This is a genomic window from Aeromonas sp. Y289-2 (assembly GCF_027705925.1).
Taxonomy (GTDB): Bacteria; Pseudomonadota; Gammaproteobacteria; order Enterobacterales; family Aeromonadaceae; genus Aeromonas; species Aeromonas veronii.
The window spans coordinates 229431-321247 of sequence record NZ_JAPDCH010000004.1 but is presented as its reverse complement, the minus strand read 5'-3'; the positions used below and the strand labels follow the sequence as shown (position 1 = coordinate 321247).

76 protein-coding genes (1 of these 76 only partly in view) are annotated in these 91817 nt (G+C 58.1%); 37 read left to right on the top strand and 39 right to left on the bottom strand.

The genetic code is table 11. The features are described from left to right. The first annotated feature begins 125 nt into the window (after positions 1 to 125). Together OKC43_RS09395 and OKC43_RS09390 are read left to right on the top strand one after the other, a co-directional pair. Positions 126 to 314: a hypothetical protein gene (locus OKC43_RS09395; protein ID WP_236272544.1), complete on the top strand. Its 189-nt coding sequence runs from the start codon at positions 126 to 128 to the stop codon at positions 312 to 314. Positions 315 to 368: 54 nt separating this feature from the next. Further along, a complete protein-coding gene (locus tag OKC43_RS09390) occupies positions 369 to 818 on the top strand; it encodes a TIGR02642 family protein (RefSeq protein WP_265344155.1) in 450 nt (149 codons plus the stop codon). Between the two features lie 40 nt (positions 819 to 858). Here OKC43_RS09390 and OKC43_RS09385 read toward each other — a convergent pair whose 3' ends face one another. Beyond that, a complete protein-coding gene (locus tag OKC43_RS09385; RefSeq protein ID WP_236272543.1) occupies positions 859 to 1707 on the bottom strand; it encodes a GGDEF domain-containing protein in 849 nt (282 codons plus the stop codon). A gap of 823 nt (positions 1708 to 2530) precedes the next feature. Between OKC43_RS09385 and OKC43_RS09380 the strand changes: the two genes are divergently transcribed. The 4 genes from OKC43_RS09380 (at position 2531) to OKC43_RS09365 (ending at position 6895) form a co-directional block, all read left to right on the top strand. Next, positions 2531 to 2938: an ADP-ribosylglycohydrolase gene (locus tag OKC43_RS09380; RefSeq protein WP_236272542.1), complete on the top strand. Its 408-nt coding sequence runs from the start codon at positions 2531 to 2533 to the stop codon at positions 2936 to 2938. A 689-nt stretch (positions 2939 to 3627) separates the two neighbouring features. After that, positions 3628 to 4941 (top strand): anaerobic sulfatase maturase, encoded by a 1314-nt coding sequence (locus OKC43_RS09375; RefSeq protein ID WP_236272541.1) that lies wholly within the window; start codon positions 3628 to 3630, stop codon positions 4939 to 4941. 3 nt (positions 4942 to 4944) lie between these two features. Next, positions 4945 to 6060, top strand: coding sequence for a tetratricopeptide repeat protein (locus tag OKC43_RS09370; protein ID WP_236272540.1), 1116 nt, complete (start codon positions 4945 to 4947; stop codon positions 6058 to 6060). Positions 6061 to 6094: 34 nt separating this feature from the next. Beyond that, complete coding sequence (locus tag OKC43_RS09365) at positions 6095 to 6895, top strand: formylglycine-generating enzyme family protein (protein WP_236272539.1); 801 nt, start codon at positions 6095 to 6097, stop codon at positions 6893 to 6895. Here the strand turns inward: OKC43_RS09365 and OKC43_RS09360 are convergent. The 8 genes from OKC43_RS09360 to OKC43_RS09325 all read right to left on the bottom strand — a co-directional run bounded on the left by OKC43_RS09360 (position 6892) and on the right by OKC43_RS09325 (position 16292). Then, positions 6892 to 7827, bottom strand: a complete 936-nt coding sequence (locus tag OKC43_RS09360; RefSeq protein ID WP_120414213.1) for a LysR family transcriptional regulator — start codon at positions 7825 to 7827, stop codon at positions 6892 to 6894. The genes OKC43_RS09365 and OKC43_RS09360 overlap by 4 nt on opposite strands. A 166-nt stretch (positions 7828 to 7993) precedes the next feature. After that, on the bottom strand, positions 7994 to 9331 hold the full coding sequence (locus OKC43_RS09355) for a BatD family protein (RefSeq protein WP_270658609.1): 1338 nt from the start codon (positions 9329 to 9331) through the stop codon (positions 7994 to 7996). Positions 9332 to 9356: 25 nt separating this feature from the next. Further along, positions 9357 to 11087, bottom strand: coding sequence for a VWA domain-containing protein (locus OKC43_RS09350; RefSeq protein ID WP_236272537.1), 1731 nt, complete (start codon positions 11085 to 11087; stop codon positions 9357 to 9359). Then, positions 11084 to 12127, bottom strand: coding sequence for a vWA domain-containing protein (locus tag OKC43_RS09345; protein ID WP_236272536.1), 1044 nt, complete (start codon positions 12125 to 12127; stop codon positions 11084 to 11086). The genes OKC43_RS09350 and OKC43_RS09345 overlap by 4 nt, the downstream gene beginning before the upstream one ends. Further along, positions 12120 to 12689 carry a DUF4381 family protein gene (locus tag OKC43_RS09340; RefSeq protein WP_270804008.1) on the bottom strand — a complete coding sequence of 190 codons (570 nt, stop codon included), beginning with the start codon at positions 12687 to 12689 and terminating at the stop codon, positions 12120 to 12122. The genes OKC43_RS09345 and OKC43_RS09340 overlap by 8 nt, the downstream gene beginning before the upstream one ends. Further along, positions 12640 to 13623 (bottom strand): DUF58 domain-containing protein, encoded by a 984-nt coding sequence (locus OKC43_RS09335; protein ID WP_236272535.1) that lies wholly within the window; start codon positions 13621 to 13623, stop codon positions 12640 to 12642. Before OKC43_RS09335 ends, OKC43_RS09340 begins: the two co-directional genes overlap by 50 nt. Positions 13624 to 13631: 8 nt before the next feature. After that, positions 13632 to 14609, bottom strand: a complete 978-nt coding sequence (locus OKC43_RS09330; RefSeq protein ID WP_236272534.1) for an AAA family ATPase — start codon at positions 14607 to 14609, stop codon at positions 13632 to 13634. 144 nt (positions 14610 to 14753) lie between these two features. Next, the gene (locus OKC43_RS09325; RefSeq protein ID WP_224970042.1) at positions 14754 to 16292 is read right to left on the bottom strand and encodes an arylsulfatase; all 1539 of its coding nucleotides are present in this window, start codon (positions 16290 to 16292) and stop codon (positions 14754 to 14756) included. Between the two features lie 844 nt (positions 16293 to 17136). On the opposite strand from OKC43_RS09325, the gene OKC43_RS09320 reads away from it, so the two are divergent. The 5 genes from OKC43_RS09320 to rplY all read left to right on the top strand — a co-directional run bounded on the left by OKC43_RS09320 (position 17137) and on the right by rplY (position 24484). Then, a complete protein-coding gene (locus OKC43_RS09320; protein WP_101530673.1) occupies positions 17137 to 18414 on the top strand; it encodes an HD-GYP domain-containing protein in 1278 nt (425 codons plus the stop codon). 120 nt (positions 18415 to 18534) lie between these two features. Then, on the top strand, positions 18535 to 18957 hold the full coding sequence (locus tag OKC43_RS09315; protein ID WP_005333273.1) for a CBS domain-containing protein: 423 nt from the start codon (positions 18535 to 18537) through the stop codon (positions 18955 to 18957). A gap of 240 nt (positions 18958 to 19197) precedes the next feature. Next, on the top strand, positions 19198 to 23097 hold the full coding sequence (gene hrpA / locus OKC43_RS09310) for an ATP-dependent RNA helicase HrpA (protein WP_236272533.1): 3900 nt from the start codon (positions 19198 to 19200) through the stop codon (positions 23095 to 23097). A 95-nt stretch (positions 23098 to 23192) separates the two neighbouring features. Then, the gene (locus OKC43_RS09305) at positions 23193 to 24080 is read left to right on the top strand and encodes a hypothetical protein (RefSeq protein ID WP_088869008.1); all 888 of its coding nucleotides are present in this window, start codon (positions 23193 to 23195) and stop codon (positions 24078 to 24080) included. Positions 24081 to 24196: 116 nt separating this feature from the next. Then, positions 24197 to 24484: a 50S ribosomal protein L25 gene (rplY, locus tag OKC43_RS09300; protein WP_005333252.1), complete on the top strand. Its 288-nt coding sequence runs from the start codon at positions 24197 to 24199 to the stop codon at positions 24482 to 24484. Positions 24485 to 24590: 106 nt separating this feature from the next. On the opposite strand, the gene OKC43_RS09295 is transcribed toward rplY, so the two are convergent. Beyond that, a complete protein-coding gene (locus tag OKC43_RS09295; RefSeq protein ID WP_005360322.1) occupies positions 24591 to 24983 on the bottom strand; it encodes a MerR family transcriptional regulator in 393 nt (130 codons plus the stop codon). Positions 24984 to 25105: 122 nt separating this feature from the next. Between OKC43_RS09295 and OKC43_RS09290 the strand changes: the two genes are divergently transcribed. Then, positions 25106 to 26281 carry a thiolase family protein gene (locus OKC43_RS09290; RefSeq protein ID WP_236271500.1) on the top strand — a complete coding sequence of 392 codons (1176 nt, stop codon included), beginning with the start codon at positions 25106 to 25108 and terminating at the stop codon, positions 26279 to 26281. Here OKC43_RS09290 and OKC43_RS09285 read toward each other — a convergent pair. From OKC43_RS09285 to OKC43_RS09235, 11 genes are all read right to left on the bottom strand, one after another. Then, positions 26278 to 27501, bottom strand: coding sequence for an EAL and HDOD domain-containing protein (locus tag OKC43_RS09285; protein WP_005333249.1), 1224 nt, complete (start codon positions 27499 to 27501; stop codon positions 26278 to 26280). The genes OKC43_RS09290 and OKC43_RS09285 overlap by 4 nt on opposite strands. A 116-nt stretch (positions 27502 to 27617) precedes the next feature. After that, entirely contained in the window at positions 27618 to 28886 is a 1269-nt protein-coding gene (locus tag OKC43_RS09280; protein WP_236271499.1) for an OmpP1/FadL family transporter, read from the bottom strand. Between the two features lie 252 nt (positions 28887 to 29138). Continuing rightward, the gene (locus OKC43_RS09275; RefSeq protein WP_236271498.1) at positions 29139 to 30425 is read right to left on the bottom strand and encodes an outer membrane protein transport protein; all 1287 of its coding nucleotides are present in this window, start codon (positions 30423 to 30425) and stop codon (positions 29139 to 29141) included. A 401-nt stretch (positions 30426 to 30826) separates the two neighbouring features. Then, entirely contained in the window at positions 30827 to 31606 is a 780-nt protein-coding gene (locus tag OKC43_RS09270; RefSeq protein ID WP_139402312.1) for a DUF3379 domain-containing protein, read from the bottom strand. After that, positions 31599 to 32198, bottom strand: coding sequence for a sigma-70 family RNA polymerase sigma factor (locus OKC43_RS09265; RefSeq protein WP_005333245.1), 600 nt, complete (start codon positions 32196 to 32198; stop codon positions 31599 to 31601). Before OKC43_RS09265 ends, OKC43_RS09270 begins: the two co-directional genes overlap by 8 nt. 13 nt (positions 32199 to 32211) lie before the next feature. Next, positions 32212 to 33723 carry a BatD family protein gene (locus OKC43_RS09260; RefSeq protein WP_236271497.1) on the bottom strand — a complete coding sequence of 504 codons (1512 nt, stop codon included), beginning with the start codon at positions 33721 to 33723 and terminating at the stop codon, positions 32212 to 32214. A gap of 20 nt (positions 33724 to 33743) precedes the next feature. Next, positions 33744 to 35195: a VWA domain-containing protein gene (locus tag OKC43_RS09255; RefSeq protein ID WP_236271496.1), complete on the bottom strand. Its 1452-nt coding sequence runs from the start codon at positions 35193 to 35195 to the stop codon at positions 33744 to 33746. Continuing rightward, positions 35186 to 36178: a VWA domain-containing protein gene (locus tag OKC43_RS09250; RefSeq protein WP_236271495.1), complete on the bottom strand. Its 993-nt coding sequence runs from the start codon at positions 36176 to 36178 to the stop codon at positions 35186 to 35188. The genes OKC43_RS09255 and OKC43_RS09250 overlap by 10 nt, the downstream gene beginning before the upstream one ends. Further along, positions 36175 to 36714, bottom strand: coding sequence for a DUF4381 domain-containing protein (locus OKC43_RS09245; RefSeq protein WP_236271494.1), 540 nt, complete (start codon positions 36712 to 36714; stop codon positions 36175 to 36177). The genes OKC43_RS09250 and OKC43_RS09245 overlap by 4 nt, the downstream gene beginning before the upstream one ends. Then, positions 36699 to 37601 carry a DUF58 domain-containing protein gene (locus tag OKC43_RS09240; protein WP_236271493.1) on the bottom strand — a complete coding sequence of 301 codons (903 nt, stop codon included), beginning with the start codon at positions 37599 to 37601 and terminating at the stop codon, positions 36699 to 36701. The genes OKC43_RS09245 and OKC43_RS09240 overlap by 16 nt, the downstream gene beginning before the upstream one ends. Further along, positions 37592 to 38542: an AAA family ATPase gene (locus OKC43_RS09235; protein ID WP_100645910.1), complete on the bottom strand. Its 951-nt coding sequence runs from the start codon at positions 38540 to 38542 to the stop codon at positions 37592 to 37594. Before OKC43_RS09235 ends, OKC43_RS09240 begins: the two co-directional genes overlap by 10 nt. A 182-nt stretch (positions 38543 to 38724) precedes the next feature. Between OKC43_RS09235 and fadI the strand changes: the two genes are divergently transcribed. Both fadI and fadJ read left to right on the top strand, forming a co-directional pair. Beyond that, complete coding sequence (fadI, locus tag OKC43_RS09230) at positions 38725 to 40035, top strand: acetyl-CoA C-acyltransferase FadI (RefSeq protein ID WP_040097048.1); 1311 nt, start codon at positions 38725 to 38727, stop codon at positions 40033 to 40035. Beyond that, on the top strand, positions 40035 to 42182 hold the full coding sequence (gene fadJ / locus OKC43_RS09225) for a fatty acid oxidation complex subunit alpha FadJ (protein ID WP_236271511.1): 2148 nt from the start codon (positions 40035 to 40037) through the stop codon (positions 42180 to 42182). The genes fadI and fadJ overlap by 1 nt, the downstream gene beginning before the upstream one ends. Before the next feature lie 161 nt (positions 42183 to 42343). Here the strand turns inward: fadJ and OKC43_RS09220 are convergent, their stop codons facing one another. From OKC43_RS09220 to OKC43_RS09205, 4 genes are all read right to left on the bottom strand, one after another. Next, positions 42344 to 43864: a SpoVR family protein gene (locus OKC43_RS09220; RefSeq protein ID WP_236271492.1), complete on the bottom strand. Its 1521-nt coding sequence runs from the start codon at positions 43862 to 43864 to the stop codon at positions 42344 to 42346. A gap of 9 nt (positions 43865 to 43873) precedes the next feature. Then, positions 43874 to 45145, bottom strand: a complete 1272-nt coding sequence (locus tag OKC43_RS09215; protein WP_019445118.1) for a YeaH/YhbH family protein — start codon at positions 45143 to 45145, stop codon at positions 43874 to 43876. A 23-nt stretch (positions 45146 to 45168) separates the two neighbouring features. Continuing rightward, entirely contained in the window at positions 45169 to 47091 is a 1923-nt protein-coding gene (locus tag OKC43_RS09210; protein ID WP_005333223.1) for a PrkA family serine protein kinase, read from the bottom strand. Positions 47092 to 47682: 591 nt separating this feature from the next. After that, positions 47683 to 49599, bottom strand: a complete 1917-nt coding sequence (locus OKC43_RS09205; protein ID WP_236271491.1) for a RecQ family ATP-dependent DNA helicase — start codon at positions 49597 to 49599, stop codon at positions 47683 to 47685. Positions 49600 to 49954: 355 nt separating this feature from the next. Here OKC43_RS09205 and sstT point away from each other — a divergent pair, with 355 nt between their 5' ends. Then, complete coding sequence (gene sstT / locus OKC43_RS09200) at positions 49955 to 51205, top strand: serine/threonine transporter SstT (RefSeq protein WP_236271490.1); 1251 nt, start codon at positions 49955 to 49957, stop codon at positions 51203 to 51205. A gap of 564 nt (positions 51206 to 51769) precedes the next feature. Here sstT and OKC43_RS09195 read toward each other — a convergent pair. The 3 genes from OKC43_RS09195 to pabB form a co-directional block, all read right to left on the bottom strand. Continuing rightward, positions 51770 to 53068: a serine/threonine transporter gene (locus OKC43_RS09195; RefSeq protein ID WP_236271489.1), complete on the bottom strand. Its 1299-nt coding sequence runs from the start codon at positions 53066 to 53068 to the stop codon at positions 51770 to 51772. A gap of 216 nt (positions 53069 to 53284) precedes the next feature. Continuing rightward, positions 53285 to 53851 (bottom strand): CoA pyrophosphatase, encoded by a 567-nt coding sequence (locus tag OKC43_RS09190; protein WP_005351753.1) that lies wholly within the window; start codon positions 53849 to 53851, stop codon positions 53285 to 53287. Positions 53852 to 53893: 42 nt separating this feature from the next. Beyond that, positions 53894 to 55177, bottom strand: a complete 1284-nt coding sequence (gene pabB / locus OKC43_RS09185; protein ID WP_236271488.1) for an aminodeoxychorismate synthase component I — start codon at positions 55175 to 55177, stop codon at positions 53894 to 53896. Between the two features lie 294 nt (positions 55178 to 55471). Between pabB and OKC43_RS09180 the strand changes: the two genes are divergently transcribed. Next, entirely contained in the window at positions 55472 to 56998 is a 1527-nt protein-coding gene (locus tag OKC43_RS09180) for a fumarate hydratase (protein WP_005351759.1), read from the top strand. Between the two features lie 209 nt (positions 56999 to 57207). Here the strand turns inward: OKC43_RS09180 and OKC43_RS09175 are convergent, their stop codons facing one another. Further along, positions 57208 to 57786, bottom strand: coding sequence for a PhnA domain-containing protein (locus OKC43_RS09175; protein ID WP_005333203.1), 579 nt, complete (start codon positions 57784 to 57786; stop codon positions 57208 to 57210). 183 nt (positions 57787 to 57969) lie between these two features. Between OKC43_RS09175 and OKC43_RS09170 the strand changes: the two genes are divergently transcribed. The 3 genes from OKC43_RS09170 (at position 57970) to OKC43_RS09160 (ending at position 62162) form a co-directional block, all read left to right on the top strand. Further along, complete coding sequence (locus OKC43_RS09170) at positions 57970 to 59190, top strand: methyltransferase (RefSeq protein ID WP_236271487.1); 1221 nt, start codon at positions 57970 to 57972, stop codon at positions 59188 to 59190. 306 nt (positions 59191 to 59496) lie between these two features. After that, a complete protein-coding gene (locus tag OKC43_RS09165) occupies positions 59497 to 60960 on the top strand; it encodes a chitinase (protein ID WP_270804009.1) in 1464 nt (487 codons plus the stop codon). A 593-nt stretch (positions 60961 to 61553) separates the two neighbouring features. After that, positions 61554 to 62162: a histidine phosphatase family protein gene (locus OKC43_RS09160; RefSeq protein WP_236271485.1), complete on the top strand. Its 609-nt coding sequence runs from the start codon at positions 61554 to 61556 to the stop codon at positions 62160 to 62162. Between the two features lie 131 nt (positions 62163 to 62293). Here OKC43_RS09160 and OKC43_RS09155 read toward each other — a convergent pair whose 3' ends face one another. Beyond that, positions 62294 to 63589 (bottom strand): sensor domain-containing diguanylate cyclase, encoded by a 1296-nt coding sequence (locus OKC43_RS09155; protein ID WP_236271484.1) that lies wholly within the window; start codon positions 63587 to 63589, stop codon positions 62294 to 62296. A gap of 57 nt (positions 63590 to 63646) precedes the next feature. Beyond that, positions 63647 to 64171, bottom strand: coding sequence for an endonuclease SmrB (smrB, locus tag OKC43_RS09150; RefSeq protein WP_005333198.1), 525 nt, complete (start codon positions 64169 to 64171; stop codon positions 63647 to 63649). Between the two features lie 82 nt (positions 64172 to 64253). On the opposite strand from smrB, the gene prmB reads away from it, so the two are divergent. Both prmB and aroC read left to right on the top strand, forming a co-directional pair. Beyond that, a complete protein-coding gene (gene prmB, locus OKC43_RS09145; protein WP_236271483.1) occupies positions 64254 to 65189 on the top strand; it encodes a 50S ribosomal protein L3 N(5)-glutamine methyltransferase in 936 nt (311 codons plus the stop codon). Between the two features lie 12 nt (positions 65190 to 65201). Then, positions 65202 to 66290: a chorismate synthase gene (gene aroC, locus OKC43_RS09140; RefSeq protein ID WP_236271482.1), complete on the top strand. Its 1089-nt coding sequence runs from the start codon at positions 65202 to 65204 to the stop codon at positions 66288 to 66290. A 111-nt stretch (positions 66291 to 66401) separates the two neighbouring features. Here aroC and OKC43_RS09135 read toward each other — a convergent pair whose 3' ends face one another. Further along, on the bottom strand, positions 66402 to 67232 hold the full coding sequence (locus tag OKC43_RS09135) for a substrate-binding periplasmic protein (RefSeq protein ID WP_236271481.1): 831 nt from the start codon (positions 67230 to 67232) through the stop codon (positions 66402 to 66404). 348 nt (positions 67233 to 67580) lie between these two features. On the opposite strand from OKC43_RS09135, the gene OKC43_RS09130 reads away from it, so the two are divergent. Next, complete coding sequence (locus tag OKC43_RS09130) at positions 67581 to 68981, top strand: DEAD/DEAH box helicase (protein WP_270658603.1); 1401 nt, start codon at positions 67581 to 67583, stop codon at positions 68979 to 68981. 119 nt (positions 68982 to 69100) lie between these two features. Here OKC43_RS09130 and OKC43_RS09125 read toward each other — a convergent pair whose 3' ends face one another. From OKC43_RS09125 to cra, 5 genes are all read right to left on the bottom strand, one after another. Then, positions 69101 to 69751, bottom strand: coding sequence for a hypothetical protein (locus OKC43_RS09125; RefSeq protein WP_270658602.1), 651 nt, complete (start codon positions 69749 to 69751; stop codon positions 69101 to 69103). A 24-nt stretch (positions 69752 to 69775) separates the two neighbouring features. Continuing rightward, positions 69776 to 70039, bottom strand: coding sequence for a hypothetical protein (locus OKC43_RS09120; protein WP_270658601.1), 264 nt, complete (start codon positions 70037 to 70039; stop codon positions 69776 to 69778). 220 nt (positions 70040 to 70259) lie between these two features. Continuing rightward, a complete protein-coding gene (locus OKC43_RS09115; protein ID WP_267511758.1) occupies positions 70260 to 70817 on the bottom strand; it encodes a hypothetical protein in 558 nt (185 codons plus the stop codon). A 253-nt stretch (positions 70818 to 71070) separates the two neighbouring features. Then, positions 71071 to 72264, bottom strand: coding sequence for an aromatic amino acid transport family protein (locus OKC43_RS09110; RefSeq protein ID WP_270658599.1), 1194 nt, complete (start codon positions 72262 to 72264; stop codon positions 71071 to 71073). Between the two features lie 559 nt (positions 72265 to 72823). Next, on the bottom strand, positions 72824 to 73810 hold the full coding sequence (cra, locus tag OKC43_RS09105; protein WP_021230150.1) for a catabolite repressor/activator: 987 nt from the start codon (positions 73808 to 73810) through the stop codon (positions 72824 to 72826). Positions 73811 to 74106: 296 nt separating this feature from the next. Between cra and fruB the strand changes: the two genes are divergently transcribed. The 3 genes from fruB to fruA are packed head-to-tail and all read left to right on the top strand — an operon-like array spanning position 74107 to position 77932. Further along, positions 74107 to 75222, top strand: coding sequence for a fused PTS fructose transporter subunit IIA/HPr protein (gene fruB, locus OKC43_RS09100; protein ID WP_270658597.1), 1116 nt, complete (start codon positions 74107 to 74109; stop codon positions 75220 to 75222). Next, positions 75222 to 76211, top strand: a complete 990-nt coding sequence (pfkB, locus tag OKC43_RS09095; protein WP_236271473.1) for a 1-phosphofructokinase — start codon at positions 75222 to 75224, stop codon at positions 76209 to 76211. Before fruB ends, pfkB begins: the two co-directional genes overlap by 1 nt. Then, the gene (fruA, locus tag OKC43_RS09090; protein ID WP_236271472.1) at positions 76208 to 77932 is read left to right on the top strand and encodes a PTS fructose transporter subunit IIBC; all 1725 of its coding nucleotides are present in this window, start codon (positions 76208 to 76210) and stop codon (positions 77930 to 77932) included. Before pfkB ends, fruA begins: the two co-directional genes overlap by 4 nt. A 734-nt stretch (positions 77933 to 78666) precedes the next feature. Here the strand turns inward: fruA and rne are convergent. Further along, positions 78667 to 81744 (bottom strand): ribonuclease E, encoded by a 3078-nt coding sequence (gene rne, locus OKC43_RS09085; RefSeq protein WP_236271471.1) that lies wholly within the window; start codon positions 81742 to 81744, stop codon positions 78667 to 78669. A 413-nt stretch (positions 81745 to 82157) separates the two neighbouring features. On the opposite strand from rne, the gene rluC reads away from it, so the two are divergent. Both rluC and OKC43_RS09075 read left to right on the top strand, forming a co-directional pair. Further along, a complete protein-coding gene (gene rluC, locus OKC43_RS09080; RefSeq protein ID WP_005351815.1) occupies positions 82158 to 83102 on the top strand; it encodes a 23S rRNA pseudouridine(955/2504/2580) synthase RluC in 945 nt (314 codons plus the stop codon). Further along, positions 83102 to 83764 carry an HAD family hydrolase gene (locus OKC43_RS09075; protein ID WP_236271470.1) on the top strand — a complete coding sequence of 221 codons (663 nt, stop codon included), beginning with the start codon at positions 83102 to 83104 and terminating at the stop codon, positions 83762 to 83764. The genes rluC and OKC43_RS09075 overlap by 1 nt, the downstream gene beginning before the upstream one ends. Positions 83765 to 83869: 105 nt before the next feature. On the opposite strand, the gene OKC43_RS09070 is transcribed toward OKC43_RS09075, so the two are convergent. Next, entirely contained in the window at positions 83870 to 84451 is a 582-nt protein-coding gene (locus OKC43_RS09070) for a Maf family protein (protein ID WP_139407589.1), read from the bottom strand. Positions 84452 to 84570: 119 nt separating this feature from the next. Here OKC43_RS09070 and yceD point away from each other — a divergent pair, with 119 nt between their 5' ends. From yceD to mltG, 10 genes are all read left to right on the top strand, one after another. Then, positions 84571 to 85092, top strand: coding sequence for a 23S rRNA accumulation protein YceD (yceD, locus tag OKC43_RS09065; RefSeq protein ID WP_005345553.1), 522 nt, complete (start codon positions 84571 to 84573; stop codon positions 85090 to 85092). 19 nt (positions 85093 to 85111) lie between these two features. Next, positions 85112 to 85279: a 50S ribosomal protein L32 gene (gene rpmF, locus OKC43_RS09060; protein WP_005300935.1), complete on the top strand. Its 168-nt coding sequence runs from the start codon at positions 85112 to 85114 to the stop codon at positions 85277 to 85279. A gap of 9 nt (positions 85280 to 85288) precedes the next feature. Then, positions 85289 to 86308, top strand: coding sequence for a phosphate acyltransferase PlsX (plsX, locus tag OKC43_RS09055; protein ID WP_100653778.1), 1020 nt, complete (start codon positions 85289 to 85291; stop codon positions 86306 to 86308). A gap of 7 nt (positions 86309 to 86315) precedes the next feature. After that, positions 86316 to 87275, top strand: coding sequence for a beta-ketoacyl-ACP synthase III (locus OKC43_RS09050; RefSeq protein ID WP_040065495.1), 960 nt, complete (start codon positions 86316 to 86318; stop codon positions 87273 to 87275). Between the two features lie 71 nt (positions 87276 to 87346). Continuing rightward, positions 87347 to 88282 carry an ACP S-malonyltransferase gene (fabD, locus tag OKC43_RS09045; RefSeq protein ID WP_236271510.1) on the top strand — a complete coding sequence of 312 codons (936 nt, stop codon included), beginning with the start codon at positions 87347 to 87349 and terminating at the stop codon, positions 88280 to 88282. Positions 88283 to 88295: 13 nt separating this feature from the next. Further along, positions 88296 to 89030 carry a 3-oxoacyl-ACP reductase FabG gene (gene fabG / locus OKC43_RS09040; RefSeq protein WP_005351850.1) on the top strand — a complete coding sequence of 245 codons (735 nt, stop codon included), beginning with the start codon at positions 88296 to 88298 and terminating at the stop codon, positions 89028 to 89030. 158 nt (positions 89031 to 89188) lie between these two features. Then, entirely contained in the window at positions 89189 to 89425 is a 237-nt protein-coding gene (gene acpP / locus OKC43_RS09035) for an acyl carrier protein (RefSeq protein WP_005300909.1), read from the top strand. An 82-nt stretch (positions 89426 to 89507) separates the two neighbouring features. Further along, on the top strand, positions 89508 to 90749 hold the full coding sequence (gene fabF, locus OKC43_RS09030) for a beta-ketoacyl-ACP synthase II (protein ID WP_005360452.1): 1242 nt from the start codon (positions 89508 to 89510) through the stop codon (positions 90747 to 90749). Positions 90750 to 90817: 68 nt separating this feature from the next. Continuing rightward, the gene (gene pabC, locus OKC43_RS09025) at positions 90818 to 91624 is read left to right on the top strand and encodes an aminodeoxychorismate lyase (RefSeq protein WP_236271469.1); all 807 of its coding nucleotides are present in this window, start codon (positions 90818 to 90820) and stop codon (positions 91622 to 91624) included. Beyond that, a protein-coding gene (gene mltG / locus OKC43_RS09020; RefSeq protein ID WP_042083043.1) for an endolytic transglycosylase MltG crosses the window boundary here: on the top strand, positions 91614 to 91817 show its start. It continues 798 nt past the right edge of the window; the window shows 204 of its 1002 coding nt (coding positions 1–204); its start codon is at positions 91614 to 91616; its stop codon lies beyond the right edge, outside the window. The genes pabC and mltG overlap by 11 nt, the downstream gene beginning before the upstream one ends.

Sequence of the window (91817 nt, the reverse complement as noted above, 5' to 3'; positions counted from 1 at the left end):
GCTACACGCCGAAACAGCGCTTGGCACAGGCCGCATGACCTCTACTTTTGAGTGCTCCAAAAAATGGGGGGATTACCGTTGCTGAAAACATTTGACCGGAATACCAATCACTTGAGGACCACCCCATGAGCAAAACACTGGAAATGGCACTGCGCCTGTTTTCACCAAAAGGAGATCTCCATGAACCGACCACCCATAACCTCAGCGCTCTTGGGCGTGACGAGTTAATTGGTGCGCTACAGATAGCCTCCAAGGATAATCCCCAGGGGTTGCAGTATCTGATGGCTGATCACCTGGTCGACAACAAGCTATAGAGGCGCTGCAGGCTCACTTCAATGATGGCCTGTGTAATGCGGAGGTAGGGCGCATTGGCTATCCTGCTACGACGTTCACTGCCAGAGCAATTGGAGAGGCTAATTCTGTCTCATCCCTACTATGACAAAGAGCGCCGCCGTGCTGCAGTGGTAATGGAGAAGGCCAAGCGGGCTCACCGTCACGGTAAGGATCATGAATATCTGCGACTGCTAGATAAGCGTAATGCCATCCTAAATGCCGCGCATGGTCGCTGTGTTGATGAGATGCTGATATCCTGGCGTTGTCCACATTGCACTGGAACCGGCAGGCGGCTACGAATCGGTGGCGAGTGTCCTAATTGTCATGGTACCGGGCGTGTGGCCCCTGACATTGCTCTGGTCTCCCGTCGATTCGGAGGGGAAGTACAACTATCTGCTGAGAGGATAGTGGATGAGGTGATCTACCAAGCGTCAGATCTCACTAAGGCTATGGAGCGGCAGGTTCGGGAAATGGTCATGGAGTGAGGTTCTTCCTATCGTGTCAGCTCCCATGTGGTCACTGTGCTTAACTCATGTAGGCGTTGCTTTTTTTGGTTGCTTTGTTTTTATACATTTTCCTGTCAATGATATCTAAGGTCGTATCTATGTCGGACTCAAAGCGGTTATAGCCAAATGAAAATGACAGCTGAGGATAATTCTTTTGGAATTTGGTTTTGAATCGTATTTCGATTTCTTGCAATGCCTCTTTCACATCTACATCTTCAGTACAGTCGATGATGATAAGGTACTCATCACCCCCCATTCTTACAATGTAGTCATCATGCCGGAAGGTTTGCTTCAAAATATTGGCTACATCACACAAAACTTTATCACCTGCTAAGTGACCAAATGAATCGTTGATGTATTTGAAATTATCAAGGTCCATATAAATCAGTAGGTTATCTGATTTTAATTGTAGATCTTCTAGAATACTTCGATTATAAATTCCAGTCAGCGGGTCCGTTTTAGCTTGTTTTTGGTACAACATTTTTTCATTGTATGAGTCAGTTATATCTGTTGCTAAGGTAAATATATACACCTCATCCTCCACTACACTCTTAAATTTTGTGACATCAAAATAATGCACGTTATCGTCAAATTTAAACGACATGATTTTGTTGGATTCTTCATTGTTATCCATATATGTTAGAGTCAAGTCATGGCATTGGGCAAATACATTTGCGACATTGCCATCGACTAAGTCACAGATATCATCATTCGTTAAACCGATAATGTTCATATCTGTGAGACTTGCAACCCATTCTCTAAATGGTTCATTTATATAGACAATTCGGTGTTTGCTGTCCCTTACTGATAGAAAACCAGGAAAATATTTAATAAAAACATCAGAAAAGTTTATTGCTGTTTTGCTCATGAAGATACCGTTATTAATAACCATTCCCGTAACATCAAGTGTAGTTGTTTGCAACAATCACACATCGCTAATCTGTTTAGTGCCTTAGGAGGAGCCTTCACATACAACAACATGAGCAGGGATAATTAAGGCTACCTATGACGGCAGATTAAGTGGGGCAATATGCACGGTTCTAAGGCAGAGATCTAGCGCAGCTGATATGATTGATATCAAGCATAGCTTATCGCCAAGTTGACTACATCAGAGAAGAACGGAAATTATCATTCATATAGTCCATTGTTTTTAAACAGCTTACTGTTGTTGTAACGTTTCCGTGCTATTCGCGCTCAGCCATGTTTGCGAGGTACTGTCATTGATGACGACCGTTCCTTAATTTTTTTTAAAAAATATGTTGCAGAGATACATTGAATGCATAGATGAGCAAGATAGCGGCAAACATGACCATGTTGTGATTAATGCTTCTGGTTGAATTCACCCCGCCGTCCCAGCGTTAGTATTGCTTAAAGATGACCAGAGTCACCGTGACCTTGGTCTTTTTCATTTCTGGCTCGCCTGGTGCGGGCTTTGTCGTTTCTGGAGGGGAGGGGGAGATAGGTGGCGTCACTATAGGGGGACCAAGATTGTGCCGCTTGTTGTTGTGTCAGGTGATAACTAGATCTGTACAGTGGGTTGAGAGAAGCTAACCGGACGCTAGCTCTATGAGTGTTTGAGTTAAGGTGAATTATAGCGACCGAAATACCGGCAATGACAAGTCCGTTGCCTTGCTGGTTGCCCCGGGTGTTAAGACCGTCTGATAGATCCGCTTGTGAGCAATTGATGGCGGGTGCTTCCGATTTGCTGGGGAGAGGATGCCAGCTTTGAAGATCAGGATGCGTTGCGCTTGTTGGCATTACTGCTCGACATATTGCTTCGGGGAGGGCGTGGTAGTCGTCAGGCCAAGCTGGATGCACTCACACCAAGCGTGATGAAGCAGCGGGCGCTGGTGGCCAGATCCCCGAATACTGGTTCGGTGGTGCGTGGTAGCTGGCGGCGCAAGTCTCGCAATCAGCTGGGCCATGCCAGCTGGCTGGATGTGGTAGAAGCCGCTCTCTGGTGCTTCTGGCATGGGGACGATTCGGCCAGCGGCGAGGTATTGCTCGGCTTACTGCTGGGGCGGGATGAGCGAGTGCGGCTTGTTTATGGTCTGTTGGTGGGGGCTTTCTACATGGGTGAGCCTTTCAAGCTCGAGTGAGATTGTTTGAATGCCTCAGTAAGTGATTAAAATATAAAAGTAAAATGAACTTATGCAGTTTATGTCCACGAACTTCTGCATGTGGTGTTTCAAAAATGAAACAGCTGGACGGGTCTGGCTTGGCTCTTTTACGGTAAAAATGGATGAAATCCTGTCGGTTTAAGTTGCTCAGTCGAAGAGTGTTACTATCTATAGCAATGCCCCTCAAATTTCACCACGTCCCAATTGTGTACCACTCTCATCAGAGTTATAACAATAAATCCTTATAAATCAAGCCATTAAAAAATACATATTGAAAAACGTGGAAATAGAAGGTAGGCCCATTGCCTGGTTGTGCTGTTTTGCTCATGTTGCTCGAGATGAGGTATCCGATGACGGCGGCTAGCGCCTGGGTGGGCGGTGCCAGGCACCACAATTGTGTGCATGGTAAACCATAGCGCAGGCAGAACGAAGGGCGAGCCGTGCAGGTGGCGGTTTATTGGGCGGTAGCTCCCGACATCTTGTGCACTTCTGTCTGGCTCACCGGGACTATACGACCAATTTATCTCGTAGGATGCGATGATTTTTTATGACATCAGAATGTTAGCCTGGTCCCATATCCGCTGGTTATAAGGGGTATAACCAGCGTGTGACAGCGGGAGCCTTTAGACTGCAGGCCTCAAAACAGCAATTTTGCAGGTGGTGCAGTTATGGTGATTACTCTGGGTCCACAGTTCAACGGCAAGGCATCCAAGCGGATGCATGTGATGGCCAAACCTATCGGGGCCGTGTGTAACATCGACTGTACCTACTGCTACTACCTCAGCAAGCAGGATCTGCTGGAATACAAGAAGGGGTGTTCGCCCCAGATGGACGAGCAGACCCTTGAGACCTATATCCGCCAATATATCGAGGGGCAGAACACCCCCGAGATCATCTTCTCCTGGCAGGGGGGCGAGCCGACGTTGCTCGGGCTCGACTATTTTCGCAAAGTGGTCGAGTTGCAGCGCAAATACCAGCCGCAAGGGGTGGTGATTGCCAACGACCTGCAGACCAACGGCATCCTGCTCAACGATGAGTGGTGTGAATTTCTGGCCGCCAACAACTTTCTCATCGGTCTGAGCATCGATGGCCCCGAGTTGCTGCACAACGCCTATCGGGTCAACCGAGCCGGGCGCGGTACCTTCAATCAGGTGATGGCGGCGGTGGCGTTGCTGCATAAATACAAGGTGAAGTTTGCCACCCTGACTTGCGTCAACAACCTCACCAGCAAGAATGCGCTGGAGGTTTATCGCTTCCTGCGTGATGAGGTGAAGTCGCCCCAGATGCAGTTTATCCCCATCGTCGAGCAGAAGAGTTTTCGCACCACCGCGCCCCAGACCTGGCAACCGCAGGAGCAACTCAAACAGGGGGACAAGCGCCTCAATCCCTGGCACAAAAATTCGGTGGTCGAGTCCTGGTGCGTCTCGGCCGAGGGGTGGGGGGATTTTCTCATCACCATTTTCGATGAGTGGGTGCAGCGGGATCTGGGACGGGTCTTCGTGCAATATTTTGAGGCGAGTGTCGAGACCTGGATGGGACGCAAGAACCCCCTCTGTACCTTGGGGGAGATCTGCGGCAAGGGGCTGGCGATGGAGCCCAACGGCGATGTGTTTGCCTGTGACCACTATGTCTATCCCAAGTACAAGATCGGCAATATCCACCATCAGCCGCTCAGTGAACTGGCGTATTCGCCCGCCCAGCAAGCCTTCGGCTTTGCCAAATCGCGCAGCCTGACCCGCCAATGCCAGCAGTGTGACTACCAGTTTGCCTGCTATGGGGAGTGCCCGAAGAATCGCTTTATTCGCACCCACGAAGGGGAAGCAGGTCTGAATTACCTCTGTGCCGGTTGGTACAAGTTTTTCAGCCATATCGATCAGTCGATGGCCTATATCCTGCGCCGTGCCGGTTACCCTGTGGCCCATGGCAAGTATCGTGATGCGGGGATGAATAACGGCGTCATGACACATGGTCAGAGGAAATAAGCGATGCAGAGCATGTTGAGTCGCTGCGAGTTCCGTCACACCCGCTCCGGCACCATGGGCGCCTTGTGGCTGGCCCTTGGCATGACCCTGTCTGGCGCAGCGCTGGCGGTAGCCAGCCCTGAGCCGCCGGTCACCACATCAGCGAATGGGGCACCCACCGCATCCGTGGCAGTCACTGCGCCCTCAGCCGCCCAGATCCAGCAGTGGGCCTACAGTGCGCAGGATATCTCCCTGCCAGTGGTGGAGCGGGCCGATGCCCTGCGCCAGCTGGCGGCTTATCCGAACCAGAACAGTCTGGTGGCGGTGGCCAGAGGCCTGCGTGATGAGCATGCATTGGTGCGCGAAGCGGCGGTGATTGCCGCCGATCCCTATCAGTTTGCGCACCGCTGGCGACTGCTCTCACCGCTGCTGGCTGACAGCAGTGCCGAGGTTCGCCGCGCCGCTACCCTCAATCTGGCTCGCGATTATGGCGCCATGAATGAGGGGCAACTGAGCGCCATTGGCCAGCCGCTAGCGGAGGTGAGCGAGTATCTCGCCCGGCAGCAGGACCCTGCGCAGCAGCTGTTGCAGGCAGATCTCTATCGCTGGACCCGGCAGTGGGACAAGGCGCAGGCAAGCTACGAACAACTGCTTGCCAATCAGCCCGATAATCCCCAGCTCTGGCTTGGCCTCTCTGACAACTTGCGGGCCCAGCAACGTGATGCCGAGGCGCTGGCCTTGCTCAACAAGGGGATTCTTGCGTTGCCGCAGAATGCCAACCTCCATTACGCCAAGGCGCTGACCCAGGTGCGCCTCGATCAGAAGAGCGAAGCGGCAGTCACCATGGCACAGGCAGCGGAGCTCGCTGGCAATAACAGCTACTTCTGGTATCTCAACGGGGTGCTGCAAGAGCCGCTGGATCTCGAGAAAGCCATCGGCTCGTTCGAGCTTGCCTACCGGATCTCCGGCGCGCCGGAGCAGCTCTATGCGGTGTGCGATATCTACCTTCGCCACGATCACCCCAAGAGCTACGCCTGCATGAGTGAACTTGGCAAGATAGCGCCCCCCGAGGTGCTGGCCGAGCTCAATAGCCAGCGCGCGAGCAAGACGAGCACGCCGCCGGTTTCCGCTGGCCAGTGATGGCTGCCACTTCTCTTACTGCACAGGTCAGGCTATGACGATCATACCGTTCAAATTCGCAATTCCGTTGCTGGCGACCACCCTGCTGGTGGCCGGCTGCACCCTCTCGGTCAAACAGGGCAACCAGCCGCTCCATACGCTGCGACAGAAGATTGAAGCGGACATGGTGCTGGTGGAAGGGGGCCGTTTTGAGATGGGCTCCAACGACGCTAGCGCCAAAGCGAGCGAAGGGCCGCAGCATGCGGTCTCGCTCAACAGCTTCTACATGGCAAAATTCGAGGTGACCCAGGATCTGTTCGAGGCGGTGATGGGCCCCTCCATCAGCTATTTCCAGGCGCCGGATGTACCGGTCAACAACCTCAGTTGGCAACAGGCCAATCTGTTTGTGACAAGGCTCAATGAGCTGACCGGCGCTCACTACCGCCTGCCCACCGAAGCTGAGTGGGAGTATGCAGCCAAGGGGGGCAAGCTGAGTAAAGGTTATCGTTACAGCGGCTCCGATCAGATTGACGAAGTGGCCTGGTACAGCGGCAACGCCAAGAATCGCGCCTATCCGGTGGGGCTGAAAAAGCCCAACGAGCTGGGGCTATACGACATGACCGGCAATGTGGGGGAGTTTGTGGCTGATGCCTATGAAGAGACCTTCTATCGCCACAGTCCTCAAGAGAATCCGAACAATGCCCAGGAGAGCAAGAGCCACCTCGCCCATAAGTCGGTGCGAGGCGGCAGCTACGCCTATGAGGCTGAATTGTCTGAAAATTTCCGGCGTGATTTTGCCAGCCAGTCGGTGATGATGGCAGACATGGGATTGCGACTGGTGCGAGATGCCCGTTAGGACTGAACGATGGAGGTGGTCAGCCCCAGCTCGCTGACCACTTCGAACAACTGCTGGCGCAGCCAGCGGTGGCCAGCCTCGGTGGTCCGGCTGGGATGCCAGATGGCCGACAGGCTGAATACTGATTCCTCGAAGGGGAAGGGGAGTACCCGCACATCATACATGCCGGCAAAGGTATTTATGATGGAGGTGGGCAAAACCCCGATGATCTCGCTGCATGCAATGATGGGCAGCATCTCCATGGCGGTCGGCACCCGTACCACGATATTGCGGTTGGCCATTTGCGGCAGGTGCTCGGCGGTGATCATGCTGCCTCTGACCTGCCACTGGGCCAACGCCACATGCTCCTCGGTAAAATAGGCCTCCACCGTCAAGTTGCTGCCCAATCGCGGGTGGTTGCTGGCACACACCACCTTCACTTGCTCGCCATAGAGCACCTCGCTCTTGAGCATGCTGCGCCCGCTCTGGGTCATGTCGATGATGAGATCATAACGCTGCATCCGCAGGTCACTCTCCATATCCTCGGTAAAGAGGGGATGTACCTCGAGCGAAATACCTGGGGCGTGTGCCCGGATCTTGCACAGCAGCGCCGGGACCAGTTGGGCGCTGACCAGTCTGACACAGGCGATGGAAAAGACTCGCTGGGAAGTGCGTGGATTGAAGGTGCGCGAGGTCGAGAGGGTCGAGCTGAAGTTTTTCAGCGCGGCCGCCATCGCCGGATAGATGTCGATGGCAAACGAGGTGGGCTCCATCCCCACGACCTTGCGATTAAACAGAGGATCACCGTAGATCTCCCGCAGTCGCTTGAGGGCCTTGCTGACGGCGGGTTGGCTGATTTCCATGCGTGTCGCCGCCCGGGATAGGCTGCGCTCTTCATAGATGGCGACAAAGATCGGGATCAGGTTCAGCTCGGTACTTCTGATGTCTAACAAGAGAGGCCTCGTTACATGCTCGTGGAAAAATCACACTGCCTTGGCACTGCCGGGTAGCCGGAGGGGAGAACCTGCCACACCAGCCAGTATCCCACTTTGGCAGTGTAATGAAGTGGGCAAAGTGGGACAACCAGTGCAGGGCTGGTTGCTGCGTGGCGCGCTTTATTTATCTGTTTGCGTTGCTGGATGACTGATCCGCTGAGGTCGGTTTGCCAGTCAGGGGGGGCAATTCCGGCAGGGCCGCTTGCCAGCCGATGATGTGGCCCAACCGTGAACGGATGTTGCCAAGACTGGCGCCCCGTCGCCTTTGCAGGCGCACCAGCAGGCGCCAGCCCATCCTGAGCGCATCAGCCCGATCAAGGGGATCTTGCTGGAATACAGCCTGTTGTTGCTGCCAAGCCGGATCGGAACTAACACGGCTAAGTTCCAGCCAACCCCTCTTGGCCCGCAGATAGCGATAGGCCAGTACCCGCACGGTCCCCCACTGCCTGCACCAGATGGCGGCCCCATATTGCCAGCCGAGCGGGCGAGGGTGGTGACGGTAGTAACGGGCTATAGCCTGGAGCGCCAGCACCAGCAGGGCTACACCACCGGCTACTCCAAGCAACCGATGCCAGTAGGCCGCCAGCCAGGAGGCGGGAGTGTGGCGCACTTGCAGGGTCTGCCCAGGGAGTGTCAGGGTCTGCAGCTGGCCAGTCTGGCTGTTCCACCAGGCAAGCTCCAGCGCGGGCAGGGTCAACTCACCACCGCGCTGCACCATATAGGTAGTCTGATCTTCCCGTGTCGAGAGGTACTCCCCCCGCTCCTGGGCATCGTTCAGTCGGGCTTGCGCCGGATAGGCCTGTACCCGCCCATCGCTTGCAAGCGGAGTGATCAGCAGCGGGATCAGCACCGAGAGGGTATCCTGCCCGCTGGCGGTCACGGTGCGGGTGATAGCATCCCCCACCCGTAGCCCACCGTCAGCATGGTCATCCGCAGAGCGCTGCCAACGCTGGCTCAGGGTGAGATTGCTGGCGCTCAGCCAACGCCCGCCGACCGTTAGGGCTGGGTCGGGCAGAGCGGCGGCAAAACGCTGAGGGGGGGTGGTGAGGGTGATCTGCCGGGAGCCCCCTTCAGGGCGCGCCACGGTGGTCCGCACCGCGATGGCGGGGATCTCGAACTGGCCGGATTGCTGGGGATAGAGCGTCAGCTCCCAGCGCTGGTGCGACCAGGTTTCGCCATTGCGGCGCTGGGTGAAGTTGGTCGCCAGCTCGCTGCGCTGCTTGACCATAACCCCCGGCAGCTCGAACTGGCCGATGCGGGTACCCGCGGTAAACCAGCGGTTGGTGGCCAGCTCCAGATAGAGGGTGATCTGTTGGTTGACGGCATAGGGGCGCTTCTCCTCCCCCTGATCTTTCAGCCAGCTCTTGAGTGTCACCTGAGTGGCGTCAGTCGCATCAGCGGCCTCGGCAGCCTGTGCCTTGACCGTGAGCAGCACGGCCCCGAGCAGGGTAGCGGTCACCATATATCTGCACAGCCAGTGGCTGAGTTTATTGTGCCGGTTGCACATGGGTAGGCTCCTTGTGGGTGGCAGAACGAGGACGGGCGGTTGCGCCCTTTTGCTGCGCTTGTAGCTGGAGGCGGAATTTGGCTTGCAGGAAGTCACCGGGATCAGACTCCACCCGGCGCAGCCACTTTTCGGCCTGCGACGGATTGGCCAGGATCTGATCTGCGGTCAGGGTTTCGCGCGCCATCAGGGATGAAGCCACTGTCTCTTCCGCCCCGTCGGCACTGCGTGGCTCATCATCGGGCAGTTCACTGGAGTGATCAGGTCCATCCGGCGTGCCGGTCTGGCTCTGACTGGCGCGGTTGATCTCGTCAACAATCCCGCTCATCACCTGATAGTTGTGGGCGGCTGATTGACGCACGCTCGGGTCGCTGGCTTCGTCAGCCAGTTTCCGGAACAGCCGGCGGGCGGCCAGATACTCACGTTGTCTGGCGAGGGCATTGCCGGCATAGAGCAGAGCCTGTTCGGAGTCGGCTTGCAGGAATGCTGACTGGGCCAGCGCAAACTCGGCGCCATAGTAGTAGGCCACCCCCTTGTAGAAGGGATCTTCATAGTGTTTAGCCGCCTCCAGATAGTCCCCCTGCTGGAAGTACCACTGCCCCTGCTGATCCGGGGTGAGCCAGAGGTTGAACCACTGCTGCTTCAGCTCCTTTGCCCAGTGATTGATCGCAGGCTCTGTCGGCTCTGCGGGCGCCAGCGAGAAGGTGGTGGCCTGCGCAGGCGTCGTCTGTAGCAGGGAGAGACCGATGGCTGCCACCAGACCCCACTGCACCAGCCAGCCTTTGCGAAACCAGAGCAGCAGCAGGGCGACGACCGGAAAGAGCAGGTAGTAACCCATGTCCTGCCAGGGCATCAGGGAGTCGTTGTGGATCAAAAAGTTGCGTTCAATCCCCCGGTTGACGCGCTCTACGTCGCCATTATCCACCGTCATGGTGAGCAGGGTGCCATTGCTGTCACTGGCCAGTCGCCGTAGTGAGGCAAGCTCCAGCGGGCGTTTGCCACTCAGGGCCGGGTCGCCAGCGGCCAGGATCAGCAGCTGACGGGATTGACCACGGAAATAGTCAGCCAAGGGGGCGATGGCGGCGGGGCTGATGCCATCACTCACCAGCAAAACGGTGCTGCCTGTCTCATCGGCCAGAAGCTCGGTGAGCAGCGGGATCACCTGTTCGGTGCGCTTGCCCGCTTTAGGCATGATCTCGGGATGGATGGCGGCGAGGATAGGGTCATAGACGGCACTGTCACGAGTCAGCGGTATGGCGGTGTGGGCCGAGCCGGCAAAGACCACCAGCCCGTTGCGCCCGCCATCGCGGGTCGCCAGCAGATCGCTGATCTTCTGCTTGGCCCGCGTCAACCGGTTGGGGGCGATATCCGTTTCCAGCATGGAGTCGCTGTTATCGAGCAGGATCAGCAGGGCGCCCTGATCTTCGCCAAAGGGGGAGGGTTCACGGCTCCAGGTCGGCCCTGCGCAGATCAGGATGGCGAGCCCCATCAGCAGCCCCAGCACCTTGAGGGGCAGGTTCTTTTTCCAGCCGGTGTCCCCTAGCGTCAACGCCTCACGCAGATGTGGCGGCAGCCGCTGTTGCCAGCTGTTTGCTTCATTCATGCGCCAGCGCAGCAGCAGGATGGCGACAAGGGGGAGCAAGGCCAGCAGCCACCAGGGGCGCAGAAAGTGTGCATTCAGCCAGAGCTGTTGCCAGTAGAGAGGATCCATCATGGCGTGTCTCCTGAGAGAGCAGTGCGCAGGCGGTAGCGCCTGAGGGTCAACAGGGAAAAGAGAGTGAGATAGAGGCCGACGCTGACGGCGATGAGGTAATGTTGCAGGCTTTCGCGAGTCTGAAAGCGGGTGCTTTCGTAGCGTTGTGGCTCCAGCTCACCGATCACCTGATAGGCGCGCGTCAGCTGCGCCTCATCAAAAGCCTGAAACAACTGGCCGCCGGTCAGGGTCGCCAACTGTTGCAGGGTATCGAGATCGAGTGCCTGTTCGCCGACGGTGGCCGGATCCCCCATGGCGATAGTATGCAGCCGCACGCCGTTGACCGCGGCTACCCGGGCCGCATCCCGCGGGCTGACAAAACTGCCGGTGTCGTTGCCATCGGTAAGGATGATGGCGACTTTCTCCCGCTTGGCGCTGTTCTGGTCTTGTTGCCCGTGGCGATCATTGTTGTTGAACACTTTGATTGCCAGACCGATGGCATCCCCCAGATGGGTGCTCTGGCCAGCCATGGCGACATCGGTCTCCTGCAGCAGGGTTTGCCAGGTCTCGAGATCGGCGGTAAACGGCGCCTGAAGAAAGGCGGCATCCCCAAACAGGATGAGCCCGAGTCGATCTCCTTTGCGCGTTGCAGCAAATTGTTTAAGCACCTCTTTGGCGGCGTCGAGCCGACTGAGGGACTTGCCGGGGTCGGGGGAGAAGTCGGTCTCGGCCATGGAGCCGGAGAGATCCAGCACTATCATCACATCCCGCCCGAACCGCTCGCGCACCTGAGGCGGGCCATAGATGGTGGGCTTGGCCAGCGCCAGCACCGCTAACAGCCAAACGGTGATCAGGGCGATCCGCTGCCACCAGCTGGCAGTCAGCTCGGTTGCCCCCTCACGCGGCGGCTCATCCAGCAGATCGATCAGCAGATCGAAGAAGGGCACCTTGATGGCACTCTGCCGGGTGCGATAGGCCGGAATAAGGCGAAACACCAGCAACGGCAGGGGCAGCAGCCAGAAACAGTGGGGGTGGGCAAACTCGAGACCGGCATCAAGCATGATGGGCCTCCGTCGCCAACGAGGCTGTTTGTATTGGAGTCTGGTGGTGGGCAAGCCAGTCGTTGCAGAGGGAAACGAGGCAGAGCTGGTCACTGACGCTTAACACCACCTGATCACAGACCAGCGATACCAGCCAGCGCTCCCCCAGTTCGGTCGCGAAACGGGGCTGCCTATCAGCCATGGCATTGTCGAGGGTCTGCAGCAATGCCATGCCAAACAGCTTGCCGTGCCGGGGATCTAGGTGGGTCAACACCTGCTTGATCAGGTGAAACAGCGCCAGATTGGCCCCGGCATCAGACCAGTTGATCGTGCGCAGGGCCGCCTGCGCTTCACGGCGGTAACGCTGTTGCCACCAGCGCTGTGCCCGGTGATAGAGCCAGAGCAGCGCCAGCGCCCCCAGGCTCAGCGCCAGCAGCAGCCAGCCTGCGGTTTGCGGTTGCCAGCTGATGGGGGGGGGACGGTCACGTCCTGCAATTCGCGCAGCATATAGGTGCCGGGCAGCTTGTGGTTCATCAGTGATCTCCTCCCAATGCGGTAATGAGGCGGGCGAGGTGGTGGCCACCGGTGTCGAGGGTGATAAGCGGCAATCCCTTGAGGGCCATCAGTCGCAGTAGTTGATCTTTTTTCAGCTGCTGCTGGCGGGCTAGCCCCTGATCCAGCACAGGGATCTGGTGGGGAGCAATATTGAGCTGGTACTGGCCATCGCCGACCACCCAGCTGGCGTCTGCGGCTGTGGTCGACAGGGTCGACTCGAGGGGATCGGCGATGTGCAGTGCCAGCACATCGTTGTGCTGCTGCAAGTAACCGAGGCGGGTCAGGTCGGCCTCGGTTACTCCGGCCCAGTCGCTGAGAAAGATCAGGGTGGTATTTTTCAACTTGAGGCGGCCCAGCATCGCCAGCAGGGGGGCCAGACCGGTCGCCTCGCTGTCGCGGCTGGTGGCCGAGAGAGCATGATTGGCGGCACAGAGCTGGCGCAGCCCTGCCAACCAGTGGCCACGGGAGCGCTGGCCGCGCAGCCACGCCACGCCATCGCAGTGCAAAATGGCGAGCCCGATCCGATCGCTCTCTTTGAGAACTTGCCAGCCGAGCAGGGCAGCGACTTCGGCGGCCACCACCGACTTCATCACCTCCATCGAGGAGAAGAACATGCAACTGCGCTGATCAACGCAGAGGATCACGTGACGATCTTTCTCTTCGCTATAACTGCGCACATGGGGGCGGCCGGTGCGCAGGGTCACTTTCCAGTCCAGGGTACGAATATCATCCCCTTGCTGATAGTGGCGCAGCTCTTCAAAGTTGAGTCCACGGCCGCGAAAGCGTGACGGGTGACGGCCGCACAGCAGGTTGCCGCTGTTTAGTCGGGGCAGCAGTGAAAACTGGCCGACCAGCCCCTGAAGCCGGACCAGTGTCAGGTAGTCGCAGTGGATGCGGGGGTCACCACTGGGCGGTTGCCCGCCCTGTGTCAGCCTGTCATGGGATAAGGAGCGAGGTGTCATGGTATCGCTTACCCGATGACGACGTGATCGAGCAGAGTCATCACCACCTGCTGGTGATCCACCCCATCTGCCTGCGCGTCATAGCTGAGGGTAAAGCGGTGACCAAGCACGCTGGGCACCATGGCGCGCACATCGTCGGGCAGCACGTGGTTGCGCCCTTGCAGCCAGGCATAGGCGCGGGCGCACTTGTCCAGAGCAATAGATGCGCGGGGGCTGGCGCCGACCGCAATCCACTGTGGCAGCCCGGTGGCCGGGTAGCGATCGGGGTGTCGGGTCGCCATGACCAGCGCAATGATGTAGTGCTCCACCAGCGGTGAGACCGTCATGGCCGAGAGCTCTGATCTGGCCTGCAAGATGAGTTCAGGGGAGAGGGGAGCGAACCCCTCGTTCTGCTGGCGGGTTCCGCGCTCTTCGGCCCGCACCAGCCGAATGATGGCAAGCTCTGCCTCATCATCGGGGTAGGTGACCGAGACTTTGAGGGCAAAACGGTCCATCTGGGCTTCTGGCAGCGGGTAGGTACCCTCCTGCTCGATGGGGTTCTGGGTGGCCAACACCATAAAGAGCTCGGGCAGGCGATGGCTCTTGTCACCGACGGTGACGGTGCCTTCTGCCATCGCCTCCAGCAGCGCCGCTTGTACCTTGGCGGGGGCGCGGTTCACTTCATCGGCCAGTACGATGTTGTTGAAGATGGGGCCTGGCTGGAAACGCAACTGGTGGGCTCCGTCACGCTCCTGATACATCTCGGTGCCGGTCACATCGGAGGGGAGCAGATCGGGGGTGAACTGAATGCGGCCGAAGCTGGTATTGAGGGCTTCTGCCAGTGCCTTGACCGAGCGGGTCTTGGCGGTGCCGGGCAAACCTTCAAGGAGCACGTGGCTATTGGTCAGCAGGCCGATGACCAGGGCGCGGATCACATGGGACTGGCCGACCACACTGAGACCAACCTGTTCGATGAGTTGAGAGATCTGTTGTTGCAAGGGGTTCATAGGGTTTTCCACAGGGTACATTTAACGAGACAGAGATAGGGCTAGGAGGGGGCCAACGGCTTTTCAATTTCCAGCCGGCACGGGGCGAGCCGGCTGGAAATTGAAAACGCCCACCAGAGAGTGATGGGCGTTGGAGTCACCGCCTTACTTGATGGTGGCGACTTTTTGCTTGAGTGCTTCCAGCTCTGCCAGTTTGCCCTTGAGCATCAGGCTCTGGGAGCTAATGCTGGCAGGGTTCATCTGGAAGCTCTGCTGCATCGGGTAGTTGGGCAGAGTGTCGAAGAACTCTTTCAGGATCCCCTGTGCAGGTACGAATAGCCACATGTTGTCTGCCATCCAGCGCAGATACATGCCTGACTCATGCGGTGCCTTCTCGAACGGATCAGCGCGCAGGTTGATGATCTGCGGCCAGTTCGGAGTCACACGCGCCGCGTCGGTGATGTTGCCCTCCATGGTGGCAAAGTTAAGCTTGAAGTCATTCCAGCGCACGGCGTTGAGTTCGCCGTTTGAGGAGAAGTAGAGCATGGAGTTGCGTGGGGAGGTGTCGGCTTTTCCGGCGAGGTACGGCATGAAGTTGTAACCGTCCAGTTTCACCCGCCACTGTTTGCCGTTGGCCTTGTAGCCCTTGGCCAGCTTCTCTTTCACATCCGGTACACCGGCAGCGGCCAACAGGGTCGGCATCCAGTCCTGATGGGCCATCATGGCGTTGACCTTGGTGCCTGGCTTGATCACGCCCGGCCAGCGAACCAGTTGCGGAACCCGCATCCCGCCTTCCCATGTGGTGCCTTTTTCGCCGTAGAATGGGGTGGTGCCGCCATCCGGCCAGCTGACGGTCTCGGCGCCGTTGTCAGTGGTGTAGATCACGATGGTGTTGTCGGCGACCCCCAGCTCGTCCAGTTTGTCGAGCAGGATCCCCACCTGATCATCGTGCTCCAGCATGCCATCGGCATAGATGCTGACACCGGATTTACCCTGATACTTCTCTTGCAGACGGGTCCAGACGTGCATGCGGGTGGCGTTGTGCCAGATGAAGAAGGGCTTCTTGGCCTTGACTGCTTTCTCCATGAACGCCAGCGAAGACTCGAGGAACTCTTCGTCAGCATGTTCCATGCGCTTGCGGGTCATGGGGCCGGTATCTTCAATCTTGCCGTCGGCAGAAGATTTGATGACGCCGCGTGGGCCGAACTTCTTCTTGAACTCCGGATCTTTCGGGTAGTAGTAGGTTTCCGGTTCTTCTTCTGCATTCAGGTGATAGAGGTTTCCGAAGAACTCGTCGAAGCCGTGCTTGGTCGGCAGGTGCTGGTTCTGATCGCCCAAATGGTTCTTGCCGAACTGAGCCGTCATGTAACCTTGCTCTTTGAGCAGATCACCGATGGTGGGTGCCCAATCCGGAATGCCGTGGGTGGATCCGGGCATGCCGATGGTCAGCAGACCGGTACGGAATGGCTCTTCACCGGTAATGAATGCGGCACGGCCGGCGGTGCAGGATTGCTGACCGTAGTGATCGGTAAAGAGGGCCCCTTCATTGGCGATCCTGTCCAGGTTCGGGGTCTGGTAGCCCATCATCCCCTGGTTGTAGGCACTGATGTTCCAGTAGCCGATGTCATCGCCCATGATGGCAAGAATATTGGGCTTGGCGGCTGCTGTGGCACTACCAGCGGTGGCCATTAAGGCAAGGCTCATGGCTATTTTGTTTATTTGAATGGCCATTATTGGCTCCACTCCTAATCTGATGTGAATTGGTACACAAAATGGGCGATGAAAGCAGCGTGCGTTTAACTCGGTGGAAATATCATCCCGTGCAGGCTGTTGGAGGGGATGGAATACCCGGATGGGCACATTCCCCTTTATCGCTGTCGTTATGACCAGCAAAGAGTGATATGACCTGCATAGCCCGAGTTAACCGCCGCTTGGAAATCAGCTTTCAACAGTTTCACTCTATAAATCCCGTTTATCCTTGTCGCCTTATAGCGAATATAACCGCTGGTTATCCGATATTTTTTCTCCAACCCTTTGGTCGCAGGCTATCGGGTGGGCTCGAGCGAGCATGGGAAGCTGTGTCCAGAAAGCGTGAGGTGTCTACCGTTATCGATGGCGACAAGGCGAATAAATGGGTGATGGAGTTCACAGTTCGGTTAATTAATTTTGGGATGGTGGTAGTTATGGGCGTTGTGGTGTGCCTTTATTCAAAATTATTACTGGCAAACCGAGCACTCTTTAATTCTGATGAAGTCATAATTAAGTAAAGTTGGGGTGTTGATTGTTTCGCTCAGATATGAGTTTTTAAAACTGCTCACAATCTCTACGCGAGATTTAAAAAGTCTGCTCGCATATTTTTGAACGGATACATATGACTTGAATGGGAGTGGCCAAATAAATTCAGCTGTGATCTTTGTCTTTTAAAGGTGCCAGGGTCATAAATGCCTATAAAAACAAGGTAAAAGGTTCGGCTATTGACTAAGTTGATAGAAGGCGAAGCATAAAACAGCGCCAGTTTGATACGACAACATCGCATGGGACCCGGATCATGGACAGAGCGCAGGGCGTAGCCCCTTTTTCGTTGCAAGTGGATCTAAGGCAGGTGGTGTATGCCCTGTCAGCCTCGCTGGATCTGGTGGGCATTGGCGATGTGGCCCACGGAAAACGGGTCGGGATTATGGCTGCCGAGTGCAGCCGGGAGCTGGGGATGAGTGAGGCCGAACGCTGTCTGCTGTTCGAGTTGGGGGTGCTGCATGATATCGGTGTCTCCTCGACCATCACCCATCACCATCTGGTCAGCGAGTTCGATTGGGAGTCCTCCCAGCGCCACTGCGAGGTGGGATATCAGCTGCTCAAGGATTTCCGTTTGCTGGCCCCACTGGCCCTGCCTATCCGTTATCACCACACCCACTGGCACCTGCTGCGCGAGATGGCCGATGTGGACCCCAATGTAGCCCGTCAGGCCAACCTTATCTTTCTGGTGGATCGCTGCGATGCGTTGGCGGCGCCCTACTATGGTGATGGTTCATTGTTGATGCATACCAACGAGATCCGCGCACGCCTGCAGGATTTCCGTGACGAGTTCTTTGCCCCCGAGCTGGTGGATGCCTTCCTCAAGGCGTCTCGCTCTGAGGCATTCTGGCTGCAGCTGGAAGCCCGCTCCATCAATGATTACATGCTGGAGATGCTGCAGGTGCGGGAGCCTTGCCTGACCTTCAACGGGGAGCTAAAAGCGCTGGCGCAGATCTTCTCCGGCATTGTCGACGCCAAAAGCCCATTCACGATGACGCATTCGCTCGGTGTGAGCAGGTTGTCTCGGGCACTGGCAGAATTGATGGGAGTCAGTGCCATCCATTGTGACATGCTGGAGATCGCCGGTTTGCTGCATGATCTGGGCAAGCTCAGGGTGCCGGACGAGATCCTCGACAAGCCTGCCAGCCTGACGAAAGAGGAGCGGGCCATCATCAATACCCACAGCTTCGAGACTTACCAGATCCTGCGCCACATCGAAGGGTTTGAGGAGATTGCCTGCTGGGCGGCCTATCACCATGAGGAGCCTGACGGTGAGGGCTATCCGTTCCACCTGCCGGCATCCGCCATGGCGCTCGAAGCGCGGATCCTGCGGGTCGCTGATATTTTTCAGGCAATGGTGCAGGACAGACCTTATCGCCGCGGTCTGCCGGCTCGTGACGCATTGACCTTTATGCAGCAACTGGCGGATCAGGGGCGGGTCGATCCTGCGGTGGTGGCGGTGCTGGCCGATCACCTGCCGCAGATGATGATGGCAGCCATTCCGGATCGCGAGCCGGATCATGCCATCAATTGAGGGAGAGGCTGGCCGCTGACTCATACCGCCGCGAGCCAGCTATGCTTGGAACAAGCCGAGCATGGTGCCGGTACCGGCGCACAAGACGCCAGCTTGATGGACTACCGTAGGGGAGCAGATATGGAATCGCTAAAAGCCAAGGATTATATGCAGAGCAGACCCATCACTTTCACTGCCGACATGATGGTGCAAGCTGCGGTCGAGAAATTTCTGAACAGTCATCAGCTCGGTGGCCCGGTGGTGGATGGGCAGGGCCATCTGATTGGCTGGATCTCCGAGCAGGATTGCATCGCAGTGCTGCTTAAGGAGGCCTATCACTGCGAACAGGTGGCGCAGGTCAAGGATGTGATGCGCAAGGAGGTGTTGTCGGTGGGACCCGATACCAGCATTTTGAGCCTGGCGGAGATGATGATGGGGCAAAAGCCGAAGATCTATCCGGTAGTGGAGGAGGGGCGTCTGCTCGGGGTTATCAATCGCCACAACGTCATGCAGGCCATTCATGCCCAGCTCACCACCTGTTTTGTCCATCACACCCACGGTTAACCCTGTTTTTCTCTCTCCCAAGGCAAGCTTCGGCTTGCCTTGGCTATTTCATATGCTGCCATTTATTCATGTTATGCCATCTTACAATGATTGTTCTGTCATGTTTGGGGATTGGCCAATCTCTCTGTCTTCCCATATATAACGCTACGTTATGGCTTGCACCGTTCCCGCTCGCTCTTTAGGATCGCTCCCAGCTTATCGATATGGCCCCTCTGGGCACCTATTTAAGGAATTCGTACCTTGTCTCTCTCTATCGAGGCGCTGCGCCGCCGTCTCTCTGCCTGCATGAACCTCGACGCCCGTCGCCTTTCCAGCCGTCTGCACGGGGTCAAGAAGCTGCCTGAAGGCAAACAGGCTGCCGTGCTGGAGACCATCGCTGCCGATCTGGATGCCGCGCAAGCGCGCTATCAAACCCGTCTGGCCGGAGTACCCAAGGTGACTTATCCGGACAACCTGCCGGTTAGCCAGAAGCAGGCTGAGATCGCCAAGGCTATTCAAGAACATCAAGTGGTGATCATTGCAGGGGAAACAGGCTCGGGCAAAACCACCCAGATCCCCAAGATCTGTCTGGCGCTCGGGCGCGGGGTGAAGGGCTTTATCGGCCACACCCAGCCACGCCGTTTGGCAGCCCGCACCGTCGCGGCCCGTATTGCCGAGGAGATGGAGTCCGAGCTTGGCCACTACGTGGGTTACAAGGTGCGCTTTACCGATCAGGTGAGCGAGCAGACCCACATCAAGCTGATGACCGACGGTATTCTGCTGGCGGAGATCCAGAACGACCGGATGCTCACCCAGTACGACACCATCATCATCGATGAGGCCCACGAGCGCAGCCTCAATATCGACTTCATTCTGGGTTATCTCAAGCAGCTGTTGCCCAAGCGCCCCGATCTCAAGGTGATCATCACCTCGGCCACCATCGACCCGCAACGTTTCTCCCGCCATTTCAACAAGGCGCCGGTGATCGAGGTCTCCGGCCGCACTTACCCGGTGGAGGTGCGCTACCGCCCGCTCACCAGTGATAAAAGTGAAGGACTGGAAGAGCGTGACGAGCTGCAGGGGATCTTCGATGCGGTGGAAGAGCTGGCCCGCGAAGGGCTGGGGGACATTCTCATCTTCATGAACGGCGAGCGGGAGATCCGCGATACCGCCGATGCCCTGCGCAAGCTTAATCTGCGCGATACCGAGGTGCTGCCGCTCTACGCCCGTCTTTCCAACGCCGAGCAGAACAAGGTGTTCCAGCCCCATGCTGGGCGACGCATCGTGCTCGCCACCAACGTGGCGGAGACATCGCTGACGGTGCCGGGCATTCGTTACGTCATTGACCCGGGCACCGCCCGCATCAGTCGTTACTCCTGGCGTACCAAGGTGCAGCGCCTGCCCATCGAGCCGGTCTCCCAGGCCAGTGCCAACCAGCGTAAAGGGCGTTGCGGTCGGGTGGCGGACGGCATCTGTATCCGCCTCTACTCGGAGGAGGATTTCAATAGCCGTCCCGCCTTTACCGACCCCGAGATCCTGCGCACCAACCTGGCCTCCGTCATCCTGCAGATGCTGGCGCTCGGCCTTGGCAACATGGAGGCGTTTCCCTTCGTCGAGCCACCAGAGTCCCGCCATATCAAGGATGGCCTGACTCTCTTGAAAGAGCTGGAGGCGGTGCGCGAGCTGCCCGCCACCGGCGAGCGCGAAGCCAAGTTGCAGCTGACCGAGACCGGTCGCCAGCTCTCGCGCATCCCCCTTGATCCGCGTCTGGCGAAGATGGTGATCAGCGCGGCGCAGACTGGCTGCCTGAGTGAGGTGATGGTGATCACCGCAGCCCTCAGCATTCAGGATCCCCGCGAGCGGCCCATGGAGAAGAAGCAGGCCGCCGACGAACAGCACAGACGCTTTGAGGACAAGGATTCCGACTTCCTCGCCTTCGTCAATCTGTGGAACTACCTGAAAGAGCAGCAGGATGCCCTTGGCAGCAACCCGTTCCGCCGCATGTGCCAGAAGGAGTTTCTCTCCTATCTGCGGGTGCGCGAATGGCAGGACATCCATTTCCAGCTGCGCCAGACGGTCAAGGAGCTTGGTTTTAAAGCCAACCATGAACCTGCAGATTTCAAGACGGTGCACTGCGCGCTGCTGACCGGCCTCTTGAGCCACATCGGCAACAAGGATCTGGAAAAGCCCGAATTCCTCGGCGCCCGCAATGGCCGTTTCCACCTGTTCCCGGCCTCGGGTCTGTTCAAGAAGCCGCCCAAGTGGGTGATGGCCGCAGAATTGGTGGAGACCTCGCGCCTCTACGCTCGCATCAATGCCAAGATTGAGCCCGAGTGGGTGGAGCCGCTGGCAGGCCACCTCATCAAGCTGCACCACAGCGACCCACATTGGTCGAAGAAAAACGGCGCTGTAATGGCCAAGGAGAAGGTGACCCTCTATGGTCTGACCCTGGTCAACGAGCGCACCATCAACTTCAGCCGTATCGATCCGGCGCTGTGCCGCGAGCTGTTTATCCGCCGCGCTCTGGTGGAGGGGGATTTCGAGACCCGTCACCGTTTCTTCAGCGATAACCGCAAGCTCCTGGCCGAGGTAGAGGCGCTGGAGCACAAATCCCGTCGTCGCGACATTCTGGTGGATGATGAGGACTTGTTCCGCTTCTACGATGCCCGCTTGCCGGAGGAGGTGATCTCCGCTCGCCATTTCGACAAGTGGTGGAAAGAGGCGCAACAGCGGGACGCCGAGCTGCTCAACTTCGAAAAAGAGATGCTGATGAAGGGAGATGCCGCCCACATCAGCGATCTCGACTACCCCAACTTCTGGCAGCAGGGGCGCCTCAAGCTCAAGCTGACCTATCAGTTCGAGCCGGGGGAGGCCGCCGATGGCGTGACCCTGCATATTCCGCTGCCGCTCCTGAATCAGGTGGAGGTGAAGGGGTTCGAGTGGCTGATCCCGGGTCTGCGTCATGAGCTGTTGGTGGCTCTCATCAAGTCGATGCCAAAGCCGATGCGCAAGAACTTCGTGCCGGCGCCGAACTATGCCGATGCACTGCTCGCTAGTATCAACCCCGAACAGGGGCCGCTGCTTGATGAGATGGAACGCCAGCTGCGCCGAATGACTGGTGTGACCGTGCCCCGTGAGTCCTGGGACTGGAATGCGGTACCCGATCACCTGAAACTCACCTTCCGGGTGGTGGACGACAAGCACAAGAAGGTGGCGGAAGGTAAAGATCTGGAGGCCTTGAAAGAGTCGCTGCGCGGCAAGGTGCAGGAGACCCTGTCACAAGTGGCGGACGATGATATCGAGCAGTCCGGTCTCACCCTGTGGAGCTTTGGCGAGCTGCCGCAGGAGTACAGTCAGAAGCGGGGCGGGTTCGAGGTGAAGGCCTATCCGGCCTTGGTGGATCAGAAGGATTCGGTCGCCATCCAGTTGGTGGAGAGCCCGGTGGTGCAGCAGCAGCTGATGTGGGCCGGTCAGCGTCGGCTGGTGCTGCTCAACGTACCATCACCCATCAAGTATCTGCAGGAGAAGCTGCCCAACAAGGCCAAGCTGGGGCTCTATTTCAACCCGTTTGGCAAGGTGGCGGAGCTTATCGATGACTGCATTGCCTGCGGTTGTGACAAGCTCATCGAGCAGCACGGGGGCATGGCTTGGGACGAGGCCGGTTTCGAGGCGCTCAAGGAGTATGTCCGCGCCGAGCTCAACGATGCGGTGGTGGAGGTGGCCAAGCAGGTGGAAGCCGTGCTGACCCTCTCCCATGAGATCAAAAAACGGCTCAAGGGCAAGATGCAGCTCGACACCGCCTTTGCCATGTCGGATATCCAGCAGCAGCTCGGCAACCTTATCCACAAGGGCTTTGTCACCGAGACCGGCTGGCAGCGGCTGCCGGACCTCTTGCGTTACCTGCGGGCCATCGAGCGTCGCCTGGAGAAGCTGGCCATCGATCCCAACCGGGATCGGGTCTACATGCTCAAGGTGCACAGCGTGGAGTCGGAGTACAAGGCGCTGCTCGCCAAGATCCCCAAATCCCAGCTGATCCCGGCCGAGGTGGTCAATATCCGCTGGATGATTGAGGAGCTGCGGGTGTCGTTCTTTGCCCAGAATCTGGGGACCCCTTATCCGGTCTCCGATAAACGGGTGCTTAACGCCATCGCTCAGTGCTAAGCTGCTATCTAACTGTTTTAACAGCATGATAGCGGGTGATGAGAAGGGGTTGCCGGTCAGGTAGCCCCTTCAAACCGCAAATCAGGGAGGCAAGGATGCTGGGGATCTGGTTGAGTGTGGCGCAGGTGGTGATCAGCGGTTATCAACCCATCGCGGAACAAACCTGGGTGCAGTTGAACCCGGAATATTACCCGCTGGCTCGCACGCCGCCTGCGATGTTTGTGGCTTGGCGTGGCAATCAGTTTCCGCCGCTGGCCCAAAAGCAGAAGCACGGTCGCTGGCAGATCCTCTTTCCAGCCCGACTGGTGCCTCCCTTCGATCTGTTCGAGGGGGAGGCGCAGCTCTCCAAAACCTATCTGGCAAGGCTGCGGCGCATCGACGAGATGGCTTACGGGGTCGCCCCCAGGCAGGCTGTTGCGGCTGGTGCAATCATGCAGCAGGGGAGTGGTTCCTCTGATTATCACGCGCAACCTGTCGCGCCCTTTATTGCCGAGTTCCGCACACCCCAAGACGCGTTCGGTGGTGTTGATATGCCCAGCGACCCCGACGAGAGCGAACCTCTACTGGTTCAGCTGGGTGTGACCTTTCGCACTGCGGGGATGAGTGGTGCCCAAGGGGATGAGGGAGTAGCGAGCGCCGATATGGCGCTCGCCAGCCACACGGCTAGCTTATCCGCAGGCAGTGACGTCATGCTTACCCTCTCGGCTCCTGCGGCCGGCGGTCCACAAACCGTGTGTCATCAGGTCGCCGCAGGGGAGACCCTGTGGCGCATTGCCAACCAGTTATCCAGCGCCCGGGGAGCCGATACCTACAGCTATTTGCTGGCGCTGGTGGCAGAGAATCAGCAACGGCTTGGCAAGAGCATTCGGGTCAGAACGGGGGAGGGACTCTACTGCCCGCGCGCCGAGACCCTGGCGCGGTTTGATGCCCTGAGCCCAGCCCAGCGTCAGCAGCAATTCGCCCGGTTGGAGCAGGGGCGCTAAATGCAGAGTCGGTACCTTGTATCCGAATTTGGCCCGTGGTAGTATTCGCGCTCGTTTTGCGAGGTGCTGACCGGTCGCAGTTAGCACCATAAATTCATCCAAAAGAGATACATACTATGTCTTTCGTATTCCAAGCTGAAGTCCGTTCTGACCTGGGGAAAGGTGCGAGCCGCCGCCTGCGTCAAGCTGACCAAGTTCCTGCCATCGTTTACGGTGCAGGCAAAGAAGCCCTGTCCATCACTGTTGACCACAAGAAAATGATCCTGGCTCAAGAGAAGCCGGAATTCTATGAGTCTGTACTGACTCTGGTTATCAACGGTGAAGAAGTTAACGTAAAAGTGAAAGCTATCCAGCGTCACCCGGTACGTTACAAGCTGATCCACCTGGACTTCGTTCGCGTTTAATAGCGAACCGTCAGGTTGAAGAAAAGCCACTCTCAGGAGTGGCTTTTTGCTATCTGGCATCTTGTGACAGGCTGAAAGGACTTTACCTGATAAGCCAGCAATGCGGTTATCCCAGCTGGCTAAGGGCTTGCTGGCAGCGCTGCTCGGCGGCATCCAGCTCCAGCAGCACCATCCTGATATCTTCCATCTGCTGTTGCAGTGTCTCCCGTTTCTCCTCAACCAGTCCCAGCATGGTCTGTAACTGGGTGCGGCTGCTCTTGTCGGCATCATAGAGATCAAACAACTCGCGGATCTCGGCGAGGCTGAACCCGAGCCGCTTGCCGCGCAGGGTGAGCTTGAGGCGAACCCGATCCTGCTTGCTGTAAATGCGGGTCTGTCCCTCTCGGGCGGGATTGAGCAACCCCTGATCCTCGTAGAAACGGATACTGCGCGTCGTAATATCAAATTCCCGGGCCAGCTCACTGATGCTGAAGCGCCGTCCTTCATCCTTGTTGTTCATACAGACTTCTTGGCGAACTAAATCCTGTGTGCACCTTACCTAAACGTAAACTGCACTGCAACTCTTGTTCCATTGCGTCAGAACCCCTATGTTATGGCCATGTAACAAAGAGAGGCAGGCAAATGGATATTGCAATTGTGGCGGCAAAACGGACTCCGATGGGGGCGTTTCAGGGGGCATTGGCAGAGGTAACTGCGCCTGAGTTGGGTGCCGGTGCCATCGAGGCGGCACTGCAGCAAAGTGGGCTGCGTCCGGAGCAGGTCGATGAAGTGTTTATGGGCAATGTGCTGGCGGCGGGCGTGGGGCAAGCGCCAGCCCGGCAGGCGTTGTTGAAAGCAGGGTTGCCAGATAGTGTGCCTGCTACCACGGTCAACAAGGTGTGCGGATCCGGCATGAAAGCAGTGATGCTGGCGGCAGATACCATCCGCCTTGGTGACAACAGGGTGGTGGTCGCGGGGGGGATGGAGAGCATGAGCCGTGCCCCCTATCTGCTGGATAACGCCCGTAGCGGCTTTCGGATGGGGCATCAAAAGGTGCTGGACCACCTATTCCTCGACGGTTTGCAAGATGCCTATGATGGCCAGCTGATGGGGATACATGCCCAGTGCAGCGCCGATCAGGCCGGTTTGACCCGCACTGCCATGGATGAGTTTGCCCTGGCGTCATTGCAGCGGGCCCGCGATGCGCAGCAAGCCGGCGCGTTTGCATCCGAGCTGGCAAGTGTCTATCGCGATGATCGCTTGTTGCTGGCCGAAGACGAGCAGCCCGGCAAGGGCAAACCGGAGAAGATCCCGACCCTGAAGCCAGCGTTTGGCAAGGAGGGCACCATTACGGCAGCCAATTCGAGCTCTATCTCGGACGGTGCGGCGGCGCTGATATTGATGGATGGCGCCACGGCGCAAGCCTGGCAGGTACCAGTGCTGGCACGGATCGTCGGTTATCAGAGCCATGCGGCATTGCCCGCCGAGTTTACCTCTGCGCCCATTGGCGCCATTTCACGCTTACTGGCGCGTCTTGCATGGTCGGTGGAAGAGGTGGATCTATTCGAGATCAACGAGGCCTTCGCCATGGTCACCATGCTGGCCATGAGAGGGGTCGGCATCCCTCATCACAAGGTCAATGTGCATGGTGGGGCCTGTGCACTCGGTCATCCGTTGGGGGCGAGTGGCGCGCGCATTTTGGTGACGCTGATCGCCGCGCTGCGGCAACGGGGTCTGCAGCGAGGCGTAGCAGCGCTCTGTATCGGGGGCGGGGAGGCGACCGCTATCGCGGTCGAAGTGAATGATGAGGCGAATTAATTGGTGGCTTCCATCGCCAGCAGTTGTTCCGTGACCCAGGTGGTGGCGGCCAGATAGAGGTGACTCACCTTATCCTCGCTCAGCCCCAGGCGGGCTGTTCTGGCCGTGACCCGTGACCAGTTGGCGCTTTCGTAATCTTCACAAAACGCGAGGTAGAAACCCAGATTGCCTTTGCGCTCCAGCAGCGCCAGCCGAATATCGTCGATGAGAGGGATAGTGCCGAGCAGCTTGTCCATCGGCTGCTCCATCAGTACATCCAGCAGGGAGAAGAGACCGGTGATAAAGGCTTGTTGTGCCTGCTGGCTCGGAGCGTGGGCGTGGGCCAGCAGTTCACAGAATCGGGCACGGATCATCGACATCTGGTAGAGCTCGGCGCTCTTGCCCTTGCCGGCGCTGGTCGCGGCTACCAGCGAAACAAAGCGCTTTAGTTGGGTGTTTCCCAGATAGATGGCAGCCTGGCGAAATGACGAAATAGGGTTGGTGTGACCTTTGAGATGGTTGACATAGCGCAACAGCTTGAGAGAGAGGGAGATATCCTGACCGAGTAGCTGCTCAATCTTGTTGATATCAGGCTCTGCCTCGTTGACCACGTTGAGCAACTGCATCACCACGACTTGCGCTGGCTCCATGGTGGCTTGCTTGACCATCTCGGGTCTGCTGAAGAAAAAGCCCTGGAACAGCTGGATCCCCAGCTGTTTGACCCGCTCGAACTCCGCCTTGTCCTCTACTTTTTCCGCCAGATAGGTGAGCCCCAGCGTCTGATGCCGCTGGATAAACACTTTGATCTGCATCAGGGGGGTGGCACGAAGATCAAACTTGATGATGTGGATAAAGGGGAGGAAGCGCTCCCAATCCGGCGACATGGTGAAGTCATCGAGTGCCAGTTGATATCCCAGCTTGTGCAACTGTTTCACCTTTTCCAGCAGGGCATCATCCGGTGGGGAATCTTCCAGGATCTCAATCACCACTTTTTCGGGCGGCAGGCACTCTGCCAATCCCTCCAGCAGCAGTGAGTGGGGGAAGTTGATAAAGCAGGGGCGGCCGCCCAAGAGCTGATCGATATTTTGTTGCAGGAACTGTTCGACCACCAGGCGTGACGTCGCCTGTTGGGAGGAGATGCTCGGGAAGACATTATTCAGACTATCGCGAAAGAGCAGCTCATAGGCATGAGTTTTGAGGTCTCTGTCGAGGATCGGCTGTCTTGCTACGTAGGAATACATGCCTTGCTCCAGTAAAGGTACTGGGTTGATTTTATGGTGTTGCAGAACACTATGCCAGTGTTCACCTTATTGAGTAAGGCAATAATTGGCATAGCGTTTTTTTGCAGGGAAGGAATTTAGAAGAGATAGCTCAATTGTGCACCAGCCAGCCAGGCATCCCCTTCAGAAGTGCCCTGGAAGGTGGAGGTCGTCATCGGATTACCCGGTTGCAGCTCCGTTTTTTCAGTGACATCCACCTTTTTGCCATCGATCAGGGTCAGCCCCAGATCCACGGTCAGGTTGGGCGTGAACTGATACCCCATTCCCAGGCTGTACCAGAGGCGATCGGCATCCGGGATGGAAATGGTACGACGATCGGCTGGCACCGGGCTGGCGTCATAGGCCACACCGGAGCGCAGTTGCCATTTAGGAGTGACCTGATAGGTCATACCGATGGCGTAGCGCCAGCTATCTTCCCAGTGCTCGTCCTTGATGTGCATGTTCTGCAAATTGTTGAGATCAGCTTCCAACTGAACGAATTTGCTCCAGTTGGTCCAGTTCAGGCTGCCGTGGAAAGCCAGCTTGTCAGTCAGCTGATGGAACGCCGCCAACTCTGCCGTCGCTGGCAACGGCAGATCCAGACTACCGGTATCTCTGATCTCGGTAACGGAGCCATCTGCATTGGGTCGGCCCACGATAGCATCTCCCGAGAGGGTCAAAGTGACATCGTGACGGTAGGAGAGGCCAATTCGGGTTTGTTCGGACAACTCCAGCAAGGTGCCGACATTCCAGCCCCATGCCCAGCCATCCCCTTGCAAATGTTTTGCGATCAGGTTGCGAGAAGGGAAGGTGCCACCGACTTCACCTTCGCCCTGAATAGCAGAGATCCCGGCACCAATTGACCACATCTCATTGATGCGATAGGCGAGTGAGGTACCCAGATCCATGGTCTTGATATCGGAGACATTGCCAAAGTGTCCCGCGCTGTAGTTATCCGGCATCTTGACGCCAAGGCCGTAGTAAGAGGTTGCCGAGAAGCCTAGTCGCCACTGCTCATTGAGTGGAATGATGAGATAGGCGTTGGGTACCCAGGCTGCGGCGGCGATATCGTGTGCACTGGCATCGGAGGTGACGATACCGGCTTTGGTCGGCAAGCGGGTGTTGCCTTCAATATTGACGTCAGGACTGACATAGATGACTCCGCCAGAGAGCGCCATCTGATCGAAGCGGGTCATGGCTGCTGCATTGCGGGAGAGTACACTGGCGTTATCCGCGATGGCTGCCTCACCGGCAAAGGCGCGTCCCAGTCCTGTAGCGGACTGTTCAGCCAATTGGAACCCGGCGGCATGGGTCTGACCCGCGATCACCAGCAGGGCGATGGCGGACGGTTTGATGATGGGATGCATGGCAAAATCCTTGCTGTTACCCGAAGGTTCAATCGGTCATATGAATGGAGGCAGGATTTTATATGGTATGACCAGTAAGGCAACGGTAATGGCCAGTATCTGGATAAAACAAGATTAAATGCTGGGATGATGCACTCTAATAGCTTGATTGGAAAAGAAAAATAAACACGTGTGTGCTACATGTGTGCGCTGAAATCTAAGTTATGGATAAAAAAAGAGCGCCTGGCGGCGCTCTTTCCATTCTATCAATAATCAGAACTTCATGTTGAACTGGGCAGAAGCTAGGAAGGCGTTGCCGTGGGAAGTTCCTTTCCAACGCAGGCTGTCGGAGTGGCTACGCAGACCTTCGTTGACGTCAACTTCTTTACCGTCCAGATAAGCCATACCAAAGTCAACGCTCATATCGGTGTTGATATGGTAGGTGGCACCGGCGCTGTACCAGATACGGTCTGAGTCGGGAATGCTCAGGCTACGGTATTCGGCTTCGATCGGGGTGTTGTCATAGGCAAAGCCCATGCGAGCTTCCCATGCTGGGTTGATATACCAGGTACCGCCGATGGAGTAGCGAGTAGAATCTTTGAACTTCTCATCTTTTTGCAGACATACGCCGCCAGCACATTGGCTGCTGGTTGCTTTCAGCTCCTGGAAGGCGCTCCAGTCAGTCCAGTTTACAGAGTAATGAACAGCAAACTGCGGGCTCAGGCGATGGTAACCAGCGAACTCGGCTTGTGCAGGCAGATCCAGCTTCAGGTTGCCATCCACGGTGCGATTCAGTGAGCTTGCACCTTGGAAATCACCGTCAAAGCTCATATCGACTTGTGAACGGTAGGTCAGTGCAAAGCGATGGTTTTCATTGACTTCATACAGGGTACCAACGTTCCAGCCAAAGCCCCAGGTGTCGCCTTTCAAGTGAGCCATACGAGTATCTTTCGGCAGCGGGCCACCTTGGCTAGGTGGGTTCAGCGGGCCCAGCAGACCGGCATAGCGGTTGAGTTCGGCGGCACCGTAAACGGCGTTGATACCAGCACCGACACTGAAGTGTTCGTTGACACGATAGGCAATGTTCGGGTTGATATTGAAGGTCATCAACTCGGTATCACCAGCACCGGCACCAGCCGGGAAGGTTTTGGAGTATTCGGTGGAGAGACCGTAGTTGGAGAAGATGCCAATACCCCAAGCCCACTGGTCATTCAGCGGCTGAATAAAGTAGGAGGCGGGAACGAAGGCTGCCGGAGCAATGCCACTTTCGCTGGCTGGAGCCATTTTGTTCGCGCCAGCGTAAACAGCACCATCCACATCGACATCCGGTTTGATGTAGGTGCCGGAGACAGAAACTGCCATCTTGTCGAAGGTGGTCATGGCGGCCGGGTTACGGGCCAGAACAGAGGCGTTGTCGGCGATAGCCGCTTCACCGGCATAGGCGCGACCCAGACCGGAGGCCGAGTGCTCGTTCAACTGGAATGCCGCGGCATGGACTTGACCGGTGGCCAGCGCGATGGTGGCGGCAATCAGGCTCTTCTTGAAAATAGTTGTCGTCATGGTGTTCTCTCTTGTAGGCAGATTTTTTTGCCGATATTGGCTGCACGTTCAATGCAAACCTCGACAAAATCCGTTTTTATTTCAGCTTCTTCCCAATCAATTCTGGCGTGATTCTATGGATCTGGTAGGAGGTAAGAAATCAGACCAGTGACAGCAGAATACATAAAAGTGATCGATGTGTTAATCATTTGTTTTAACTTGCTGTTTAATTCATCATTTTGAGGGTGTAAAGGTGGATTATTGACCTGGATTGCCGATCTCCGTCACAAAAAAATTTTGTCAATTTTTCGAAATCTTGAGGCAAATGAGTGACAAAGGGGAGTAAACAGGGGGGGAACAGGCAGCGGCTCGTGACCGCCGCCTGCTATTGAGGATGGATCTGAGGTTGTTAACCAGCGATGTTAAATGTCCCACTGCAGACGTGACTGCAGGGCGTTGGCAACGGGGGCAAGTGGCTCTCTCATCTCGCCAATCAGTACCATATTGGCGCCTTTGAGCTGGACAATCTCTCCTTTGAGGGTGCCATCTTCAAAGGTGGCCTGTTGCAGGGTTAATGGCACATGTTTGGGCACTAAAAAGAGAGTGACTGGCCCCATCTTTCCCTGGATCACCATGTGCAAGGCTGGTCCCTGATAAAACGAGCAGTGATTGACATAGGTCACCTTGAGCCCATCCATCCCGCTTAAGGTGGCGCCATACTTCTCCATCTTGGCATTGATGTTATGCAGATTGACCTGCTCATCGACACCTTCAATAAAGGGTTCTTCGCCATAGACATGAGCCATCGCCACCTGTGCGAGGGAGAGGGCCGCAGGAGCCGTTTCTGGCAGCGTGATCCAGCGGGTACTCATTCCCAGCAGGAAGGCGACCGATGCAGCCAAGGCGAGCTGGCGCCAGGATGTCGATGTTCGGAGCTTGACTGGCGCCGTGCCAAGGGGGCGGGATGGCGGCATCTCATCTTGCGCGTCACTGTCTTGCAGCATGGCTTGCCTGAGCAGGATCCGTTCGGCCAGTCCGGCGGGAACCTCTACCTGCATGGCGCGCTTGAGGCTTCTGTCGAACTGCTTCATCTCGTCGAGATAGTTCCGATTGGCCTGGCTGGCTTCAGCGGCTTTGAGAAAATCCGGCAGTTTATCGTTGGGCTGGATCATGGCGTTGCGGCGAAATTCGAGTTCATCCATGTCCGTGTCCTCTTGCTTGGTTCTTCTGCTCCATCGCCTCCTTGATCTGGTTGCGGGCGCGAAACAGTCGAGTCATGACGGTGTTCTTGTTGAGGCCGAGCATCTCGGCAATCTCCTCACCACTGAATCCTCCCACGACTTGCAGCAGCAGTGGCTCCTGGTACTCCTCGGGCAACCGGGCGATGTGACGGTGCAACCACTCGTTCTCCATTTCCTGTTCGCTGTGCAGCGCATCGTGCTGGGGCTGAGGGTGATCGTCGAGATCCACCAGCTCCAGCTGTTTGCGTTCAAAGCGGCGGGCGTTCTCCCGTCTGAGGATGGTGATCAGCCACCCTTTGGCCGCCTTGTCATCCTGCAGGGTGTCGATAGCCTTCCAGGCACGCAGGAAGGTCTCTTGCACCAGATCTTCCGCCACGTTGGGATCCCGGGTCAGCCAGTAGGCATACCGATAGAGATCGCCATGCAGCGCATGAACCAGTGCTTCAAATTTGGTTTGTTTGTCAGCCATGGGATCAGAGACCGGCGAAGTGGCCGGATCATTTCCACCAATATGCTGCTGAGCACGTTTTTTTCTAAAAAACAGCAGTGCCATAGGGCAATCCTTGTCAGGGGGCGTGGCGGCGGGAGCGGGAACTCCCGTGCGCCAGCAGGTAAATCAGGTACGCAATACCGGCCGTTTCATCAGCCCTGAGGATACGCGCCAGAGCGCGCCACTCGATGGGCGGGCCAGAATAGTGCAGTGCAAAACAGGCTCGCTCGAGTGCGGCGAGTGCGTTGCCGAGCCGATTATGCCCAGCGTCGGGCAGCTGGCCTAATTGATAATAGGAGACCTGCCAGCGCAAGGTCGCCCATCGGATCAGTGCCTTGCGACTAGCATCCGGCTGGTGTCGGGCAAGGGCACGTTGCAGTTGATAGAAGGCGCGCCAGCGGGGCCAGTGGCGCCATAGCGCACGCAGCGTTATGGCCAGCACGACCCACCAAAGGCTCTCTCGCAGTGCCACCTGCGATGTCTGCTGATCAGGTTGCCGATTTGTCGTTGCCTGAAACGTCAGCGTGATGGCTGGGAGGTTGGCCTGCTCAATCCGGCCGCTTTGGGTATTAAACCAGGGCAGATCAATGGGGGGCAGCTGGTAGTCACCGCTCTGCTCCGCAACCAGAGTCTGGCGCCACTGTCGCTCAAACAGCAGCTTGCCATCTCGGTAACGCTCCTGCTGTTGCTCGCCATCGGGATGTGCCTGTATGCCGCTTGGCAGTTGATGGGCCATCAGGGGGGCAAGCTGTATCTGGCCGCTGTCACCATTCTCCATGGTTAGGGTGAGGATCCGGATCAGCGGTTCACCCACTTCCCCCGTGGTGGCCGGTTCAAGACGCTGGCTCAGGGTCAGCCGGGTGGCCACCGGCGTGGCGGGGGCTTTGTCGACCCGAACCTCGAGTGGTGCCGCGCGGGCCGAGAGTTTTTGCGGCTTGCTCCCTTGCTGCGTGAGCTGCCCCTGCAAGCGGGGTGAGTCGAGGTACCAGAGTCCCGGCGCTTTTGCCTGAATAAGCCAGCTGCGGGTGAGCCTGCCGGGCAGACCTGCCTGAGCGGGTGCGATCCACTCGTCGCTTCCGAGGCGACGGATGGTGAAGTGGGCAGAGCTGAGCTCGCTCAGGGCCGGGTTTTGCATGCTGGTAGGTAGCCACAGTGTCAGCCGGTAGATCACCGGCTGGCCGGGATAGAGCGGGCCCTGATGCTCAAGGCTGGCCTGCATCTCGAGGGGCGAGGGGGCTGCGGGTTGCGGCAGCGCCGCTGTTTTCACCTCTCTCAATGGCAGGGTGAGCGAGGGGGTAAACTCATTTCCCAGCTTGAGCGGGGCAATCACCACCTTTGTATTCGCGGGTGAGTCGCTCTGGTGCAGCGGGATCTGCCAGCGAGTCAGTTGCTGTACCGGGGTCGTGACCCGGCTCATGGTCACTCTGCCCACTGCAAACTGGCGCAGTAGGGGGGTGATCTCCAGTTCGCTGCTCTGGCGCTCGCCATCCGCTTCGATGATCAGCAGCCAATCGCTGGGGTCGGCCCCCGGCAGCAGCTCTGCCCGAGGGGGCAAAGCCCAGCAAAGTGGACTCGCAAGTGCGAGCAACAGCCCCCATCCTGCCCGTGTCACCAGGGCTCCTCCACCTTGATAAGGTCCCGGCGCAGCGCCTCTTTGCGCAGTCGCTGCTCCAGCAGCAACACAGGGGGAGAGGGTGGCAAGGGCTTGGCTGCTGCCTGCTGTTCAGCGGATGGTTCGGGCTGCTTGCTGCTGTTGCTATCGGGTGCAGCGGCCGCACCGCCTTGCAACAGAGATAGGTTATAGAGCGCATCTTCATGGCCGGGTTCAAGCGCCAGAGCGGCCAGATAGGCCTCTTTGGCGGCCGCAAACTCCCCCAGTTGCAGCAGGGCATTGCCGCGGTTGTAGTGGGCGGTGGCGCTCGTCGCTTCCTGATAGGCTGCGATGGCTTGCCGGTAGGCACCAGCCCGATACCAGGCGTTGCCGCGCCAGACTGGATCGTTGAAGGTGCGGGCAGCCCGCTGAAAATCCCCCTCTTGATAAGCCTGCATCGCTTGTAGATCTCCCTTCTCTGCTGCTTGCAGATCTTGCGGCGCAAGCAGCTGAATTCCCACCATCAGCGCCACCATCAACCGGGCGCCGACTCTGGCCAGCAAGGCGAGCGGTAACAAGGGGATTAGCAACCAGGGGCCAAGATCCAGTGGCGCCGGGGTGAGGGCCGAGGTCGTGGTGGGGAGGGGAGCAAAGTGGGGGGTGTTTCTGCCAAGCCACTGCAGCTCACCGCCGAGGCGATTGGCCAGTGCGGCAATGGCCTGACTATCGGGGGTGGGCAACTGCGCGGGCATGCGGGTGGCAAACCCCAACTCACTGGCCGGAATGGCGGGCATGGGGGCCGGTTGACCGCTGCTGGCAAGCAGAATATCGAGGCGTGCCGACTGGGTGTCGCGGCAAAGAAGGCGTTGCTGGCAGGGCCACAGGGCGGCGATTTGGGTCATCTGATTCTGGGTGAGGTCGTCGGTGATCAGCAGCAGACGGGCTTGTTCTCCAGGGGCCAGCTGCTTCATGGCAAGTTCCACCGCCCGTGCCGGGTTGCTGCCCTGCAACGGCATGATATCGGGGCGCAAGTCGGGTAGTAGCAGCGAAAGGGCCTGATGATCCCGGGTTGGCGGCATGGCGAGGTAGGCATCGCCCGCGTAGAGGATCAGCGCAATGCGCTCGCCCTTGGCGCGGCTCAGCAGCTGCTGTAATTGCCATCTGACCCGGGTTGCCCGATCCGGTTTGAGATCGGTGGCGGTCATCGAGCGTGACAGGTCCAGTAGCCAGATATCTAGCGGTGCTGCAGGCTGCTGTTGTAGCTCACCGCGCAGTGCCGGTCCACTCAGGGCCAAAATGACGGGTAGGGTTGCCAGCCAGAGCCAGAGATGTTGAGGACGGGATGCTGGCAGCAGATAAGCCTGCATCGCAGGTGCGAGCAGCGGGGGCTGGCGACGACGGCGCCACCCTTGCCAGAGCCAGGGGATGAGTGCGATCAGCCACAGAGGGCGGAGCAAGATCAGCTCCATCTGCGCGCGCCTCGTGCCAGCCAGTTACGCACCATGCGAAACTCCAGTCTGCCGTGCCCTGATGGCAAAAGCAGCAAGCCACAAAGCAGTGCCAATGGCCAGGGGTAGAGCTCGATCACCGGCTGGTACTGGGCAATCGGCATGGGGGCAGGTTCAAGGGCATTGAGAGTCGCATTGATGGCATCGAGATCGCTTTGGGTTCGCGCCCTGAAATAGCGCCCCTGTCCTGTTTTTGCCAGCTCTTTCAGGAGCGGTTCGTCCAGTTCGCTGCTGGGATCGGCCTGACCGCTGCCCGCCTCATCGTAGGGTTGGATAAAGGTATCGGGATCGGCCCCGACCCCCAGCGTGTAGATCCTTATTCCCTGTGCCGCGGCGAGTTTGGCCTCCTGCAGCGGGTCGGCATTGCCTGCGGTATTGCGGCCATCAGTGACCAGCAGCAGGGCGGTGGGGCGACCCGGATCTCCATGCTGACGTGCCAGCTGGATGGCTTCGCCAAGGGCGGTGGTTCGGCCGACCAGATCAAAATCGAGCTCGTCGCTCAAGGTCAACAGCGCCGGGATCTCCTGAGTAAGGGGAGAGAGCAGGTAGGCGTGATCGGCAAATACGATGAGGCCCACTCTGTCTCCGGCCCGTTTGGCGATCAGCGCCTTGATCTGCTGGCGCACCGCCGTTAGCCGTGCTTGCTGCTCGCCGTTATCGAGCATATCCGGGGTACGCATGCTGTCTGACAGATCCACCGCCAGCAGCAGATCCCGACTCCCCTCATATTTGATCACCGGTTCCCCCCACCACTGGGGGCGGCAGAGGGCGAGGATAAGGGCGCACCAGAGCAGCATGGCGCGCCAGAGCGGCAATCCGGCCTGAGGGCGCAGCAGCGCAAACCCGGGATGAGCCAGATAACCGCGGCGCAGGGGCGGCAAGCCGAAGCGCACCAGCAAGGGCAGCACCAGCGCCAGCGCAAACCAGGGCCAAGCCAGGATCATGGATGCCTCCGCGCGACTTTACGCCCAGAGCGGGGGGAGCGTTGCAAGAAGAGGGTTTGACCCCAGCGGCGATAATGTTGCCGAAGCTGTTCGCACTGCTCGCGAGTCGGGTTCTGGCTGCCATAGAGCCAACTGCTCCAGTGAGACGAGAACTGGCTAAAATCGCTGCCACCGTGACGATCAACGAAGGCGAGCCACGCCTCTCCCTGAAGCTGGCGCGCCTCGGGCCAGCGTTGCAATGCTTCATGACGCAGGGCCTCCTGTATGCGTGCCACCAGCAGTGCCGGATCTCCCTCCAGCTGACGACACCAGCGGCGGTAACGTATCACCCTCTTGGCAATCAGGACGATCAGCAGCAGCAATAACGCTGTGATCAATAGCCACAGTAGCGCCTGCACTCTGGGATCAAGACTCTGTTCAATCAGATCTGGCCCCGGGTGGATGTCGCGCATCAGGGCGGCCAGCGGCGGAGTGATGGCCTCGGAGGCTGGACTGGCGCTGTCGAGTTCGGCTGGGGAGATCATCCCTGATGACATAACCCCTCCTGCCACTGCTGTTGCAGCGTCTGGTTGTTATCGAGCAGATAGAGGCGCTGCACCAATGGCAACAGCAACTGCTTGCCGTGGGCCAGTTGCTGTTCGGCAGCTTGCTGGTAGCGGCGGGAGAAACCGGCATGGCCCCCATCCAGCCAGCCCTGATAGTGCTGCCCTGGCCGATCGATAGCCACTGGCAGCTGGCCGTCAGGGGGAAGGGCTGCCTCGAGGGGGTCACGGATCTGCCAGTAGTGAATATCGTGGCGCCGGGACAGCAGTTGCAATTGCTGACAGAGCGCCGACTCGCAGGGTCTGTGATCGGTGATGATCGTCAGCTTGGCTGCGTGAGGCAGCTTCACGCCGGACAAGGTGTCGGCCAGTGAGTGAGAAAGCGCCCGGCGGGCCAGCCCTTGCTGATAGTGATGGCAGAGGGATTCGAGCAGGGGCAGCACGCTGCCGCGCTGGCTCTGGTGATGGGAGATAAGCCCGTGGCAGATCAGGGTGTTGTGCTGCTTCTCCCCTTGCCAGATCAAGGCTGCCGCCAGCTCGCAGGCGAGGCGCGCCTTGAGCTGCAGCGTGGAGCCGAAATACATGGCGGGAGAGAGATCGAGCAGCAGCCAGTGCGCCTGATCCAGCTCCTCGCTATAGAGGCGGGTATAAGGACGACCGAGGCGCGCCGTCACTCGCCAGTCGATATGGCGTACCTCGTCACCAGCCTGATAGGCGCGCAGCTCGCGAAACGTGAGTCCGGGAGAGCGGCCCGGTTTGCCGCGTTCGCTGCTGCTTCTGCCTGCGTGAGGTGGCTTCCTGGCCTTGGCCCAGAGCCGGATATTGAGCAGCCGTGGCAGCGACAGGGCGATATCGGGATGGAGCTCCGGCGTTAGGGACATGGCACCTGATCCAGCAGTTGGGCGATCAGGATATCGTTATCCAGATTGTCGGCCAGTGCCTGATAGCTGGGAATAAGGCGGTGGCGCAGCACCGGATAGGCTTGCAGCTGGATATCTTCCGGCAGCACATAATCACGTCCGGCAAGCCAGGCTCGGGCGCGGGCGGAGCGAGCCAGCCCAAGTGTGGCGCGGGGGCTGGCCCCTACGGCAATCAGTGGCTCAAGGGCAGGGCACAGGCCGCTGCCCGGGCGAGTGGCGCAGACCAGCTCCACCAGATAGTGCTCCAGTCTGCTTTGCATGGTCACCGCCAGCACTTCGTTGCGAGCACCTTGCAAGGTGGTTTGGCTCAGAGTCACTGGTGCCGCGCCAAGCTGTTCGCCGCTGGCGTTGAGCTGCAAGATGGCGAGCTCCATGGTGGGGCTCGGGTAGTCCACCATCAACTTGAGCAAAAAACGGTCGAGCTGAGCCTCCGGCAGGGGATAGGTCCCCTCCTGCTCGATGGGATTCTGGGTAGCGGCCACCATAAAGAGAGGCGGCAGCCGCCAGCTCTTTTTGCCCACGGTTATCTGGTGTTCGGCCATGGCTTCCAGCAGCGCTGATTGCACCTTGGCTGGCGCCCGGTTGATCTCGTCTGCCAGCACCAGATGGTTGAAGAGGGGGCCTGGCTGGAAAACAAAACTGGCATCCTGCGGGTGAAACACCTCGCTGCCGGTGAGATCGGCGGGAAGCAGGTCGGGGGTAAACTGGATACGGGCAAAGCGCCCTTCGACGGCGCCAGCGAGCGCCTTGACGGCGCGGGTTTTGGCCAGCCCGGGAGCCCCTTCGATTAACACATGTCCTTCACATAACAGGGCAATCAGGAGCCCTTCTATTAGCTCCTCCTGCCCCAGGATCTGACTGCCAAGATAGTCCCTAAGTGCTCTGAACTCCGCCGCTGCCATGCGATAAACCCGTTGTTTTTATGGAAGTTGATCTTTTTATACTCCAGTTGCTTCCCAAGGGCGAGCAAAGGGGCCTTGCCGCGCTTAATTTAGTTTCAATCAGCTGTATGAAACTTGTGATTGGATTGTTAAGATGTGGCGCAATGAGGTCAGACCTCTGCCTTTTAAACCAAGGAGCCAGGATGAAACAGCCATTGAAACTGACGACTCGCCAGGGCGAACGGATTGCCGTCGTGGCGGGGCTGCGTACCCCCTTTGCCAAGCAGGCCACCGCCTTTCATGGCGTGCCTGCAGTCGATCTCGGCAAACTGGTGGTGAGCGAGATGCTTGCCCGTACCGATCTCGATCCCACCCTTATCGACCAGCTGGTGTTTGGTCAGGTGGTTCAGATGCCGGAAGCCCCCAATATTGCTCGCGAGATCGTGCTCGGTACCGGCATGAGCGTCAATACCGATGCCTATAGCGTCTCCCGCGCCTGCGCCACCAGTTTTCAGGCGGTGGCAAACGTCACCGAATCCATCATGGCCGGTACCGTAGACATCGCCATCGCTGGCGGCGCTGACTCCTCCTCCGTGCTGCCCATCGGGGTGAGCAAGAAGCTGGCCCGCGCCCTGGTGGATCTCAACAAGGCGCGCAATCTGCAGCAGCGCTTCAACATTTTGCGCCAGTTGCGGGTCAAGGATCTGCTGCCGGTGCCGCCTGCGGTGGCGGAATATTCGACCGGTCTCTCCATGGGACAGACCGCCGAGCAGATGGCCAAGAGTCACCAGATCAGCCGCGAGGCGCAAGATGCGCTGGCTCATCGCTCCCACACTCTGGCCGCACAGGCTTGGGCCGATGGCAAGCTCAGTGGCGAGGTGTTTACCGCCCATGTACCGCCCTACAAGTCACCGCTCGAGCGGGACAACAATATCCGTGAAAGCTCGGACTTGGCGAGTTACGCCAAGCTCAAGCCGGTTTTTGACCGGGTCCATGGCACAGTGACTGCGGCCAACGCCACGCCGCTGACCGATGGCGCCGCCGCAGTGTTGCTGATGCGCGAAGGTCGCGCGAAAGAGCTTGGCCTCGAACCGCTTGGTTATATCCGCAGCTTCGCCTTCTCGGCCATTGATGTGTGGCAGGACATGCTGATGGGGCCCTCCTATGCCACGCCGTTGGCGCTGGACAGAGCCGGTATCACGCTCGGTGATCTGACCCTGATCGACATGCACGAAGCCTTTGCCGCCCAGACCCTGGCCAACCTCAAGATGTTTGCCAGCCACGAGTTTGCCCGTGACAAGCTGGGCCGCGATCAGGCCATCGGCGAGGTGGACATGGAGAAGTTCAATGTCCTCGGTGGTTCGCTGGCCTATGGCCACCCCTTTGCCGCGACCGGTGCGCGGATGATCACCCAGACCCTGCACGAGCTGCGTCGTCGCGGTGGGGGATTGGGGCTCAACACCGCCTGTGCGGCGGGCGGATTGGGCGTGGCTATGGTGTTGGAGGTTGAATGATGAACGCTAAGACTTTTTCCCTGGATGTTCGCAAAGATGGCATCGGCATCCTCACCATGGATGTGCCGGGCGAGAGCATGAATACCCTCAAGGCCGCCTTTGTCGAGGAGATCCGCTCTGTACTGGACGAGGTAAAACGCAACAAGGATTTGATCGGGCTGGTGATCACCTCCGGCAAGAAGGACTCCTTCATCGCCGGCGCTGATATCACCATGCTGGCCGCTTGCACCAGTGCCAAGGATGCCGAGACCCTGTCGCGAGAAGGGCAGGAGATCTTTGCCGAGATCGAGGGGCTGACCATTCCGGTGATCGCCGCCATTCACGGCCCCTGCCTCGGAGGAGGGCTGGAGTTGGCGCTGGCCTGTCATGGTCGGGTGGTGACCGAGCACGGTAAAACCGTGCTGGGATTGCCGGAAGTGCAGCTCGGTCTGCTGCCGGGCTCTGGCGGTACCCAGCGTCTGCCGCGCCTTATCGGGGTGGCCAAGGCGCTGGATCTGATGCTGACCGGCAAGCAGGTTCGTGCTAAACAAGCCAAGAAATTGGGGCTGGTGGACGATGTGGTGCCGCCGTCAATCTTGCTGGATGCTGCCATCAAGCTGGCCAAGAAGGGCAAACCGCGCCATCAGTTGAAACGGGATCTGCAGGGCAAGGTGCTGGAGACCAACAAGCTGGGCCGCAAGGTGCTGTTCGATCAGGCCAGCAAGGGGGTGAAAGCCAAGACCCGTGGTAACTACCCGGCGCCGGAGCGGATCCTGGACGTTGTGCGCATCGGTGTGGAGGAGGGGATGAAGGCCGGTTTGGCCGCCGAATCCCGTCACTTTGGCGAGTTGGTGATGACGGCTGAGTCCGCCGCCCTGCGTTCCATCTTCTTTGCCACCACCGAGATGAAGAAAGAGGTCACCTATCAGGGAGCCGCGCCGCGCAAGGTGGCCCATGCCGCCGTGCTGGGTGGTGGTCTGATGGGGGGCGGCATTGCGTTCGTCACCGCTACCAAGGCGGGCGTGCCGGTGCGGATCAAGGATGTGGCAAGCGCCGGGATCGGCAATGCCATGCGCTACAGCTATGACATTCTGGCCAAGAAGCTCAAGCGCCGTCACATCCTGCGCAGCGAATTGGAAAAGCAGATGAGCCTGTTGACCGGTACCCTCGATTACTCCGGTTTCCACCGGGTCGATATGGTGGTGGAGGCGGTGTTTGAAGATCTCAATCTCAAACACCAGATGGTGAAGGACGTGGAGCGTGAGTGCGGTGAGTACACAGTGTTTGCCTCCAACACCTCTTCCTTGCCCATTAACCAGATTGCGGCAGAGGCGGCGCACCCGGAGCGAGTCGTGGGGCTGCACTACTTCAGCCCGGTGGACAAGATGCCCCTGGCGGAGATCATCCCCCACGCTGGTACCAGTGCCGAGACGGTCGCCACCACTCTGGCCTTTGCCCGTGCTCAGGGTAAAACGCCTATCGTGGTGAAGGACGAAGCCGGTTTCTACGTCAATCGCATCCTTGCCCCCTACATGAATGAAGCGGCGCGACTGGTGCTGGAAGGGGAGCCGGTGGAGGTGCTCGATAGCGCGCTGCTGGACTTTGGCTTCCCGGTTGGCCCCATCACCTTGCTGGACGAGGTGGGGATCGATGTGGGCGCCAAGATCTCCCCCATTCTCGAGAAAGAGCTGGGCGGCGAGCAGTTCCAGGCGCCCAAGGCGTTCGACAAGCTGCTGCAAAATGATCGCAAGGGACGCAAGAACGGCAAGGGCTTCTACCTCTATGGCAAGGCGGCACCGCGTAACAAGCTGACCGGCAAAGAGGGCAAGAAGACGGTGGACGAGAGCGTCTATGGCGTGCTCGGCATCAAGCCTTCTGCCAAGCTGGCCCGTCAGGAGATCGCCGAGCGCTGCGTGCTGCTGATGCTCAACGAAGCGGCGATGGCGCTGGATAGCGGTGTGGTGGCCTCGGCTCGTGATGGCGATATCGGTGCCATCTTCGGCATCGGTTTCCCGCCCTTCCTCGGCGGCCCGTTCCGTTATATGGACACGCTCGGGATCGATCATCTGGTTGGCCGTCTGGAGTATTACCAGAAGCGCCACGGTGACCGGTTTGCTCCCTGTGCCCGCCTCAAAGCGATGGCCGCAGAGCAGCAGACCTTCTACTGATAACCGCTGCAGAGCGACTGCAAGGCAAAGAGGCCCGCAACACATGCGGGCCTCTTTCTATGTTGTGGTTTGTTCCGGTTGTGCTGCGATGATGCAGGCAGAGGTAAACGCTGATAAAAAACGGCCCACCGAAGTGGGCCGTAGAGATATCACGTCACGGATCAGATCCCCGGTTTGCGCTCCGGGCAGCGGCCAATAATATCGGGTGGCAGTTCACCGTTGTCCTGCTCCAGCACTACATCAAACCCCCACAGCTGATGCAGGTGTTTGAGCACCTCATGGCGTGAGTCGCCAAGGGGGATGCGGTTGTGGGGCACATAGCGCAGGGTAAGGGAGCGATCCCCCTTCACGGCGACGTTGTAGACCTGAATATTGGGCTCCAGATTGCTGAGGTTGTATTGGGCCGACAGGGTATTGCGCACCTGACGGTACCCCTCGTCATTGTGGATGGCGGAGACCTTCAGATAGTTCTTCAGATCGTCGTCATCAATAGCGAACAGCTTCATATCCCGCATCACTTTCGGGCTTAAGAACTGGCTGATAAAGCTCTCGTCCTTGAAGTTCTGCATGGCAAAGTGGAGGGTGTCGACCCAGTTGCTGCCGGCATAGTCGGGGAACCAGTATCTATCTTCCTCGGTCGGGTTCTCGCAGATGCGGCGCAGGTCAGTAAACATGGCAAACCCCAGCGCATAGGGGTTGATCCCCGAGTAGTAGCGGCTGTTGTAAGCAGGTTGATAAACCACGTTGGTGTGGCTATGCAGCACCTCCATCATGAAGCGATCGCTCAGCTTGCCCTCGTCATAGAGGTGGTTGAGGATGGTGTAGTGCCAGAAGGTGGCCCACCCCTCGTTCATCACCTGAGTCTGCTTTTGCGGATAGAAATACTGGCTTATCTTGCGCACGATGCGCACCACTTCCCGCTGCCAGGGCTCCAGCAAGGGGGCATTCTTCTCGATAAAGTAGAGAATGTTCTCCTGGGGTTCGGCGGGGTAGCGCCTGTCCTCCACACCAGCGGTTTTATGCTGCTTGGGCAGGGTTCGCCACAGCTCGTTGACCTGAGTCTGCAGATAATCTTCCCGCGCCTTCTGACGCCGCTTCTCCTCGGCCATCGAGATCTTCTGGGGACGCTTGTAGCGATCCACCCCGAAGTTCATCAGGGCATGGCAGGAGTCGAGCAGCTGTTCCACCGCCTCGATGCCATGCTTCTCTTCGCACTGGGTGATGTAGTTCTTGGCGAACAGCAGGTAGTCGATGATGGAGGAGGCATCGGTCCAGGCCTTGAACAGGTAGTTGTTCTTGAAGAAGGAGTTATGACCGTAGCAGGCGTGGGCCATCACCAGCGCCTGCATCGGCATGGTGTTCTCCTCCATCAGGTAGGCGATGCAGGGATCGGAGTTGATGACGATCTCGTAGGCCAGTCCCATCTGGCCGCGCTTGTAGTTGCGCTCGGTATGGATAAAGCGCTTGCCGAACGACCAGTGTTGATAGCCGATGGGCATGCCGACGCTGGAGTAGGCATCCATCATCTGTTCGGCGGTGATCACCTCGATCTGGTTGGGGTAGGTGTCCAGCTTGTAGAAACGGGCGACCCGGGCGATCTCCTGGTGATAGGTCTCCAGCAGATCGAAGTTCCAGTCTGGTCCGTCATCCAGTGGCGCTACACGTTTTTCTGTTTCGATCATGTGACCTCCTCACGCCGCTTGTTTCTTGAACAGCTCGCGGAACACCGGATAGATATCCTCGACTTTGCGAATGTGCTCCATCGCAAAGTGGGGGAACTGGCTGGCTACCGACTCATATTCGTGCCACAGGGTCTGGTGGGCACGGGTGGTGATCTCGATGTAGGAGTAGTACCGTACCCTTGGCATGATGTCCCGCGCCAGGATCTCCCTGCATTGCGGTGAGTCATCAGCCCAGTTGTCACCGTCAGATGCCTGCGCCGCATAGATGTTCCACTGGTTGGCGGGGTAACGCTCGTTGATGATGTCGTTCATCATCTTGAGGGCGCTGGAGACAATCGTGCCGCCTGTCTCCTGGGAGTAGAAGAACTCGTGCTCGTCCACCTCCTTGGCCTGGGTGTGGTGGCGGATGTAGACCACCTCAACGTTCTTGTAGGTCCGGCTGAGGAACAGATAGAGCAGGATATAGAAACGCTTGGCCATCTCCTTGGTGGCCTGATCCATGGAGCCCGAGACGTCCATCAGACAGAACATCACCGCTTGGCTGGAGGGGACGGGCCGTTTGACGAAGTTGTTGAACTTGAGATCGAAGGTGTCAATAAACGGCACCGCATCGATCCGTCGTTTCAGCTCCCTGATCTCCTTCTCGAGCAGGGCGATTTCGGCAAAGTGCTCGTTGGGATCGGCGGCCAGCAGAGTCAGCCTATCTTCCAGTTCATGCAGTTGGCGTTTCTTGCCCGCTTGCAACGCCATTCGCCGCGCCAGCGAATTTTGCAGCGAGCGCACCACGTTGATGTTGGCGGGCACCCCATTTGAGGTGTAGCCCGCCCGATAGGTTTTGACCTCCATCAGCTGATTGAGCTGGGTTTTCTGCAGCCTGGGCAGCTCCAGATCTTCAAACAGCAGATCGAGATACTCATCCTTGGAGATCTGGAACACGAAATCATCGGCCCCTTCCCCCTGATTGGATGCCTGTCCCTCGCCGGAACCCTGTCCGCCCCCCCCTCCTTTGGGGCGGTCAATCTTGTCGCCGGAGACGAACTGATCATTGCCGGGATGCACCATCTCCCGTTTACCGCCGTGCCCCTGATGAAAATGGGGCTCGCCGATATCCTTGGTCGGGATGCTGATGCTCTCGCCCTTGTCTACGTCCTGAATGCTGCGCTTGGAGACAGCATCCGAGACCGCTTGTTTTATCTGCTTCTTGTAGCGGCGGATGAAGCGCTGCCGATTGACAGCGCTTTTGTTTTTGCCGTTGAGCCTGCGGTCGATAAAATGCGCCATAACTCCCCCTTGAACAGTCAGGGTCAGGATGACTTGCGTACCCTGAGATACCATTCGGAGAGCAGTCGCACCTGTTTGCGGGTGTAGCCTTTCTCCATCATCCGTTCGACAAAGTTATCGTGCTTCTTCTGCTCCTCGGCCGAGGTTTTGCTGTTGAAGGAGATAACCGGCAGCAGCTCTTCCGTGTTGGAGAACATCTTCTTCTCGATCACGGTGCGAAGCTTCTCGTAACTGGTCCAGTTGGGGTTACGGCCTGCATTGTTGGCCCGGGCACGCAGCACGAAGTTGACGATTTCGTTACGGAAATCTTTCGGGTTGCTGATCCCGGCGGGTTTTTCAATTTTCTCCAGCTCGCTGTTGAGAGACGCTCTGTCAAACAGCTGGCCGGTTTCGGGGTCACGGTACTCCTGATCCTGGATCCAGAAGTCGGCGTAGGTTACGTAGCGATCGAAGATGTTCTGACCGTACTCGGAGTAGGACTCGAGATAGGCGGTCTGGATCTCCTTGCCGATGAACTCCACATAACGCGGAGTCAGATAACCCTTGATGAACTCAAGGTAGCGATCGTGCAGCTCTTGCGGGAACTGCTCGCGCTCGATCTGCTGCTCCAGCACATAGAAGAGATGCACCGGGTTGGCGGCCACTTCCGCGTGGTCGAAGTTGAAGACGCGGGAGAGGATCTTGAACGCAAAGCGAGTAGAGAGACCATTCATCCCCTCGTCCACACCGGCGTAGTCGCGATACTCCTGATAGCTCTTCGCCTTGGGATCGGTGTCTTTCAGGCTCTCGCCATCATAGACCCGCATCTTGGAGTAGATGCTGGAGTTTTCCGGCTCTTTCAACCGTGACAGTACCGAGAACTGGCCCAGCAGCTCGAGGGTGCCCGGAGCGCATTTGGCCTCGGTCAATTCGCTGTTGATCAGCAGTTTCTCGTAGATCTTCACCTCTTCGGAGACTCGCAGGCAGTAAGGCACCTTGACGATGTAGACCCGGTCGAGGAAGGCCTCGTTGTTCTTGTTGTTGCGGAACTGCTGCCACTCGGATTCGTTGGAGTGAGCCAGCAAAATGCCGTCAAAGGGGAGGGCTGAGAGCCCTTCGGTACCGTTGTAGTTCCCCTCCTGAGTTGCAGTCAGCAGCGGGTGCAGCACCTTGATGGGGGCCTTGAACATCTCCACAAACTCCATCACCCCCTGGTTCGCTTTACACAGCGCACCTGAGTAGGAGTAGGCATCTGCGTCATCCTGGGCGAAGTGCTCCAGCATGCGGATGTCGACCTTGCCGACCAGTGAGGAGATGTCCTGGTTGTTGTCATCGCCCGGCTCGGTTTTGGCAATGGCGATTTGATCGAGGATGGAAGGATTGACCTTCTCCACCTTGAACTTGGTGATGTCGCCGCCAAACTCGTGCAGACGTTTGGCCACCCAGGGGGACATGATGGGGCGCAGATAACGGCGCGGGATGCCGTACTCTTTTTCCAGGATCTCCCCATCCTCTTCGATGTCGAACAGGCAGAAGGGGTGATCGTTGACCGGTGAGCCCTTGATGCGATAGATGGGCACCTTCTGCATCAGGGATTTGAGTTTCTCTGCCAGCGAGGATTTACCGCCGCCAACGGGGCCCAGCAGATAGAGGATCTGTTTCTTCTCCTCCAGCCCTTGGGCGGAGTGTTTGAGGTAGGAGACGATCTGTTCGATGGCCTCTTCCATCCCGTAGAAATCCTTGAAGGCGGGATAGCGTGCCACGACACGGTTGGAGAAGAGTCGGCTCAGTCTGGGGTTGGCTGAGGTGTCTACCATCTCCGGCTCACCAATGGCGGTCAGCAGACGTTCGGCTGCGGAGGCGTAGCAGGCTTTGTCCTGCTTACACATATCCAGGAACTCCTGGATGGTATATTCCTCTTCTCTCGCTTTTTCATATCGCTGTTGGTAATGCTCGAATATGCCCATAACTTTGCCCTCGTTATAGTCGCTTACCCTGAAAAAAGTGGATGACTGCTTTTGTGTTGTGCGCTTTTAAAGCCTAGTCAACAGACTCCAGTAATCCATCACGGTTGATAGGTTAAATTCTGAAGAAACCTGCCCGATCCTTGTGCGGGGAGGGTCAGTCAACAACACCGCTATGTTACTGACTGTTAAATTATTTTTGCCACGATAGTGAGGTAAATGTCAAAGACATAAAAAATAAATGTTTATGGGAAAGAGGGAACTTATTGCGAAAAGATTAAGGGGTTTGACGAAAGGCAATGGGGCTGCGGGTTGGCGGGGTTATGGATGAGAATGTCATTACGTGAACGTCAACGTAAATCACTTTGTTTGGAGTTTTGGCTCTAATTTTTACATTGACGCTACATTTTGAGTGCCATAGATTGGCGATGTGTGAGCAGCAAGACGCTTTAGCAAGAGAGTTGACTGTTGCCTCACCAAGCTCTGTTTAAGCACGTTTCCGTTGGCTTGACCCTCGCAACCGCGAGGGTCTTCTTTTTCTGCGTCTGTAAACGCTTGTTTCTGCTGGTGGCTATTGACGCCGCCAGCACTCATCTAGCAAGGGTAGGCTTGTTGCACTGCCGCCAGGACGCGGGCAAACGGGTACGCGGCCAACTGGCCTGCGCCCGCCAGCGATTTGGCCTTGACCCGGCTGGTCAGCGGTGTGGCGATACCGCACAAAAAACGGGCCAGGACACGCGCATCCACCGAACCTGTCTTGGCAATCAGCGGATCGCACCAGGCGCGGATCCCCGCCTCGTTTGGCATGGCCAGTTGGGGTAGGGGAGGGAGATGTGCTACCTCGCCGCGACAAACCGAACAGTGGCCACAATGAACCGGCGCCACCTCATCGGCAAAATAGCGGGCGAGGCGGTGGCTCAGGCACTCACTTGAGGTGAAAAAGTCGAGCATGGCTTGCAGTCTTGCCAGCTCGCTCTGCTCTTTTTGCAGGAACAGGGCGTGCAGGGCTTTTGCTTCCTGCTCGTTGTCCCACCCCTGACTGTTGATCCGGTAGACCTCGGTCATCTGTTTGCTTTCAAGCTCGATCCAGCCTTGCTGCTGCAGGTAGTCGAGCGCCGCAACCGCCCGCTGTCGCTCCCCCTGATAGCCCTGCCAGAGGGCGTCAAAGTCCATGGTGCACCAACTGCGCGCTTGCGGGGCGCAGGCGAACAGTTGCTCCAGAAACTGGCGACGATCCGGATTGAAGCGGCTCACTATCTCGCCTTTATCCAGCACAAACTTGAAGCGGTAATCGGCGTAGTAGCTGTAGGCCGGGGTGATGATGCCTGCCATCTCCAGATAGACCAGCAGGGTTTTAAGGGGCAACTGGCGGATATTGGTGTCGTTGGAGAGGCGCAGCAGGGTGAATTCCCACTCGCTTCCACTCTGCTTGATGATGGCAAGAAGTTGGAGAATGGCACTCAAATCCGGCGTATCGCCGTAGACGAAGTTCTCCAGCACCGGCAGCTGGCTCTGGTTGGCCAACACGATACAGCGCGATGGTTGGCCATCCCGTCCGGCGCGGCCAATCTCCTGGCTGTAGTTCTCGATGGATTTGGGCAGATCGTAGTGAATGACCCGCCGGATATCCGCTTTGTCGATCCCCATGCCAAAGGCGATGGTGGCGACGATGCAGTCCACCTTGCCCGCCATGAAGTCGTGCTGGATTTGACTGCGCAGCGCCGAGTCGAGTCCGGCATGATAGGCGCGGGCGTTGATCCCTTCTCTAACGAGTTGTTCGGTGCAGGCTTCGGCGGTGTGTTGCAAGGTGACGTAGACGATGGTGGGGGCCGCCGGATCGTTGGCCAACTCTTGCGCGAGCCAGCCATCCCGCGCGTCGGGCGACAGGGGAATGACCGCCAGATCAAGATTGGGGCGGTAGAAACCGGTGACCACGACCCCCTCCGGCGCGATGCCGAATTTGGTCTGCATATCCTGAATAACCGCCGGTGTGGCGGTGGCCGTCAGCAGCAACACCTGCGGGATCTTCAGGTCATGGCGATAGCTCGGCAGCTTGAGGTAGTCGGGGCGAAAGTTGTGGCCCCACTCCGAGATACAGTGTGCCTCATCGACGACCAGCAGCGAGAGCGGCACTTGCTGGATAAAGCGGCGAAAGCGCTCGTTCTTGAGTCGCTCCACCGAGATCATCAGGATCTTGAGCTGGCCATCCAGCGCCTGCTGCATCACTCGTCGGCTCTCCTCCGGGCTCTGGCTTGAGTCGAGGGTAGCGGCGCTTATTCCCTTGCTTTTGAGGAAGGCGAGTTGATCGTGCATCAGCGCCAGCAGCGGCGAGATAACCAGGGTCAGGTGAGGTAGGGCGAGGGCAGGCAGTTGATAACAGAGCGACTTGCCGGAGCCGGTGGGAAAGATGGCGGCGGCACTCTGACCAGCCAGTACCCGGCTGATCACCGCTTCTTGACCTGGCCTGAGTGCGGAGAAACCAAAATATTGGTTGAGCAGGGATGGGATCATGGCAAGGCTCCGCGGCAAATGGGGGATGATAGCACAGCGATGCCGGTCACGGGTGACACAGGAATGGTCGTGAGGGTAAGGGCAGAGAGTGTCGATAAAACGTACAAAAATGGGTGGTTGCGCTGTGGTTAAGGTTTTGTTGCGGTTTTTTGTGATGGAAACGGGATATTTTTTGGTGAGTCTCTGGAAAAAAAAGATGGTGAATGGGATATTCCGTCATGCAATCCGGTGACTGGCGGATCGGCCCGACAGAAGGCTGGCCACAGACACCACATCCGGGCGACAGGGGTCTCCCGATGAGTGGTTGCAGACAGGACTCATGATTCATGCACTACGGTGCTTAGGGACTTTTTTGATGACACAACAACACCCCCTCCTTCGGCTGGTCAATAGCACCAGCCTGGTCAGCCAGATCCTGGTTGGTCTGGTATTCGGTATCTTGCTGGCACTGTTTGCGCCCGAGTGGGCGAAAACGGCAGGTCTGCTCGGCAGTCTGTTCGTTGGTGCACTGAAAGCGGTAGCCCCGCTGCTGGTATTCGTACTGGTGATGGCGGCCATCATTGGTCACAAACAGGGTCAGAAGACCAATATTCGCCCGCTGCTGGCGCTCTATCTGTTTGGTACCTTCTCTGCGGCCGTGGTCGCGGTGATTGCCAGCTTCCTGTTCCCCTCCAACCTCCATCTGGTGGCCAATACTGCCGAGATCACCCCGCCAGGCGGGATCACCGAGGTGCTGCAGACCCTGCTGTTCAACGTGGTGACCAACCCGGTCAAGGCGCTGATGGATGCCAACTATATCGGGATCCTGGCGTGGGCCATCGGTCTGGGTATCGCCATGCGCCATGCCAACGAGAGCACCAAGGCGCTCATCACTGACCTGTCTCACGGTGTCTCCGCCATCGTGAAAGCGGTGATCCGCTGTGCTCCGCTCGGGATCCTGGGTCTGGTTGCCTCCACTCTAGCTGAGACCGGCTTCGATGCCCTGTTTGGCTATGCTCAACTGCTGGTGGTGCTGATCGGCTGCATGCTGTTTATCGCCTTTGTGGTCAACCCGTTGATCGTCTTCTGGAAGATCAAGCGCAACCCCTATCCGCTGGTGCTGACTTGCCTGAAAGAGAGTGGTGTAACTGCCTTCTTTACCCGCAGCTCTGCGGCCAATATCCCGGTCAACATGGCGCTGTGTGAAAAATTGCGTCTGCCGGAGGATACCTATGCGGTCTCCATTCCGCTGGGTGCCACCATCAACATGGCGGGTGCGGCCATCACCATCACTGTGCTCGCCATGGCGGCGGTACATACCCTGGGGATGGAAGTGGACATGGCAACGGCTGTGCTGCTCTCCGTGGTTGCCACCGTCAGCGCCTGTGGCGCGTCCGGTGTCGCCGGTGGCTCCTTGCTGCTGATCCCGCTGGCCTGTAGCCTGTTTGGTATCAGCAACGACATCGCCATGCAGGTGGTGGCCGTCGGCTTTATCATCGGTGTGCTGCAGGATTCTGCCGAGACAGCCCTTAACAGCTCCACCGACGTGCTGTTCACCGCCGCAGCGTGCATGGCCGAAGATGAAACCTTGCTGGATGTGGCTCCGGTATCGAGCCGCGAAGCCTGATCTCGCAACGGTCAGTTTCGCAACACACTTGCGCCCTCTTCGGAGGGCGCTTTTTATTGTCGGCTTTGCTCTCTTTTCCTCTTTGATCAATCTCATTGGCTGATGTGCCGGACATTCTGTCGCCCTTGTCCAGGGCGCTGCCTTATCTTTATCCCTTTGAGTTGTGCTTACTCCCTCTGTTGTGCGTTACACATCTTTGTCTGTTCTGCTAACAGCCAATTGCTATGGCTTACCCCAGACCTTCAAGACAATCACAGCATCACAGCATCACAGCATCACAGAAGAATGGAGGTGGCTGGCTGCGGCAGATGAACCCGTCCTATCAGACACGCCATCATGGTTTGGTGAGGGGGAGTAAACGTGTTGGCGATATTGAGCTGCGGGCATGGGGGTCATGTTGATACCCGACGTGCTCAGTCATGGCGCTGGTGAGCATGCAGACAGCCAACAGAGTGAGAGGAGTAATAAGGAGAGAGAAGGGTAATCGCGGAGGCACAGATTGCAGAGATAAAAAAGCCAGCCGACTATTCGGCTGGCTTTTTGCTATCAGCGGCAGGTAGGGGATTAACCGACCAGCTGATAAAGGATGGCGGAGATGGCGATCATCCCCATCACAGCGACAAATACGTTGCTGATATGACCCTGATACTTCGCCATGGCCGGTACGCGCTTGATGGCGTACATCGGCATGATGAACAGGATGGTAGCGATGATCGGGCCGCCCAAGGATTCAATCATGCCCAGGATGGAGGGGTTGGCAATGGCAGTGCCCCACAGGGTCAGGATGAAGAAGGCGATGATGAACATCTCGACTTTCTTGGCGTTCGGCTCTTTGCCTGACTTGCGCATGTTCTGCACGATCATCCCTTTCAGACCTTCACGGGCACCCAGATAGTGGCCGAAGAAGGAGGAGACGATGGCCACGAACGCAACCAACGGACCGAAGTAGGAGATGATGGGGCTGGCATGCTGGTTGGCCAGATAGGAGAGCACGGCGATGTTCTGAGCCTTGGCTTCCGCCAGCTGGGCCGGAGTCAGGCTCATGACGCAGGAGAAGACGAAGAACATCACGAAGCCCAGCAGCACCATGGCGGTACGCTTGAGGATGGCATCGGCTTTCTCGACAGCCTTATCACCGTGGTCGCGGCGCTGAGCCAGGGAGAAGCTGGAGATGGCCGGGCTGTGGTTGAAGGAGAAGACCAGTACCGGGATGGTCAGCCACAGGGTAGTGGCGAAATCCTTGGCAGAGGGCACTTGCTCCAGCGCGGCACCGGTCCAGTCCGGAATGAGGTACAAAGAGATACCGGCCAGAATGGCGATCAGCGGATAAACCAGCAGCTCGGTCACTTTCAGCATCAACTTTTCACCGGCCAGCATCACTGACATCATGCCCATGATCAGCACGATGGAGAGGATCCAGCGCGGCGGGGCACTCATCTGCAGCTGGTTGACCATGAAGCTTTCCACGGTGTTGGTGATACCCACGCCGTAGATCAGCACGATGGGGTAGATGGCGAAGAAGTAGAGCAGGGTGATTAATTTACCGGCACCCACGCCAAAGTGCTCTTCCACCACTTCGGTGATGTCTGCATTTGGCTTTTTGGAGGAGAGCACGAAGCGGGCCAGACCACGGTGGGCAAGATAGGTCATGGGACCTACCAGCAGCGCCATGACGACCAGCGGCCAGAAACCGCCCATACCCGCGTTGATCGGCAGGAACAGGATCCCCGCGCCAACCGCGGTCCCGAACAGACTGATGACCCAGGTAGAGTCGCGTTTTTCCCAACGAGTGGTTTGAGTAGAGCTGATCCCTTGCTCTGTTGACGCCGCAACTCCCTGCGTGCCAGTGACTGTGTTTGACATCTATCTCACCCCGAATGTGTGGTTCTTATTAAGTCGGCGCAAGGATACGGTTTTTCTAATCAAAAATGTTGATCAAATTCATCTTTACGGCACGAAAAACCGCACTTTCTTATGGAAATGTGATCAAAACAAGAAAAATTCAATTATTGTTTATCAATTGGCACGTTATTTTAGTGTTAATGATTAAATCTCGCTCAGCCAAATGTAGGTAAATTGTTATTTTGCGAGATGCTGGGCTAGCTGGTTGATCATGCTGGCGGTAGCCCCCCAGATAAAGTGCTGTTGCCAGGGGATCCAGTAGATGGTATGCGCTTTCCCCCCTCTGGAAAGGGTCAGGGGGATGTGGTTGCGCCGATCCAGCAGATGGGTCAGCGGCACTTCGAAGGCGTGATCCACCTCATCCGGACTCAGGATGAGGGGATAGTTGCCATCGAGCAGCCCCAGCACCGGCAGTACCTCGAATCGTGACACCGTATTGAGCGGGTTGAGGGTGCCGATCACTTCAATCAGCCGTGCCGGAATGCCGAGCTCCTCTTCGGTCTCCCGCAGCGCCGTGGCAATCAGGTTCTCGTCGCCGGGATCCTGTCGCCCGCCGGGGAAGCTGATCTGCCCTCCATGATGACGCAGCCGGGGGCTGCGCCGGGTCAATAACACGCTGAGCCCCTCATCGCGCATCACCACCGGGATCAACACCGCGGCCGGACTGAGCCCGCCAATGGCGAGGCGATGGGCCGGGGCGGGTCGCTGCAACTGGAAGCGGGTCAGCAGTTCGTGGCGATCCATGGCGGGGAGCTCTCCTGTGCGTTGACCTGACAGTGGGGAGGGTTACAGCGCCGACAGCGGCGGCAGGATGCGGGCGACCTTGTCATAGGTCTCCTGATATTCGCTGTCGGCGTCGGAGTCGGCGATGATGCCACCACCGGCCCAGCAGTGCAGGCGACCCGCTTCGGCGATCAAAGTGCGAATGCAGATGCTGGTATCCATCCGGCCATGCTGGCTGAGGTAGCCGATGCTGCCGCAATAGGCATTGCGGCGTTGGGGCTCCAGCTCTTCGATGATCTCCATGGCGCGGATCTTGGGGGCGCCTGTGATGGAGCCACCAGGGAAACAGGCGCGCAGCAGATCGACCCCTTGCCAGCGTGCATCCAACTCACCATGGATGGTGGAGACCAGATGATGTACCGCTGGAAACGACTCCACCGCAAACAGATGAGGCACGCTGACCGAACCCGGCCGGCTGACCCGACCGATGTCGTTGCGCAGCAGATCAACGATCATCAGATTCTCTGATCTGTCCTTGTCCGCCTGCGCCAATTCCTGCGCGACTTGTCGATCGGTCGCCGGATCGGGGTGGCGAGGGCGAGTGCCCTTGATGGGTTTGGTTTCGATATGACGGCCATCGAGCAGCAGGAACCGCTCGGGAGAGAGGCTCAGCAGCGCGCTCTCCGGCAGGCGGATAAAGGCAGAGAAGGGGGCCTTGTTGGCGGTTGCCAGCAGGCAATAGGCCTGCCACTCATCCCCCTGATAGGGGGCGCTGAAACGCTGGGTCAGGTTGATCTGGTAGCAATCCCCCGCGGCAAGGTATGCCTGAATGCGGGCAAACTTCTCGCCATAATCGGCGCGGCTCATATTGCTCTGCCACGCCCCCAGCAAGGCAAAAGCGGGGGCCGGTTTGGCCTGCTGCTGTTCAAGCCAGGCCAGCCGGTTGGCAAGGCCTGCTTTATCCCCCCAGTGCACCAGCTGCCAGTCGCCGGTCGCCACATTGCGCAGCAGCGCCCAGTCGTAGATGCCCACCGCCATGTCTGGCACCGCGATATCGGCGGCGGCCTGCACCGGCAGTCGCTCAAAGCGGCGGCCCAGATCATAGCCAAACAGGCCGAGGGCGCCGCCAATAAAGGGCAGGTGAGTGGCACACAAATCCAGCTCCCCCAGCAGCTGTTGCTGGGTATGGGCCAGCAGGGCGAGGGGATCTTCGTGGTGTTTGCTGATATTCGCCCCGACACGCAGAGTGGTCACTTCGCCGCGGGTTTTGAGGGTCGCCAGCGGATCGGCAGTGATGATATCAAAGCTGTTATCGGCGCCGAGTGGTCCCGCCGATTCCAGCAACATGGCCCACGGCTGATGTTGCAGGCGGGCAAAAAGCTGATGGAGTTCAGCACTATGGTCTAGATGATGGATATGAAGTGTTGGCGTCATTTTATGTTACACAGGCAACAGTTTGGTTCCCGAACCCTAGTCGGTGCTGGTGGGCAAGCGTATCATAGGTGTCGGTGACTTAAGAAAAAACTGCCGTGTCGTTCGTTTTTTGTTGGTTGATAGTTTTTAGCCAGCACGTCAGCACGGCCCATCATATGGAAGCCCTTGCCCTGCTCCGTGGTAGAGACAAGGACCAGTGAGGATGATATGAGCATTATAAAAAAACAGGATTTCATCGATTCTATCGCAGATGCCCTCCAGTACATCTCCTATTACCACCCGTTGGATTTTGTTCAGGCTGCCAAAGCGGCGTATGACCGCGAGGCCAACCCGGCTGCCAAAGATGCGCTGGCCCAGATCCTGATCAACTCCCGCATGTCCGCCGAAGGTCATCGCCCGCTCTGCCAGGACACCGGCATCGTGACCTGTTTCGTCAAGATTGGCATGCAAGTCCAGTGGGACAGCGACATGACGGTGCAGGAGATGGTGGACGAAGGGACCCGTCGTGCCTATACCAATCCTGACAACCCGCTGCGCGCCTCCGTGCTGGCCGATCCGGCTGGCAGTCGCAAGAATACCAAAGACAACGCCCCTGCCGTGGTCCATATCGACATGATCCCCGGCAACAAGGTGGAAGTGAGCATCGCGGCCAAAGGCGGCGGCTCCGAGAACAAATCCAAGATGGTGATGCTCAACCCCTCTGACGATATCGTCGAGTGGGTACTGAAAACCGTGCCGACCATGGGCGCAGGCTGGTGCCCACCAGGCATGCTGGGCATCGGCATCGGCGGTACCGCCGAGAAAGCGGCGGTGCTGGCCAAAGAGGCCCTGATGGAGCACATCGACATTCAGGAGCTGATCGCCCGTGGCCCGCAAACCACCGAAGAGAAGCTGCGGGTCGAGCTCTACGACAAGGTCAACAAGCTGGGGATCGGTGCCCAGGGTCTGGGCGGCCTCACAACCGTGCTGGATGTGAAGGTGAAATCTGCGCCGACTCATGCCGCTTCCAAGCCGGTGGTGATGATCCCCAACTGCGCCGCGACCCGTCACGTTCACTTCGAGCTGGATGGTTCAGGCCCTGCTGAACTGACTCCGCCGAAACTGAGTGACTGGCCGGAGATCACCCGTGAAGCGGGTGGCAACGTGCGCCGCGTCAACGTCGATGGCATCACCAAGGCCGAGCTGGCCAGCTGGAAGAGCGGTGATACCGTGCTGCTCTCCGGCAAGATCCTGACCGGTCGCGACGCCGCCCACAAGCGTATCGCCGACATGCTGAAAAATGGCGAAGGGCTGCCTGAAGGGGTCGATTTCACCAACCGCTTCATCTATTACGTTGGCCCGGTCGATGCGGTGCGTGACGAAGTAGTTGGCCCGGCAGGCCCCACCACCTCCACCCGGATGGACAAGTTCACCGACATGATGCTGGGTGAGACTGGCCTTATCGGCATGATCGGCAAATCCGAGCGCGGCCCGAAAACCGTCGAGAGCATCAAGCAGCACAAGGCTGTTTATCTGATGGCCGTTGGTGGCGCCGCCTATCTGGTGGCCAAGGCCATCAAGAAGGCCCGCGTGGTGGCCTTTGCCGATCTCGGCATGGAAGCGATCTACGAGTTTGAAGTGGAAGATATGCCGGTGACCGTTGCGGTCGACTCCGAAGGCAACAATATCCACGAAACCGGCCCGGCCTACTGGTCTGCGAAAATTGCAGAGCTCGATGGCAAACTCTCCTCCTGAGTGACCGTTTCCGCTGCCGGTTAACGGCATCGGCCATGTAAACAAGGCGCGTCCATTCGGATGCGCCTTTTTGCTTTGGCTGGCTTGTTATGGACTCAGGTTGGCCGTTTGCGGCAAGCGGGTATAAAAAAGGATGGCGTGACGCCATCCTTTTTCGTTGTGCTTGTGCTTGTGCTCTGGCAGCAGACAGTAGAGCAATCGCCCTAGGCTTAGGCCTTTTTCAGGTAGGCAGCAACCAGTACGATCTGCACGCCATTGACCTTGCCTTCGATATGAAGCGGGTTGTTGGTCAGACGGATGCCCTTGACCAAGGTGCCGCGCTTGGCGGTGAAACCGGCGCCTTTCACGTCCAGATCCTTGATCAGGGTAACGGAGTCGCCCTCTTGCAGCACGGCGCCGTTGGAGTCAACGGTCGGTACGCTGTCGTCATCTTCGTCAGCAATACCAGCTTCAGCCCAAGCCTTGGCTTCGTCTTCCATGTACATCATGTCCAGCAGATCCTGAGCCCACACTTCACCCTTGCCGGAGAGAGCTTTCAGCTGGCGCCATGCCATCACCTGCACCGCAGGCACCTGGCTCCACATGCTGTCACTCAGGCAACGCCAGTGGTTGACCACTAGGGTATCCGGTTGTTCCAGCTGACCACGGCAGGTGTCACAGATAGCAACGCTGTGATCATCGTCGCTGGCGGGGGAGTGAGGCACCACGAAGGCGGTCAGCGCCTGCTCGGCGCTGCACAGTTCACACTTGGCGCCCGCGCGCGCTTGCAGAATGGCGTTGATGGTCATGTTGTTGGTCCCATAGCTAGTGTAAAGCGACCCGCGTTGGGCGGGGCGCGTGAAAGAGGGGGCGGAATATAGCATAAAACCCCGCACTTTGTCAGGTCTGCCCTAGCTCACAAGGTTGGCTGTGCTGTTGCGCGGCGCTGATCGTTTGGTATTGAGAGTGCAATTTGAAGCGGGATCGCTAGAATGAGCCTCCTTTTTGACTGCAAGGCAGGGGCATTCGTGCTGGCTCAACGTTTTCAACAACTGGATCGACTGCTCACCCGCTACCGACGCTGGTGGCAATATCAGCCATATCATCATTTGACCATGGCCTTTGCCGATGAGGTGCCCGAACTGGCGACGTTGCTCAATGGGCTGACGCTGACCCAGTTGGCGGAGTTCGATGCGGATATGGATGCCCTCAGCAGTCTGCTTGCCCCCTGGATTGCCGAGGGAGCCGAGCTGCAGCAACTCAGCCAGCTTGCCCCGTTTACCCCTGAGCCCATCACTTGCAGCAAGGAGATGGCGCTGCATATGCCGGGGCGCAAGCAGGCCCAGATCGAGTCGTTCACCGCCTGTCTGCCTGCCCATCAGGGCCCCTATCTGGAGTGGTGTGCTGGCAAGGGGCATCTTGGGCGGCTGGTGTCACTTCATCGACAGGCTCCTATCCTCAGTCTGGAGTTGCAAGGGCAGCTTTGTGACGAAGGTCGGCTGCTGGCCGAGCGGGATGGCGCGAATATGACCTTTACCTGCGCCGATGCTTTTGCCCCCGAGTCGGCGGCGCTGATCGCCCCCGAACATCACGCTATGGCACTCCATGCCTGCGGCGAGCTGCACACCCATCTGCTGGAGCGGGTGGCCGAACGCAGTGCCCGCGGCGTGACTATCTCTCCCTGTTGTTACCACCTGATCCGTACCAGCCACTATCGCCCGCTGTCGGCCGCGGCCAACTCCAGCGAGCTGGTGTTGAGCAAGGCGGATCTCAAGTTGCCGCTACAGGAGACGGTCACCGGCGGTGCGCGGATAGCCCGCTTGCGTGAGCAGGAAGTGGTGTGGCGTCTCGGGTTTGACTGCCTGCAGCGTCAGGTGCGTGGCATAGATGAGTATCTGCCGGTGCCCAATATGCAAAAGAGCCTGCTGACCGGCACCTTCGAGGCATTCTGCGTTTGGGCTGCTGAACGCAAAGGGATTGTGCTGCCCGCCGGGCTCGACTATCCCGCCTGGTTGGAGCACGGGGAGCGTCGCTTTGGTGATGTCGCCCGCATGGAGCTGGTGCGTCATCTGTTTCGCCGTCCTCTCGAGATCTGGCTGGCGCTGGATCGCGCGCTCTTTTTGCAAGAGCAGGGTTATCGGGTCGAAGTGGGGGAGTTCTGTGCCAAACCCATGACCCCGCGCAATATCCTGATCCGTGCCGTGCGCGCCTGACAGCGAGCTCTTTGTGAGCGTTATTTGAACATTGTTGATGGCTGACTGGTGAAGCGGGTCAGCCATTTTTTTCATCACGAACAATGACCGTATGGCAGGCCACCTGGCCGTCTCAACTGTTCTAAAAATGGGCGAAAGATCACGCTTTGGCGTTTTCGTTTGGGTTCTATTTCTTTGTTTCAGCTGCACTGAATATCACAAGGTGAAATGGTTCACAAATTACGCGCATTTCTTAATTTTCATCGTGAATTTAGTTGTTGGAACACCTACTCTTGGAGCGCATTAATTCAAACAAGGACGATAAACATGTTCAAACCCAAGCGTTGTGTCTGGCTGAACGCTGCCGCTTGCGTATTGCCCAGCTATGCCGTAATGAGTGCAACCATGAATATTCAACCCGATCCACAAAATGCGGGAGGATATGTGATTGCGGCCCCGGATCTGGCCGCGGTGGAAAAGGCCAAGACGGCCAACCCCATGTATACAATATGGGCCAAGGCACTGGCCACCCGGTCAAATAAAATAGTCGATGCCATTGAACCGGGTCTGGCAAGCAATCCTGACAACGTAAAACTGGTTGAACGGGTATTTCCCCAATCTGAATGGGAATATTTAACCCAGATGGCCGCGCCGGAATATACCTATGTCCGCTTCTTGCGGGCCATCGGTAAATTTCCTGCGTTCTGCGGCGAATATAACGACGGGCGCGATTCTGATGCGATCTGTAAAAAATCCATTGTGACGGCCTTTGCCCACTTCTCTCAGGAGACCGGCGGCCATATTGCCAAGGAGAACGTCTCCGATAACCCGCTGGGGCTGGAGGAGTGGCAACAGGCGCTGGTGCATGTGCGGGAGATGGGCTGGTCAGAGGGACAGACCGGTTATACCACCGGCTGTGGCCAGAACGACTGGCAGAACAAGAAGTGGCCCTGCAGTACCGGACAAGGTTACTTTGGCCGCGGCGCCAAGCAGCTTTCTTACCACTTCAACTACGGGGCCTTCTCCGAGGCGATGTTTGATGGCGATGCCTCAGTGCTGCTCAACAACCCGGGGCTGGTGGCGGACTCCTGGCTCAACCTCGCTTCTGCCATCTGGTTCTTCCTCACCCCGCAGGCCCCGAAACCGGCCATGCTGCACGTGATTGATCGCACCTGGGTACCCTCCAAACGGGAAGCTGACGCCGGTATCGGCTATGGCTTCGGTACCACCATCAACGTCATCAACGGCGGTATCGAGTGTGGTGAACAGAACAAGGACAAGGGGCAGCCGGTCAATCGCATCCGCTACTGGGAAGGGCTGGCCAACCACTACCAGATCCCGGTCAAGGCGGATGAGAAGAACACCTGCTGGCAGCAGACTCCCTATGGCAGCCTCAATCTCAACGGCGCTACCGACGTGCTCTACACCAACTGGGATGGCAACTGGAAGTACTATCCTGATCGCCCGGGCGGTTACTCCTTCGAGTGTGAGCTGGTGGGCTTCCAGACCGCTTATTCTGCGCTGGTGCCGGGTGATTACGAGAAGTGCGTGACCAACTTCTACGGTTCCCACGCCAACTGGCCGAAAGTGCGGATCGTCGCCAAGCTCGATCCTGCCCCGGTCGATCCGGTTGACCCGCCCATTGATGGCCAGCCTGCCTGGGAGGCCAGCAAGGTCTATACCGCGGGCAACAAGGTGAGCTACAAGGGCGCCGTCTATCAGGCCAAATGGTGGACGCAAGGGGATGATCCCGCCAAAGGTGGCCCCTGGGCGTTGGTGACGACCCAATAAAGAGACAGTCCATCCATTGATAAGGAGAGGGGGCTTAGCCCCCTTTTAATATATTTTTTGAGCTGGGGGATAATATGTGGCAGAGATTAAAAAGAGATCCATCTCTCTGGAGGGGTAGCTGTATTTTTTGGCCAACGTTTATTTCCCGCTTAAAGTGATGTAAACAGCCCACATCAAATTTATTGATGGCTGGATTTAATGTTTTAACCTTGCTGCTAAGCAATATTAAAAAGCGTTGAGTGATGTTTTGCTAAACGATGGGTTCGCAGAGCACACCCATGACGCTATCCTTCTCGTATTTATGATGAGGGTGTTTATTCTTCTCATCTATCAATTCATGGTATCACCTTGGTGACATTTATTTCACAGAGAGAAAAATGAACATATTGGATGTAAAAGTCATGTGTATCTATTCGTTTACGGATGAGAGTATGTAGTTCGGCGGATGTTTTTTATTGCGAGCGAGGTAATCTTGCTCGATTTAAAATAATAGTTAAGGTGCGCAGATGAATGGGGATTGTCGTCTCGTTATCCGAATGGGAAGTCGTATGCGGTTTAATCACTAAGCAGATAGCAGGAAAGAGGAGTGCACCATGGAACTGGTGGTGATCCGCCATGGCGAGACGCAAGCCAATGCGGAAGGACGGTATCAGGGTGCACTGGATATCGGGCTTAATGAGAGTGGCCAGAGGCACATTGCCCGATTGGCTGACGAGGTAGTGGCCACTCAGGCCCCGTTCGATCGGCTGCTGGCGTCCCCCCTGCTGCGAACAAGGGAGAGTGCAGCCATCTTGTCTCGTCAGTTGGGATTGCCTGTGGAGCTTGTGCCTGCCTTTCGTGAGCGTGATGTCGGCCTGTTTGAAGGACTGACGCAGGTAGAGGCAAGAACACGCTATCCCGAGCTGTGGGCGCGCAATATCACCCGGCGCTGGGCTGAAGCTCCTCCCGGTGGTGAAACAATTGATGAGGTGATTGCTCGGGTCTCGCAGGGACTCACGGAACTTGTTTCGACAATGCAAGGGGAGCGGATACTGCTGGTGGCGTACGGTGTGGTCGCCAAGGTGATCCGCGCCGTAACGATTGCCGGTTTTGATGACTTCTTCGAATGGCAATTGCCCAACGGCGGTATGCTGTCGGTGAGGCTCTCTCTGGCTGATGGCGGCCCACTGCGCTTTAGCCGTCCCCTTGATGGTTGTGATTGAAAAGTGCACCAAAGGCAAAACGAAAAAAGCAGCGCTACCGAAAAGAGTAGCGCTGTCTTTTGTATTCGTTGCGGTTGGCTATCTCCGCGGCACAGGTTAGCAGTGTCACCAGAGAGCAGGGGCGTACGCCATCAGGTCGGCTCAGGTTCCTCTTTGCGGCAGCAGTTGCGCCCCTGCTTTTTGGCCAGATAGAGGGCGGTGTCGGCTCGTCTAACCATCTTCTCTACAGTGTCATGGGTGCCCTTGCTGGCGCTGATCCCGATACTGATGGTGAGGGAGATCTCAAGAGCCCCCTCCAGTGCATGGTGCTGGGATTCGATGGCTAGCCTGATCCGCTCGGCGCTGGCCCAGGCGAGCTCGAGGGAGGTTTCCGGTAGCAGTACGATAAACTCCTCACCACCCCAGCGACCCAGCATGTCCACCTCCCGCAGTTGTTTGCTGATCCGTTTCACCAGACTCAGGATCGCCAGATCCCCCTGTTGATGGCCAAAGGTGTCGTTGACTTCCTTGAAGTGGTCGATATCGATCAGCAGCAGGCTCATGGTATGGCCAAAACGCTGGCAGCGTTGCATCTCGGCGTTGACCAGCTCGTTGAACCGGCGCCGGTTGGCAATGCCGGTGAGAGGATCCGTGGTGGCGGCGACCTTCAACTCCTCCACCAGTCGGGCTCGCTCAGAGATATCCCGCAAGATGGCGGTCATCTCGGTGGTCGGGCCCAGATTGATCTTGGCGATGGTCACCTCCAGCGGAAATTCGCTGCCGTCGCGGCGCAGACCCATCACCGAGGCGCGGGCGTGCATCGGGCGCGAATTGATGGGGGAGCTGCTGAAGGCTTTGAAATAGGTTTCGTGATTGGCGCGAAAACGCTGAGGAAGCAGGGTTTCCAGCCGCTTGCCGAGATAGCTTTCGTCGATGCCGAACATCTCGCAGGCGGCGGTATTGATAAGCTCGATGCGTGACTCGCTGCTGACACTGATGATGCCGTCATAGGCGGAGTTGACCACCGCTTCGAAGCGACGGCGACTGCTGGTGAGCGCCTCTTCCAGCTGCTTTTTGGCAGTGATATCGATGGCGGTCACGATGATCCGGTTGATCCGTGCCTGCTCGGGGATGATGGGGGAGAGAATAAAGCGCCACCAACTGGTGCGCGAGAGGCTGTCGATGGGCAGCTCGCTCTCGAGCCCGGTCTGCATGCGCACACATTCGTGCATTGGCGGCTCGATGGTATTGGTGATGTAGCGGGGAAACATCTCGCTCAGCTGTTTGCCAATGCTGCCAAGGACATCCAGCTCGAACGCCTTGGCAAAGGTATCGTTGGCAGAGACCAGCACAAAGTGATCATCCTTGTCGAGGCTGAACACCGCCACGGCAGCGCCGATGGCGTCGAGAGATGACTTTATGTCGGCATGGGAACCCTGTGTAAACATGCGACCTCCACGGCGAATAACATATTGATATTCAGTATAGTGTGGTCGTTTGGCTAACTACTCTTCGATATCCAGCAACACCAGAATGGCACTGTCGCCGCCCCATTCGCGGGGAGCCTGATGGAAGGCGCGCACATTGGGGTGCTGGGCCAGCCAGCTGGGAATGCGCTGCTTGAGAATATGTTTGCCGATGCCGTGCATCACCGAGGCGACGTGAATGTTCTCTTTCTGGCAGAGGGTGAGCAGGGCGGCCAGCTCCTGTTTTGCCTGCTGCTGGTTCATGCCGTGCAGATCCAGGTAGATCTCCGGCGGATAAATGCCCCGCTTGAGCTTTTTCAGCTCAAATTTTGACACATCTTCCCGCACATAACGGGTCGGCCCATCATCGTCGAGATGGGGCTGATACTCATCGCTGAAATAGTGGTCAACCCCAAGCTTTTCGCGGGTTTCGCGCAATTCGCGTTTCTGCTTGACCGGGCGTAACTCGGCCCTTATGGTATCTTGCTTGATTTTCCGGGTACCTTTTATCGCATCGCGGAACAGCAGGGTTTCCTCGTCTGTCGGTGAGGGCGTTTTTTTCATCAGATGCTCATGTATTAGGTATGCGTCTTGCCCGCAACGTAAACGGGGCTCGGGCCGGATATTACTCGACTTGGAGGTGGATTTGGACAAGATATTTATCGATGAGGTGGTTGCCGAGATGCACACCATCCAGGACATGTTGCGTTGGGCCATGAGTCGTTTCAACGACGCCGGGATTTTTTACGGTCATGGAACCGACAACGCCTGGGATGAAGCTGTGCAGCTGGTACTGCCCGCGTTACATCTGCCACCGGATGTAGACCCGGCCATGCGCCACTCCCGTCTCACCAGCAGCGAGCGTCACCGTATCGCCGAGCTGATTATCCGCCGCGTACAGGAGCGGGTACCGGCCGCCTATCTGACCAACAAGGCCTGGTATGCCGGTTGGGAGTTCTACGTGGACGAGCGGGTGCTCATTCCCCGTTCCCCCATTGCGGAGATGGTGGCCAGCCGTTTCGCGCCCTTCCTCAAACATGAACCGACCCGGATCATGGACCTGTGCACCGGCTCCGGCTGTATCGCCATCATCATGGCCCACGAGTTCCCGGAAGCGGAAGTGGATGCCATCGACATCAGCATCGATGCGCTGAACGTGGCCGAGCGCAATATCAACGATCACGGGCTGGAGCAGCAGGTCATTCCGATCCGCTCCGATCTGTTCCGCGATCTGCCGGCGGGCGACAAGTACGATCTCATCGTCTCCAATCCGCCCTATGTGGACTCCGAAGATATGTCGGATCTGCCGGACGAGTTCCGTCACGAGCCCGAGCTGGCGCTGGCGTCCGGCTCCGATGGTCTCAAGCTGACCAAGCGTTTGCTGGCCCATGCAGCAGATTTCCTCAAGGATAACGGCGTGCTGGTGGTCGAAGTGGGCAACAGCATGATCCATCTGGAAGCCCAGTTCCCCGAGATCCCCTTTACCTGGGTTGAATTCGAAAACGGCGGTCACGGCGTCTTTGTGATGACCCGTGACGAGCTGGTGCAGTATCAGGATCATTTCGCCATCTACAAGAACTAAGCAGGAGCGCGCATGGCAGGGAACAGTTTTGGTCAACTCTTTCGGGTCACTACCTTTGGCGAGAGCCACGGCCTAGCGCTGGGCGCCGTGGTTGATGGCTGCCCACCTGGGCTGGAGATCTGCGAGGCGGATCTGCAGGGGGATCTGGATCGGCGCAAGCCGGGCACTTCCCGCTACACCACGCCGCGCCGCGAGCCGGACGAGGTGAAGATCCTCTCCGGGGTGTTCGAGGGCAAGACCACCGGCACCTCCATCGGGCTGCTCATCGAGAACACCGATCAGCGCTCCAAGGATTACTCCGACATCAAGGATCTGTTCCGGCCGGGTCACGCTGACTACACCTACCACCAGAAGTATGGTCAGCGGGACTATCGTGGTGGTGGTCGCTCCTCGGCACGCGAGACCGCGATGCGGGTAGCTGCGGGGGCGATCGCCAAGAAGTACCTCAAACAGGTGCATGGCATCGAGATCACCGGTTTTCTCTCCCAGCTCGGCCCCATCAAGGCCGAGGCGTTTGACGCGGCGCAGATCGAGCAGAATCCCTTCTTCTTCCCCGATGCGGGCAAGCTGGAAGAACTGGATCAATACATGCGCGACCTGAAAAAAGAGGGCAACAGTATCGGTGCCAAGGTGCAGGTCATTGCGCGCAATGTGCCGGTGGGCCTGGGTGAGCCGGTGTTTGATCGCCTCGACGCCGATATCGCCCATGCCATGATGGGTATCAATGCGGTGAAAGGGGTGGAGATCGGTGACGGCTTTGCGGTAGTGGAGCAAAAAGGCTCCGAGCATCGCGACGAGATGACCCCGGCGGGCTTTGCCAGCAACCATGCGGGCGGCATTCTGGGCGGTATTTCGTCAGGTCAGGATATCGTGGTGAGCATGGCGCTCAAGCCCACCTCCAGCATTACGGTGCCAGGCAAGACCATCAATACCGAAGGCGAGGCAATCGAGATGATCACCAAGGGTCGTCACGATCCTTGTGTCGGCATTCGCGCCGTGCCCATCGCCGAAGCCATGCTGGCGCTGGTGTTGATGGATCACCTGCTGCGCCATCGTGCCCAGAATCAGGGGGTGTTGACCCAGACGCCGCAGCTGCGCTGATCGCTGTTGCTGCTCATCGACTGATTGCTCCCTATTCGGGGAACAAGCTCGACAATACCAAAAAGGCGACCTTCGGGTCGCCTTTGCTATTTCAGGTGGCGGCTTATTCCGTCAATGCTTGCGGAGAGTGCGGGTCAGCAGATCCGCGGCGCCCGGATCGGCATTGAGGCGACACCTGGGGGGCGAGAACTTGTTGTGGGGTTTGGGCAAGGCATGAATGGCCTCGTTGACTTTGAGGATCTGTTCTTCGCTCACGCTGTTTTTGGCAAACATCAGACTGACCGGCTGGTGGTGTAGCAACAGCTGGCAGCTGATAAACTCTTCGGCCCCCAGCTGGGCCAGCCGGTAGCGGGCATATTGCCACTCCATGATGATGCCATCGAGGCGGCGAGCCAGCAGCAGATCGATCATCCGCTCATCGGCGTTGTATTCGGTCGCCATTTTAAGCGCCGGGCAGCTATCCATCTGATGCATGGGGCGAGTGCCGCGCAATTTGCCTATCTTGAGCCCTTTCTCGTTGCACAACGCTGGCAGATTATCGAGCTGCGCCCAGCGATCCTGATGGCCGGGAATCGGGTCATTGCTCAGCAGCACATAGGCACTCTGGCGGTAGGGGGTCGAGAAGCGGGCATAGCTCTGGCGCTCCGGCAGAGGGAGGGCGGCCATCGCCACATCCAGCTGATCGTGTTCTACCAGATGCAGTGCCCGCGCCCAGGGAAGCTCGCGAAACTTGGGGGCAAAGCCCGCCTGGGTGAGGATCTGGCTGGTCAGGCTGACATCCAGCCCATCCAGCTCACCCCGGTTGTTGATTTGGCTGAAGGGGGGCCAGTGACTCCAGGCCACGGTCAGGGTCTGACTGGCCTGCAGCGCAGGGCTTAGCAGCAGAAGCAGCAGGCCAATCCTTGCCTGCCAGCTGCCGCGGGGACGATATGGCGTGGTCATAGCTAAACCTCGTTATTGTGTTCTTCTATCCCGTGCTTTTGCCCCGCGAGCCATGCCTGCGAGGGCAGATATTGTGTTGCCAGTTAATAGTGTGGTGCGTGCTACATCAATCAACGGGATTATTCGGGGGGCAGAAGGGGGATTTTCTGTTCGTGCTGGGAGGAGCATCACATTTTTCTCGTTTATCCCGGGCAACTCCGTTAGACTGCGCCTCTATTCTTTCCCCTTTGCTCTGCTCCCCGGGGAAATCGTTGTTTTCTCAATAGGCCCAGATCTTGTGAGATGGCATCGGCTCAGCAGAGGAGCCCCACCACAAATCCCCGGCGCCCCTATCTCTAGCAGGTAATTATGAGTTTTACTTCCCTCGGTCTGGCCGAACCCTTGTTGCGTGCCGTTGCCGAACAAGGCTACGACACCCCGTCTCCCATTCAGCAGCAAGCGATCCCCGCCGTTCTGGCTGGCCGCGATCTGATGGCGGCGGCCCAAACAGGGACCGGCAAGACCGCAGGCTTTACCCTGCCGATGCTGCAACGTCTGATGGAGAGCAAGCGCAAGGTTTCTCCGAACCGCATTCGTGCGCTGGTGCTGACCCCGACTCGCGAGCTGGCGGCCCAGGTGGGCGAGAGCGTGCGTAACTACGGCAAACACCTGCCGATGCGCAGCCACGTGGTCTTCGGCGGCGTCAGCATCAATCCGCAGATGATGGCGACTCGCCGTGGTCTGGACGTGCTGGTGGCCTGTCCTGGCCGCCTGATGGATCTTTACAACCAGAACGCCGTCAAGTTCGACGAGGTGGAGATCCTGGTACTGGACGAAGCTGATCGCATGCTCGACATGGGCTTTATCCGCGACATCCGCCGCATCCTGGCTCTGATGCCGAAGAAGCGTCAGAACCTGCTCTTCTCCGCCACCTTCGCCGACGAGATCCGCGAACTGGCCACCGGTCTGCTGGATAACCCGGCGGTGATCGAAGTCGCCCCGCGCAACAGCACTGCCGAGCGTATCGAGCAGCTGGTGCATCCGTGCGACAAGGCCAACAAGATCGCGCTGCTGAGTCATCTGGTCACCAGCAACAACTGGCAGCAGGTACTGGTGTTCACCCGTACCAAGCACATGGCCAACCGTGTTGCCGAGACCCTCGACAAGAACGGCGTCAGCGCCGCCGCCATCCACGGCAACAAGAGCCAGGGTGCCCGTACTCGCGCGCTGGCCGGTTTCAAGGATGGTAGCGTCAAGGTGCTGGTGGCGACCGACATCGCCGCCCGTGGTCTGGACATCGACAAGCTGCCGCAAGTGGTCAACTTCGAGTTGCCCAACGTGGCGGAAGATTACGTGCACCGCATCGGTCGTACCGGCCGTGCCGGTGCTGCCGGTCACGCCATCTCCCTGGTCGCGGCCGATGAAGGCAAGCTGATCAAAGCCATCGAGCGTCTGACCAAGCAGAACATCCCGTGCGAGCAGGTAGCCGGTTTTGAAGCCTCCCGCGAGACCCTCGACAATATCGCCCGTGGTATCGGCGCGCCGCTGCGCAAAGAGCCCCGGGATCCGAGCGAGCAGCGCCGTGCGCCGCGTCCACAAGGGCAAGGCCAGCGTCAGGGGGCCGGTCGTTCCGCCTCCAATGGCAATGCGGGTGGTGCCCGTACCGGTAACGGTGGCAAGCCCAAGCGGCAAGGTGGTCAGCGTCCGGCTGATGGCGCTGGCAAACCGGCTCAGGCCCGTCGTCCACGTCGCTCTACCCACAACCAGTAAGCGGCTCGGGAGTTTGACTCCCCAGCTATGCGGTTGACTGAAAAAGCCCTGCCAATCTGGCAGGGCTTTTTGTTTTTTCAGCCATGTAATCGGCACTGTGTGGTGCTGCGAGAAGCGCGCTAGATGGCGGAGAGGTATTGCTTTTGCATCGCCAGCCAGCGGCCGTTATTGATAAACGCCAGCTGTACCTTGAGCAGGGCTGCAATTTCCGCCCGGTGCTTTTTATCGAGATAGAGAAAAACCTGCTCTTTGGTGATCTTCTGCCAGGGGGACGCCAGTGCAGGTTGAGAGGCGGGGCGCATCTTGATGAGCCAGTCCACTTTGCCTCGATGCAGTTGGGCAAGCCCTTGCTTCTCATCGTTCAACCAGATGACCTGATAGTTGCCGAGGAAGCGCTCGCACCACTGGATGCCACGCAGGCAGGCAATCACGGTACCCTCGGCAGGGGGCCAGCTCGGGTTATCCCGTGGCTGACCATAAATCGCCGCCTCCGAGATGGGGGCACCGATCTGCAGCAAGTGGGGATAGGTCTGATCAAAGCCCTTGATCCGGGCCATATCGCCATCGACGGCATGGTCTACCTCAATCAACTTTTCGCAGCGGGCATAGGTGCAGGGGATCAACTGAAAGTCGATGCCGGCCCGGCCAAACCAGTCATGAATAAAAGGGCGCAATATCGCAGTGTGTTCGACCGCTGCCGCAAGTTTTAGCGGGGTTGCGTGGGCAACGGGAGTCAGCCCGACAAGCAGTAACCAGCCAATCCACTTCATATCGTACTCCTGAATCGGGCTTGTTTAAGCAGCACTGTTGCGACTATCTGTGCAGTGAAGAATAGCCGATGGGGATGGCTGCCAGACCGCTTCGCCAGCTATTAGTGACGGCCGGGTCAGGGGAGCAGCGCCGTGATCAGGATATGGGCCGCGCTCACCAGGATCACCGTGAAGGTCATCCCCATGCCCCAGCGCCACCTTGCGGCTATGGCGGGTGCGAATGGTTCGAATGCTCAGCAACACAAACAGCAGAGCGAGCAGGGCCGCGTAAACAGGCAGTATGGTCATGGTATCTGGCTCCTTGTGTGATGATATCGAATAGCTGGTGTTCAGAGACGCGATATTGCTCGGCATCTCAATGGCTTGCCTTGAGGGTAGCAGCAAACTGCTTTAGCACGACCGTCATCCACTCACTCGCCATCGGCCAAGCGCAGGCGCAAAACAAACAGCCCTGCCGAGGTGGCAGGGCTGTATTTTGACCGTGTTGATGGTGGGCTGCGCCCCGTCATTACCCCTCGTAAGGGAGGGAGGAGTGGTGCAGCACGATACGCACCTTGCCATCATCCCCCTTCTTGAAACCCCAGGTCTTGTCGACTGTAGTTTCCTTGTTGTCGCGATCTACCAGATGCACCTTGCCCATGGTCAGCGCCATGTCGCCGTTGATATAGACGGCTGCATTGTCATAGCGATAGCCCTGCCAGTTTTTCAGGGCAAAGCCGCTATCGGCCGGATAGGCGCTGTTGTTGCCGACAAAGTAGGCCAGCGCCCCCTCGCGGTTGGTGCGAAAGGTCTGCTCGCCACCGGCCAGGGTGGGTTTGAACAGCACCGGCCCCTGCTGGTAACCATAAGCGCTGTCGAGCACCGACTCGGCAGTCGCCTTGGCGCGCTCAATCCCACCGGCGCGATAGTCATCGCTGATCTTGATGAGCGCCGCGCCCCAACCATCCTGCGCGGCCTTGATCTCCGCTTCGGTAATATTGTTGTTGGTGATTTCGGCTGCGCTGAGTGCGCCGCTGGCGGCAAGCAGGATGAGGGCAAGGGTGCTCTTCTTGAGGTGCAACATCATTGTTTTAAGACTCCTGATAGCGGTAAACGAGCGTGCAGTGTAGCGAAGGGGCATGAACGGTTTTTGAACTGATTATTCAGGGTTGGGTAGTAAAAAGGTCGGTATATAGCTGAAGGTTTGGGTGTTTGTTTGGTAAGAGGCGCTCTCTTAATTAATGGCGGATGCCTGTATCCAACTTGATTTCTTTTCCAACAAAAAGCCCCGTCAAGTTAATTGGCGGGGCTTGGCTATTTGGAGCATTCAGTATCGGGGATTACAGCGCTGGCAGCATTCCAAGGCTGACGCTGATCTGGACGCCGACGATCAGCACGCCCATGGCGGCGGCCACTCCCAGCGCCACTACGCCACCCGGGGCGCGGTAGTGGTGGGCAGGCGCCTGTTTGCGGCTCTGCCACACCAGCGCCACCGGCAGCAGTACCGCGAGGATCGCCAGCGCAATGGCTGCGTAGCCGAGCGCCATGATAAAGCCCTGCGGGAAGTAGAGGGCAAACAGCAATGGCGGCACGAAGGTGATAAGGCCGGTCTGGGTGCGGCCCTGCCAGTTGTCCTTGCGGCGGGTTACCTTGGCCATAAAGTCGAACAGCCCCAGCGTCACCCCGAGGAAAGAGGTGGCGAGCGCCAGATCGGCGAACAGGTGCATCGCCTGATTAAACGCAGGCCAGCTCACCAGCTTGCCGACGTTGGCCAGCAGGCTGTCCAGCGCGCCGCCGGTTTGCAGCAGGGCTTGCTGGCCGAGCAGACCGAGGATCGCCACCTGCCACAGCACGTAGAGGATCAGCGGCAGGGCGGAGCCCCAGACAAAGACCCGACGCAGCTGTTTTGGGCAGTCACCGAGGTAGAGCATCACGCTCGGAATGGAGCCGTGAAAGCCAAACGAGGTGAAGATGACCGGCAGGCCCGCCAGCAACAGGCCCTGACCCAGCGGCATCGAGAGCAGATGCTGCCCTTCAGTGCGGGGCAGCAGCAACGCCAGCACCACCACCATGATCACCAGTTTGACGGTGAACATCAGCCGGTTGAGGTAATCCACCGAGCGGGTGCCGACACAGACCATGCCGCCAAACAGCAGGGTAAAGGCCCAGGCGGCCTGCTCCTGGCTGAGGGTCATGCCCGCATCGGCCAGCGCCTGTGCCAGCAGGCTGCTGCCACCGCTGATGTAGGCGGAGGCCAGCGAGTAGAACAGCATCAGGATACAGAAGGAGGCGATGCGCTTGCCCCAGGGGCCGAGTAGATGATCCGCCAGTTGGTGCAGGTACCACTTGCCGGTGGCAAGGCTCGCTTCCACCTGCAGCATGGCGGTGAAGGCCATTAGGGCCCAGAGGCCGACCATCAACATCAGGGTGGCGGGGCCGCCGAGGGAGGAGGAGGCCAGCGGCAGGGCCAGCATGCCGGCACCTATGGTGGTGCCGGCAATCAACAGGGTACAACCCAGAGTTTTGGTATTCATGTTATCCATCCGAACGTAGCGGTGTCAGTGCAAACTGGCGATGTCAGCATTGACGTCAACAAGAGGGGGCCGATTGGCGTTATCAGAAGGTGCCTCCGGTGATAGGGCCGGAGGCTAGCAATATCGGAACGGGAACATCTGTACCTAAAACCTGTCAGTTGTAAAAGATGGTTGCCACGTTAGCGGATCAAAATAGCGGAAACAACCCCTTTTATACGGATCTTGTGCTGGCTTGTGGCAACAAGTGGAAATAAATGATGACAGCGGTAGCTGATTGCAGAAAAAAGCACCGAAAAAATGATTGGCAGGGGCTCATTGATACAGGTCAGCCAAGTGGTTGCAGCACGGATGGGGGAGTGCCTTGTCGTGGTGTTGGCGTTGGCGTTTAGTTGCGGGGTGAAAGGAGTGTGGAGGCCGGTTGTTTAGTCGGCCAGACGGTAGAGAAAGCAAAGCGGGCGGGTAGGGGGAGCAACAATAAGGCTGCCAATCCTGGCAGCCTTATTGTCATCTGTTCGCTTTACCCACCCATTGACAGCAAATCGGGTCTGCTGCGGTCAGGTTAGCGGCGGCGCTTGAGGGTGCGGCTCACATAGTGCAGCCCGCTCTGGTAGTCGCCGTTCACCGCCTTGAGCGCCAGCTCCAGCGCCTGGCTGGCCAGCGCGTCGTGCTGCTGGGGCAGGGAGTTGATGCCAAAGGGGAGGAAGTCAAGCAGCCGATCGTCCCCGAAGGTGGCCATGGCGAGCTGGCTCATATCGATCTCTTGCTCCAACAGGTAGTCGAGTACCCCCTCCATCAGGATATAGGAGGTAGTGATTAGCGCTTCGGGCAGTTGACCCAGCTGCTGGTGCAGATCTTTGATCAGGCGATACCCCTCAAGGCGAGAGAAGTGATCCCCCTCGCACAGGTGGCGAGCCGCGCTGTGACTGGCGACCGCCTGCTCGAAACCGGCTTTTCGCTCCTGACTGATCGTGAGTGCCGGCAGCGCGGTGATCAAGGCGATATGGCGCAGAGTCGGGGTGAGCAGGGAGCTGGTGAGATCAAAGCTCGCTTTCTCGTTTTCACTGGCGACGGTGACGAACTTGTCGGCGGCCATCGCCCGGTCGATGGCGAGGATCTGGCTGCCTTGCGCCTGCAATTTGCCGTAGAAGGGGTCGTCTGGGGGCAGGCAACTGGCCACCAGCAGGGCGTCCACATGGCGGCTCACCAGCATCTGGGCCAGCTCTTTTTCGGTAGCGGGCTCATCTTCCGAGCAGACAATGAGCAGCTGATAGCCCTGCGCCCGGGCCCCCTGTTCCAGCCGTTTGGCCAGCTTGGCGTAACTGGCGTTTTCAAGGTCGGGCAGGATAAAGCCGAGGGTCTTGGTCTGGCCGCCGCGCAGGGAGGCGGCGCGGCTGTCCGGCTGATAGTTGTGGGCGGTGACAACGGCCATCACCTTGTCGCGGGTAGCCTGACTGATGCGGTATTGGTCGGCCTTGCCATTGATCACATAGCTTGCCGTGGTGCGCGAGACACCGGCGAGGGCGGCGATTTCATCCAGTTTCATCATATTGGCTCTGTTTGAGTTGCAAGGCCCACGGTCACTGCCGGGTGAGGGCACCGAAAAGTGTGCGCGGGATCATATCATTGAAAAGCACTCTTTGTGGGTACTTGATCAATTCGCTGAAACGATTCAGTCTGAGTGTAAGTGAAACGATTCAGCCTGTCAGCAACGAAGAGACCCAGTGGCCTGAAAATCGGGCCCCGATCACAGTGAACCGTGTTCGGGTCTATTGTCAGCTGGCGAGTTATCCGAATGTTCAATTGTGACGTACCGGCGCGGCCGGAACCTGATGGAGAGTCTCTATGTTGAAGTTGGCGCGAGAGCAGATCTTGCTGGGGCAGTCGGTGGCGACCAAGTCGGACGCCATTGCCCTGCTGGCAGGCAAACTGACCGAAGCCGGTCTGGTGGAAGCGGGCTATGTGGATGGGATGCTGGCCCGTGAAGCGCAGCATGCCACCTATCTTGGCAGCGGCATCGCCATTCCCCACGGCACCACCGATACCCGTCATCTGGTGAAGAGCACCGGCGTCATGGTGGCCCAATTCCCTCATGGCATCGAGTGGGACGAGGGGCAGATCGCCTACGTCGCCATCGGCATCGCCGCCAAGTCCGACGAGCATCTGGGCATTTTGCGCCAGCTCACCCATGTGCTGGGTGACGAGCAGGCGGCAGCTCAGCTCAAAGAGGCCACCGATGCCGACACCATCATCAACATCCTGACCGGCGCCACTGCCGCCAAAGAGGTGCAATACCTGACTCTGGCTGACTTCCCAGCAGATGATCGCGACCAGCTGCTGCTGGGAGCAGCCGCCCGCGCCAAATCGGCGGGCTGGGGCGATGCCGCCATGGTGAGCGCCCTGCTGGCAAGCGAACCTGCCTATCTGGGTGAGGGCGTCTGGCTGGCGCGGGCCAATGTTCAGCAAACAGCATCGGCCCAGACCGGTTGGGTGCTGGCCACCCCGAGTAGCGCCCTCACGGCAGGGGAGCTGCCGGTCAGCGCCATGCTGCTGCTGTGCGCCGCAGATAGTGGCCATCTGCCGCAACTGGAGAATCTGGCCAAACTGGCGGCTGTTGGTCAGCTGGCGACGCTAGCGGGCGGCGAGGGGCTGGCCATGCTGCAAGCTGGGCCGGCGAGCGGTCTTTCCGAAACCTTCACCATCATCAATCCCCACGGCCTGCACGCCCGTCCGGGCGCCATGCTGGTCAAGGTGGCCAAAGAGTTTGAATCCGACATCCGGGTTGCCAATCTGGATGGCACCGGCGAGGCAGTCTCCGCCAAGAGCCTGATGAAGGTGATCGGCCTTGGGGTCAAGTGCGGGCATCGTCTGGCATTTCGCGCCGAAGGGGCAGATGCCGAAGCGGCCCTGAAGGGGATCGGTGAGGCGATCGCCGCTGGTCTTGGCGAGGGGGCGCATTGATGAAGATTGTCACCATTACCCTCAACCCCGCCCTTGATCTCACCACCCGTCTCGAGGCGATGAGCCTTGGCGAGGTGAATCTGGTGAGCGAAGCCAACCTGCGCGCGGCAGGCAAGGGGATCAACGTCGCCATGGTGCTCAAGGACTTGGGCCGCGAGGTGGGCGTGACCGGCTGGCTGGGCGCAGACAATGAGCAGAGCTTTGTCTCCCTGTTTGCAGAGCGGGCGCTGGATGATCACTTTGTCCGTGTCGCGGGCAGCACCCGCATCAACGTCAAGATTTCCGAGCAGTCTGGTCGGGTCACCGATCTCAACCTGCCGGGGCTCACCATCCAGCAAGGGGAGGTGAGCGCGCTGGAGCAGGCCATCGACGAGTTGGCTCCGCATGCTGAGTGGTTCGTGCTGGCAGGCAGCCTGCCCAAAGGGGTGGCCCCCGATTACTGCGCCCATCTGATCCGCTTGCTCAAGGCCAAGGGCAAGCAGGTGATCTTCGATTGCAGCGGCGCGGCCTTAAGCGAAGGGATCAAGGCGGCGCCGACCCTGGTCAAACCCAATCTGGAGGAGCTGAGCCAGTGGGCAGGCCGCCCCATCAAGACCCTGAGCGAGCAGGCCGAGTGTGCCCGCGCGCTGCAGGCAAGCGGCATCCCCAACGTGGTGATCTCCAACGGCGCCGATGGCCTCATCTGGTTTGCCACAGATGCCGTTTGGCAAGCCATTCCGCCGCGGATGCAGGTGGTCAGCACCGTGGGTGCTGGCGATTCCCTGGTGGCCGGTCTCGCCCATGGTCTCAGCCTTGGCTGGGCGCCGGAGCAGACCCTGCGGCTGGCCACCGCCGTCTCGGCCTTGGCGGTCAGTCAGGTCGCGGTCGGCTTTGACGATATCAATGTGCTCAACCCTTTACTTGAGCAGGTGCGCGTAAAGGCTCTGGATGAGCTGGCACCAGTTCAGTGCAATACCCCCTCAATGGAAAACTCAGGAGATGCCCAATGAAAGCAATCTTGGTTACGGCTTGCCCGGCGGGCATTGCCACCAGCTTTCTCGCTGCAAAACGGATAGAACAGCAGGCCAAACTGGCTGGCTGGGAACTCACCCTCGACGTCGGCTCCAGCGTGCAGCCCCGCCAAGTACCGAGCAAGGAGCAGATTGCCGCCGCCGATCTGGTGCTGGTTGTCGCCAGTGCTCCGGTGGATCTCGCCACCTATGATGGCAAGCGAGTCTATCAGGGCAGCATGGATCTCGCCCTGCAGGATCCGGCTGCCTTGCTGGAAGCCGCAACCAGCGGTGCCAGCCTCTATCGCCATCAAGCCGCGCCCGCTGCCGCCAAACCGGCCGCCGTTGGCAAGCGCATTGTGGCGGTGACCGCCTGTCCGACCGGTGTGGCCCACACCTTTATGTCGGCAGAAGCGCTGGAGACCATGGCCAAACAGCTGGGTTATCAGATCCGCGTCGAGACTCAAGGCTCGGTCGGTGCCCAGAATGCCCTGACCGTCGAGGAGATTGCATCTGCCGATCTGGTGTTCCTCGCCACCGATATCGAAGTGGACATGGCCCGTTTCGATGGCAAGCAGGTCTACCGCACCAGCACGGGCGCTGCGCTCAAGAAAACTCGCGCCGAGCTCGACAAGGCGTGGAATGAGGCGACACTGTATCGCCACAGCGGTGCCAGCCAACCCAAGAAAGAGGAAAAAGCCGGCCCCTACAAGCACCTGTTGACCGGCGTCTCCTTTATGCTGCCGATGGTTGTGGCGGGCGGCCTTATCATCGCGCTCTCGTTTGTGTTCGGTATCGAAGCGTTCAAGGTGGAAGGCACTCTAGCCGCCGCTCTGATGAAGATCGGTGGTGGCTCCGCCTTCGCCCTGATGATCCCGGTGCTGGCCGGTTACATTGCCTACTCCATCGCTGACCGCCCAGGTCTCGCTCCCGGCATGATCGGCGGTATGCTGGCAAGCTCGCTGGGCGCCGGTTTCCTTGGCGGTATCGTGGCCGGTTTCCTGGCCGGTTACAGCGCCAAATACCTGAGCGACAAGGTGCGCCTGCCGACTACCCTGGAAGCGCTCAAGCCGATCCTGATCATTCCGCTCTTTGCCAGCCTCTTTACCGGCCTGGTGATGATCTACGTGGTGGGTGGCCCGGTAGCCGGCATCATGAATGCCATGACCGAGTTCCTCAACAACATGGGCTCTGCCAACGCCGTGCTGCTGGGTGTCATCATCGGCGCCATGATGTGCTTCGACATGGGTGGTCCGGTCAACAAGGCGGCCTACGCCTTCGGGGTTGGCCTGCTGGCCTCCAAAACCTACGCCCCGATGGCAGCGGTAATGGCCGCCGGCATGGTGCCGGCATTGGGGATGGGGATCGCCACCTTCCTGGCCCGCACCAAGTTCATCAAGGCGGAGCAGGAAGCGGGCAAAGCCTCCTTCGTGCTGGGTCTGTGCTTTATCTCCGAGGGGGCCATCCCGTTTGCCGCCAAGGATCCGATGCGCGTCATCCCGGCCTGCATGGTCGGCGGCGCCCTGACCGGTGCGCTCTCCATGCTGTTTGGCTGCGAGCTGATGGCACCCCACGGCGGCCTGTTTGTGCTCTTTATCCCGCACGCTATCAGCAACGTCCTGATGTATATCGTGGCGATTGCAGCAGGTTCGCTGCTGACCGGTGTCTCCTACGCCATGCTCAAGCGCGGTGAAGAGCAGGCCAAGCTGGCAACAGCCTGATAGTTAGTTCTCAATAACAGAAAATGTTCAATGCCGCCCGGTTGCAAAGCCGGGCGGCATTTTTATATGCCTTTTAAACAGAATCCTTGAGCAGCGGTTACTGAGGTCTCGCGTATTGGGGCCAGCGTCTTGCTCAGTTTCAACACTTAATTGTGTGGGGAAGGGCCGTAACCAATATCTCGTGCATTGATTGTGTTGCCGCTAGGATAGGGGAGCAGGCTTGTTCCCGGGAAGCAAATCTATATGTTACCTATATGTGCATCTGTGTAGATGCAACCTGAGTTGATCATCAGTTAAACAAGACCTGAGGCAGGTTTGCTTTATGTCGAACCTCCTCATTTCTGCGAAAGGAGGATTCAGGTCTCGGTACAACCGAATGCCCTGGTTGGCAAGTATGCATTGAACCAGAGGGTTCCATATCAAATGGATCTTGAACCCCACACCAGACCATTGTAGATCGTCATAAATACAACTTTTTGTATGCCAACAAACAAGATTTTACACAGACAAACTCAATTCACATCATGCTGAACATAGAAGTAGAAAATGGACTTTCTCTGTTACGTCAAAAAGTAAACACGAGTTAGCGCAGTGTTCAATGATAGAGAGATAACAGACAAAGCTGCTTTGCAGAACATGGGTATTAATGTGTCTGTGAGTGCACAGGGGAAAAGAGAAATAAAAAAGCCACACCGGGTGGTGTGGCTTTTGTTTAGGGGGTCAACCCGGGTTGCTTAGGGGCGACCGGCCGGGCAGGTGGCCACGTTGACGGCGGCAGTGCTGCCACCATGACGACCTGATGTGCTCACTTCGTTGCGTACCAGCGGCGGGTAGTTAACCGACTCACGAGCAGGCAGGGCAGGGGCTTCGGCAGGGGTTGCCATCGGGGCGGATGCTTTGCGGGCACGAGCCAGCAGGCCAGCACCGTGAGCTACCTGTTTGGTAACGACCGGAGTCTCTTCCACCGCAACCGCAGCGACAGGAGCCGGGGCTTCGACAACAGCAACTGGCATTTCGACTGCAGCCTGTGCAGCTTCCACGACAGGATTGCTGACAGCAGGGGCTTCTGCAACCACCGGAGCGGTTTCAACCACGGTAGCGGCAGCCACGTCGACAGCCGGAGCGGCGACAACGGCAACTTCCGGCTCTGCTGGCACTACGACCTCAGCGGCAGATTCAACAACCGGGCTCGCGATCACATCGGCTTGAGTTGCTTCGACCTGGGCAGCAGCCTGCTCGGCAGCTTCTTCAGCAACGGCTTCGACTACATGCTCGGTCAGTGCAGCAGAAGCTTGCAGGGCAGCAGCGACGGCTTCAGCGCTCGGGATGGTAACAACAGGCACTACCGGTTCTTCAACCTGCGCTTTGGCAATATCTGCCTGGGCTGCGGTGGTCAGAGTGGTGGTATCTTGCTGTTCTTCGTCACGTTGGCTGCGGGCATCTTCGTTGATGCGCTTGCGGCGTTGGCCCTCGATGCGCTGGCTGCGCGGAGTACGGCGTGAACGGCGCTGGCCTTCACTCTGCTCTTCCTGCTCGTTACCCACGGTAGCATCGATCACTTCAGCTTGCGTTGGTACTTCGTCAACCGGCAGGGCAGGGGTGTCAGCAGCGGCGACATCGACGCGGATCTGCTTGCGCAGTTGGCGACGTTCGCGGCGCTCGGCCACTTTCTGCTCTTTTTCCTGACGTGGCTGGGCGGCAGCTGCATCGACGGTATCTACTGCGTCAACAACGACTTCGGCACGCGGCTCACGGGGAGCACGAGGTTCACGGGCTGGACGTGGCGCACGTTCCTGGCGCGGTTCGCGAGGCTCTCGCTCCTGACGGGGTTCACGTTCCATGCGCTGTTCGCCACGAACTTCACGCTCTTGACGGGGCTCGCGCTCTTTACGAGGACGACGATTGCGGTTTTCACCGGCTTCGCGATTGCCATTTTCACGTTTCTCGCCAGCTTCCGCATTGTTGCGGTTGCCACGGTTGTCGTCACGACGAGGACGCTGACCACGGCCACGGCCTTCTTCGCGCTGGTGACGTTGACCTTCATCCTTGCGTGCTTCACGAGCTGCAGGTTTCTCGGCGGGCGCTTTTACGTCGGCAGGGGCTGCATCGCTGCTGAACAGGCCGGTAATGCCTTTGATCAGCTTGCTGAAGAAGCCAGCTTCGGCAGGGGCCGCAGCGACGGGAGCCGCCGGCTGTTGCGGTGCAACAGGGGCCGGTTGTGCCGGTTGGGCAAAGCCTTGCAGCAGCGGTTGCTCACGCTCGATCACCTGAGCTTGCTTCGGTTGGTAGACCGGCTTGGCAATCTCGGTTTTCAGCTCGTAGCTGGCCGCTTCCGGGATCTCGTTCTGACGAATGCGGGTTACTTCGTAGTGCGGGGTTTCCAGATGCTGGTTCGGAATGATGTAAACACGCACATCATTGCGCTGCTCCAGACTGGCGATGGCGGCACGCTTCTCGTTAAGCAGATAGGCGGCAACATCCACCGGCACCTGGCCGTGAACCTGCTCGGTGTTGTCCTTCATGGCCTCTTCTTCGATGAGACGCAGGATGGACAGGGCGAGGGATTCGTTGTCACGGATCACGCCTTGACCCTGGCAACGGGGGCAGATATGGCTGCTGGACTCGTTGAGGGAGGGGCGCAGACGCTGGCGAGACATCTCCAGCAGACCGAAACGGGAGATCCGGCCCAGCTGGATGCGGGCACGATCCTGATGAACTGCTTCACGCAGACGGTTTTCCACTTCGCGCTGATGGCGAACCGGCGTCATGTCGATGAAGTCGATTACGATCAGGCCACCCAAGTCGCGCAGACGCAATTGACGGGCAATTTCGTCGGCCGCTTCCAGGTTGGTTTGCAGCGCAGTCTCTTCGATATCGCCGCCCTTGGTGGCGCGGGAGGAGTTGATATCGATGGAGGTCAGCGCTTCGGTCGGATCGATAACGATACTGCCGCCGGAGGGGAGGCGCACTTCACGCTGGAAGGCAGATTCTATCTGGCTCTCAATCTGGAAGTGGTTGAACAGGGCAACTTCACCCTTGTACAGCTTCACACGGTTGAGGAAATCCGGACGCACCAGCTCGATATGGGCCTTGGCACGTTCGAAAATCACCGGATTGTCGATCAGGATCTCGCCCACATCGCGACGCAGATAGTCACGGATGGCACGCACGATGACGTTGCTTTCCTGGTGGATCAGCACCGGCGCGGCGCGCTCCTGAGAGGCCTTGTGGATGGAGTCCCAGTGGTTGAGCAGAACGTTCAGATCCCATTCCAGCTCTTCTGGCGACTTGCCCACACCGGCGGTACGTACGATCAGGCCCATGCCTTCCGGCACGGTCAATCCGCTCAGGGCTTCTTTCAGTTCAGTCCGCTCATCACCCTCGATGCGGCGGGAGATACCACCGGCACGGGGGTTGTTGGGCATCAGTACCAGGTAGCTACCTGCCAGGCTGATAAAGGTGGTGAGGGCTGCACCCTTGGTGCCACGCTCTTCCTTGTCGATCTGGACGATAACTTCCTGACCTTCGCGGACCACTTCTTTGATGTTGGGACGACCCTGATAGGAGTAACCGGAGGGGAAGTAATTGCGGGCGATCTCCTTCAACGGCAGGAAACCGTGGCGCTCGGCGCCGTAATCAACAAAAGCAGCTTCAAGGCTGGGTTCTACGCGGGTGATCTTACCCTTGTAAATGTTCGCTTTCTTCTGCTCGTGTCCCGGACTTTCAATATCCAAATCGTAGAGCTGTTGTCCGTCAACCAGCGCTACGCGCAACTCCTCTTCTTGAGTTGCGTTGATAAGCATTCTTTTCATTGAGTTCTCATTATTGTGTCATTTTGATTTCCTCCATCTGGGTCCTGCCAGCGCCGGCCTCGGGTCTTCAGCATACTGGGGCAACCTCCCGGCTGGGGTATGCATGAGGCGCAAACTAAGGGCGTTCTGGTCATCACTTCTCGAGAAGGAATGAATAAGGATGCCGAAATGGAGACAAATAAACGGTGATGTTTGTGTTCTCCATGCGTTGTACCTCGCACCCGGGAACCGTCATGTTCTTGTATACACGGTGTTTCGGGATTGGGTGGCATACTTTTTGGCCACTTAGTACAAGGCTTGAACACAATGACAAAACCTTGTTTATTATCCCATTTAAACCTCTTTTATAGCAAGGCGCCATTTTTCAACAAACCATGCAGCCAAGGGGCGCTGGCAGTGTTAAAATCCGCGCCATGACACAGATACAACAACAAGTGCAGCTGCTCACCATCGAAGCTGAGCATGACGGGCAGCGCATCGACAATTTTCTCAAGACTCAGCTAAAGGGCGTCCCCAAGAGCCTGATCTATCGCATCCTTCGTAAAGGCGAAGTGCGAGTAAACAAAAAGCGCATCAAACCGGAGTACAAACTCTGCGCAGGTGATGAGGTACGGGTGCCCCCCGTGCGCGTTGCCGAGAAGAATGAGCTGCCTTCGGCAAACCTCGGGGTTATCCAGCGTCTGGAGAGCCAGATCCTGTTCGAAGACGATGCCATGATCGTGCTGAACAAGCCCTCCGGCATGGCAGTACACGGTGGCAGCGGCCTGAGTTTTGGCGTTATCGAGGGGTTGCGCGCCCTGCGTCCAGAAGCCCGTTTCCTCGAATTGGTTCATCGACTGGATCGCGACACCTCAGGTGTATTGCTGGTTGCCAAAAAACGCAGCGCCCTGCGCAGCTTGCATGAGCAGTTGCGCGTCAAGACCATGCGCAAGCAGTATCTGGCGCTGGTGCGTGGCAAGTGGCAGGCTCACGTCAAGGTGGTCAATGCGCCGCTACGCAAGAACGATCTGCAGTCTGGCGAACGGGTGGTGCGGGTCAGCGCCGATGGCAAGCCCTCCGAAACACGGTTCCGCATCGTGCGTCAATTTGCCGAAGCGACCCTGGTCGAGTGCAGCCCCATCACCGGTCGTACCCACCAGATCCGGGTGCACACCCTGCATGCCGGTCACCCGATCGCCTGTGACGATAAGTACGGTGAAGCGGCGTTTGACGAGAAAATGCGCAGCCAAGGGCTGAAACGGCTCTTTTTGCATGCCTGGAAGCTCAGCTTCACCCATCCGGCCGATGGTCGCGAGATGCAGGTAGAAGCGCCGCTGGCACCTGAACTCGACAACTTCCTCAACGGCTTGCCACGCTGATGCAGGATATCCGGCTCGCCATTTTCGATTGGGACGGTACCCTGATGGATTCGGTGGGCCGGATTGTGACCTGTGTACAAGGTGCCGCCAGAGATTGTGAGCTGGCGGTTCCTGCTCCAGCCCAGATCCGGCAGATCATCGGATTGAGCCTCGATGTCGCCATGTCCCGCTTGTTCCCCTTATGCAGTGGCAGTGGCGCCACCAGCGGTGAGCGCCAGATTACCGCACTCATCGATCGCTATCGTCATCACTATCTGCACGACGCGACCCCCAGCCCGCTGTTTGCCGGGGCTGGGGAGTTGCTGCATGACTGGCAGTCACGAGGGCTGCAACTGGCCGTCGCTACCGGCAAATCACGCCGCGGGCTGGATCGGGTATTGGATGAAACCGGGCTACGCCCGTTGTTTGTGACCAGCCGAGGGGCCGATGAGGCCCGCTCCAAGCCTGATCCGCTGATGCTTGAGCAGATCCTGGACGAGTTGGAGCTGTCACCCCGTCAGGCCGTAATGATCGGCGACTCTGTTCACGATATGGCAATGGCCGAGGCGATCGCCATGCCGCGTATTGGTGTCACCTGGGGGGTGGATAGCCGCGATGCCCTCAGTCGTCACGGGCCAGTGGCAGTGGTGGACTCCATGACGGCTCTTCGCACCTTGCTGTAGACGCTTCTCTTTCAGAGACATCAATAATCTGATTGATAAAAAGCCCGGCCAATTAACCGGGTTTTTTATATCTCTCATCTATCTAGGTTATCTATTCGCCCGCAATCAGGGCAGGGTGATGCCATGACGCTCAAGCAGTTCGATCAGGCCGATCAGCGGCAGACCGATCAAGGCGTTAGGATCGCGCCCCTCCAATCCCCTGAACAGCACGATCCCCATTCCTTCACATTTGAAGCTGCCCGCACAATCTAGGGGCAATTCTGCCTCTACATAGCGGCGAATGGCGGCTTCATCGAGGTTGCGAAAATGGACGGTGAAAGGCTCCACCAATTGATGAGCCTCACCGGTTGCGGCATTCACCACGCACAGGCCGGTGTAGAAGGTGACGCTGCGACCTTGAGCCGCCATCAGCTGGGCGATGGCATTGTCGATGGTGCCCGGTTTGCCGAGGATGTGACCATTGCAGACACACACCTGATCAGAGCCGATGATCAAGCCTTGATCACGTTGCCCGGCGATGGCATCAGCCTTGGCACGAGCCAGTCTGGCCACCAGCGCCTCGGCGGATTCGCCAGCCAGTGGTCGCTCATCCACATCGGGGGCGGCACATTCAAAGGGGAGACCGAGCTTCTCCAGCAGGGCTTTGCGATAGCGAGAAGTTGAGGCGAGGATCAGATTCTGTGGCATAATCGAGTTACCGATGAAAGCAGGTACCGGCATTCTAGGGACTTGTAACGTTAAAATCATCGGCGGTAAGGACTTTTTCCTTTGACTATCAGTTGTTGGACCTATATTATTCGCGCCCTATGCAAAAGGTGAAGTTGCCCGTTAAGGTTGATCCAGTCCGTAGTGCCTTGAAGCTGCTCGATTACATCGGGATAGTGGAAAAGTCGCAGATGCCCAGGCTGGAGGAATCAACCGCTGGCTTGCAGAGTGATATCGAGGTATCACTGCACTTTGGCAAAGATGTCCAGAAGTTGACCGTTATGAAAGGCACTGCCCATGCCAAGGTTGACTTGGTTTGCCAACGTTGCGGAGAGACATTCGAACACCTCTGTGAAGCTGAATTTATCTACACTCCGCTGTTCGAAAGAACAAACGAGGAAGAACTGCCGGAAGCTTATGAGCCCATTGAGTTGGACGAAAACGGCGAGATAGATCTTCATCAAATCCTGGAGGATGAACTCATCCTCTCGTTGCCTCAAGTTGCAATGCATTCTCTGGATGCATGCCCGAGAGGAAACATGGAGATGACCTGGGGTGAAATCGAACCTGCTGATGAGCGGCCGAATCCCTTTGCAGTTCTTGAAGAGCTTAAACGTAAGTGAATTTAGGAGTTAGCCTACAATGGCCGTACAACAGAACCGTAAAACCCGTGCCAAGCGTGGCATGCGTCGTTCCCACGATGCGCTGACCACCGCTGCCCTGACTGTTGATCAGACCAGTGGCGAAATTCATCGTCGTCACCACGTGACTGCCGATGGTTTCTACCGCGGTAAAAAGGTAATCGCTTAAGGATTGCCTTTGTCTACGCAAACTGTCGCGCTAGACATCATGGGGGGAGATATTGGCCCCTCGGAAACAGTGCCTGCCGCCGTGCAGGCACTGTCTCTTTTACCCCAGCTAAAACTGATCCTGGTCGGCGACCAGCACCAGACCTCCTCTCTGCTGCAGCAACATGGCTTGCTGAATCATCCCCGCGTCCGTTTCGTACATGCATCCCAAGTGGTTGGCATGGGCGATAAACCGATCGTGGCGTTGCGAACTCTGAAAGACTCCTCCATGCGGGTGGTACTCAATCTGGTGAAAGCCGGTGAGGCCGATGCCTGCGTCAGTGCCGGAAATACCGGCGCCCTGATGGCGATGGCCAAGTGCGTGCTCAAATCCCTGCCCGGGGTAGACAGACCTGCCCTTATCAAGGCGCTGCCGACATTGAGCGGCAAACGCACCGTGATGCTGGATCTCGGCGCCAATGTCAGTTGCGATGCGGATACCTTGCTGCAGTTTGCGGTGATGGGCTCCGTCGTGGCCGAAAAGGTCGAAGGTATTGCGTCACCCCGTGTTGCCTTGCTCAACATCGGCGAGGAGGAGATCAAGGGCAACGATCTGGTGCGCCACAGCGCCGAATTGTTGCGTCAGTGCCAAGCGCTCAATTATGTCGGGTTCGTCGAAGGGGATCGCATCTTCAGCGGCGACAGCGATGTGATCGTCTGCGACGGTTTTGTCGGCAATGTCGCCCTCAAGACGGCAGAAGGGGTGGTGCGGATGATGGCCCAGCTGGCCGGATATCCCCGCAAGAAACGCACTTTTCTTGGCCGGATCGCCGGATTTATGTTCAAACGGCGTTTTTCTTACCTGAACCCCGACCAGTATAACGGGGCAAGTCTGTTAGGATTGCGCGGCATTGTGGTAAAAAGTCATGGGCGGGCCGAACGGCGCGCTCTGTGTAATGCGATCCTGCTGGCCGCACAAGAGGCCAAACATCAACTTCCACTGCAAATAGCAGATCGCCTTGAAGCTGTCTTCTCTGACAGGGATCTATAAGAACTCTATGCATAGCAAAATTCTGGGTACTGGCAGCTACCTGCCGAGTTCAGTGCGTACCAACGCCGATCTCGAGCAGATGGTTGAGACCAGTGATGAGTGGATCGTGGAACGCACCGGTATCCGTGAGCGCCGTATTGCCGGGGCTGACGAAACCGTTGCCACCCTCTCTTACCAGGCCGCCCTGCGCGCCCTGGATGCAGCCGGTCTGACCGCTGCCGATCTCGATATGATAGTGCTGGCCACCACCAGTGCTGAAAATGCCTTCCCGGCTGCCGCCTGCGAGCTGCAGGGGCTGCTCGGCGTACCGGGCATCCCTGCCTTTGACGTGGCAGCGGCCTGTGCCGGTTTCACCTACGCACTCTCCATTGCCGATCAGTTCGTCAAATCTGGTGCCGCTCGCCATGTGCTGGTCGTCGGGGCCGATGTGCTCTCCCGCATGTGCGATCCGCAAGATCGCGGCACCATCATCCTGTTTGGTGATGGGGCAGGGGCTGTGATTGTCGGTGCCAGCGAGACGCCGGGCATCCTCTCTACCCATCTCCATGCCGATGGCCGTTATGGCGAGCTGCTCAAGCTGCCGCACCCTCGCCGCGGCATGCCGGGTGCCGAGCTCGAAGCCTACATGTATATGAAGGGCAACGATGTCTTCAAGGTCGCTGTTACCCGTCTGAGCGAGATCGTCACCGAAACGTTGGCCGCTGCTGGCATCGAGCCGAGCGAGCTGGACTGGCTGGTGCCGCATCAAGCCAACTTCCGCATCATCAGTGCCACCGCCAAGAAGCTGGGTATGAGCCTCGATAAAGTGGTGCTGACCCTCGACAAGCACGGCAATACCTCTGCCGCTTCCGTTCCGGTTGCCTTCGACGAAGGGGTGCGGGATGGCCGGATCAAACCGGGTCAGCTGGTACTGCTGGAGGCCTTTGGCGGCGGTTTTGCCTGGGGCTCGGCGCTGGTTCGCCTCTGATCTTCGGCGGGATGGTGTCTCCATCATCCCGTCACCGATTTCATTTTTGTCTTATCTAAAAGGAATCAATGATGACCCAATTTGCCATTGCCTTCCCGGGACAAGGTTCCCAGTCCGTTGGCATGCTGGCCGAGCTGGCCGAACAACATGCCGTGATCAAGGAGACCTTCGCCGAGGCGAGTCAGGTGCTGGGTTATGACCTGTTTGCCCTGGTGATGGATGGTCCGGTTGAAGATCTGAACAAAACCTGGCGCACCCAGCCTGCGCTGCTGACGGCCTCTGTCTCCCTGTGGCGCCTGTGGCAACAGCAGGGTGGGGCAACTCCTGCCATGATGGCGGGTCACAGCCTGGGTGAGTACTCCGCGCTGGTTTGCAGCGGCGCACTCGATTTTGCCGATGCGGTCAAACTGGTCGAGTTGCGTGGTCTGGCCATGCAGGAAGCGGTACCGGAAGGCACCGGCGCCATGGCGGCTATCATCGGTCTGGATAACGAATCCATCGCCGCCAATTGCGAAAAAGCAGCAGAAGGGCAGGTGGTCTCTCCGGTTAACTTCAACTCCCCGGGCCAGGTGGTTATCGCCGGTCATAAAGAGGCCGTTGAGCGAGCCAACGTGCTGATGAAAGAGTCGGGCGCCAAGCGTGCACTGCCGCTGCCGGTCTCCGTGCCGTCTCACTGCGCGCTGATGAAACCTGCCGCAGAAAAACTGGCAGCTGCGCTGGACGGGATCGAGATCAAGGTTCCAACCATCGCTGTCATCAATAATGTCGACGTATCCTGTGAACAGGATCCGGCAGCCATCAAGCAAGCGCTGGTACGTCAGCTGTTCAGCCCGGTTCGTTGGACCGAGACTGTCGAGCGGATGGCCAATGAGGGCGTTACCCTCGAGATCGAGATGGGACCGGGCAAAGTGTTGACCGGGCTCGCCAAGCGCATCGACAAGCGCGTGGAAGGTATTCACGCCAACGATGCCGCCTCTTTCGAGCAGGCGCTGGCCCAGATCAAGTAAACAGGAGTAAGTGATGAGCTTTACCGATAAGGTTGTGTTGGTGACCGGTGCCAGTCGTGGCATCGGCCGTGCGATTGCCGAAACATTCGTGGCCCGTGGCGCGAAAGTGGTCGGTACGGCGACCAGCGAGAGCGGTGCCGAGGCGATCAGCGCCTATCTGGGTGACAATGGCTGCGGCATGGCACTGAACGTGACCAGCCAGGAATCCATCGAAGCCGTCTTCGCTGCCATCAAGGCGCGCTTTGGCGACATCGACATCCTGATCAACAACGCGGGGATCACCCGTGACAACCTGTTGATGCGGATGAAAGATGACGAGTGGAACGAGATCATCGATACCAATCTGACCTCGCTTTACCGTCTGAGCAAACCGGTGTTGCGTGCCATGATGAAGAAACGTCACGGTCGCATCATCAGCATTGGCTCCGTGGTGGGAACCATGGGCAATGCCGGTCAGGTCAACTATGCTGCCGCCAAGGCCGGTCTGGTTGGTTTTACCAAATCGTTGGCGCGGGAAGTGGCATCCCGTGGTATCACAGTGAACGCGGTTGCTCCCGGTTTCATCGAAACCGACATGACCCGTGCCCTGAATGACGATCAACGTGCCGGCATCATGAGTCAGGTGCCTGCCGCCCGTTTGGGTGATCCAAAAGAAATTGCCGCAGCTGTGGTATTCTTGGCTTCTGATGAAGCAGCCTATATCACCGGCGAAACCCTGCATGTTAATGGCGGGATGTACATGGTGTAATCAATTTGTCGTAAGATCTGTTCAAATTTGCGATAGTACGCCGAAGTTTGGCACATTTCGTGGTTTGACCAGCGGCAAGCTACTTGCAAACTCACGTCAATTGAATAAACTACCCCAACCAGACGCAAATAGCGTATTTTTAAAGGAAAATTCAGGTCATGAGCAACATCGAAGAACGCGTAAAGAAAATCATCATCGAACAACTGGGTGTTAAAGAGGAAGACGTTAAGAACGCTGCCTCCTTCGTCGACGACCTGGGCGCTGACTCTTTGGATACCGTTGAACTGGTAATGGCGCTGGAAGAAGAATTCGATACCGAAATTCCTGATGAAGAAGCCGAGAAGATCACCACTGTTCAAGCGGCTATCGACTACATCACCGCTAATCAGGAATAAGTTCCTGTTCTGAAAGAAGCGGCCCAAGGGCCGCTTCTTTTGTATTTGTTCCTTTTCAAAACACCTCTCGGAGACTACCTCAGTGTCAAAACGCAGAGTCGTGGTGACCGGCTTGGGGATGCTTTCCCCGGTGGGTAACACTGCCGAATCCAGCTGGCAAGCACTGCTCAACGGGCAGAGCGGCATTTCCCTTATCGAACACTTTGATGCCAGCGAGTTTGCAACCCGCTTCGCAGGTCTGGTCAAGGATTTCGATCCCGAGCAGTACGGTATCAACCGTAAAGACGCTCGCAAGATGGATCTCTTCATTCAATACGGCATCGCGGCCGGTATGCAGGCGCTGGATGATTCCGGCCTGACCATCAATGAAGAGAATGCCGAACGTGTCGGCGTGGCGATTGGCTCCGGTATCGGCGGTCTGGGTCTGATTGAACAGAACCACGAAAGCTTGGTCAACGGCGGCCCGCGCAAGATCAGTCCCTTCTTCGTTCCGTCCACCATCATCAATATGGTGTCCGGTCATCTTTCCATCATGAAAGGTCTGCAAGGGCCGAACATCGCCGTGACTACCGCCTGTACCACTGGTACCCATGCCATCGGTATGGCGGGTCGGATGATCGCTTACGGTGATGCCGATGTGATGGTCGCCGGCGGTGCCGAAAAAGCCTCCACCGCGATGGGGATGGGGGGGTTTGCTGCCGCCAAGGCACTCTCCAACCGCAACGACGAGCCGCAAAAAGCGAGCCGTCCGTGGGATAAAGATCGCGACGGTTTCGTGCTGGGTGACGGTGCTGGGGTACTGGTGCTGGAAGAGTACGAACACGCCAAGGCCCGTGGTGCCAAGATCTACGCCGAGCTGGTTGGTTTTGGCATGAGTGGTGACGCGTACCACATGACAGCGCCTCCTGCAGATGGCAACGGTGGTGCTCGCGCCATGAAAAATGCTATCAAGGATGCCGGCATTGCCCCCGAGCAGATTGGTTACATCAACGCGCACGGTACCTCCACCCCGCTGGGTGATGTGGCTGAACTGCGTGGCATGAAGTCGGTGTTTGGTGAGCACGCCAAATCCCTGATGGTCAGCTCCACCAAGTCCATGACCGGTCACCTGTTGGGCGCCGCCGGTGCCATCGAGGCGATCATCACTGTGTTGGCCCTGCGTGATCAGGTGGCTCCGCCCACCATCAACCTGGACAACCCGGATGATGAGTGCGATCTGGATCTGGTACCCCATGTGGCCAAGCCAGGCAGCTTCGAGTACGCCCTTTCCAACTCGTTTGGTTTTGGCGGCACCAATGGCTCACTGATCTTCAAACGCGTATAATTTGCCGCAGGGCAAAGACACAGGCCCGATACTGCCGGTATCGGGCCTTTTTTATCGGAGGGATCCCTTTGCTTATCAATGGCATGAAGCTTGATACGATCTCGGCCCATGATCGGGGGCTGGCCTATGGTGACGGTCATTTCACCACCATGGCGGTCAGGGAGGGGCGCGTGTTGCAGTGGCCTGCCCATCTGGCACGGTTGCAGCTGGCCAACAACCGGCTGGGATTGGTTGAACCGGACTGGGATCTCTTGACCCGGGAGGTTGAAGAGATGGTGGCCGACCAGCCACAATGCGTGGTCAAGGTGATCCTGACCCGCGGCGAGGGGGGGCGGGGTTATGATGGCAGCGGATGTCAGCACACCACCCGGATGGTCACTCTGGCGCCATTTCCCACTCACTATGGTCAGTGGCAGCAGGAGGGGATCGAGATGGTGGTGTGCCGCCAGCGGATCGGTGATGCGCCTATGTTGGCCGGGCTTAAAACCTTGAATCGTCTGGAGCAGGTATTGCTGAAAAGCGAACTTGTCAGCCGAAATGCAGTCGAAGGGATAGTGCTTAACAGTCGTGGTTTTCTCATTGAAGGGGTCAGTGCCAATCTGTTTTGGCGTCGGGGCAAGACGGTGTTTACGCCCGATCTCGCCCGCGGTGGTGTCGATGGCATCATGCGCCGCCAGGTGGTGGCGATGTTGAAACAGATGAGTATTGAGTTGCGTGTGGTAGAGGCTCCGCTGGAGTCACTATGGCAGGCGGAAGAGGTGTGGCTCACCAATACCCTGATGGGGGTCGTGCCGGTCAATGGCATCGAGGATATTCACTATCCCCCAGCGGTATTGAGTCGCCGTTTACAGGAGCGTTTGGTCATTGAAGTTTAATCGGCTTTACACCCTGCTCGCGGGGGCGGCACTGACGGTAGCCGCTGCCGGGGGCTATGTACATTACAAATGGCAACAGGTAGAAACGCTCACCAACAAGGGGCCAACTCGCCTCTTTACGGTGGAGAAGGGCGCCCATGCGGCGCGCCTCATCGCCGAACTGGGGGAGGGGGAAGCCAGCCCCTGGGCGGTG

Coding starts and splice junctions, on each gene's coding strand:
- OKC43_RS09395 (WP_236272544.1), top strand. CDS start 126: ATGAGCAAAACACTGGAAATGGCACTGCGCCTGTTTTCACCAAAAGGA.
- OKC43_RS09385 (WP_236272543.1), bottom strand. CDS start 1,707: ATGAGCAAAACAGCAATAAACTTTTCTGATGTTTTTATTAAATATTTT.
- OKC43_RS09375 (WP_236272541.1), top strand. CDS start 3,628: ATGGTGATTACTCTGGGTCCACAGTTCAACGGCAAGGCATCCAAGCGG.
- OKC43_RS09370 (WP_236272540.1), top strand. CDS start 4,945: ATGCAGAGCATGTTGAGTCGCTGCGAGTTCCGTCACACCCGCTCCGGC.
- OKC43_RS09365 (WP_236272539.1), top strand. CDS start 6,095: ATGACGATCATACCGTTCAAATTCGCAATTCCGTTGCTGGCGACCACC.
- OKC43_RS09355 (WP_270658609.1), bottom strand. CDS start 9,331: ATGGTGACCGCTACCCTGCTCGGGGCCGTGCTGCTCACGGTCAAGGCA.
- OKC43_RS09350 (WP_236272537.1), bottom strand. CDS start 11,087: ATGATGGATCCTCTCTACTGGCAACAGCTCTGGCTGAATGCACACTTT.
- OKC43_RS09345 (WP_236272536.1), bottom strand. CDS start 12,127: ATGCTTGATGCCGGTCTCGAGTTTGCCCACCCCCACTGTTTCTGGCTG.
- OKC43_RS09335 (WP_236272535.1), bottom strand. CDS start 13,623: ATGACACCTCGCTCCTTATCCCATGACAGGCTGACACAGGGCGGGCAA.
- OKC43_RS09330 (WP_236272534.1), bottom strand. CDS start 14,609: ATGAACCCCTTGCAACAACAGATCTCTCAACTCATCGAACAGGTTGGT.
- OKC43_RS09325 (WP_224970042.1), bottom strand. CDS start 16,292: ATGAGCCTTGCCTTAATGGCCACCGCTGGTAGTGCCACAGCAGCCGCC.
- OKC43_RS09320 (WP_101530673.1), top strand. CDS start 17,137: ATGGACAGAGCGCAGGGCGTAGCCCCTTTTTCGTTGCAAGTGGATCTA.
- OKC43_RS09315 (WP_005333273.1), top strand. CDS start 18,535: ATGGAATCGCTAAAAGCCAAGGATTATATGCAGAGCAGACCCATCACT.
- OKC43_RS09305 (WP_088869008.1), top strand. CDS start 23,193: ATGCTGGGGATCTGGTTGAGTGTGGCGCAGGTGGTGATCAGCGGTTAT.
- rplY (WP_005333252.1), top strand. CDS start 24,197: ATGTCTTTCGTATTCCAAGCTGAAGTCCGTTCTGACCTGGGGAAAGGT.
- OKC43_RS09295 (WP_005360322.1), bottom strand. CDS start 24,983: ATGAACAACAAGGATGAAGGACGGCGCTTCAGCATCAGTGAGCTGGCC.
- OKC43_RS09290 (WP_236271500.1), top strand. CDS start 25,106: ATGGATATTGCAATTGTGGCGGCAAAACGGACTCCGATGGGGGCGTTT.
- OKC43_RS09285 (WP_005333249.1), bottom strand. CDS start 27,501: ATGTATTCCTACGTAGCAAGACAGCCGATCCTCGACAGAGACCTCAAA.
- OKC43_RS09280 (WP_236271499.1), bottom strand. CDS start 28,886: ATGCATCCCATCATCAAACCGTCCGCCATCGCCCTGCTGGTGATCGCG.
- OKC43_RS09275 (WP_236271498.1), bottom strand. CDS start 30,425: ATGACGACAACTATTTTCAAGAAGAGCCTGATTGCCGCCACCATCGCG.
- OKC43_RS09270 (WP_139402312.1), bottom strand. CDS start 31,606: ATGGATGAACTCGAATTTCGCCGCAACGCCATGATCCAGCCCAACGAT.
- OKC43_RS09265 (WP_005333245.1), bottom strand. CDS start 32,198: ATGGCACTGCTGTTTTTTAGAAAAAAACGTGCTCAGCAGCATATTGGT.
- OKC43_RS09255 (WP_236271496.1), bottom strand. CDS start 35,195: ATGGAGCTGATCTTGCTCCGCCCTCTGTGGCTGATCGCACTCATCCCC.
- OKC43_RS09250 (WP_236271495.1), bottom strand. CDS start 36,178: ATGATCCTGGCTTGGCCCTGGTTTGCGCTGGCGCTGGTGCTGCCCTTG.
- OKC43_RS09245 (WP_236271494.1), bottom strand. CDS start 36,714: ATGTCATCAGGGATGATCTCCCCAGCCGAACTCGACAGCGCCAGTCCA.
- OKC43_RS09240 (WP_236271493.1), bottom strand. CDS start 37,601: ATGTCCCTAACGCCGGAGCTCCATCCCGATATCGCCCTGTCGCTGCCA.
- OKC43_RS09235 (WP_100645910.1), bottom strand. CDS start 38,542: ATGGCAGCGGCGGAGTTCAGAGCACTTAGGGACTATCTTGGCAGTCAG.
- fadI (WP_040097048.1), top strand. CDS start 38,725: ATGAAACAGCCATTGAAACTGACGACTCGCCAGGGCGAACGGATTGCC.
- fadJ (WP_236271511.1), top strand. CDS start 40,035: ATGAACGCTAAGACTTTTTCCCTGGATGTTCGCAAAGATGGCATCGGC.
- OKC43_RS09220 (WP_236271492.1), bottom strand. CDS start 43,864: ATGATCGAAACAGAAAAACGTGTAGCGCCACTGGATGACGGACCAGAC.
- OKC43_RS09215 (WP_019445118.1), bottom strand. CDS start 45,145: ATGGCGCATTTTATCGACCGCAGGCTCAACGGCAAAAACAAAAGCGCT.
- OKC43_RS09210 (WP_005333223.1), bottom strand. CDS start 47,091: ATGGGCATATTCGAGCATTACCAACAGCGATATGAAAAAGCGAGAGAA.
- OKC43_RS09205 (WP_236271491.1), bottom strand. CDS start 49,599: ATGATCCCATCCCTGCTCAACCAATATTTTGGTTTCTCCGCACTCAGG.
- sstT (WP_236271490.1), top strand. CDS start 49,955: ATGACACAACAACACCCCCTCCTTCGGCTGGTCAATAGCACCAGCCTG.
- OKC43_RS09195 (WP_236271489.1), bottom strand. CDS start 53,068: ATGTCAAACACAGTCACTGGCACGCAGGGAGTTGCGGCGTCAACAGAG.
- OKC43_RS09190 (WP_005351753.1), bottom strand. CDS start 53,851: ATGGATCGCCACGAACTGCTGACCCGCTTCCAGTTGCAGCGACCCGCC.
- pabB (WP_236271488.1), bottom strand. CDS start 55,177: ATGTTGCTGGAATCGGCGGGACCACTCGGCGCCGATAACAGCTTTGAT.
- OKC43_RS09180 (WP_005351759.1), top strand. CDS start 55,472: ATGAGCATTATAAAAAAACAGGATTTCATCGATTCTATCGCAGATGCC.
- OKC43_RS09175 (WP_005333203.1), bottom strand. CDS start 57,786: ATGACCATCAACGCCATTCTGCAAGCGCGCGCGGGCGCCAAGTGTGAA.
- OKC43_RS09170 (WP_236271487.1), top strand. CDS start 57,970: ATGAGCCTCCTTTTTGACTGCAAGGCAGGGGCATTCGTGCTGGCTCAA.
- OKC43_RS09165 (WP_270804009.1), top strand. CDS start 59,497: ATGTTCAAACCCAAGCGTTGTGTCTGGCTGAACGCTGCCGCTTGCGTA.
- OKC43_RS09160 (WP_236271485.1), top strand. CDS start 61,554: ATGGAACTGGTGGTGATCCGCCATGGCGAGACGCAAGCCAATGCGGAA.
- OKC43_RS09155 (WP_236271484.1), bottom strand. CDS start 63,589: ATGTTTACACAGGGTTCCCATGCCGACATAAAGTCATCTCTCGACGCC.
- smrB (WP_005333198.1), bottom strand. CDS start 64,171: ATGAAAAAAACGCCCTCACCGACAGACGAGGAAACCCTGCTGTTCCGC.
- aroC (WP_236271482.1), top strand. CDS start 65,202: ATGGCAGGGAACAGTTTTGGTCAACTCTTTCGGGTCACTACCTTTGGC.
- OKC43_RS09135 (WP_236271481.1), bottom strand. CDS start 67,232: ATGACCACGCCATATCGTCCCCGCGGCAGCTGGCAGGCAAGGATTGGC.
- OKC43_RS09130 (WP_270658603.1), top strand. CDS start 67,581: ATGAGTTTTACTTCCCTCGGTCTGGCCGAACCCTTGTTGCGTGCCGTT.
- OKC43_RS09125 (WP_270658602.1), bottom strand. CDS start 69,751: ATGAAGTGGATTGGCTGGTTACTGCTTGTCGGGCTGACTCCCGTTGCC.
- OKC43_RS09120 (WP_270658601.1), bottom strand. CDS start 70,039: ATGACCATACTGCCTGTTTACGCGGCCCTGCTCGCTCTGCTGTTTGTG.
- OKC43_RS09115 (WP_267511758.1), bottom strand. CDS start 70,817: ATGATGTTGCACCTCAAGAAGAGCACCCTTGCCCTCATCCTGCTTGCC.
- OKC43_RS09110 (WP_270658599.1), bottom strand. CDS start 72,264: ATGAATACCAAAACTCTGGGTTGTACCCTGTTGATTGCCGGCACCACC.
- cra (WP_021230150.1), bottom strand. CDS start 73,810: ATGATGAAACTGGATGAAATCGCCGCCCTCGCCGGTGTCTCGCGCACC.
- fruB (WP_270658597.1), top strand. CDS start 74,107: ATGTTGAAGTTGGCGCGAGAGCAGATCTTGCTGGGGCAGTCGGTGGCG.
- pfkB (WP_236271473.1), top strand. CDS start 75,222: ATGAAGATTGTCACCATTACCCTCAACCCCGCCCTTGATCTCACCACC.
- fruA (WP_236271472.1), top strand. CDS start 76,208: ATGAAAGCAATCTTGGTTACGGCTTGCCCGGCGGGCATTGCCACCAGC.
- rne (WP_236271471.1), bottom strand. CDS start 81,744: ATGAAAAGAATGCTTATCAACGCAACTCAAGAAGAGGAGTTGCGCGTA.
- rluC (WP_005351815.1), top strand. CDS start 82,158: ATGACACAGATACAACAACAAGTGCAGCTGCTCACCATCGAAGCTGAG.
- OKC43_RS09075 (WP_236271470.1), top strand. CDS start 83,102: ATGCAGGATATCCGGCTCGCCATTTTCGATTGGGACGGTACCCTGATG.
- OKC43_RS09070 (WP_139407589.1), bottom strand. CDS start 84,451: ATGCCACAGAATCTGATCCTCGCCTCAACTTCTCGCTATCGCAAAGCC.
- yceD (WP_005345553.1), top strand. CDS start 84,571: ATGCAAAAGGTGAAGTTGCCCGTTAAGGTTGATCCAGTCCGTAGTGCC.
- rpmF (WP_005300935.1), top strand. CDS start 85,112: ATGGCCGTACAACAGAACCGTAAAACCCGTGCCAAGCGTGGCATGCGT.
- OKC43_RS09050 (WP_040065495.1), top strand. CDS start 86,316: ATGCATAGCAAAATTCTGGGTACTGGCAGCTACCTGCCGAGTTCAGTG.
- fabD (WP_236271510.1), top strand. CDS start 87,347: ATGACCCAATTTGCCATTGCCTTCCCGGGACAAGGTTCCCAGTCCGTT.
- fabG (WP_005351850.1), top strand. CDS start 88,296: ATGAGCTTTACCGATAAGGTTGTGTTGGTGACCGGTGCCAGTCGTGGC.
- acpP (WP_005300909.1), top strand. CDS start 89,189: ATGAGCAACATCGAAGAACGCGTAAAGAAAATCATCATCGAACAACTG.